Source organism: Rossellomorea sp. NPDC077527, assembly GCF_044542955.1.
Classification (GTDB): domain Bacteria; phylum Bacillota; class Bacilli; order Bacillales; family Bacillaceae_B; genus Rossellomorea; species Rossellomorea aquimaris_E.
Genome location: NZ_JBITVL010000004.1, coordinates 286,342 through 401,380, shown reverse-complemented (window position 1 = coordinate 401,380; position 115,039 = coordinate 286,342). Strand labels below are relative to the sequence as shown.

Annotated in this window: 125 protein-coding genes and 2 riboswitches (2 of these 127 running past the window's edge); of the genes, 80 read left to right on the top strand and 45 right to left on the bottom strand. The window is 40.3% G+C overall.

Annotated features, from left to right (window positions below):
• On the bottom strand, positions 1–447 hold the 5' portion of the coding sequence (locus ACIGG7_RS16490; protein ID WP_224940555.1) for a PH domain-containing protein. The gene continues 168 nt to the left of window position 1, outside the view; the window shows 447 of its 615 coding nt (coding positions 1–447); it begins with the start codon at positions 445–447; the stop codon falls past the left edge of the window.
• A gap of 198 nt (positions 448–645) precedes the next feature.
• On the opposite strand from ACIGG7_RS16490, the gene ACIGG7_RS16485 reads away from it, so the two are divergent.
• Complete coding sequence (locus ACIGG7_RS16485) at positions 646–1,263, top strand: NUDIX hydrolase (protein WP_224940556.1); 618 nt, start codon at positions 646–648, stop codon at positions 1,261–1,263.
• 676 nt (positions 1,264–1,939) lie between these two features.
• On the top strand, positions 1,940–2,389 hold the full coding sequence (locus tag ACIGG7_RS16480; protein ID WP_397550299.1) for a hypothetical protein: 450 nt from the start codon (positions 1,940–1,942) through the stop codon (positions 2,387–2,389).
• A gap of 33 nt (positions 2,390–2,422) precedes the next feature.
• Here the strand turns inward: ACIGG7_RS16480 and ACIGG7_RS16475 are convergent, their stop codons facing one another.
• Positions 2,423–2,674, bottom strand: a complete 252-nt coding sequence (locus tag ACIGG7_RS16475; protein WP_397550298.1) for a DUF2164 domain-containing protein — start codon at positions 2,672–2,674, stop codon at positions 2,423–2,425.
• Positions 2,675–2,797: 123 nt separating this feature from the next.
• The gene (locus ACIGG7_RS16470) at positions 2,798–3,268 is read right to left on the bottom strand and encodes an NUDIX domain-containing protein (protein ID WP_224940559.1); all 471 of its coding nucleotides are present in this window, start codon (positions 3,266–3,268) and stop codon (positions 2,798–2,800) included.
• Positions 3,269–3,415: 147 nt separating this feature from the next.
• Between ACIGG7_RS16470 and mscL the strand changes: the two genes are divergently transcribed.
• From mscL to ACIGG7_RS16450, 4 genes are all read left to right on the top strand, one after another.
• Complete coding sequence (mscL, locus tag ACIGG7_RS16465) at positions 3,416–3,799, top strand: large conductance mechanosensitive channel protein MscL (RefSeq protein WP_224940560.1); 384 nt, start codon at positions 3,416–3,418, stop codon at positions 3,797–3,799.
• 89 nt (positions 3,800–3,888) lie between these two features.
• The gene (locus ACIGG7_RS16460) at positions 3,889–4,443 is read left to right on the top strand and encodes a mycothiol transferase (RefSeq protein WP_397550297.1); all 555 of its coding nucleotides are present in this window, start codon (positions 3,889–3,891) and stop codon (positions 4,441–4,443) included.
• A 179-nt stretch (positions 4,444–4,622) separates the two neighbouring features.
• The gene (gene cspD, locus ACIGG7_RS16455; protein WP_032088076.1) at positions 4,623–4,820 is read left to right on the top strand and encodes a cold-shock protein CspD; all 198 of its coding nucleotides are present in this window, start codon (positions 4,623–4,625) and stop codon (positions 4,818–4,820) included.
• A gap of 150 nt (positions 4,821–4,970) precedes the next feature.
• On the top strand, positions 4,971–6,500 hold the full coding sequence (locus tag ACIGG7_RS16450) for an MDR family MFS transporter (protein WP_397550369.1): 1,530 nt from the start codon (positions 4,971–4,973) through the stop codon (positions 6,498–6,500).
• Positions 6,501–6,950: 450 nt separating this feature from the next.
• On the opposite strand, the gene ACIGG7_RS16445 is transcribed toward ACIGG7_RS16450, so the two are convergent.
• Positions 6,951–7,082, bottom strand: coding sequence for a hypothetical protein (locus ACIGG7_RS16445; RefSeq protein ID WP_263628064.1), 132 nt, complete (start codon positions 7,080–7,082; stop codon positions 6,951–6,953).
• A 226-nt stretch (positions 7,083–7,308) separates the two neighbouring features.
• Here ACIGG7_RS16445 and ACIGG7_RS16440 point away from each other — a divergent pair, with 226 nt between their 5' ends.
• From ACIGG7_RS16440 to ACIGG7_RS16430, 3 genes are all read left to right on the top strand, one after another.
• Positions 7,309–8,820, top strand: coding sequence for a glycine betaine uptake BCCT transporter (locus tag ACIGG7_RS16440; RefSeq protein ID WP_224940562.1), 1,512 nt, complete (start codon positions 7,309–7,311; stop codon positions 8,818–8,820).
• 131 nt (positions 8,821–8,951) lie between these two features.
• Positions 8,952–9,656 carry a Type 1 glutamine amidotransferase-like domain-containing protein gene (locus ACIGG7_RS16435; RefSeq protein WP_224940563.1) on the top strand — a complete coding sequence of 235 codons (705 nt, stop codon included), beginning with the start codon at positions 8,952–8,954 and terminating at the stop codon, positions 9,654–9,656.
• Positions 9,657–9,733: 77 nt separating this feature from the next.
• Positions 9,734–10,003, top strand: coding sequence for a hypothetical protein (locus tag ACIGG7_RS16430; RefSeq protein WP_224940564.1), 270 nt, complete (start codon positions 9,734–9,736; stop codon positions 10,001–10,003).
• A gap of 106 nt (positions 10,004–10,109) precedes the next feature.
• On the opposite strand, the gene ACIGG7_RS16425 is transcribed toward ACIGG7_RS16430, so the two are convergent.
• Entirely contained in the window at positions 10,110–11,201 is a 1,092-nt protein-coding gene (locus ACIGG7_RS16425) for an AI-2E family transporter (RefSeq protein ID WP_397550296.1), read from the bottom strand.
• Positions 11,202–11,472: 271 nt separating this feature from the next.
• Here ACIGG7_RS16425 and ACIGG7_RS16420 point away from each other — a divergent pair, with 271 nt between their 5' ends.
• The 3 genes from ACIGG7_RS16420 to ACIGG7_RS16410 are packed head-to-tail and all read left to right on the top strand — an operon-like array spanning position 11,473 to position 15,198.
• Positions 11,473–13,005 carry a spore germination protein gene (locus tag ACIGG7_RS16420; protein WP_397550295.1) on the top strand — a complete coding sequence of 511 codons (1,533 nt, stop codon included), beginning with the start codon at positions 11,473–11,475 and terminating at the stop codon, positions 13,003–13,005.
• A complete protein-coding gene (locus tag ACIGG7_RS16415; RefSeq protein WP_224940567.1) occupies positions 12,989–14,098 on the top strand; it encodes a GerAB/ArcD/ProY family transporter in 1,110 nt (369 codons plus the stop codon). The genes ACIGG7_RS16420 and ACIGG7_RS16415 overlap by 17 nt, the downstream gene beginning before the upstream one ends.
• The gene (locus tag ACIGG7_RS16410; protein ID WP_397550294.1) at positions 14,095–15,198 is read left to right on the top strand and encodes a Ger(x)C family spore germination protein; all 1,104 of its coding nucleotides are present in this window, start codon (positions 14,095–14,097) and stop codon (positions 15,196–15,198) included. The genes ACIGG7_RS16415 and ACIGG7_RS16410 overlap by 4 nt, the downstream gene beginning before the upstream one ends.
• 45 nt (positions 15,199–15,243) lie before the next feature.
• Here ACIGG7_RS16410 and ACIGG7_RS16405 read toward each other — a convergent pair whose 3' ends face one another.
• From ACIGG7_RS16405 to ACIGG7_RS16395, 3 genes are read right to left on the bottom strand one after another with little or no spacing between them, the layout of a single operon-like run.
• The gene (locus tag ACIGG7_RS16405; protein ID WP_397550293.1) at positions 15,244–15,558 is read right to left on the bottom strand and encodes a DMT family transporter; all 315 of its coding nucleotides are present in this window, start codon (positions 15,556–15,558) and stop codon (positions 15,244–15,246) included.
• Complete coding sequence (locus tag ACIGG7_RS16400) at positions 15,558–15,902, bottom strand: DMT family transporter (protein WP_397550292.1); 345 nt, start codon at positions 15,900–15,902, stop codon at positions 15,558–15,560. Before ACIGG7_RS16400 ends, ACIGG7_RS16405 begins: the two co-directional genes overlap by 1 nt.
• A gap of 4 nt (positions 15,903–15,906) precedes the next feature.
• Positions 15,907–16,500, bottom strand: coding sequence for a TetR/AcrR family transcriptional regulator (locus tag ACIGG7_RS16395; RefSeq protein ID WP_224940571.1), 594 nt, complete (start codon positions 16,498–16,500; stop codon positions 15,907–15,909).
• A gap of 168 nt (positions 16,501–16,668) precedes the next feature.
• Between ACIGG7_RS16395 and ACIGG7_RS16390 the strand changes: the two genes are divergently transcribed.
• Genes ACIGG7_RS16390 through ACIGG7_RS16375 form a run of 4 tightly spaced genes read left to right on the top strand, consistent with a single transcriptional unit; the run spans position 16,669 to position 18,308 of the window.
• Positions 16,669–16,998, top strand: coding sequence for a hypothetical protein (locus ACIGG7_RS16390; RefSeq protein WP_397550291.1), 330 nt, complete (start codon positions 16,669–16,671; stop codon positions 16,996–16,998).
• A gap of 53 nt (positions 16,999–17,051) precedes the next feature.
• Positions 17,052–17,414: an aminoacyl-tRNA hydrolase gene (locus tag ACIGG7_RS16385; protein ID WP_397550290.1), complete on the top strand. Its 363-nt coding sequence runs from the start codon at positions 17,052–17,054 to the stop codon at positions 17,412–17,414.
• A 23-nt stretch (positions 17,415–17,437) separates the two neighbouring features.
• Positions 17,438–17,782: a VOC family protein gene (locus tag ACIGG7_RS16380; RefSeq protein WP_397550289.1), complete on the top strand. Its 345-nt coding sequence runs from the start codon at positions 17,438–17,440 to the stop codon at positions 17,780–17,782.
• 55 nt (positions 17,783–17,837) lie between these two features.
• Entirely contained in the window at positions 17,838–18,308 is a 471-nt protein-coding gene (locus ACIGG7_RS16375; protein ID WP_397550288.1) for an NUDIX hydrolase, read from the top strand.
• 56 nt (positions 18,309–18,364) lie between these two features.
• Here ACIGG7_RS16375 and ACIGG7_RS16370 read toward each other — a convergent pair whose 3' ends face one another.
• Both ACIGG7_RS16370 and ACIGG7_RS16365 read right to left on the bottom strand, forming a co-directional pair.
• A complete protein-coding gene (locus ACIGG7_RS16370; RefSeq protein WP_224940576.1) occupies positions 18,365–18,556 on the bottom strand; it encodes a hypothetical protein in 192 nt (63 codons plus the stop codon).
• Between the two features lie 464 nt (positions 18,557–19,020).
• On the bottom strand, positions 19,021–19,218 hold the full coding sequence (locus tag ACIGG7_RS16365; protein WP_397550287.1) for a hypothetical protein: 198 nt from the start codon (positions 19,216–19,218) through the stop codon (positions 19,021–19,023).
• A 130-nt stretch (positions 19,219–19,348) separates the two neighbouring features.
• Here ACIGG7_RS16365 and ACIGG7_RS16360 point away from each other — a divergent pair, with 130 nt between their 5' ends.
• Both ACIGG7_RS16360 and ACIGG7_RS16355 read left to right on the top strand, forming a co-directional pair.
• Positions 19,349–19,834 (top strand): hypothetical protein, encoded by a 486-nt coding sequence (locus tag ACIGG7_RS16360; RefSeq protein WP_224940578.1) that lies wholly within the window; start codon positions 19,349–19,351, stop codon positions 19,832–19,834.
• Positions 19,818–20,309: a hypothetical protein gene (locus tag ACIGG7_RS16355; protein ID WP_224940579.1), complete on the top strand. Its 492-nt coding sequence runs from the start codon at positions 19,818–19,820 to the stop codon at positions 20,307–20,309. The genes ACIGG7_RS16360 and ACIGG7_RS16355 overlap by 17 nt, the downstream gene beginning before the upstream one ends.
• A gap of 54 nt (positions 20,310–20,363) precedes the next feature.
• Here the strand turns inward: ACIGG7_RS16355 and ACIGG7_RS16350 are convergent, their stop codons facing one another.
• Entirely contained in the window at positions 20,364–21,218 is an 855-nt protein-coding gene (locus ACIGG7_RS16350; RefSeq protein WP_397550286.1) for an STAS domain-containing protein, read from the bottom strand.
• Between the two features lie 185 nt (positions 21,219–21,403).
• Between ACIGG7_RS16350 and ACIGG7_RS16345 the strand changes: the two genes are divergently transcribed.
• Complete coding sequence (locus ACIGG7_RS16345; RefSeq protein WP_397550285.1) at positions 21,404–21,982, top strand: histidine phosphatase family protein; 579 nt, start codon at positions 21,404–21,406, stop codon at positions 21,980–21,982.
• Positions 21,983–22,080: 98 nt separating this feature from the next.
• Positions 22,081–22,470 carry a thiol-disulfide oxidoreductase DCC family protein gene (locus tag ACIGG7_RS16340; protein ID WP_224940582.1) on the top strand — a complete coding sequence of 130 codons (390 nt, stop codon included), beginning with the start codon at positions 22,081–22,083 and terminating at the stop codon, positions 22,468–22,470.
• Positions 22,471–22,582: 112 nt separating this feature from the next.
• On the opposite strand, the gene ACIGG7_RS16335 is transcribed toward ACIGG7_RS16340, so the two are convergent.
• The 6 genes from ACIGG7_RS16335 to ACIGG7_RS16310 all read right to left on the bottom strand — a co-directional run bounded on the left by ACIGG7_RS16335 (position 22,583) and on the right by ACIGG7_RS16310 (position 27,023).
• Entirely contained in the window at positions 22,583–22,990 is a 408-nt protein-coding gene (locus ACIGG7_RS16335; RefSeq protein WP_397550284.1) for a secondary thiamine-phosphate synthase enzyme YjbQ, read from the bottom strand.
• 44 nt (positions 22,991–23,034) lie between these two features.
• Complete coding sequence (locus ACIGG7_RS16330; protein WP_397550283.1) at positions 23,035–23,565, bottom strand: 2'-5' RNA ligase family protein; 531 nt, start codon at positions 23,563–23,565, stop codon at positions 23,035–23,037.
• 12 nt (positions 23,566–23,577) lie between these two features.
• Entirely contained in the window at positions 23,578–23,871 is a 294-nt protein-coding gene (locus tag ACIGG7_RS16325; RefSeq protein WP_397550282.1) for a hypothetical protein, read from the bottom strand.
• Between the two features lie 72 nt (positions 23,872–23,943).
• Positions 23,944–24,672 (bottom strand): LamB/YcsF family protein, encoded by a 729-nt coding sequence (locus ACIGG7_RS16320; protein WP_397550281.1) that lies wholly within the window; start codon positions 24,670–24,672, stop codon positions 23,944–23,946.
• Positions 24,673–25,485: 813 nt separating this feature from the next.
• A complete protein-coding gene (locus tag ACIGG7_RS16315; RefSeq protein WP_397550280.1) occupies positions 25,486–25,662 on the bottom strand; it encodes a hypothetical protein in 177 nt (58 codons plus the stop codon).
• Positions 25,663–25,802: 140 nt separating this feature from the next.
• Positions 25,803–27,023, bottom strand: coding sequence for an MFS transporter (locus ACIGG7_RS16310; protein WP_224940588.1), 1,221 nt, complete (start codon positions 27,021–27,023; stop codon positions 25,803–25,805).
• A gap of 348 nt (positions 27,024–27,371) precedes the next feature.
• Between ACIGG7_RS16310 and ACIGG7_RS16305 the strand changes: the two genes are divergently transcribed.
• Positions 27,372–28,052, top strand: a complete 681-nt coding sequence (locus ACIGG7_RS16305; protein ID WP_224940589.1) for a response regulator transcription factor — start codon at positions 27,372–27,374, stop codon at positions 28,050–28,052.
• A complete protein-coding gene (locus ACIGG7_RS16300; RefSeq protein WP_224940590.1) occupies positions 28,049–29,458 on the top strand; it encodes a HAMP domain-containing sensor histidine kinase in 1,410 nt (469 codons plus the stop codon). The genes ACIGG7_RS16305 and ACIGG7_RS16300 overlap by 4 nt, the downstream gene beginning before the upstream one ends.
• Positions 29,459–29,471: 13 nt before the next feature.
• Here the strand turns inward: ACIGG7_RS16300 and ACIGG7_RS16295 are convergent, their stop codons facing one another.
• Entirely contained in the window at positions 29,472–29,984 is a 513-nt protein-coding gene (locus tag ACIGG7_RS16295; protein WP_224940591.1) for an Hsp20/alpha crystallin family protein, read from the bottom strand.
• A gap of 530 nt (positions 29,985–30,514) precedes the next feature.
• Between ACIGG7_RS16295 and ACIGG7_RS16290 the strand changes: the two genes are divergently transcribed.
• From ACIGG7_RS16290 to ACIGG7_RS16280, 3 genes are all read left to right on the top strand, one after another.
• Positions 30,515–33,361, top strand: a complete 2,847-nt coding sequence (locus tag ACIGG7_RS16290) for a 2-oxoglutarate dehydrogenase E1 component (RefSeq protein ID WP_224940592.1) — start codon at positions 30,515–30,517, stop codon at positions 33,359–33,361.
• Positions 33,362–33,380: 19 nt separating this feature from the next.
• Positions 33,381–34,613, top strand: coding sequence for a 2-oxoglutarate dehydrogenase complex dihydrolipoyllysine-residue succinyltransferase (odhB, locus tag ACIGG7_RS16285; RefSeq protein ID WP_224940593.1), 1,233 nt, complete (start codon positions 33,381–33,383; stop codon positions 34,611–34,613).
• Positions 34,614–34,785: 172 nt separating this feature from the next.
• Complete coding sequence (locus ACIGG7_RS16280) at positions 34,786–34,923, top strand: hypothetical protein (protein ID WP_224940594.1); 138 nt, start codon at positions 34,786–34,788, stop codon at positions 34,921–34,923.
• A 79-nt stretch (positions 34,924–35,002) separates the two neighbouring features.
• Here the strand turns inward: ACIGG7_RS16280 and sda are convergent, their stop codons facing one another.
• Positions 35,003–35,137, bottom strand: a complete 135-nt coding sequence (sda, locus tag ACIGG7_RS16275) for a sporulation histidine kinase inhibitor Sda (protein WP_044336757.1) — start codon at positions 35,135–35,137, stop codon at positions 35,003–35,005.
• 476 nt (positions 35,138–35,613) lie between these two features.
• Between sda and ACIGG7_RS16270 the strand changes: the two genes are divergently transcribed.
• The 3 genes from ACIGG7_RS16270 (at position 35,614) to ACIGG7_RS16260 (ending at position 39,047) form a co-directional block, all read left to right on the top strand.
• Positions 35,614–37,251 (top strand): AMP-binding protein, encoded by a 1,638-nt coding sequence (locus ACIGG7_RS16270; protein WP_397550368.1) that lies wholly within the window; start codon positions 35,614–35,616, stop codon positions 37,249–37,251.
• 181 nt (positions 37,252–37,432) lie between these two features.
• Positions 37,433–38,308, top strand: a complete 876-nt coding sequence (locus ACIGG7_RS16265; RefSeq protein ID WP_397550279.1) for a gamma-glutamylcyclotransferase family protein — start codon at positions 37,433–37,435, stop codon at positions 38,306–38,308.
• Positions 38,309–38,420: 112 nt separating this feature from the next.
• Positions 38,421–39,047 (top strand): DedA family protein, encoded by a 627-nt coding sequence (locus ACIGG7_RS16260; RefSeq protein WP_397550278.1) that lies wholly within the window; start codon positions 38,421–38,423, stop codon positions 39,045–39,047.
• A gap of 30 nt (positions 39,048–39,077) precedes the next feature.
• Here ACIGG7_RS16260 and ACIGG7_RS16255 read toward each other — a convergent pair whose 3' ends face one another.
• Positions 39,078–39,407, bottom strand: a complete 330-nt coding sequence (locus ACIGG7_RS16255; protein ID WP_397550277.1) for a hypothetical protein — start codon at positions 39,405–39,407, stop codon at positions 39,078–39,080.
• Between the two features lie 207 nt (positions 39,408–39,614).
• Between ACIGG7_RS16255 and ACIGG7_RS16250 the strand changes: the two genes are divergently transcribed.
• The 6 genes from ACIGG7_RS16250 to ACIGG7_RS16225 all read left to right on the top strand — a co-directional run bounded on the left by ACIGG7_RS16250 (position 39,615) and on the right by ACIGG7_RS16225 (position 45,946).
• Positions 39,615–39,818, top strand: a complete 204-nt coding sequence (locus ACIGG7_RS16250; protein WP_224940598.1) for a DUF6501 family protein — start codon at positions 39,615–39,617, stop codon at positions 39,816–39,818.
• Positions 39,819–39,974: 156 nt separating this feature from the next.
• The gene (locus ACIGG7_RS16245; RefSeq protein WP_397550276.1) at positions 39,975–40,880 is read left to right on the top strand and encodes a GNAT family N-acetyltransferase; all 906 of its coding nucleotides are present in this window, start codon (positions 39,975–39,977) and stop codon (positions 40,878–40,880) included.
• 152 nt (positions 40,881–41,032) lie between these two features.
• The gene (locus ACIGG7_RS16240) at positions 41,033–41,914 is read left to right on the top strand and encodes an ATP-binding protein (RefSeq protein WP_224940600.1); all 882 of its coding nucleotides are present in this window, start codon (positions 41,033–41,035) and stop codon (positions 41,912–41,914) included.
• Positions 41,915–41,927: 13 nt separating this feature from the next.
• Positions 41,928–43,847 carry a vWA domain-containing protein gene (locus ACIGG7_RS16235; protein WP_397550275.1) on the top strand — a complete coding sequence of 640 codons (1,920 nt, stop codon included), beginning with the start codon at positions 41,928–41,930 and terminating at the stop codon, positions 43,845–43,847.
• Positions 43,848–44,045: 198 nt separating this feature from the next.
• A complete protein-coding gene (locus ACIGG7_RS16230; protein ID WP_263628066.1) occupies positions 44,046–44,180 on the top strand; it encodes a hypothetical protein in 135 nt (44 codons plus the stop codon).
• Positions 44,181–44,371: 191 nt separating this feature from the next.
• Entirely contained in the window at positions 44,372–45,946 is a 1,575-nt protein-coding gene (locus ACIGG7_RS16225) for a cation:proton antiporter (RefSeq protein ID WP_224940602.1), read from the top strand.
• Positions 45,947–46,055: 109 nt separating this feature from the next.
• On the opposite strand, the gene ACIGG7_RS16220 is transcribed toward ACIGG7_RS16225, so the two are convergent.
• Both ACIGG7_RS16220 and ACIGG7_RS16215 read right to left on the bottom strand, forming a co-directional pair.
• Positions 46,056–47,195, bottom strand: a complete 1,140-nt coding sequence (locus ACIGG7_RS16220) for a toxic anion resistance protein (RefSeq protein ID WP_397550274.1) — start codon at positions 47,193–47,195, stop codon at positions 46,056–46,058.
• A gap of 17 nt (positions 47,196–47,212) precedes the next feature.
• On the bottom strand, positions 47,213–47,842 hold the full coding sequence (locus tag ACIGG7_RS16215; protein WP_397550273.1) for a 5-bromo-4-chloroindolyl phosphate hydrolysis family protein: 630 nt from the start codon (positions 47,840–47,842) through the stop codon (positions 47,213–47,215).
• 262 nt (positions 47,843–48,104) lie between these two features.
• Between ACIGG7_RS16215 and ACIGG7_RS16210 the strand changes: the two genes are divergently transcribed.
• On the top strand, positions 48,105–49,283 hold the full coding sequence (locus ACIGG7_RS16210) for a D-alanyl-D-alanine carboxypeptidase family protein (protein ID WP_397550272.1): 1,179 nt from the start codon (positions 48,105–48,107) through the stop codon (positions 49,281–49,283).
• A gap of 27 nt (positions 49,284–49,310) precedes the next feature.
• Here ACIGG7_RS16210 and yidC read toward each other — a convergent pair whose 3' ends face one another.
• Both yidC and ACIGG7_RS16200 read right to left on the bottom strand, forming a co-directional pair.
• On the bottom strand, positions 49,311–50,063 hold the full coding sequence (yidC, locus tag ACIGG7_RS16205; RefSeq protein WP_224941316.1) for a membrane protein insertase YidC: 753 nt from the start codon (positions 50,061–50,063) through the stop codon (positions 49,311–49,313).
• Positions 50,064–50,615: 552 nt separating this feature from the next.
• Positions 50,616–51,071, bottom strand: coding sequence for a cupredoxin domain-containing protein (locus tag ACIGG7_RS16200; protein WP_397550271.1), 456 nt, complete (start codon positions 51,069–51,071; stop codon positions 50,616–50,618).
• Between the two features lie 165 nt (positions 51,072–51,236).
• On the opposite strand from ACIGG7_RS16200, the gene ACIGG7_RS16195 reads away from it, so the two are divergent.
• Positions 51,237–51,581 (top strand): DUF1033 family protein, encoded by a 345-nt coding sequence (locus ACIGG7_RS16195; protein ID WP_397550270.1) that lies wholly within the window; start codon positions 51,237–51,239, stop codon positions 51,579–51,581.
• Between the two features lie 45 nt (positions 51,582–51,626).
• Here ACIGG7_RS16195 and ACIGG7_RS16190 read toward each other — a convergent pair whose 3' ends face one another.
• From ACIGG7_RS16190 to ACIGG7_RS16180, 3 genes are read right to left on the bottom strand one after another with little or no spacing between them, the layout of a single operon-like run.
• Positions 51,627–52,766, bottom strand: coding sequence for a Ger(x)C family spore germination protein (locus ACIGG7_RS16190; RefSeq protein WP_224940608.1), 1,140 nt, complete (start codon positions 52,764–52,766; stop codon positions 51,627–51,629).
• Positions 52,763–53,875 carry a GerAB/ArcD/ProY family transporter gene (locus tag ACIGG7_RS16185; RefSeq protein ID WP_224940609.1) on the bottom strand — a complete coding sequence of 371 codons (1,113 nt, stop codon included), beginning with the start codon at positions 53,873–53,875 and terminating at the stop codon, positions 52,763–52,765. The genes ACIGG7_RS16190 and ACIGG7_RS16185 overlap by 4 nt, the downstream gene beginning before the upstream one ends.
• A 12-nt stretch (positions 53,876–53,887) precedes the next feature.
• Positions 53,888–55,402 carry a spore germination protein gene (locus ACIGG7_RS16180; protein WP_224940610.1) on the bottom strand — a complete coding sequence of 505 codons (1,515 nt, stop codon included), beginning with the start codon at positions 55,400–55,402 and terminating at the stop codon, positions 53,888–53,890.
• A 134-nt stretch (positions 55,403–55,536) separates the two neighbouring features.
• On the opposite strand from ACIGG7_RS16180, the gene ACIGG7_RS16175 reads away from it, so the two are divergent.
• The 4 genes from ACIGG7_RS16175 (at position 55,537) to recQ (ending at position 58,674) form a co-directional block, all read left to right on the top strand.
• On the top strand, positions 55,537–55,668 hold the full coding sequence (locus tag ACIGG7_RS16175) for a YuzL family protein (RefSeq protein ID WP_224940611.1): 132 nt from the start codon (positions 55,537–55,539) through the stop codon (positions 55,666–55,668).
• 221 nt (positions 55,669–55,889) lie between these two features.
• Entirely contained in the window at positions 55,890–56,105 is a 216-nt protein-coding gene (locus ACIGG7_RS16170; protein ID WP_034758928.1) for a cold-inducible protein YdjO-related protein, read from the top strand.
• Positions 56,106–56,247: 142 nt separating this feature from the next.
• Positions 56,248–56,382 (top strand): hypothetical protein, encoded by a 135-nt coding sequence (locus ACIGG7_RS16165; protein ID WP_263628067.1) that lies wholly within the window; start codon positions 56,248–56,250, stop codon positions 56,380–56,382.
• Between the two features lie 165 nt (positions 56,383–56,547).
• Positions 56,548–58,674 (top strand): DNA helicase RecQ, encoded by a 2,127-nt coding sequence (recQ, locus tag ACIGG7_RS16160; RefSeq protein WP_397550269.1) that lies wholly within the window; start codon positions 56,548–56,550, stop codon positions 58,672–58,674.
• 56 nt (positions 58,675–58,730) lie between these two features.
• Here the strand turns inward: recQ and abc-f are convergent, their stop codons facing one another.
• Positions 58,731–60,332: a ribosomal protection-like ABC-F family protein gene (abc-f, locus tag ACIGG7_RS16155; protein WP_224940613.1), complete on the bottom strand. Its 1,602-nt coding sequence runs from the start codon at positions 60,330–60,332 to the stop codon at positions 58,731–58,733.
• Between the two features lie 417 nt (positions 60,333–60,749).
• Here abc-f and ACIGG7_RS16150 point away from each other — a divergent pair, with 417 nt between their 5' ends.
• From ACIGG7_RS16150 to ACIGG7_RS16140, 3 genes are all read left to right on the top strand, one after another.
• Entirely contained in the window at positions 60,750–61,028 is a 279-nt protein-coding gene (locus ACIGG7_RS16150; RefSeq protein ID WP_397550268.1) for a YkvA family protein, read from the top strand.
• A 141-nt stretch (positions 61,029–61,169) separates the two neighbouring features.
• Positions 61,170–61,598: a DUF4395 domain-containing protein gene (locus ACIGG7_RS16145; protein WP_397550267.1), complete on the top strand. Its 429-nt coding sequence runs from the start codon at positions 61,170–61,172 to the stop codon at positions 61,596–61,598.
• Between the two features lie 422 nt (positions 61,599–62,020).
• Positions 62,021–63,952 carry an endonuclease MutS2 gene (locus ACIGG7_RS16140; RefSeq protein ID WP_224940616.1) on the top strand — a complete coding sequence of 644 codons (1,932 nt, stop codon included), beginning with the start codon at positions 62,021–62,023 and terminating at the stop codon, positions 63,950–63,952.
• Between the two features lie 60 nt (positions 63,953–64,012).
• On the opposite strand, the gene ACIGG7_RS16135 is transcribed toward ACIGG7_RS16140, so the two are convergent.
• Positions 64,013–64,741 (bottom strand): ZIP family metal transporter, encoded by a 729-nt coding sequence (locus ACIGG7_RS16135; protein WP_397550266.1) that lies wholly within the window; start codon positions 64,739–64,741, stop codon positions 64,013–64,015.
• A 136-nt stretch (positions 64,742–64,877) separates the two neighbouring features.
• Here ACIGG7_RS16135 and ACIGG7_RS16130 point away from each other — a divergent pair, with 136 nt between their 5' ends.
• Positions 64,878–65,393, top strand: coding sequence for a YhcN/YlaJ family sporulation lipoprotein (locus ACIGG7_RS16130; protein WP_224940618.1), 516 nt, complete (start codon positions 64,878–64,880; stop codon positions 65,391–65,393).
• 113 nt (positions 65,394–65,506) lie between these two features.
• Positions 65,507–66,721, top strand: a complete 1,215-nt coding sequence (locus ACIGG7_RS16125) for an MFS transporter (RefSeq protein ID WP_397550265.1) — start codon at positions 65,507–65,509, stop codon at positions 66,719–66,721.
• Positions 66,722–67,049: 328 nt separating this feature from the next.
• Here the strand turns inward: ACIGG7_RS16125 and ACIGG7_RS16120 are convergent, their stop codons facing one another.
• On the bottom strand, positions 67,050–68,342 hold the full coding sequence (locus ACIGG7_RS16120) for an NCS2 family permease (RefSeq protein WP_397550264.1): 1,293 nt from the start codon (positions 68,340–68,342) through the stop codon (positions 67,050–67,052).
• Between the two features lie 81 nt (positions 68,343–68,423).
• Positions 68,424–68,524, bottom strand: a riboswitch (purine riboswitch).
• A 201-nt stretch (positions 68,525–68,725) separates the two neighbouring features.
• Between ACIGG7_RS16120 and ACIGG7_RS16115 the strand changes: the two genes are divergently transcribed.
• On the top strand, positions 68,726–69,583 hold the full coding sequence (locus tag ACIGG7_RS16115) for a CvfB family protein (RefSeq protein ID WP_397550263.1): 858 nt from the start codon (positions 68,726–68,728) through the stop codon (positions 69,581–69,583).
• A 42-nt stretch (positions 69,584–69,625) separates the two neighbouring features.
• On the opposite strand, the gene ACIGG7_RS16110 is transcribed toward ACIGG7_RS16115, so the two are convergent.
• Positions 69,626–70,855, bottom strand: coding sequence for an MFS transporter (locus ACIGG7_RS16110; RefSeq protein ID WP_397550262.1), 1,230 nt, complete (start codon positions 70,853–70,855; stop codon positions 69,626–69,628).
• Positions 70,856–71,083: 228 nt separating this feature from the next.
• Here ACIGG7_RS16110 and ACIGG7_RS16105 point away from each other — a divergent pair, with 228 nt between their 5' ends.
• Positions 71,084–72,139 (top strand): C45 family autoproteolytic acyltransferase/hydrolase, encoded by a 1,056-nt coding sequence (locus tag ACIGG7_RS16105; protein ID WP_397550261.1) that lies wholly within the window; start codon positions 71,084–71,086, stop codon positions 72,137–72,139.
• A 120-nt stretch (positions 72,140–72,259) separates the two neighbouring features.
• On the opposite strand, the gene ACIGG7_RS16100 is transcribed toward ACIGG7_RS16105, so the two are convergent.
• Both ACIGG7_RS16100 and ACIGG7_RS16095 read right to left on the bottom strand, forming a co-directional pair.
• Entirely contained in the window at positions 72,260–72,703 is a 444-nt protein-coding gene (locus tag ACIGG7_RS16100) for a glycosyl-4,4'-diaponeurosporenoate acyltransferase CrtO family protein (RefSeq protein ID WP_397550367.1), read from the bottom strand.
• Positions 72,704–72,756: 53 nt separating this feature from the next.
• Positions 72,757–73,872, bottom strand: coding sequence for a glycosyltransferase family 2 protein (locus ACIGG7_RS16095; RefSeq protein ID WP_397550260.1), 1,116 nt, complete (start codon positions 73,870–73,872; stop codon positions 72,757–72,759).
• Positions 73,873–74,067: 195 nt separating this feature from the next.
• Here ACIGG7_RS16095 and ACIGG7_RS16090 point away from each other — a divergent pair, with 195 nt between their 5' ends.
• On the top strand, positions 74,068–75,573 hold the full coding sequence (locus tag ACIGG7_RS16090) for a phytoene desaturase family protein (RefSeq protein WP_397550259.1): 1,506 nt from the start codon (positions 74,068–74,070) through the stop codon (positions 75,571–75,573).
• Positions 75,574–75,618: 45 nt separating this feature from the next.
• On the opposite strand, the gene ACIGG7_RS16085 is transcribed toward ACIGG7_RS16090, so the two are convergent.
• Together ACIGG7_RS16085 and msrA are read right to left on the bottom strand one after the other, a co-directional pair.
• Complete coding sequence (locus ACIGG7_RS16085) at positions 75,619–75,777, bottom strand: hypothetical protein (protein WP_224940626.1); 159 nt, start codon at positions 75,775–75,777, stop codon at positions 75,619–75,621.
• A gap of 55 nt (positions 75,778–75,832) precedes the next feature.
• Complete coding sequence (gene msrA, locus ACIGG7_RS16080) at positions 75,833–76,366, bottom strand: peptide-methionine (S)-S-oxide reductase MsrA (RefSeq protein WP_224940627.1); 534 nt, start codon at positions 76,364–76,366, stop codon at positions 75,833–75,835.
• Between the two features lie 222 nt (positions 76,367–76,588).
• A riboswitch (cobalamin riboswitch) is annotated at positions 76,589–76,787 on the top strand.
• A 119-nt stretch (positions 76,788–76,906) separates the two neighbouring features.
• Between msrA and ACIGG7_RS16075 the strand changes: the two genes are divergently transcribed.
• The 14 genes from ACIGG7_RS16075 to ACIGG7_RS16010 all read left to right on the top strand — a co-directional run bounded on the left by ACIGG7_RS16075 (position 76,907) and on the right by ACIGG7_RS16010 (position 89,479).
• The gene (locus ACIGG7_RS16075) at positions 76,907–77,872 is read left to right on the top strand and encodes an ABC transporter substrate-binding protein (protein ID WP_397550258.1); all 966 of its coding nucleotides are present in this window, start codon (positions 76,907–76,909) and stop codon (positions 77,870–77,872) included.
• Entirely contained in the window at positions 77,835–78,893 is a 1,059-nt protein-coding gene (locus ACIGG7_RS16070) for a FecCD family ABC transporter permease (RefSeq protein WP_224940629.1), read from the top strand. The genes ACIGG7_RS16075 and ACIGG7_RS16070 overlap by 38 nt, the downstream gene beginning before the upstream one ends.
• Positions 78,890–80,356, top strand: a complete 1,467-nt coding sequence (locus ACIGG7_RS16065) for an adenosylcobinamide amidohydrolase (protein WP_397550257.1) — start codon at positions 78,890–78,892, stop codon at positions 80,354–80,356. Before ACIGG7_RS16070 ends, ACIGG7_RS16065 begins: the two co-directional genes overlap by 4 nt.
• Positions 80,357–80,373: 17 nt before the next feature.
• Positions 80,374–80,922 (top strand): bifunctional adenosylcobinamide kinase/adenosylcobinamide-phosphate guanylyltransferase, encoded by a 549-nt coding sequence (locus tag ACIGG7_RS16060; protein WP_397550256.1) that lies wholly within the window; start codon positions 80,374–80,376, stop codon positions 80,920–80,922.
• Between the two features lie 2 nt (positions 80,923–80,924).
• A complete protein-coding gene (gene cobS / locus ACIGG7_RS16055; RefSeq protein WP_397550255.1) occupies positions 80,925–81,713 on the top strand; it encodes an adenosylcobinamide-GDP ribazoletransferase in 789 nt (262 codons plus the stop codon).
• On the top strand, positions 81,662–82,300 hold the full coding sequence (locus ACIGG7_RS16050) for a histidine phosphatase family protein (protein ID WP_224940633.1): 639 nt from the start codon (positions 81,662–81,664) through the stop codon (positions 82,298–82,300). Before cobS ends, ACIGG7_RS16050 begins: the two co-directional genes overlap by 52 nt.
• Entirely contained in the window at positions 82,252–82,680 is a 429-nt protein-coding gene (locus ACIGG7_RS16045; protein WP_397550254.1) for a bifunctional adenosylcobinamide kinase/adenosylcobinamide-phosphate guanylyltransferase, read from the top strand. The genes ACIGG7_RS16050 and ACIGG7_RS16045 overlap by 49 nt, the downstream gene beginning before the upstream one ends.
• 12 nt (positions 82,681–82,692) lie before the next feature.
• Positions 82,693–83,283 carry a cob(I)yrinic acid a,c-diamide adenosyltransferase gene (locus ACIGG7_RS16040; RefSeq protein WP_397550253.1) on the top strand — a complete coding sequence of 197 codons (591 nt, stop codon included), beginning with the start codon at positions 82,693–82,695 and terminating at the stop codon, positions 83,281–83,283.
• A complete protein-coding gene (locus ACIGG7_RS16035) occupies positions 83,273–83,758 on the top strand; it encodes an ECF transporter S component (protein ID WP_397550252.1) in 486 nt (161 codons plus the stop codon). Before ACIGG7_RS16040 ends, ACIGG7_RS16035 begins: the two co-directional genes overlap by 11 nt.
• The gene (locus ACIGG7_RS16030) at positions 83,755–84,471 is read left to right on the top strand and encodes a hypothetical protein (RefSeq protein WP_397550251.1); all 717 of its coding nucleotides are present in this window, start codon (positions 83,755–83,757) and stop codon (positions 84,469–84,471) included. The genes ACIGG7_RS16035 and ACIGG7_RS16030 overlap by 4 nt, the downstream gene beginning before the upstream one ends.
• 176 nt (positions 84,472–84,647) lie before the next feature.
• Positions 84,648–85,601: an LCP family protein gene (locus tag ACIGG7_RS16025; protein WP_397550250.1), complete on the top strand. Its 954-nt coding sequence runs from the start codon at positions 84,648–84,650 to the stop codon at positions 85,599–85,601.
• 461 nt (positions 85,602–86,062) lie between these two features.
• Complete coding sequence (gene proC, locus ACIGG7_RS16020; RefSeq protein WP_224940639.1) at positions 86,063–86,908, top strand: pyrroline-5-carboxylate reductase; 846 nt, start codon at positions 86,063–86,065, stop codon at positions 86,906–86,908.
• A gap of 120 nt (positions 86,909–87,028) precedes the next feature.
• Positions 87,029–88,144 carry a glutamate 5-kinase gene (proB, locus tag ACIGG7_RS16015; protein WP_224940640.1) on the top strand — a complete coding sequence of 372 codons (1,116 nt, stop codon included), beginning with the start codon at positions 87,029–87,031 and terminating at the stop codon, positions 88,142–88,144.
• Positions 88,145–88,216: 72 nt separating this feature from the next.
• A complete protein-coding gene (locus ACIGG7_RS16010) occupies positions 88,217–89,479 on the top strand; it encodes a glutamate-5-semialdehyde dehydrogenase (RefSeq protein ID WP_397550249.1) in 1,263 nt (420 codons plus the stop codon).
• A 52-nt stretch (positions 89,480–89,531) separates the two neighbouring features.
• Here ACIGG7_RS16010 and ACIGG7_RS16005 read toward each other — a convergent pair whose 3' ends face one another.
• From ACIGG7_RS16005 to ACIGG7_RS15980, 6 genes are all read right to left on the bottom strand, one after another.
• The gene (locus ACIGG7_RS16005) at positions 89,532–90,278 is read right to left on the bottom strand and encodes a 3'-5' exonuclease (RefSeq protein ID WP_224940642.1); all 747 of its coding nucleotides are present in this window, start codon (positions 90,276–90,278) and stop codon (positions 89,532–89,534) included.
• Positions 90,278–92,194 (bottom strand): DUF294 nucleotidyltransferase-like domain-containing protein, encoded by a 1,917-nt coding sequence (locus ACIGG7_RS16000; RefSeq protein ID WP_397550248.1) that lies wholly within the window; start codon positions 92,192–92,194, stop codon positions 90,278–90,280. Before ACIGG7_RS16000 ends, ACIGG7_RS16005 begins: the two co-directional genes overlap by 1 nt.
• Positions 92,195–92,317: 123 nt before the next feature.
• Entirely contained in the window at positions 92,318–92,854 is a 537-nt protein-coding gene (locus tag ACIGG7_RS15995; RefSeq protein ID WP_224941318.1) for a D-glycero-alpha-D-manno-heptose-1,7-bisphosphate 7-phosphatase, read from the bottom strand.
• A 191-nt stretch (positions 92,855–93,045) separates the two neighbouring features.
• Complete coding sequence (locus tag ACIGG7_RS15990; protein WP_397550247.1) at positions 93,046–94,239, bottom strand: class I SAM-dependent rRNA methyltransferase; 1,194 nt, start codon at positions 94,237–94,239, stop codon at positions 93,046–93,048.
• A 119-nt stretch (positions 94,240–94,358) separates the two neighbouring features.
• Positions 94,359–95,195 carry an alpha/beta hydrolase gene (locus ACIGG7_RS15985; RefSeq protein WP_397550246.1) on the bottom strand — a complete coding sequence of 279 codons (837 nt, stop codon included), beginning with the start codon at positions 95,193–95,195 and terminating at the stop codon, positions 94,359–94,361.
• A 190-nt stretch (positions 95,196–95,385) separates the two neighbouring features.
• Complete coding sequence (locus tag ACIGG7_RS15980) at positions 95,386–96,618, bottom strand: aminopeptidase (RefSeq protein WP_397550245.1); 1,233 nt, start codon at positions 96,616–96,618, stop codon at positions 95,386–95,388.
• A gap of 114 nt (positions 96,619–96,732) precedes the next feature.
• On the opposite strand from ACIGG7_RS15980, the gene ACIGG7_RS15975 reads away from it, so the two are divergent.
• Positions 96,733–97,365, top strand: coding sequence for a DUF421 domain-containing protein (locus ACIGG7_RS15975; RefSeq protein ID WP_397550244.1), 633 nt, complete (start codon positions 96,733–96,735; stop codon positions 97,363–97,365).
• 201 nt (positions 97,366–97,566) lie between these two features.
• On the opposite strand, the gene ACIGG7_RS15970 is transcribed toward ACIGG7_RS15975, so the two are convergent.
• Positions 97,567–98,823, bottom strand: a complete 1,257-nt coding sequence (locus tag ACIGG7_RS15970) for a helix-turn-helix domain-containing protein (protein ID WP_397550243.1) — start codon at positions 98,821–98,823, stop codon at positions 97,567–97,569.
• A 224-nt stretch (positions 98,824–99,047) separates the two neighbouring features.
• Here ACIGG7_RS15970 and ltaE point away from each other — a divergent pair, with 224 nt between their 5' ends.
• Positions 99,048–100,076: a low-specificity L-threonine aldolase gene (ltaE, locus tag ACIGG7_RS15965; protein WP_224940649.1), complete on the top strand. Its 1,029-nt coding sequence runs from the start codon at positions 99,048–99,050 to the stop codon at positions 100,074–100,076.
• Between the two features lie 47 nt (positions 100,077–100,123).
• On the opposite strand, the gene ACIGG7_RS15960 is transcribed toward ltaE, so the two are convergent.
• A complete protein-coding gene (locus ACIGG7_RS15960) occupies positions 100,124–100,459 on the bottom strand; it encodes a DUF2680 domain-containing protein (protein WP_224940650.1) in 336 nt (111 codons plus the stop codon).
• Between the two features lie 123 nt (positions 100,460–100,582).
• On the opposite strand from ACIGG7_RS15960, the gene ACIGG7_RS15955 reads away from it, so the two are divergent.
• The 12 genes from ACIGG7_RS15955 (at position 100,583) to ACIGG7_RS15900 (ending at position 111,013) form a co-directional block, all read left to right on the top strand.
• Positions 100,583–100,987 carry a sporulation protein gene (locus tag ACIGG7_RS15955; RefSeq protein ID WP_224940651.1) on the top strand — a complete coding sequence of 135 codons (405 nt, stop codon included), beginning with the start codon at positions 100,583–100,585 and terminating at the stop codon, positions 100,985–100,987.
• A 184-nt stretch (positions 100,988–101,171) separates the two neighbouring features.
• Complete coding sequence (locus ACIGG7_RS15950) at positions 101,172–102,911, top strand: carbon starvation CstA family protein (RefSeq protein ID WP_397550242.1); 1,740 nt, start codon at positions 101,172–101,174, stop codon at positions 102,909–102,911.
• Positions 102,912–102,983: 72 nt separating this feature from the next.
• Positions 102,984–103,241 (top strand): cory-CC-star protein, encoded by a 258-nt coding sequence (locus ACIGG7_RS15945; protein ID WP_224941319.1) that lies wholly within the window; start codon positions 102,984–102,986, stop codon positions 103,239–103,241.
• A gap of 27 nt (positions 103,242–103,268) precedes the next feature.
• On the top strand, positions 103,269–104,234 hold the full coding sequence (locus tag ACIGG7_RS15940; protein WP_397550241.1) for an ArsA family ATPase: 966 nt from the start codon (positions 103,269–103,271) through the stop codon (positions 104,232–104,234).
• A 122-nt stretch (positions 104,235–104,356) separates the two neighbouring features.
• The gene (locus ACIGG7_RS15935; protein ID WP_224940654.1) at positions 104,357–105,610 is read left to right on the top strand and encodes a M24 family metallopeptidase; all 1,254 of its coding nucleotides are present in this window, start codon (positions 104,357–104,359) and stop codon (positions 105,608–105,610) included.
• A gap of 524 nt (positions 105,611–106,134) precedes the next feature.
• Entirely contained in the window at positions 106,135–106,395 is a 261-nt protein-coding gene (locus tag ACIGG7_RS15930) for a metal-sensitive transcriptional regulator (RefSeq protein WP_224940655.1), read from the top strand.
• 82 nt (positions 106,396–106,477) lie between these two features.
• Entirely contained in the window at positions 106,478–106,705 is a 228-nt protein-coding gene (locus ACIGG7_RS15925; RefSeq protein WP_224940656.1) for a sulfurtransferase TusA family protein, read from the top strand.
• Between the two features lie 49 nt (positions 106,706–106,754).
• Entirely contained in the window at positions 106,755–107,234 is a 480-nt protein-coding gene (locus tag ACIGG7_RS15920) for a DsrE/DsrF/DrsH-like family protein (RefSeq protein ID WP_224940657.1), read from the top strand.
• A gap of 49 nt (positions 107,235–107,283) precedes the next feature.
• Entirely contained in the window at positions 107,284–107,856 is a 573-nt protein-coding gene (locus ACIGG7_RS15915) for a sulfurtransferase TusA family protein (RefSeq protein ID WP_224940658.1), read from the top strand.
• Positions 107,857–107,880: 24 nt separating this feature from the next.
• Complete coding sequence (locus ACIGG7_RS15910) at positions 107,881–109,008, top strand: MBL fold metallo-hydrolase (protein ID WP_224940659.1); 1,128 nt, start codon at positions 107,881–107,883, stop codon at positions 109,006–109,008.
• A gap of 75 nt (positions 109,009–109,083) precedes the next feature.
• Positions 109,084–109,860 (top strand): sulfite exporter TauE/SafE family protein, encoded by a 777-nt coding sequence (locus ACIGG7_RS15905; RefSeq protein WP_224940660.1) that lies wholly within the window; start codon positions 109,084–109,086, stop codon positions 109,858–109,860.
• A gap of 232 nt (positions 109,861–110,092) precedes the next feature.
• A complete protein-coding gene (locus tag ACIGG7_RS15900) occupies positions 110,093–111,013 on the top strand; it encodes a DUF1002 domain-containing protein (RefSeq protein WP_224940661.1) in 921 nt (306 codons plus the stop codon).
• A 37-nt stretch (positions 111,014–111,050) separates the two neighbouring features.
• Here ACIGG7_RS15900 and ACIGG7_RS15895 read toward each other — a convergent pair whose 3' ends face one another.
• On the bottom strand, positions 111,051–112,454 hold the full coding sequence (locus tag ACIGG7_RS15895) for a sensor histidine kinase (protein WP_224940662.1): 1,404 nt from the start codon (positions 112,452–112,454) through the stop codon (positions 111,051–111,053).
• Entirely contained in the window at positions 112,451–113,137 is a 687-nt protein-coding gene (locus ACIGG7_RS15890; protein ID WP_224940663.1) for a response regulator transcription factor, read from the bottom strand. Before ACIGG7_RS15890 ends, ACIGG7_RS15895 begins: the two co-directional genes overlap by 4 nt.
• Before the next feature lie 225 nt (positions 113,138–113,362).
• Here ACIGG7_RS15890 and ACIGG7_RS15885 point away from each other — a divergent pair, with 225 nt between their 5' ends.
• The 4 genes from ACIGG7_RS15885 to ACIGG7_RS15870 form a co-directional block, all read left to right on the top strand.
• Positions 113,363–113,743: a hypothetical protein gene (locus ACIGG7_RS15885; RefSeq protein WP_224940664.1), complete on the top strand. Its 381-nt coding sequence runs from the start codon at positions 113,363–113,365 to the stop codon at positions 113,741–113,743.
• 462 nt (positions 113,744–114,205) lie between these two features.
• Complete coding sequence (locus ACIGG7_RS15880) at positions 114,206–114,568, top strand: rhodanese-like domain-containing protein (RefSeq protein WP_224940665.1); 363 nt, start codon at positions 114,206–114,208, stop codon at positions 114,566–114,568.
• A 36-nt stretch (positions 114,569–114,604) separates the two neighbouring features.
• Positions 114,605–114,901 (top strand): rhodanese-like domain-containing protein, encoded by a 297-nt coding sequence (locus ACIGG7_RS15875; RefSeq protein ID WP_224940666.1) that lies wholly within the window; start codon positions 114,605–114,607, stop codon positions 114,899–114,901.
• Between the two features lie 118 nt (positions 114,902–115,019).
• A protein-coding gene (locus ACIGG7_RS15870; protein ID WP_224940667.1) for an MBL fold metallo-hydrolase crosses the window boundary here: on the top strand, positions 115,020–115,039 show its start. It continues 1,108 nt past the right edge of the window; 20 of the gene's 1,128 nt are visible here — the first part of the coding sequence; it begins with the start codon at positions 115,020–115,022; its stop codon lies off the right edge, out of view.

The window sequence follows — 115,039 nt, the reverse complement described above, 5'->3', positions numbered from 1 at the left end:
ACTTTCATTGGCAAAAGAAGAGTAAATGCTATTGTCAGTAGTGATTTCACCAATCTTAATTAAAGATTTATATAGATCTTTCACTTCTGTTAAATGTTTTTTATGAACATCAATGGAATAGATGTCAGATCCGATCTTAAACTTGATTTCTACATCAAGATCGACTGTACCAGCAGTTTCGAGCAGGACATTCGAGAGTTGATATTTATAATAATCCAGACGGCGTAGCACCCGTTTTTTGCTGGCTGCACTGGTACCGTCCAGATGAATGAGAGCTTTGTTTGTAAAGCAATATTCATCGGCCTTTGATTTGATCAAGAAATAAATTTTTTCTCCATCCTCATGCATAATATAATCATCGGAATCGGCTTTATCGTAATCTGCCGGCTTGATGACTGTGCCGATATCACTTAAACCTAATACGTCTGAAGCAACTTTTCCAAACATGCTTTCAAATCCTTTCTATTTTGTACTGAAGATTCTTCTTTTTATTTTGAGAAGTATTCAATAGTATATCATAGTTTTATATAATGTATGGATAAATTTGGTATTTTCAATATTGAGCACCTTTGGTTTGGTGTTACATTCTGTTCATACTATAATAAAGAAAATCATAGAATAGATTATAGCAAAGGGGGGAATAGAATGAATGTGAACGAACTACTGATGCGCTTCAAGGACAGAACGCCTAAAGTGCTGGGAAGTGAAACATTTTCCGAATATGCTATTCTGCTTCCTTTAATAGAAGTGAATGGTGACATTCACGTTTTATTCGAAGTCCGCTCCTTGAGTATGCGGAGACAGCCGGGGGAAATATGTTTTCCAGGAGGCCGTATCGATCGAAAAGATTCTGATGAGAAGGCAGCTGCAAGCAGGGAGACGTCTGAAGAACTGGGAATTCATGAGAATACCATCTCGGACATATATCCGCTAGATTATATCGTGTCTCCTTTTGGGACCATTATTTACCCATATGTAGGCAGACTGAATGTAGCATTGGAAGAATTGCGTCCGAACCCAGCCGAAGTGGAAGAAATTTTCACAGCACCACTCTCTTATCTTCTTGAAAGAGAACCGGATTTGTACAATATCAAATTTAAAATGGAACCTGAAGAGAGCTTCCCTTATAAAAAGATTCCCGGTGGAGAAAAATACAATTGGCAGGCAAGAAATATGAAAGAACATTTCTATTACTATGAAGACAAAGTCATCTGGGGGCTCACCGCCCGTGTTCTGAATCATTTTATTAAACTTCTAAAGTAACCTTTGAATTGCCATTAAAACAAAAAAATATAAAAAGAAATTCTACAATTATTTGTACGAATTGACATTCGTTTCGCTTTAATACTTTTTTCGATAATCTAATCTGTCGGAGAAGGTATTTTTATTTGTAAATTTGTAGCAAATTGAATGGTTTGTAAATGATTAGAAGGAGGTAAAGAGAAGTAACAGTTAGATGATGAAATAAGGAGAGGGGAAAAAATTATGATCATTCGTGCTAAATGCTGGAGAATGTTAAGTGTCCAGGAAAAACTGTTTATCCTGAAGGCGGTATGTAATAAGCATTTAAAAAAATAATCACTGGCCATGGAGCAACACGTATTGGTGGTATGATCAATTCAGGACTAGATCGTTCGGAAGTGTAGAATGACATACAGAAACCCCCATTCCAATCTGGGAATGGTATGGATACCATTGATCCAACCACCTGCCTATTCTTTTTAAGTATTGCTGGGTCTAGTATACCAGCAGACGGTATAAACTCCATTTCTATCCTCACCATATCCCTCTAATAACTTTATCATTTTTATATTCTCATCATTAAACATTAAACAAATCGAAGAATGTTCTCTTATCCGTAAGAAAAGCAAATGTTCTGGCACTCATAATAGATCTTTTGGTAAGATAATAGTGCACATACATAAGAGGAGGACAACAAGTGAAAGGATCAAAAGCAATATTGATTGTAGGTGTATTTTTTGCCATCCTTTTAGCAGGATGTAATCGGAATGCAGCAGACATTGTTGTAAAGGGTGGTGTAACGTGGAATGAAGAAGCGGACACACTTACCTTTTCCGGTGTTTTAACGGATGAAGCCCTAGAACCGGATACCAAGTTCCGTGCGCGTTTTTTCCTCCAGGGAAAAACAATCAAAAATGCACTTGGTACCGACTTGATCTATACGGATGAAGAGCTTAAGAGCCCATCGAAAGGAGAGGCTTCAAAAGAAATCAAGGTAGAAAAAACTGTAGATATTAAGAAAAGCGACGATATAGATAATATCATTAAGGAAATTAAGAACAAAGATAAAGAAGCGGTCACCATTGAAATCGTGAATGATAATGGCCGGATAGATGAAAAGGTTCTTCATGATATCGAAAAGGAGTAGGGTATACCCCTGCTCCTTTTTATGCAATATGCATCATTTGGGATTCACCGGTCTTTTTAATGCATAAAGATCGTCCTCAAGAAGAAGCATTTTATCCATCAACACATCCTTGGAATCCATCACTCCTTTATTGTACAGAAATGGACCAATTTCCTTCATGAAAAAATCAAACCAATTCTCAGCTCCCAAATCGCCGATTTCGTCCCCGGTTTGTTCATAATAAAAACTTTGTATCCTTCCAATCATCTCATCTTTCTGTTCTTTAGGTATCTTTGTGAACATCATATGTAACCCTCCTGTTTGGTTTCTTCCATCGTAACATAAGGGGGCCAATGAGGGATACGGAAGAAAGCCTCCGATTCTTCTTGATGTGTTGAAAGATGGGGAGTTCAATGTGTTATTCCGGGATCATTTCTTTATAAGCTCATTTTCTTCTATAAAAACTTCCTGCTCCTCTTTTTGGATATATTTCAAAATCCGGTCTTGTATCATAGGGTAAAGCACGATGGAATGAAGTTCTGATACTGGGACCCATCTGATACCGGTTTGTGAAGGGTCCGGCTGACTTGGTGAAAGTGTGGAATGATGATCTGTCCGCTTACAAGAGAAAAACATGGAAAGTGTATGTATCGGTCCATAATGATGTTTGTTTAGATGGGGTGCATACTCATATGTAAATGCTAACGATTCAACCTCTACTCTTGCGCCTGTTTCTTCAAATGCTTCTCTTACTACAGCCTCTTTAATCGATTCTCCTTCTTCAACGCCACCCGCGGGAAGATTATAATGAAGACCACGTTCGTCTTGGAACTCAGCCAATAATATTCTTCCTGTTTCTACAATGATAGCACCTGCACGAATTCTAATAGGGTATAACATTCCATCTCTCCTTTTCTGCATGAACTGGTGAAAGACCAGTTTAGCAGAAAGAAAACGTAACGACCATATAAATTTGTATAATTGTGGTAAACTAAGTCGGACATGGCTCGAATTCAGCTGTGATGAAAGGTATAAAGGAGAATGCTTATGTGGAAGGAATTTAAAAAATTTGCCGTAAAAGGGAATGTCATAGATCTCGCGGTGGCCGTTATCATTGGTGCCGCATTTGGCAAAATCGTCAAATCACTAGTTGATGACATCGTCATGCCTCTACTTGGAATTATACTTGGGGGGATCAGTTTTACAGATCTGAAGGTAACGGTAGGGGACGCCGTGATTACTTATGGAGTCTTCATTCAAAATGTAGTGGACTTTTTTCTTATAGCATGGGTTATATTCTTCATCGTACGATTATATAAAAAGTTGGAGAGAAAAGAAGAAGTAAAAACAGAAACTAAAGTCGATCAGAAAGAGGAACTCCTTAAGGAAATACGCGATCTTTTGAAGGAGACTTCAAATCAACCTCAATAGACCTTTTCAGACTGAATTAGACTAATAATAAAGGGGATTTTCTTTTTGTATCCAATATAGTAAGTGAAGACCAAAAGGGGGACTTATAAATGGATATGAAAACAATGTACTTAATCAAAGAGAAAAATGGTATGAAGAAGGACTTTTCATTGCTTCTCTCCATGATGGATTATGCCAGATTCACTTCTATTCAAGAGGTGGAAGATATGTCAGTTAAAATGCTTGATTACCGTTGCCATGATGAAGCGAATTCCATCGGGATGCTGTTGGCTCATTTCGATGCAGTAGAGAAGATTTATCAAGTTCTCACGTTTGAAGAATGGACAAATGATGAAATTGAAGCATATGCGTCGACATTGGAACCTGCATTAAGTCTGGGAAACAAGGCTGCAGAAGTCATAAAAGGAAATGACGTCCGGTACTATTTGGAGAATCTTCAAAACACAAGAAGGAAGACGATTGAGCAATTTACTAAATTAGACGAGTCATGGCTTTATGAGGAAACAGATTGGTGGTACGGACAAAAGGGTAATAACTTCTTTAAATGGTTCCATGTCTTTGAAGATGAAATCAATCATAGGGGACAGATACGGATGATCAAAAAGTTATATGCAAAAGAAAATGAAAAGGCAATGACAGAGTAGGCTCACATTTACAATTAGACCCATTCCTTTCTTGAGTTTTGGATGACAATCTGTTATAGTAAAGATAGTTATTTTTGTTCGGTTAATATACATGATTGAAAAACAATTCGTCTTGAATCTTAATCAGAGCAGGAATATAAATATTTTTATGTGCAACTGCACTAGGAGGTACATGTTTTATGTTACAAGGTAAAGTTAAATGGTTTAACGCTGAAAAAGGTTTCGGATTTATCGAAGTTGAAGGTCAAGACGATGTTTTTGTTCACTTCTCTGCTATTCAAGGTGAAGGATACAAATCATTAGAAGAAGGTCAAGACGTTACATTTGAAATCGTTGAAGGCGCTCGTGGACCACAAGCAGCTAACGTTCAAAAGTAATCCAACCGTATAATTTCAAACAGAGTACGTCGGCTGACGTGCTCTGTTTTTTTGTTCTAATGGATAATCAGTCCGGCTGGACAATCAGGGAGAAAGTTCTATAATATAATAGACACTTTGAGATTGTTTTATTATGGAAGGATGATCGTGTTGGTTGCAAAAGAAAGTAATATGAAATTGGCGCTTGCCGGATTATTGTTAGGGATCCTTATGTCGGCCATGGATAATACCATCGTTGCAACGGCTTTGGGATCTATCGTATCAGATCTGGGAGGTCTCGATCAATTCGTCTGGGTTACATCAGCGTATATGGTAGCAGTCATGGCCGGGATGCCGATTTTCGGGAAACTGTCTGATATGTACGGAAGGAAGCGGTTTTACATATTCGGTCTTTCGATCTTCCTGATTGGTTCCGCTCTTTGTGGGATTGCACAGGATATTGTTCAACTAAGTATATTCCGTGCCATCCAGGGGATCGGGGGAGGTGCACTTCTTCCTATCGCTTTTACGATTGTATTTGATTTATTCCCTCCTGAGAAACGTGGGAAAATGACCGGGCTCCTCGGAGCGGTATTTGGCTCTGCCTCTGTTTTTGGACCTTTGATTGGTGCCTTTTTGACGGATAACCTCAGTTGGCATTGGGTTTTTTATGTCAATGTTCCGATCGGACTTCTTTCTCTCTTTTTCATTACAACTGCTTATAAAGAATCCCCACAGCGATCTGATCAGAGAATTGATTGGGGAGGGGCTATTACGTTAGTGATAGCGGTTGTGAGTCTGATGTTTGCCCTTGAATTTGGAGGTAAAGAATTTCAATGGACATCATGGCCAATCATCGGATTATTCAGTTCTTTCCTGCTCTTTTTTATTAGCTTCTTATTGATTGAACGAAAAGTAACTGAGCCAATCATTTCATTTTGGATGTTTAAAAGTCCACTGTTTGCATCCGCACAGGCCCTGGCCTTTTTGTATGGTGCAGCCTTCATCATATTGACGATATTGATTCCGATTTTTGTTCAGGCTGTGTACGGAGGATCGGCTACAAATGCCGGGTTAATTTTAACCCCCTTGATGCTGGGATCAGTAGCAGGAAGCGCTGTGGCTGGAATACGGATGACCAAAACAAGCTATCGCAATATCATGTGGCTTTCAATCATTTCGTTCATTACAGGAATGCTGTTACTTGCGACAATGGAACCAGATACGAGTAGATGGTTATTGACACTTTATATGATCATAAGCGGATTTGGAGTCGGTTTTTCATTCTCATTACTTCCTAACGCCACGATTCATAAACTTGATCCAAGATTTAGAGGTTCTGCAAACTCGACGAACGCCTTCTTTCGTTCGCTTGGGATGACCATTGGAATAACGGTTTATGGTACCCTTCAAACCAAACTTTTTGCCTCGAATATGGAAAGTGCCTTCAAGGGGCAAGATGGCGGAGGCAATTTTCAGGGGGATCCACGTAGCATCTTCGAACCTGAAATGCGGGAGAAGATACCGGACTTTGTTCTTTCTAAGATCACTGACTCGATGTCAGACTCTATTACAACAACTTTTGCTTATGCATTGATACCGCTCGGTGTTGCGTTGGTATTTGTTTTCCTTATGGGCAATAGCAGGCTTGAAGTTAACAGCAATCTATCTACAGAGAATAGGGAGAAAGAGAATGAATAGATGCTTCCTGTCTGAAGTTCTCTTCCCCAATTAAGTTTATATTAGGTTTGTTATATTGGAGTGTTGAAGTTTTGTGGAAAAATGCTAAGAAATTTTTTGTTTTTACTGGAGTATTCCTGGGTGTCAGTCTTTTATTGAGTATCATAGCCGGTCTTATCATAACGAATATGTATGCCGATTCAGGTTATAAAGGCTCTCATCTCATTGGGACTTCCATAAATGTAATTTCAGCGGTGGTTGCGGTAGTGGTAGCCTACAAACCGTTTAAGAAAAAGAAACATAAAAGTTGATTTGTTCTTTACTGCAAGTAATTTACCTCCCCGAAGGAATTCGGGGAGGTTTTTTATATAGGTTTTGGGGATTTTCATTGATCATTATGTAATTCTAATGGAAAGAGACCAGTCAATTGACTGGTCTCTCTTTAAGTATCAAATTGGTTACTATGTTAGATTATTTGTTTTGTTGGTTTTGTTGGTTTTGTTGTTTAGCAGCTTTTTTAGCTTTTTGAGCAGCGTTTTGCTCTTGAGCGAATTCTGCTTCATTTTTTTGTTGTTGTGGCTTTTTGTTGTTATTATTTGTCATCTTTATCACCTCCGTCTCCTTTAATTTGCCCCGGTTTCCAAAAAAAATACTCCTAATATGAATTTTTTTCTCCACCTGTTTTCAATACGTTAACAACACATTTCCATTAACTTACTAGTTTATAAATCTGGGTTGGAGGGTATCAATAAGTTCATGCTTTTATTTCTTTATTACATATTGGATTGTGTATATTGAATTGACTCAAATGGATTAAGGGGGAAGTTAGTTGAAAAATTTCACATCAATGTTTTGGATTGCGATTTCTATAGGGGTGATTTTTGTCCTGTGGGGAGTCATATTTCCCCAAGGGTTAATTGATGTCATGACGAAAACGCAAGGAGTTCTCCTTGATAAGTTTGGCTGGTTTTATCAATTTTCCGCTACGTTCTTTTTTATCATCGCGATCTTTTTTGCCTTGAGTAAGTACGGAAAGATTCGCTTAGGAAAAGATACGGACCGTCCGGAATATTCGACCTTAACTTGGTTTGCGATGCTTTTTAGTGCTGGCATGGGTATAGGTCTTCTGTTCTACGGGGTATCTGAACCTGTTTCCCATTACGGGACACCTCCATTCGGTAAGGGTGGAACCATTGAATCGGCGAAGATAGGGTTAAGATATACGTATCTTCATTGGGGATTCCATGCATGGGCTATTTATGCTGTCGTTGCACTTGCACTTGCTTATTACAAGTTCAGGAAAGGTATGCCTGGACTAATGAGCGCGACTCTCTATCCCGTCATTGGTGATAAAGCGAAAGGTCCGATTGGCTATGTTGTTGATATTATTGCCGTATTTGCAACCATCTTCGGGGTAGCCATCTCATTAGGGATCGGAGCTCAGCAAATTAACAGCGGTCTCAATTACCTTATGGACATTCCCATTAATTTTACGACGCAACTGATTATTATGGGAATTGCTACGGTACTTTATATTACATCTGCATCCACAGGGTTATCGAAGGGAATCAAATATTTGAGCAATGCCAATATGATACTGGCAGTTGTGTTATTCATGGTTTTCCTCGTCGTGGGACCTTCGCAATTCGTCCTGGAATTGTTTTTGACCACATTTGGAAGCTATGTTCAGAACCTTCCAAGTATGGGATTACGCTTCTCGCCATTTAATGTAGAAAATAACCAATGGGTGAAGGATTGGACGATTTTTTACTGGGCGTGGTGGATCTCCTGGACTCCGTTTGTAGGAACGTTTATTGCCAGGGTTTCAAAAGGAAGAACCGTGCGGGAATTCATTATTGCGGTCATTATCGTTCCAACTATCGTTTGTTCACTTTGGTTTGGCGTTTTTGGGGGAACCGGACTGTATTTTGATCTTGTAAAAGGAATAGATGTGGCAGGACAAAGCCTGGAAACAGCATTATTCTACGTTTATGATCAAATGCCGTTAAGTGGGGTCCTATCGGTCATTTCCCTGTTCCTGATCATCACATTCTTTGTCACTTCGGCAGATTCTGCCACCTTTGTACTAGGGATGCAAACATCAAATGGAAGTTTGAATCCTCCATTTTTCGTAAAATTCAGCTGGGGGATCGTTTTAGCAGCCATCGCAGCAATCTTAATGGGATCAGGCGGAATCAGTGGGTTGCAGGCTGCTACCATCATTACGGCACTTCCACTCGGTGTCATCTTACTCGTCATGACCTATGGGTTGATCATTTCATTCCAAAAAGATATCGGGATGAAAGGCAAAAGAAATACAGAGTCCGAAACAAGTAAATAAAGCACATCCTTCCCCCTCTATCAAATGATAGGGGGGAATTTTTTATAGTGAGAATCATTCAATAGAATATCACTACTATCTTGATTCATTTGGTAGAATATAGATACATTAAAATGAAAGTGGGGATGGTTTTGAGACAGATAATCGCAATGGGTGGGGGCGGATTCTCGATGGAACCGGAAAACCTGTTACTGGATCAGTACATATTAGAACAAGCAGGAACAATAAAGCCTAACGTTTGTTTCCTGCCTACAGCCAGTGGAGATGCTGATAGTTATATTGAACGATTTTACAAAGCCTTTTCAACACTCATATGTGAACCATCTCATCTTTCTTTATTCAAGCCAAGCACCAGGGATATTGAAGGTTTCCTTCTTGAAAAAGATATCATTTATGTAGGAGGGGGGAATACGAAAAATATGCTAGCCATATGGAGAGAGTGGGAACTGGACAAGACCTTAAGGAAGGCTTGGGAATCGGGGACCATTCTTGCAGGGCTGAGTGCAGGATCGATTTGCTGGTTTGAAGAAGGGACTACTGATTCCTATGGAGATGGATTAGAGCCCATTAAGGGATTGGGATTGATTGCAGGAAGTCATTCCCCACACTATGACGGTGAAGAAAACCGTCGTCCTCTGTATCACTCTTATATCCAAAGGGGAGAATTGGAAGGCGGCTATGCAGCTGATGATGGGGCAGCTCTGCATTTTATCGATGGTGAACTTGCCAGGGTCGTCAGTTCAAGAGAACAAGCATCTGCCTACCGGGTTGAGAGTAAAGGTGGAAAGGTTCAAGAAACAAAATTGCCGACGGAGTATTTAGGAAATTCGATATGATGATTTAGAAGCATGCATACTTTGGTTGCGTTCCACATAGGGATAGTGATGAGTCTTTTCAAAGGAGGAGAAACATCATGAATGAAGATAAGCGCAATACAGCAAGTGATCTGGTGAAGAATACGTCGAAGCAGGCTAGTGAGCTTCTGAATAAAACGGCAGACACGGCCAATGGAATCATTAAGAGTGTAAGTGGAGAAGGCGGGTTGGTTGGGAAAGTATCGGATACGTCTACGGACTTTGTGAAAAATGTCAGCAATGCCGGAAACAAAGCTATAGGTAAAACCGTTGATTCAGCAGGTAAAGCAGTGAAAGGTGCTTCGAATAAACTTTTCAAAAAGAAATGAATTACTATCAATGAAGCAATTTCCAAGAAGGAGATTGCTTCATTTCTTTTATGGAAAACCATACATAAAAAAACAACCGGGTGTTTTCCCGGTTGTTTCCATTTTGTTAGTCCTGTATGGAAGATCTTCGTAATTTAATGAACTTCACCGAATTCAATACGATTGTTTTTGACACGGCATACGTTGGCACAGCTAAAATCATTCCCAGTATCCCTGCTAAATTACCTGCAACAAGTAATAAGATAATGATTGTCGCTGGATGCGTATCCAACCGCTTGCCCAGAATAAGGGGAGAAAGAAGGTTACCCTCAACTTGCTGTGCGATTGTGACAACGACAACCACCAGAATCGCTTTTGTAGGAGAATCAAATAAGGCAACGATGATGGCAGGTGCCGCACCAATGAACGGTCCGATGAACGGAATGATGTTTGTAACGGCCCCGATCAGCGCCATAACCAAGGCATATGGTAAACCGATAATTAAATAACCGATAAAGGTAAGAGTGCCGACAAAAGAAGCGACGGTTAATTGTCCCTGTATGTATGCGGCGAGTGTTTCACTTGTGTCCTTTAGGGTATTGATTCCTTCTTCGCGGTATGCAGGAGGCAGGAATTTCGAAATCGCCCTTGGAAATTTATGTCCATCCTTGAACATGAAGAACAGCAGGAACGGTACGGTTACGATCAGGATCGTAATACTCGTCAATACACTCAATAACCCCTTTAATGCGGTAGTGATATTATCAGGTAATGTATTAGCGAAATCCACCAGCTGATTCTCGATATCCTTCAGAGACACATAATCCTGATTCATCATCCATTTGAACTGCTGTGTTTCAGACAAGTATTCAATAAAATTCCTTGTTTGTCGCGCATACTCCGGCAGCGCATTGAATAATGCCGTCACCTGACGGGTAATGACAGGTGCGATATTTCCAATGATCAATACCATTGCCCCGATGATCGCCGCATATAAGACGATGATCGCAAGAGTACGAGGCAACCTTGCTTTAACGAGAAGATTCACTAATGGGTTTAATAAAAAATACAGAAAGCCAGAAATGATAATCGGGAAAAATAATGTAGATGCAAATACAACGATCGGTTCAAAAAGAAAGGAAATCTTAGTTGAAACATAAATGATGGTTAGAAAAATAAGAATTTGTAAGCTCCAGGAATACATCTTGTTCTTGGTCAACCTATTCACCTCTATCGACTTGTTTATCTGATTAAGTATAACAAAAACAGGTAGGTAAACCCTACTAATATCTTATTGGAAAATGGAAAATTTTTTATAGTGATCAATTGGTAGGTTACTTAAACACTCTTACTCTATATAGAATCATTGGACAGGAATGAATCGAACGATGATGTTACTTCCGTTGTAATAGCCAGTCGGAAGTCCTTGAATAACATAGCTTAATGTGGACACCCTACATGGTAATAAACTCTGTCAGAAGGTGTTACACATGGGAAGGTCATTTAAGACGAGATCAACACGAAAATTAATTAATCCGGTGCCAGAAGAAGAAGAAGTCATCGTTTCTTCCCCTCTTGACTTAGAGGAGCGGGTAACGTTTATTCAAGAAGGTCTATTTCTGACAGATGATCTCACCATTAGAGACATGATCTTTAATGAAAGACGAATGAAACTTTTTTTTATCAATTCGATTGTTGATGTAAAGAGTATACAGACCAATGTCATCAAACCCATGCAGGAACATCCCTTTGGAAACATTAGTAATATTGTAAATGGAGCAACGATTAATGAGACCGTTGATCTCCAAGTGGCACTAGATGCCTTGGTGGATGGTTCATGCTTGCTTATGGGAGAAAACGAAGAATGCATGCAGATGATCCTAGCACCGAAAGATCAGTCTGCACAACGTATTGAACCGATGAATGAAAAGGTCATTAGGGGGTCACACCAAGGGTTCGGTGAAAAAGTCGCCGAAAATGTTCAATTCATTAGAGAGAGAATCACCAATAGAAAAGTGACAGTAAAATATTCTCATGTAGGAGAAACAACTAAAACCAAGTATGCACTGGTGAGTATTTCCACATTGACGGATCCCGCTATTATTAAAACCATTGAAGATAGGATTTCTTCTATTGAGGCAGATTCCATCCAATCTCCTGGATATTTCGAAGAATTTCTTGAAGATAGTTCGTTTTCACCTTTTCCCCAGTTTTTAAATACCGAGAGACCGGATAGAGTGGTGGCCAATCTGATGGAAGGGAGAATGGTTCTTTTCATGGAGGGGAGTCCGACAGCATTGATCTTTCCAGTTTCATTCTTCAGTTTTTTTCAAACCGCAGAGGATTACAATACGCGTCCATTTATTGCTTCTTTCCTACGACTGATCAGATTGGTCAGTTTCATTACTACTTTGTGCCTGCCAGCATTCTATATTGCTGTTATTTCTTATAACTATGAAGTCATACCTGTCGAAATTATCTTTTCTATCAAAAGCTCATTAGAGTATTTGCCCTTTCCTCCACTTATCGAAGCAGCCATTATGCAGTTCACACTGGAATTATTACGTGAAGCCGCCATTCGGTTGCCTAATCCTGTAGCTCAAACCATCGGTGTGGTAGGAGGTCTCGTCATCGGGACTGCAGTTGTAGAAGCGAATTTTGTCTCAAATACAATGGTTATTGTGGTCGCCATCACCGCGATTTCATCATTCGTTATCCCATCCAATGAACTTAGTACTTCGTTGAGGATATTAGGATTTCCATTGATGGTTTTAGCGGCATTATTCGGGTTCTTTGGAATTGTCATAGGTTTGATGTTTACATTCATACATATGTCCAAGCTAAAGTCTCTTGGTCACTACTATTTATATCCGTTGGCCCCCCTCGATGTAAAGGCTTGGAGAGATACATTTATACGGGTTCCTATATGGTTAATGAAAGAGAGGCCGAAAGATTTAAAAGCGATTTATAAATGGAAAACGACGGATCCCAGAAGGTGGAAAAAGAATGAACAATCAGACTAAACTGGGTGGACTGCAGCTCACATTTTTCATTCTCCAGACACAGATCGGTGTCGGTATATTGGGCCTTCCGTTCAATGTCTATTTAAAATCAAAGCAAGATGCTTGGATCTCAGTTCTTTTAGCTGGACTCCTCGTACAGGGGGTCATCTTCCTTCTATGGTTTTTGGGCAGACGTTTTCCTTCTAAGTCCATTTTTGAATACTCAAAGATATTACTTGGCAAAGTGACAGGGACGATACTTAATTGCGGGTACATCCTATATGGACTCTTGGTGACCGCACTGGTTTTAATGTATTCAACGAAAATCATTAAAATGTGGGTGTTGGTTTTTACCCCTAAATGGATCATTATGTTTCTCTTAATCGCCACAGCCATGTACTTGGCGAAAGAAGATGTCATTGGGATTAGCAATATCTATGTCGTCGTATCCAGTCTTATCGTATTCCTTCTTATCATCTCGATCCTGGTTCTTGTGACCTATCCGGTTGATTACAGATATTTGTTTCCCATTGCCCATTCAGGAGGTTTAAATTGGTTGAAGGGGGCCAATGAAGCATATTTTTCCATGCTTGGCTTTGAGTTATTGCTCATTTTATATCCTCACTTTAATCAGATTGGATCTACAGCCATCTTGAAGTCGGTCACAGTTGCCAATATTAGCGTGACGGTCATTTATTGCTTTATGACGATCGTCAGTATAGTGACTTTCAGCCCCACTGAAATCGAAATTGTTCCACAGCCAGTCTTATATTTTGTGAAGTCTCTGTATTTAAAGATCATCGAGCGTATTGACCTTGTTTTTGTATCCCTGTGGATTGTTAACGTTATCACCTCGCTTACGAGTTATTTGTTTTTTTCAACGGAAGGAACCTCATTCTTTATTAGGAAGGTCAAGAAAATCAAACGTACCTTTCTTCCGGTCATTTTTGGCATTATTGGACTGATCATTGCCTTATTGGTGAAAAATGAACAAATGGAATTGTACAACAAGTCAATTATTTATATGAGTTATGTATTTGTCATTTTCATTCCTATTATGCTGCTGGGCATATCTTTTTTGTTCAAAAAACATGAAAGGGAGAAGCGGTCATGAAAAAGAATAGAATTCTTATCCTATTCATCATAGGTTCCTTGACCTTGTCAGGATGTTGGGATCAAAGGCTGTTAAAAAACGGGAGGCTGGTATTCTCCTCAGCCTTTGATTTAACCCCGGAAGGAAATATACATGCCACATCCATCATACGAGACTTTAAAGAAGGAGTACCAACCAATACTGAAGTAGAGGCAGATGCACGAACGATTCGAGAATTGCGAATGCATATGGATCGGAAGATATCTGGCACTTTTGAACCGTCTAAGAATCGTATATTTTTACTTGGTGAAAGCTTAGCAAAGAAAGATGTATACGATTTCCTTGATATTTTTTACCGGGACCCTAACAGTTCCATTTCTGCAAAATTAGCAGTAGCAGAAGGAGAAGCAGGAGATATTCTCAGATTGATTGAACAAAAAAATGTCCTAATATCTGAATTTCTTATTGAATCCATTACCTCGGCCGAGTCATTTACCGGTGCCCCAAAAGTGAATCTACAATCTGTGTGTACAACCATGTTTGATGAGGGGAAAGACTTCTTCGTACCTCTTTTTAAAATTAAAGATGAAGAAGTCATTATGGACGGAACGGCACTATTTCATAAGCGAGCAATGTCAGGAACACTGTCTGTTCCTGAATCGACCCTTATGCTAATATTAATGAACCAAAAGGGGAAGGTCGCAAGAGTTGTTACGAAAGTGGACAGTGGTCACAAGGTGAATATTGAAAACTATATTACATATAATTTGGTGGACCCTAAGACCAAATTAAAAATAATATCAACGACACCTGGAAATATACAGGTTGAATTGACAATGAAGACAAGTGCATCAATTGTGGAGTTTCCTCAGGATAAATTGACGGATAAAGCAAAAATAAAGGAATTGGAAAAACAAATAAAAGAGCATCTGGAGAAAGAAACAGAAGAGGTCATCCAGAAAATCCAGGAAGCAAATTCCGATTTATTGGGGATAGGAAGAGAGTTAATTGCCTTCCACCCGAAAGATTGGGAACAGTTAGACTGGGAAAAGGAATACCCGACCATCACCATAAAACCTACTATTGATTTGAAAATTGTCGGGAACGGGATCATCAATTAACATTTTGAAAAGATCTTGCCCAAATGGGACAAGATCTTTTTCTGTTTAAGATATGAACTTTAACCCAATGATACTGCCAACAATACAGCAGATAAAAAAGAGTCTTTTGACGTCCTTTCTTTCATGGAAAAACACCATTCCCATCACCACAGCACCGGCAGAACCAATTCCAGTCCAAATACCATATCCGGTGCTTACTGGGATATCGAGGAGGGACAGTGATAATAAGTAAAAACTCATTGCTCCTGCTGCAAAGCTGATTAGGGATGGAAAGAGCTTCTTATAACCTTCTGAGAGTTTCATGAACGTCACCATGACCACTTCAGAGAACCCTGCAAAAATGAGGAACATCCACGCCATCAGAGAGCACCTCCCGTATCTTTTTCGCACTTATCACTCATTTTCAATCCGATGACTCCGAAAATGAGTAACGAAATAAATGCAATTTTCAATAGACTTATCCCTTCATTCAAGAAGAACATCCCAACTACAGCAGTGCCTGCTGCGCCGATTCCGGTGAAGACCGCATAGGCAGTCCCTATGGGCAATAATCTCATGGAATGAGAGAAAAAGTAAAAACTCACCAATATGAGGAATGCCGTAATGACACTAGGCACCGGTTTAGTAAATCCTTCTGAAAGGGATAAACCGGTCGCCCATCCTATCTCCAGGATCCCTCCAATGATCACATATAGCCAACCCATGATGCTACTCTCCTTTGTAACTTGATACTCCACGCTCGTATACCTTCCAAGCCGATTGGATTCGTTGCTCGAATATTTCCTTGGTGTAATAGTGATGCTCTAAAAAGACACCGTCAACCAAGCATAAAAACGATGCCACAAATTCATCCTCTGTAATCCCTTGAAACAGGCTCTGTTTAACCCCTTCACGAAAAACAGACACTAATATGGAAGTGGTTACCTTTTCGAAGTGTATAAAGTGCTCCTGTATCAAATCTTTAAATGGTTCTGGAGGAAAGAATGTAACCCTCTTCCACAATAATGCTTCTTTCGTTGTCATCAAACGATGACAGAATAAGTCAAAGAGCTTTCTGATGTTTAATAGGGGTTCTTGGTGATTCATTTTTCCTTCAGTCAATCTGTAGGCCGTGACTTCGGATGCAATAAGATCCTCCAAAACTTCCACAAACAAATCCTCTTTACTCCGGAAGTGATTATAAATAGAAGGTTTTTTAATTCCGACCTCTTTGGCGATTTCCGCCAAGGAAGTATCTTCATATCCTTTTTGTCCGAAGTAATCCAGTGCAACGTTCTTTATTCGTTGTTTATTATCATTCAAGTTGAATCATCTCCTATAACTAACTAACGGTCGTTAGTTTCAGTATAAATCCACTATTATCAATTTGCAAGTAGAATTAGTTTCCACTTTATAGCGTATTCGAATGTTTAGCTCATCCTTTACATATACTCCCTTGTTGGTTGGAAACGAAAGAAAAGGAGGGGTCATGTGAAAACATTCTGGATGAAAACAACGATCCTGGGATTGTTGGTTTTCGTATTGGTGAGTTTAGTGATTACAAAGGTAGTGGTCAGCACAGAAGAAGAGTGGGTGGTAATCGAAGAAAAATACTTTCCTGAGAGGAAGGGGTGGAATCCGGTAGGCATCAGATCCGGGGAAATACTGGACGTTTCAAAGAGAAATCCATCATGTGCCATGAAATTTGATAATGGTCGTACATTTTCAGTGGACTGTGATAAATATTTGGACTTTACCGTTGGTGAGAAGGTGAAAATTGTCTCGATTGAAAATAACAAGGTGAAACTAAGGAGGAAGTAAGCGTGTTTGTGGTAGGATATATCATAGATTAACCAAAAGGGAGGATCACACAAATGGCGAAGGATCTTGTGCAATATTTTATCGTTAACAAGGATTTGAAGATGTCGAAAGGAAAAACGGCTGCGCAAGTGGCGCATGCTGCAACCTTGAGTACACTTTCGTTGATGTCGCAGGATTCACCGTTTCAAGACAATCAGGCTGACTTTATTGAATGGGTACAAACAGGAATGAAAAAAGTGGTTTTAAAGGGTAAATGGACAGAACTGAAGAAGATAGAGGAGAAAGGATATTTCAGTATACACGACAGTGGCTTAACGGAGATAAAAGAGGGGTCCCTGACCGTTATTGCCCTTCCCCCTATGGAAAAATATGAAGCAAAGGAAATTGTAGGTCATTTGACTCTATTAAAAGATTAACTCTATGTAAGGAGGAAACCTCATTGTTCTCAAAAATCGATACGGTCCATATTCTGGTAAGGGATTTAGAGAAAGCTCATCGTTGGTATGAAGAGATATTGGAGTTAGAACAGGTTTTCAATTCAGGAAAGTATTTGGTTTTTAAGATTGGGGTAGGGGAGTCCACCCTTACGATTCAAGCAGGGGAGGTCCGTCCCTCATCCATCAAACCAATATTGTTTTCTGATGCACTGGAGGAAACGCGATTAAAGCTTTTGGAGAAAGGGGTTGAAGTCGGGAAAATTAAAGAGGATGAAGATGTCACATACTTTGAGTTTTATGATTTGGACGGGAATGGTTTTGAAGTGTGCGAGTACATACCGTTATAAAAGATTGTAAAAGATTATGGACCATTTCAGTCCTTTTGGGAGATGTGAGTTGTAAATGGGATACATAGAAGAATTAAGAAAAGTGGTCGGGACGCGTCCGCTGATATTGGTCGGTGCGGTAGCCATTATATTAAATGAGAAGGATGAAGTGCTTCTTCAGCAACGAAGGTTTCCCATGGGTACCTGGGGCCTTCCTGGAGGATTGATGGAACTGGCAGAATCGACTGAAGAGACAGCGAGAAGGGAAGTCGTAGAAGAAACGGGTCTACAATTGGGAGAATTACACTTGTTAAACGTATACTCTGGTGCTGATCAATACATTAAAGCAGAAAATGGCGATGAATTCTACGTTGTCACAACCGCCTATTTTACAAACGAATTTCATGGTGAGATGATAGCAGATCCATCAGAATCCATACACCTCACCTTTTATCCATTTGACAGCCTGCCACAAGCCATGGTGGGTAGCCATCGAAATATGTTAAATGAATATCAAGAAAGGTTTATAAAGAAAGATGATATTTGAAACTAAAACAGCTGATCAGATGACGTTCTGATCAGCTGTTTATTATAGATAAGCGTTCATTGTATTGTATCTAGATACGCATAATACGCGGCTAGTTTTTCTTTGTTGTTTGCAGCTTTACCGTTACCACTTAATGATTTACCTACCGCAACGTATTCTTTATGGACAGGTAAGACATGAACAGTTACAGCCGGTCGCCCTCTATGCCTGAAATCCTTAGGTACGTGAAGCATTGAAAATCGTTTCATTGGTATGCCTCCTTAAAGGAGAGAGCTATTCTACCCATTTATTACTATTTAAGTAGAATCAAGTGTTGCTTAACGATAACATACTGTAGCATTTGATTCAAATTTCTGATTATTATCTACAATTCAAATCAAAAATAATTGAAAAGTACCCCCAGGAATGACATAATGCATTCGTATTATATAGTAGTGAAGAGAACAAATCATCCGTGTGTCTCATTCTGACATTAACAACCTGGGAGGTATTTATAAGTATGAACATTGATGAAGTACTAGAAGATACCGTAGAACTTGGACAAGAGGATATAAAGCGCCCAATCTATCGCGTTGACATTGATAAACTATTAGAATTAACAAATGATATGTAAGAGAGACTCTAAATAGATTGAGAAAAGGCAAGCCCATCATGTCGGGCTTGCCTTTTCATATTTCAACTGCTTTGAGATCAGTGGCTAACAACAAATAGTTTAGTCATGTCTCTTGTGTTTGTTTAATAATTCCTTCAAAAGATTGATGATGGTTGCTCGTTCACTCTTATCGAAAGATTGGGTCCAGCCGGATATAAGTTTTTTCTCTTCAGGTGAAAGGTCTCGCTGCAAGCCATCTACAAAAATCTCATTGATTTCATCTTTTGCATACATAGGGTTTACAGGTTCATGTTTCATCGATCTACCTCCTTGATTACTGTTCCTTATTTTCCCTTTTACATCCAATTCAAACATCTTGGTGCTCTCTGAGTGTTATGTATCGGAGAAATTAAGGGAACAATAATGAAAAAAGTAAGAGGAGAATACTATGTCACTTCCTTTCTTTATTTCAGTTTTAATCATCTTAATTTATATCGTTCTATTTATGAAGAAGAAACTTTCATTTACTGCTAATGCCATTCAATTTTTGGTGTTATCCATTATTTCCACTAATTATATAACGATATTGACGTACAATTTAGAGTGGATGAAGGCATCCGAGGATGTCATTCAATTTATCAGCCTGCTGATTAACCGGGAGTGTATTTTACCTCTAGTAGGGGTGATAATGGCAAATGGTAATTTATATTATGTGAAAAGAAGAGATAAAGTGATCTGCTTTCTTTGTCTTTTATTCTTTATCAGCGTATTGGATGTCCTCCATGTTTATTTTCACTCCCTTTCTTACCCGGAGTGGAGTTTGTTGAATACTGTCATTATTAATGGTGTATATCTGCTGATATGTATATGGATGGGGAAAGGGCTCTACCACTTGATGAAGAAGGAGGAGGGAAGAATTGGACAGAATTTATGAAAGATCATTTGATTGGAATGAGTGGTTCATCATCATCAGCGTGATTGGACTTCTGTTGTTGATATGGGTGACTCCAAAGATTTTTTCCTTCCTTGAGGGCTTCAGCTACTTTGTTTATGGAATATCAATCGGAATGTTTTATGATCACACCATCAGTATACCGCCTTGGGACTTTTACGATGTAAATGACAGCTCTGCCTACCAGGGAATTGATTTCGTCAGCTATATTATGTACGGTCCTTATAGCTACTTTTTTATTTATATATACAAAAAGTTGAGGATTAATGGGATCATGAATCTTGCATACATATTGATATGGACCGCTTTCTCCCTTTTGATGGAATGGATTTCAGTGAAAATCGGGATTTTTCACTTCGATAAGGGCTACAAAATGTATTGGTCCATACCGATCTATATGGCTGTTCAGAGTATACAAATCCTTCTCCATCACAAAGTGAAAAAAGACTACTTATAATCTTATTTGTGAAAAAACCCAGAAGCCGTGTCTGACGGAATCTGGGTTTTATAATTATACAGGGAGGACCATTTTATATTGGGTGAACCCTACGTCTTCAAGGGCTTTCTTTAGACTCGCGCTTGTTTTCAAGTCTTCAAACGTAATACCAAGATTCCCTAATGTATGAGCCACTTCTGGGCGAATTCCGGTTAATACAGATTGTACACCCATCATTTTAAGGGCATTGATGATTTGATAGATATTATGGGAAACCATTGTGTCCATGATAGCAACACCGGAAATATCAATGAATAAAAAATCCAATTGTAATTCAGAACTCTTCCTTAATGCTGTTTCCATGACTGAGCTCGCTCTATGTGTATCGATTTCCCCAATGAGAGGAAGGATGGCAATCTTCTCTGCGATCGGTACAATCGGTGCCGAAAGTTCATCCATTGCGTTATGTATTAACGCAAGCTGATCTTTTTGTTGGGTAAGAAATACTTCGTTCAATAGAAAAGCAATTTCATCCAGTATGGGATTGATTTCTTTATTTACCTGGAGCATAAGGGCAGCGGAAATTTGGTTATCATGCAATTGTTCAGTGAATATGTCCCATATGGCAGTACGGAATGCGGACAACGTTTTTAAAGATTCATTGAGAGGCAGTCCTTTTTCAAGGGCCACTTTTCCTATTCTCCCTGTCCACTCTTTAACTTTCCTGAATGTTTCCACTTTGTCTTCATACAAGGATTGTCCCAGCATTTCAATTAATTGCATACGCCATTCTGTGAGTTGTTCCTTTTTTATTCCAGACAGCTTCAACTGGTCGGAATATCGCTGTTCCTGATAGTGAATGACCCCTTGGGCAATTTCTGATTTATGGGAAACTATTTTTTGTCCCAAATAGAATAATTCGTCTCTCATTTCTTCAGCCAACTCCTTATACTGCATGTTAATTTAAAAATTTCGAAATTATCTTAATTAATGGTAATATAGTATATCATAAAAGTTAGTAAAATAATACTTTCTGATGAACCGTTCACACTGGGACAGTCCCCTGAGTGTAAATGGGGAAGTACACTTTAAATCAAACGGCAGGTGAAGAAGAGATGACATATATATGCTTCGTCCGACACGGACAAACGGATTGGAATCTGAAAGGAAAGTTGCAGGGGCAAACCGATATTCCATTAAACGAAACCGGGGAACAACAAGCGGCAATGTGCAGGGAGGCTTTAAAGGCCGATCAATGGGATGCACTAATCACCACTTCGCTACAGAGAGCGAAGAAAACCGCAGAGATCATCAATGGGGCATTAGACCTGGATATTGTAGAGATGGATCATTTCAAAGAGCGGTTTTTCGGTGAAGGGGAAGGAATGCTTCGTGAAGATCGAGAAAAGCAATTTCCGGACTTTACGTTCCCTAACATGGAATCGTATGAAGAACTTGTAGAGAGAGTGCACAATGGATTAAGAAATATTCTTCAACAATTTCCGGATAAAAAGGTTCTGGTCGTCGCTCATGGAGCCGTCATAAGTGCCATCATTCGGGAGTTCCATAAAGATGCGACTGATCTTGGCCATGTAAAACTCATGAATGGATGCCTCACTGATCTCCATTTTGAAAAAGGCGAATGGATTGTCCGATCCTTTAATAGGGCAGGACACTTATCAGAACATGTATAATAGAATCCGAACCACGGGAAAGTGTATTTCTTGATCATTCTTTATGAAGGTATAATAGTATAAGGGATCGATATTAAATTAGGACAAGGGTTGGTGACATGCAGGTAATATTATTTGATGGCATATGTAATTTTTGCAATAATAGCGTCCGATTCATCATTGATCGCGATCCTGAGGGGACGTTTCGATTTGCCTCGCTACAAAGCAGGTTTGGGCAGGAATTATTAGAAAAGCATAACATTCCTAAAACGACAGACAGCTTCGTATTGGTGGAAGAACACCATGCATTTATCGAATCGACAGCAGCCCTGAAGGTTTGTACGAGACTAGTATGGCCATGGAGGGTGTTGAGTGTTTTTCTCATTATTCCCAAACCTTTGAGAGATAAGTTGTATAGGGTGGTTGCAAGAAATAGATACAAGTGGTTCGGTAAACAGGAATTTTGTATGCTCCCTTCCGAAAACATTCGTAATCGCTTTTTAGAATAAGGTTATTTGTCATGGGTAAATGAAATCGTACCCGATAAAATAGGATGTTGAGAAGCCTGTAGACTTCTCAACATCCTTCATTACCAGTAGACTCGAGGCATGAAACTAAGGTTTAATCAGAAGGAATAACTTTAACGGTCACTTTCCTTCTTGAACGTGGACCATCGAATTCACAAAGGTATATCCCCTGCCACGTTCCAAGTATTAGGTGACCATCCGAAACGATGAGCGTTTGAGAATGGCCGACGGTACTCGTTTTCAAATGCGCCGCTGTATTCCCTTCACCATGTAGATCGGAAGGATGATGCCAAGGATATACTTCATCTAACCGCCTGAGAAAGTCGGTTTTCACATCAGGGTCGGCATTTTCATTTACTGTGATACCGGCTGTTGTGTGTAGTGATTGCACTACTGCAAGACCTTCTTTCATTCCTGAATGGTAAATGATATCTTGTACATAATCCGTAATGTCGATCATTTCATCACGCTTTTTAGTATCGATCGTGAGTGTTTTATTCATATATATCCCTCATTTCATGTAAGACCTATTCGTTTACATTCCTCTTAGAGCTGAAGTTGAAACCTGTTTTCGTTAAGTCGTACCCTGCCGATGATATGGGCAACTTCGTCCGCTCCAATTTCTTCTACGACAATTTCCTTTACAACGGTTTGAAAGTTTTCTGCCCAATCCTGATAGTCCTCAACGACGGCAGTCCATTTTTCCCGATCCGCGAGCCTTCCTAGAGTCATATGGGGGATGTATGTAATATGAACATTCCGAAAAGAGGACAGAATTCCTTTGTATAATTCATCGTGTAAATGTATAAGTGGATCGTTTCCCTGTTTAACATTCAAGAATAAATATTCTTCATCAGATCCAGTCATGCCATTCATAGTAAGGCTGAACGGAGAAAAGAGGTTCGCAACTGATTCAACATGCTGAATCAGTTCCTTTTGGGGTATGCATGAATCAAATGGGAAAACGAGTGTGATATGGGGAGGGATTTTGTTTGATAGTGGATCGTATCTCTTTCTGATTTCCTGTATTTTGTTAGGTGTATGAAATGTAGGAAAGATATGAATGGCCCTTTTCATCTATTTGCTCCTTTATTGACAAGTGGATTCCTGATTTTCAAGGATTGTGTAATCTTTACGTTTGAATGATGCGTTGAAGCATTTTCCCTCGGTCGTTTTATAAAGAGCCCTATAGATTTTGTTCTTGCTGGTTGTAGTATGAGTCTGAATGATTCCAACTATGGTTGCCTGGGGGGAAACTTTGTGTATCGCTGATTCAATACCGGAATGCAACATGACCCGTTTGTATGAGTAAACGAAAATGACGAATGCTACGAGAAAGATGAACCCCCACCTTAATCCCGTTAAAAGTGCTGTCTTGTTCATATAGAACCTCCATCTCCCTCACTGATTTACCTTCTTTCAAGGGTATGAAACAGAGCGGATGATCGCCCTGTTTCATACCCTTAACTTATTAAATAAACGTTTAGCGAGAGATAAGGCCGCTTCATTATCCCCGTGCAGACAAACCGTGTCTGCAAGGATGGAAACAATCTTCCCATCGATTGACACCACTTCCTGTTTTTCCACCATTCGAAGGACTTGCTCTTCCACTTCCTTCTCATTATGTAGTACGGCATTTGGAAGAGAGCGTGGAGTTAATGTACCATCGGATTGATAGGATCGATCTGCAAAAACTTCATGAGCGACGTGTAAGCCGATTTCTTCGCCGGCTCTCGTGAGTTCGCTTTGTGATAATCCGAATAGAGTCAGGGTAGGGTCTACGTCGTATACGGCTTCAGCAATCGATTTAGCAAGTGTGAAATCCTTGGCAGCCATATTGTATAAAGCTCCATGAGGCTTTACATGTGATAGCTTCCCACCCTGTGCCTTTACAAAACCGTTGAGTGCACCAATCTGATATTGGATGAAAGCATAGGCCTCCTCAGGTGAGATGTGCATCATTCTTCTACCAAATCCCTGAAGATCGGGTAACCCCGGGTGAGCGCCAATGTTTACATGATGCTTCAGTGCATTTGTAACGGTTTGTTTCATAACAAGGGGATCACCTGCATGAAAACCGCATGCAATGTTAACTGACGTAACATAATTCATCATTTCTTCATCTTTGCCGACCGTATATGTACCAAAACTTTCTCCTAAATCACAATTTAAATCGATTTTCATTTTTTCATCCTTTCAACCATGAGATGTATTGTAACATTCTGAATTCTTATTTATCATAACATAAAACCTGCTTAGCTGTTTAATTGTTGATAGACTTCCTCCTAGATCGAATATATTCTCATCAAATTTTAATCTTGTTTTAATAGAGTTCACTTTTTCGGGCGATACAATGAATCTTGCTTATGAATAAGGATTTATCACTCCCTAAACAGAATGAAAGTGGGGTAGCTTTCTGATCTGTTTAAATCTTTATTATGTAAGACCCATTCTAATTTCTTTCCTTTGAAGACAAAAGCCTTGCTGAAGCTTTTGTCTTCTTTTTTTTGCACGATTATTTCGCTGAGAGTGACTTTACTAATGACTGTTTTCGTAAACATTATTGTTTAGGAAGGTAAGGAGTTGTGGTTGATTTCCCTCCAATCAACTTTCCCAGCAAAAATGTTTCAGTATAATCGGGTACGGGTCAGGATACTTACACCATCTCTTTTTCTAGTAGTTGCAGAGATCAATTATAGTTAATAGTACTAATTCTCTTTCTTAACTATTTATAGTATTTTTTTGTTCTGTTAACACTTGCTACTTTAGAGGGTGAAGGGAACTGCGGAGACTCAAACGGGCGTGGCGAGACCCCGGAAGCGGTCTTTGCTGAGGAGGATCGGCCGAACGTCAATAATTTTTGCGGAAAAAGCCTTATTAATAAAGGACAAATGATTGCCAAAACTGTATCAGGAAGGGAAACGGTGGATTAAAAGATCGTAATCTTTCAATGAAAAAGGACAGAGAAATTAATTCTCTGTCCTTCATGTAGACACGTTATTGGGGATGATGAAGCTTTAATTTCACTTTATAATACCATTCTTTCATTTTCCCTTCATTTTTATCCCTTTTGGATGGATCGTCCATGATCTTTGACCGTAAAAAATAATACACCATTTCTTCCACTAGGATGAGCAGGATAAAGAAAGATACGATTACAATGAGCAACGTCATACAGATTCCCCCTTTTGCATCTCTTCCATATTTATGGTTATATCTACCACAATATGAAAAAACATAAACCATGAACGATTGGGGGGGGTACACTGATAAACCTTATAAAAAAACGGAACCAACCATGGCCCCGTTTTTTGTCATGCCTTTTTCGGTGATAATGAAGGTGTCTGAGAGACAGGAGTCTTAATGAAAAAGATACCAACAAGACTTGAGAAGATACTGAGACTGATAAAAATAATAAAAATGGTCATTGGTTCAATGAGTGCCACGATAGGAGGTCCCAAAGCGACACCAGTGAACCTCATGGAACTGTAAATAGACGTTATTGTGCCACGATGTTCCTTTTCGATACCTTCTGTGATCAATGCATCCAGACAAGGCAAAGCTGCCCCCATACCGATACCTGCAATGGAAAAGATGGTTATTATGATCCATTTTCCTTCACTAAATAATAAAGGAATGAACGCAACCGAGCTCATCAAGGTCCCTAATACAATCACCCACTTCATTATACCCTTGCTTTTTCCAATCCATTTTCCTGTGATATAGGATGTCAAACATAAAAAAAGAAGGGGAATGGCCAGATAAAACCCTTTCATGACTCCATTGATGCTATAAGCCTGTTCCAGTAAGGTTGACAAATAATATAGAAATCCAAAAAGTATGAACATAGAAAGAATGCCGATGATGAAAATTCCGAATATCCATTTCCTTTCCTTAACAAGAAGGACTTTCACTTCATGTGTGAACTCTTTGATGGTCTGCTTTGTATCTTCCCCTTTAATAGGAGGTACTTTGACAAAGTACAGAATGAGAACAATTGAAATGGCAGAAAAGACTGGAATGGAAAAGAAGGGAATAAACCAAATCCATGCAGCAAATAATGCGCCTAATACCGGGCTCAATACCTTTCCGAACGTGTTGGATGTTTCAATGAGTCCAAGCCCCTTGGTGATCTGATCATCCTCGTCATACAAATCACCAACTGTGGGAATAACTACCGGGAAGGCTCCCGCAGCACCAATTCCTTGAATGATCCTTCCGACGATGATAAAGAGATAAGCATTTGAACCATAAATCGACGCAAAGCCACATAGGAGACCACCAATTCCAGCTATGACCAGACTGGGTATCAAAATTTTCTTCCTACCGAAGCGATCAGACAAGAATCCCGCTATGGGAATGCACAGGATGGCAATAATGGAATAGACAGTGATGATCAGGCTGGATTGAAAACCAGTTATGGTTAATTCTTTCTCCAATTGAGGAAGAACAGGAATTAACATGGAATTTCCAAGGGTCATTACTAAAGGAATAGATGATAATGCAAACAAATCTAACGTTTTCTTGCTATCCATTTCGTGCACCTCATTCTTATTTATACACAGCTAATTTTCCTCAACGGGAGTGTTTTCATACCACCATTTTAAATTGATTGTAATTTTATTATGTAAACCTAAGAATCTCTTAATGAAAATTCACCCTTTTCTCATTCTATTTTAATGATGGTGGAGGAAAATCAAAGTAATGATAAAAGGGAGGTTAGAACCATGTGGATTCGAATTATTCCTATATTATTTTTCAGTTTTACTGCCATTACATTAATGACTTATCAAGGTATTGAAATATTCCATGCCCTTAATGATTTTATTTTTAATAAAACTAAATTAAAATAAGGTGTAATAAGCATTTGAGCAGGTGATTGTGTGAAAAGGATCTTAGTCATTGAAGATGAGAAGAATCTATCCAGGTTTATCGAATTGGAACTCAAATATGAAGGGTATGATGTAGGTCTCGCCTTCGACGGGAGGGATGGCCTGGAACAGGCTCTTGAAGAGGAATGGGACATCATATTGTTGGACTTGATGCTTCCCGGTTTGAATGGTCTGGAGGTATGCAGGCGGATACGTCAAGTGAAATCCATTCCAATTCTAATGATAACGGCAAGGGATAGCGTGATGGACCGTGTATCGGGACTAGACAGCGGTGCGGACGATTATATTGTCAAACCGTTTGCCATCGAAGAGTTATTAGCAAGACTCAGGGCCGTTTTCAGACGTGCTATAAAAGAGGAAACGGTTGTTACCCAGACTACTTTTCATTTCCGGGATATCACCGTACACAAAGAATCCAGGCAGGTTTTTAAGCTTGAAGAAGAAATTGAGGTGACGAAAAGGGAATATGACCTTTTACTCGCCTTTTTAGAGAATAAGAATATTGTGTTGACCCGGGAAGTTTTATTGAACAAAGTATGGGGATACGATACTGAAGTAGAAACGAATGTTGTGGATGTTTACGTCAGGTACTTAAGGAATAAAATTGATTCACCAGACGAAGAGAGCTATATCCAAACCGTACGTGGAACGGGTTATGTGATGAGGACATGAATACACACTTCCATCGTTTAAAGCCTTCATCCCTTAAGGTGAAGTGGGCTATGGCTGCCGGTTCAGCCATATTCCTTGCTTTTTTCTTGTTCAGTTTCTTTCAATATCACGCCATTAATAAGTGGATGCTAGATGAGGAGGAAAACAATTTTGGCCGGGTTTTGGATGAAATCAACGTGTTCTTTAAACAAAGGGGCCAAAATATTCAAGTTCAGGATATTTATGATAGCCGGGATTTGATGAAACAAATTGCAGAAAAAGACCAGACAATACGGATTTTGGATCGTCAAGGAAATCAAGAATTGGAAATCAAAGGAGAGAATGAAACATCCTTTTATGTTCCGTTTCAACCTGTCCACGATAAATCTGTAACACTGATTGAATCTGAGGGAAAGAAAATGCTTATTGGACGCTCCCCGATTCAATCCAGCCGATTTAATGGGTTTGTAGAAATCATACAACCATTGAACCGCTATGAAAAGATTATGAAAAACCTTTTCTGGATGATGACCATTACAGGGATTTTGGCACTTCTGATCAGTGCAGTCGTTGGCTATTATATGGCTAAAAGATTTGTACGTCCCCTGAACAAGCTTTCTGAAACGATGAGATCGATTGAAAGAAAAGGGTTTCACGAACGAGTCGAAATTGTAAAGGCGCATGATGAAATCAGTGATTTGTCCCAGATTTTCAATAAAATGATGAGTCAGATCGAAAAATCCTTTCAGCAGCAACAACAATTCGTGGAAGATGCTTCCCATGAATTGAGAACCCCCATTCAGGTACTCGAAGGGCATCTTGCGTTATTGAACAGATGGGGAAAAAAGGATCCAACCATCCTGGAAGAATCCCTGCAAGTGTCCTTGGAAGAATTGGAAAGGGTTAAGCGGCTGGTAGGTGAATTGCTGGAGCTTTCCAGGGCGGATCGGGAGAAGTTCGATTTGGAAAACGCACGGGCAAATGTCCAGAAAGTAGTGGACAAAGTGATAAGGGACTTTCGGTTCCTTCATAAGGAATATACATTCTCTTCCTTTGATGAGTTAAATCGGGAAGCTGTGGTGACTATCATGCCACGGCACCTTGAGCAGATCATGATTATTCTGCTGGATAACGCAGTCAAGTATTCTGATGAGAATTCAACTATAGAAGTGAAGATGATGGAGCATCAAGGGGAAGTGATGATCGAGGTAAAGGATGAGGGAATCGGTATCCCTGAAGAAGATCTTCCAAAAGTCTTCGATCGTTTTTATCGTGTAGATAAAGCGAGAAGCAGGGAGAAGGGTGGATATGGACTTGGTTTGGCCATTGCATCAAAGCTCATCCAGAACTATGACGGTGAAATCACGGCCTTGAGAAACCAACCTGATGGAACCATCATACGGATTTCCCTTAGATATGCCCATTAACATTTCAGACGTCTCAGTACTTTTCTGAGACGTCTATTTCTGTGTACTGCATATCAATGCTTTTAGGGATTTTCAGTTCCAGGATACCTTCCCTGAATTGAGCCACAGCCCCTTTTTTCTTTACTAAACAAGGAAGAGTGATCACTTGTCTTTCTTCATTCCCCGGAATGTTCTCTATGATGGCCTGATTGGACGTGTGGAATATTTTTAAATTCTTCATCCATTCCTCGTTTGGAATGTGAAAACGGATATAGATGTCTTCAAATGTTTCAAAGACACTGGCAGGAATGGCAGAAGGAGAACGTTCATCTTCCTTCGGTTTGTTTTTCTGCCCATGATTCCCCATCGGATTCATAAAGGACTGAGCCCCGTTCATCATTTCATTCGGATTCATCATGCTTTCCCATCCGCCCGGGAACATATTTTTCATCATTCCTTGTATATAGGAATCCATTTCTTTCGGGTTCATTTGGTTCATTTGGTCTTTCATCCCTTTATTGAAAGGAAATAAACTCCATGGGAACATGTGAACCACCTCACTTTAAACAGTATTGGTGAGTTTCTTTCTTGTTACATCCTATGCAATGGGTGGGCGATGAGTTCATTTTAAGGGGATGACGAAAAATCTGTATCTATTACTCTATAAACATATTACTAAATAAAAAATCATCAAAATTAACAAAAAATATTTGGTTTTTTTAGGTAACAGTAGTAAGATGGTTTATGAAAAAAGCACACTCAAAAAGGGATACAAGAAGGTGAATGAGAAAGCGCTTAATAAAATGTTATTTCAGAATAGTCGATTTAAGAAGAGGTTTCCCAAAGATTTATTATGGGAATATAAGTAATTGACACGTACGAAATGCGGAAAACAAAATTTTGAGAAATTTGCTATAAAGACTTTATCTTACTACTGCACAGTGATAAAATGTCCTTGTAAGCGTTTTTATGTAGTAAAAATTACTATTCTTGCATAACGAAATTTGAATAATGAATTGTAAGAATACATGATACCCAAATTATACTAACTGGCAAAATAGTTGGAGGTTTTTCACAATGAAAAAGCAATCTGCAAAAGGGGAACCGTGGCAATCGTTTTACGGACCAAACCTGGGTTATGTAATGGAGGTTTATGAACAATTCCTTGAAGATCCATCAGAGGTAGATCCTGAGCTAAAGGAATTATTTGAACAATGGGGACCTCCTACAGTTGAAGATGTCAAGGTCATCGCCAGCGCACAGCATGGAGACTCGTCCTTTACACTACCTGAACAGCCAACCGCTCTTAGTAAAATGGTGGCTGCGGTTAAATTAGCAGATAATATTCGTACATATGGTCATTTGGCTGCGGATATTAATCCCCTTAATGACCGGAATAAGGACACAAGAAGAATCGAACTGTCTGAGTTTAATCTTACGGAAGACGATTTAAAGCAAATCCCTGTGGATTTCCTATGTCCGAATGCACCTTCTCACATTAAAGACGGTTTACAGGCGATTCAACACTTAAGGCAGGTCTATACAAATAAATTGGCATTTGAATATGCCCATGTACATGAACTTGAAGAAAAGAACTGGCTAAGAGAAAAAATTGAATCTGAATCCTATTTCAGTCCACTTTCAAAGGATAAAAAAGTCGCATTATTAAGACGACTTGCTCAAGTGGACGGCTTTGAAAAATACGTACACCGTACCTTTGTAGGCCAAAAACGCTTCTCGATTGAAGGGTTGGATGCAATGATTCCATTATTGGACGAAATGGTCCGTTATTCAGTTGAATCCGGTGCTAAAACAGTGAATATCGGTATGGCGCATCGAGGACGCTTAAACGTATTGGCTCATGTGATCGGGAAACCGTATGAAATGATCTTTGCAGAATTTCAACATGCGCCGAGCAAGGATTTAATTCCTTCTGAAGGCTCGATTGGCATTACATTCGGATGGACGGGTGATGTTAAGTATCATCTTGGGGCTGACCGTGAAATCTCCCCACAACAATCACCTACGGCACGCGCACGGGTGACACTTGCCAACAACCCGAGTCACCTGGAAGTTGTGAGCCCGATCGTTGCCGGATATACACGTGCAGCTCAGGAAGTTAGAGAAGAAAAGGGATACCCAGAGCAATCACCGGAAGCATCCTATGCTGTCATGATTCATGGAGATGCTGCGTTCCCTGGTCAAGGTGTTGTGGCTGAAACTTTAAATATGAGTCAACTTCGCGGGTATAATACAGGAGGCTCGATACACCTCATCGCCAACAATATGATTGGTTTCACGACAGAGAGCCGCGATTCACGTTCGACGAAATATGCATCTGATACTGCTAAAGGATTCGAGGTCCCTATCGTGCATGTCAATGCGGATGATCCAGAAGCTTGTCTTGCTGCTGCGGTACTTGCCTATGAATATCGTAAAACATTTGGAAAGGATTTTGTCATTGATTTAATCGGTTACCGTCGATTTGGACACAATGAAATGGACGAACCGATGGTGACTAATCCATTGATGTATTCTGTCATTCAGAATCATCCGAATGTTAAGAAGATGTATGCAGATAAGCTAATATCTGAGGGGGTTTTGACTGATTCAGATGTGGAGAAGATGGATACTGAAATCGAAGAAGAGTTGAAAGCTGCGTATGATAAAGTACCGGCAAAAGATGATGATCCCGACACAGTTCTGGCTCCTCCTGAGGATGTAGCAAACGGGCTACCGGAAATCAATACGAGCGTTGATTTTGAAAAGCTTGAAGGTCTTAACAATGAACTTCTTCAATGGCCAGATGGATTTAATGTATTCAAGAAATTAGATCGCATCTTGAAGAGGAGAAGTCAGGTATTTGAAGGCAAAGGGAAAATTGATTGGGCACATGCCGAGACACTGGCATTTGCTTCTATATTAAAGGACGGTACGCCGATTCGATTGACCGGTCAGGACTCTGAGAGGGGAACATTTGCTCAGCGCCACTTGGTACTTCATGATGAGAAATCCGGTGAGGAATACATTCCTTTACACAACCTGAAGGATAGCCATGCATCATTTGTTGTCCATAACAGTCCTCTTACCGAAACAGCAGTTGTCGGATATGAATATGGGTATAATGTATTCGCTCCAGAAACACTGGTGCTGTGGGAAGCCCAATTTGGTGACTTCTCGAACATGGCACAAGTGATGTTTGATCAGTTCATTTCTGCCGGAAGGGCAAAATGGGGACAAAAAACAGGTCTTGTCATGCTTCTTCCACATGGATATGAAGGACAGGGACCTGAACACTCCAGCGCCCGTCTTGAACGATTTTTACAGCTTGGTGGAGAATATAACTGGACAGTTGCCAATTGTTCCACAGCCGGTCAATACTTCCATATTTTAAGACGTCAGGCAGCCATCTTACAAAAAGAAGAAGTTCGGCCACTGGTCATTATGACGCCGAAAAGTTTACTTCGTAATCAATTTGCAGCCGTCACTGCAGATGAATTAGCACAGGGTGAATTCCATTCAGTCCTTGAACAAAAAGGTCTTGGAGAAAATCCCGATGCCGTTGAAAGAGTGGTATTATGCAGTGGGAAGATTGCAATTGATTTAGAAGAGAAGCTTCAGGATATCGATGATAAAGATTGGTTGCATATATTAAGAGTCGAAGAAATTTATCCTTTCCCTAAAGGAGATATAACAGCCATCTTAGAAAGATATCCAAATCTAAAAGAATTGGTCTGGATTCAGGAAGAACCTAAGAATATGGGGGCATGGACCTTCGCGGAGTCACGACTCAGAGACCTTGCACCAAAGGGAGTAGAGGTTCATTATGTCGGTCGTCGCAGACGTTCCAGTCCATCAGAAGGGGAACCGACTGTACACAAAAAAGAACAATCACGGATTATTACCGAAGCGTTAACCCGATAAGAAAGAGGAGGACATCACAGTGGCAGAAATTAAAGTTCCAGAATTAGCAGAATCAATTACAGAAGGTACAATTGCACAATGGTTGAAACAACCAGGGGATTATGTTGAAAAAGGCGAATATATTGTCGAGCTTGAAACGGATAAAGTGAATGTTGAAGTCATTTCAGAAGAAGCCGGTACAATCAAAGAGCTAAAGGCAGGCGAAGGTGATACGGTTGAAGTCGGTCAAGTGATTGCCATTGTTGGTGCCGGAGGGGAAGCAGCGTCCACTTCTTCTGAAGCAAAAGAAGATGCGCCAAAGCAAGAAGTGAAGGAAAACAGCACGAATGAAGATGCAACAGCGAAAGAAGATAAAAAGAATCGTCCAATCGCTTCTCCGGCAGCACGAAAATTAGCACGTGAAAAAGGGATTGACCTTTCTGATGTGCCTACAGACCCACTAGGCCGAGTGCGTAAACAGGACATTGAAGCCTATAGCAATAAACCAGCTGAAGCACCTTCTAAACCTTCTGCCGAGGAGAAGAAAGCGCCTGCTAAGAAAGATGATGGAAAGCCGGTAGTACGTGAGAAAATGTCCCGTCGTCGTCAAACGATTGCAAAACGTTTGGTGGAGGTTCAACAAACAGCAGCCATGTTAACGACGTTCAATGAAATTGATATGAGTAAAGTAATGGAGCTGCGTAAACGGAAGAAGGACAAATTCTTTGATGATCATGATGTAAGACTTGGTTTCATGAGTTTCTTCACAAAAGCAGTAGTAGCAGCTTTGAAGAAATACCCTTATGTCAATGCTGAGATTGATGGAGACGAAATTGTCCTGAAAAAATTCTATGATGTCGGTGTAGCCGTGTCTACAGATGACGGGCTTGTTGTACCGGTCGTACGTGATTGTGAGCGCAAGAACTTTGCAGAAATCGAAGGCGAAATTATGGAACTGGCCACTAAGGCTAGAAATAATAAATTATCGCTAGGAGATCTTCAAGGTGGTTCATTTACGATTACGAATGGTGGGGTATTCGGTTCACTTCTGTCCACTCCAATCTTAAACGGACCTCAAGTTGGAATTCTTGGAATGCATAAAATTCAACTTCGTCCTGTAGCCATTGATAAGGATACAATGGAAAATCGTCCTATGATGTACATTGCTTTATCGTATGATCATAGAATCATTGATGGTAAAGAAGCTGTTGGGTTCCTTGCAATGGTGAAAGACTTACTTGAAAACCCTGAAGATTTACTTCTAGAAGGTTAAGCTATCCTGATTGAATAATGATAGATGAATGTTTTGCTGATTCATATGACCATTTATGGTATGTGAATCAGCTTTTTTTTTCACAAATTTTCACCATCAACATAAAATATGGATAAGTAAAATAAAGTTTACTTAAGGCAAATTTGGGACGGCAATCGGAGAGGGTGAAAATATGAAAACATTTCATTCAAAAAAAGTGATCCAATATTCTTATTTATTTCATAAAATGGGACTGCTCGATAGTGAGCAATATAAGCTTATCGAGGAATACCATGGTTCAAAGAAAATGAAAAAAGACAGACTCAAATGAATATGAGTCTGTCTGCCAATTGAATTCTCAGGGGGTGAGATAAAAGCCAAAATTTCTAATTTTATGTTTCTTTACTTGGTCAAGATTTCCTAAAAGGTTTCAATCCACGGTTACGAATTTCTTTCTTTAGAAGCAAAATCCAGTCCTGATCATTCCCTTGTTTCTCAGCATCACGATAAGCTGCTACCAACTGTTCATTACTTAAGATTTTCATGACCAACCTCCCAGGAAATGTATAAAATATAGAATTTTCTATATTTTCTATATATTCTACATAGAAATCACTCATTTGAAAAGAGTTTTTTCGTAAATCACTTCTAAAGTTGGATTTTAAGTTATTTTGTTGTTTTTGGTTTAGATTAGACGATTTTTGTCTACATAATCTAGTTGTGCTTTTTTAATCATGTTGAATAATGTCGCAGATCAGTTCCTTTCCCCCTCAAGCACACATTCAACGACTGAGCATTTGCAGCATCATAGCCTCTGTAAGAATAACAACAATCTTTGCGAAATGATCATTGATAATATAACAATGCAACAAGATCCTATAAATAGATGGTAATTAGTTTGAAAATTTTAATTTTTGTGATAATATACACGAATAAGGAACTGGATTTTCACTTTTGACTAGTGCTGAAGGGTTCCAATCTTCAAATGGTCTAAATAAAGGGGGATATTCATTTGTCGGAGATTTTACACACTACAGTAGGGGATCTTCTCGAAACAAAAGCAAGGATTCAGCCTGATATTGAAGCGGTTGTCTATGCAGACAGGGGATTAAGATGGTCATATTACGATTTTAATCAATTGTCCAGACAGGCTGCAAAAGGATTTATAAAGCTTGGGATCAATAAGGGGGATCATATTGCTATATGGGCATCAAACACACCTGAATGGTTGGTAAGCCAATTCGCCACGGGGAAAATGGGTGCTGTTCTGGTGACCGTCAATACGAACTATCGAACGGCTGAATTAGAATATTTACTAAAACAGTCTGACAGTCAATCCATTATTTTGATGGAAGAATTCAGGGGTGCATCTTATATTGACATGCTTTATGAGATCTGTCCGGAATTGAAATCTTCCAAACCGGGGGAATTAAAGAGTGCAAAACTTCCTTTCCTAAAGAATGTAATTGTTTTAGGGGAAAATTCCTATCCGGGTACATATAGTTGGAAAGATATCATGGATAAGGGAAGAGAGGTAGAGGACCAAGAGCTTGATGAAATACTTTCCAGCCTATCCCCCCATGATGTGATCAATATGCAATATACTTCAGGTACCACGGGCTTTCCAAAAGGGGTCATGCTTACTCACTCCAATATCGTAAACAATGGTTATAACATTGCCGGATGCATGAGGCTTGGTTCTGAGGATCGTTTATGTATTCCGGTTCCTTTCTTTCATTGTTTTGGATGTGTATTAGGGGTACTTGCATGCGTTTCCGTTGGGGCAACAATGGTTCCATTACAGGAATTCGATGCCAGACAGGTCCTTAAGACGGTTCAGGATGAGAAATGTACGGCCCTTCATGGAGTGCCGACTATGTTTATCTCCGAGCTGAACCATCCTGACTTTGAACAATTTGATTTGTCTCATCTGCGAACGGGTATCATGGCAGGGAGCAATTGTCCGATTGAGGTCATGAAAGGTGTTATGGACAAAATGGGAGCGGATGAAATCACGATTGCATATGGACAGACTGAATCATCACCTGTGATTACCCAAACACGTACTCACGATCCAATTGAACTGAAGGTCGAAACCGTTGGGAAAGCACTTCCGAATGTTGAAGTGAAAATTGTGGAGCCTGGTTCAAATCGGGAAGTTCCAAATGGCGTACAGGGTGAATTGTGTACCCGTGGATATCACGTAATGAAGGGGTACTACAAAAATGATGAGGCAACAAGGCATGCGATTGATGAAGATGGATGGCTTCATACAGGTGATCTTGCCGTAATGGATGAACATGGATATTGCAGGATCACTGGAAGGCTGAAAGATATGATCATTCGAGGCGGTGAGAATATTTACCCGAGAGAAATTGAAGAGTTCCTTTATTCCCATCCAAAGGTATTGGATGTTCAGGTCATAGGTATTCCCGATGAGGTATATGGCGAGGAGGTTATGGCCTGGATTATTCTGAAAGAAGGTCAAAACGCAACTTCTGAAGAAATCAGAGAGTATTGTACGGGGAAGATATCCCGCCATAAAATACCAAGATATATTGAATTTACCGATGCCTATCCGATGACTGCTTCAGGGAAAATCCAGAAATTCCGATTAAGAGAGCAAGCAAAACAAACGGCCTTACCGAAAAGAAACTAAAAAATTGAAAGCGTTTCCCGAGAGGACATTCCATATGAATTGGAATGTCCTTTTATCATTAATCGTATAGTGAAGTAGAGAATAACTGAAATTTCCTGGACCGTTTGATAAAATAAAAAAAAGACAATGTATTCGATTAACTATAATAAAGTTATGTTAATAAAAGGAGAGGGATAAAGCAGTGTATGTTTTTGTTTATGGAACGTTAAGAAGGCATGAAAGTAATCATACATTATTAAAGGAAGCTTCATTAGTCCGCGAACAAGCGTGGATTGAGGGGGTCCTTTACGAGACTAATAGAGGTTATCCGGCCCTTAGAGAAGGTGAGGGGACCGTCTATGGAGAAGTATATAAGATTAACTCTGACATATTATCAAAGGTTGATGAATTGGAGGAGTTCCTGGAAGGTCGTGAAAACAACCTTTATATCCGGAAGCTGAAAAAAATCGAAACCGATACAGGAGAACTTGAGGCATTTGTATATTTTTCAGAAAATGAAGCTTTATTCCAAGAAGAAATTCCTTCAGGTGACTGGAAGGTACATCAATTTTTGCAAAGGAAACTTGCAAGAACACTTTATTTTGCATACGGCTCCTGTATGGACGATGACCGATTTAAAAAAGCCCAAGTAGATCAACATTTCATGAATTGTCTTGGGGCAGGTGTTTTGAAAGGATACACAATGAAATATCTCTTTCAGGTACAGGATGGCGGTCGTGGAGACATCATTGAAGATGGAGGCACCATGGAAGGCGTGATATATGATATACCTCAGGAGGCAGTAGAATACTTGTTTACGAGGGAGGGAGTCACCCCGGGTTGGTACAGGGCAGCTTTCATAGACATTATGATAGGAGGCGAACCATTTAAAGATGTATTGACCTTTATTGTGAAGGAGAAGAATGATGAAACATGCCCTCCCGATCACTATGCCAGAGAGATCCTTCGGGGCAGCCATCCACATGTAAGCATGTCCTACCATAAAAGGTTGCAAAGACAATTAGTGGAAATAGGCATGTCAGAGGAGCAAGTAGAAGACCTCCTAAGACCCAGTTAACCGTTGAACTCTAATACACCAGAGTTTCACTTTATCCATCCGGGGGTATTAAAGATATGACCTGGAGGAACTTGTGTGAATATAAATCCCTTCGAGTGAGATGAGGTGTGCTATGGATTTTTTACTTCAATTAGTAGATCAATATGGCTATATCGCGATGTTCCTTTTTAGTTGGGTTGTATTTTTGGGTTTGCCGGTACCAAACGAACTTGCTGCAGCACTAGCCGGTTATCTTTCTGAATGGAGAAATTTTAACCCCTTTACCTCATTTCTGTTTATGTATAGTGGATTAATCTCTTATGGAATCTTTGCCTTCTTGAATGGAAGATACTTTGGTACAAAATTATCTTCTCGACTGATGAATGGGAATAAATCTAAAAAACTCATTGAAAATGGAGAGGGTTGGCTAAATAGGTACGGCCCTTTGGCGATTTCATTCAGCTACTTCATACCCGGAGTCCGATTATTCATGCCCTACATTGCAGGAACGTCAAAAGGAATTTCCTTCATGAAATTCCTCCTCTATGCCCTGCCTTCTGCTTTCGTATGGGGAATCATCTATTTTCAGATTGGACGTTACTTTCCTAAGAGCTTTCAGGTAGTTTTAGAGGAAGTGAGTGTGAAAGCAGGGATTTTCTTTGTACTCCTATTTCTCTTTATGATGGTATCGGGTCTCGTTTTCACCATGAAAAAAAGCAATGCTTCAACCAAATGGAAAAAAGTAAGATATCGAAAATAATAAAAGACTGGTGGAAATCTGGCGTCTCCATCAGCCTTTCTCATCAATTATGATCGTGAAATATTTACCGAACATCCCCATCGCTTTTACCGTGATTTGTGATCCATCCTCATCCTCATAGATCTTGCCGATCGTATTAAAAAATAAATACCCGTTTTTAATATTCGATCCGGTTTCGATCAGAGTGGTGTAAGAATTTCCCTGAGACTTTTTCGTGCACGTAATCGATTCATGACATTCAATATCATATTCATTCAAAAGCCATGTGTAAAACTGTTCTTCATTTGGCCTGTGTGTATTCATATAAACAAACAGTATGATCGAGAAGAGCATCCCTATCTTGGTCAATCCTTTTTTCACTAGTATCTTACCTCTCTAAACCTTTAATCTCCTATAATATACCATATAAATGGTGTGAGGTGACAAAAATCTCAAATATTTGACACAAGTTTTTTCAGGACATCTGCTGAATAATTCAACTGAAGCGAACATATAGATTGTAGTTGAACAAATGCCCCTGTAAGAATATACTAGTAGCATAGTTCTCATCAAAAGGAGGTTATTGATTTGATCCATAAGACGTGGACAGAGCATAATACGAATAAAAAGGTAAAGTGTGTACATACAGATGCAAAGAAATATACAGTTGCAAATGTCCTCACGGTTGGAAAAGAATACGAAGTGAAAAATGAATCCGAAGACTACTACTTCGTAATCGATGAAAGTGGCAAAATGGGTGGCTTCTACAAAGAGTATTTTGAAGAAGTGTAATCCTACTTCCAGCTGATTTCTTCCTGAATGGGGGAAATCGGCTTTTTACATTCTGAATGAAGAATTTTTTCTGGTTTTTCAAGACTGAATTTTCTGGTTGTTATTTAGGTTATGTAGAACAGCTCTGAAAAACTTGATCAGATGGGGAGACGGAATATGCAGCAATTATTTAGTAAACGAGTGATTACTATTCAGGACCGGTCCTCACTTATACAACTTTTTAATAACTATGAATCAAAGGTATATGGTGAGATCCAGACGAGCGAATATGAAATACTGGAAATGATCGAATCTATTCCAGAAAGCGATCGCAAAGGATTATGGCATGATGGGGAATTAGTGGCCATCACTATACTGACAGAAAAGGATCATCGCCTACCCTCTTTAATTCTGGCCAATCCTAATGAACGGATGGACCTTTATATAACGGAGATGGCCAAAGAATTAGTGTCATCCGCTATGATCCGAAAGAGAGATCGTCGTGATACCAAGTCGATCATATTATCTGCAAATTTTGAAGAAGAGATGCGGTCGTTTGAGAAATGTGGATTTATTCCGACCCGTTACTGGTTTCAGATGAAAAAGGATCTTGAATCCCTGACAAATGAAACCTTGCCTTCATCACATCGAATTACCAGCTTCAATCCCGAAACTGAAACCCATGACCTTCATGAACTATTTGAAGACGTTTTCTCTGACCATTTTGATTATCACCCGACTGAGTTAGGAGAATTCAAACAGCGTTTTTATCGTCCATCATTTGATCCGACTCTTTGGTTTCTATTAAAGGAAGGGGATGCGGTGGTCGGATTTATTCTCTGCTCTGTCAATGAAGAAACCAAAATGGGTGAAATTTCTCATCTCGGGATAAAGAGGAACCAGCGTCGAAAAGGGCTTGCTCATTCTCTGCTTTCCTACGCATTCTGGAAATTGAGGGAACGAGGGATGAAAACAGCAGCTCTCTCCGTGGACAGCGATAGCTACACAGACGCCACGATTGTCTATCAAAAAGCTGGTATGTATGTATATAGAGGATTCACTCGTTGTGATTTAAAAATATAGATGTGTGAGAAGCACCCGATCGGGGTGCTTTTTTTGAATGGGTTAAGAGATTAGTTTAAATCAGGAGTGGACAAATTTGGGCAGACCCTTTGCAGTGTAAGCGCTATACCATGTAGAATGACAAGTATGTGAAATGGAAAGGATGTCAAAACATGAATCTGGAAAGAAGCTTACCGGAATCGGTCAATCATACAATAAACGAAAGAAAACAATCATTCGCCTCTACTGGGGATCAATCTTTAATCGGTGAAGGCGGTTATACAGCGAGTGAACAATACATCATAGAGGACAGCATCATCTCACTCTCCTTAGGGAAAAACCTTCTCCTTAAAGGACCAACGGGATCAGGTAAAACAAAGCTCTCCGATACATTATCTTCTATTTTCTCACAGCCGATGCATAGCATTAACTGTTCAGTGGATTTAGATGCGGAAGCATTACTAGGATATAAAACGATCAGTGAAAAAGACGGGAAGAGTACCATTGAATTTATAGAGGGACCTGTCATTCAAGCTATGAAAAAAGGTCATTTGCTCTATATCGACGAAATCAATATGGCTAAACCCGAAACATTGCCGATTCTAAATGGTGTGTTGGATTACAGAAGAAGTATAACGAACCCATTTACAGGGGAAGTGGTGAAAGCTGCACCTTCATTTGGTGTCGTAGCCGCAATAAACGAGGGGTATGTTGGGACCGTCCCATTAAATGAGGCACTTAAAAATCGCTTTGTTGTCATTGATGTACCATATATTGAAGGAGATACGTTAAAGAGTGTCATTGAAAGTCAAAGTAAACTGACAGATCCTTTACTCATCAGCCAGTTTGTCCATTTGTCTTCGGACTTATTAATCCAAGTGAAAAATGGACAAATCTCAGAGGAATCAGCTTCTATACGTGCACTACTGGATGCTTGCGATCTGGCCCTGTATCTTCCAGCGAAGCGTGCTATAAAGAGAGGGATCGTCGATAAGCTTGAAGATGAACGGGAAAAAGCGGCGATTCTGAATATAGCAGAGACATTATTTGAATAATGAGGGATCTATAATGCATCGATTTATACAATTTAATGATGAAAACATTGATTCCTTTTTAGTGATGGAAATGGCAGACCTTACGAAAACACTTTCAAGGAATGCGGATATGAACTTAAAGTACGGTCCATTCTCATATTTGGATCATAAAGAGGAAACGGTCTATGTCAGTCATTTCTGGGATCATCGTAAAAGGGAAGAAGAAGTACATGGGTTGAAAAGTGATGTCTACTTGAGAACAATCGGTAATCTTTATGAAACCGATAATGATGAGGTAAGGAAGTACATCGAGAAAGTGAAATCCACTTCGGTACCCCGTTTCGCCAAGCAATTGTTTGTCATCGGGGAAGAAACAAGGCTGGAGGAAATTTGTAAATCCAAACGCCCAGGTACGAAAAAGCCCTTTGAAACAAGAAGAAAATTGTATCGTCAACACTTTGATGCCCAACTGAAAGTCAACTTGACAAAAAGTGTGTTTACAGATGCACTCTTCAATTCTATATTCCTTCTTCTACATGCTCAGTCACCGTTAGAACAACCGGTGAGTATTAATGAGGATATCGACATGGCCATGCCCTTTATTCACGGACAAATCACACGCTTTTTTGAAACCGGGTCAACAAGAGATGTAGTGAAGGTCGCGTTGGAAATCGTAGAGGTAGTGGATGAAATCGTTCGTAAAGATATGTTAAATGAGTATTTCCACTTGCCTGAAGACGTCTATGAGACGGTTGATCCGTTCAATGAAACATTTGACGATTTAAAGAGAAAGGATCCCCTTCAGAACCAGGATATTCTGGAGGAAGAAAGCACAGGCGAAGAAGAAGTAATGGATGAAGAATTCCGTACCTGGCATAGGGAAACCAGTGATAAAGGGGAATCCTTCCTGCAATTTGATTTAGATCAAGGCTCACAATCCGATCTGATGGGGGAAGGGGTCCGTGAAGGCGATGACGGTGATCAGGCACTGGCCATGGTTCAGGGGTCTGCCCAAGACACGGATCGAGAGCAGTATCACAATGTGAAAGCGCAAGAGATGGAGAGGGAAGAGTCTGGAGGTGGTGAAAGTGAATATGGCAAGGATAATCGATTTGCCGTGCCTCACTTTATCACCCCCGCTGTCCCTACTTCTGAAGAAAAGGATGCGTATAATCACAACAAGGGGCTGATTGCCCCTTATCAAAAAAAACTGCAAAAGATGATTGAGAAGACATTGGAACACAAGCGGATACAGCCTAGAACAGACCTGCATTTTGGAAGATTAAATAAAAAGTTATTGAGATTTATCACGGATGATAATCCAAGGCTTTTCTATAAAAAACAGAATCCATCTTCGGAAATAGATGCTGTGTTCTCTCTACTCGTCGATTGTTCAGGATCCATGTATGACAAAATGGATCAAACGAAGCTTGGAATTACCTTATTTCATGAATCATTAAAGTCAGTTCGTGTACCACATGAAGTCGTCGGCTTTTGGGAAGATACCAATCGTGCCACCAAAACCAGTCAACCCAATTATATGAATCCTGTATTGAATTTCTATACTTCTTTGAAACCAGGAAGTGGTTCAGAAATCATGCAACTTCAACCGGAGGAGGATAATCGGGATGGATTTGCGATCCGGTTAATGACAGAAAGAATTTTGATGCGGAATGAAAAACAGAAATTTCTTCTTGTCTTCTCAGATGGTGAGCCTGCGGCTATGGAATATGAACAAAATGGGATTGTCGATACTCACGAGGCCGTACTGGATGCAAGGAAAAAAGGAATCGAGGTCATTAATGTCTTCTTAGCCAACGGAGAGATAGATGACGCCCAAAGAGCAACCATACAAAATATTTATGGGAATTACAGCATCCTTGTTTCCGATGTAGAGGAGCTCCCGGAAGTATTGTTCCCTTTACTCAGAAAACTATTGTACAAAAGTATTTAAAACACCAAAAAAGACGACTACACTCTGAAACTTGTAGTCGTCTTTTTATTGTAAACATTGCAAGAGATCCACGTCTAGATGGCCCAAGGGGGGAAATCAATTCCGACTTCAGTCTGAAAGAAAATCAATCATCTATCTCATACATTCATATAGCGAATCAAATAAACTGAATGTATCAAGTGAAAAGGGGATGGGATCTTGAACAATTTGTCTGAATTGAATGTAAACATACAAGAATATCATCGAATGAATCAACAGCTGAATCAAGATGGATGGAAAGAGGAATCAACGAATAAAAAACGATATTATATTTGGATTCTGAAAGGCCACTAACAGAAATTAAGGTTTTATTCTCAGAGGGAAAATCTGTATACTAAAGAAGAATGACTTAATGGTAAACATAAGGTCATTCTTTTTTTGGTTGAAAATGGGAGGAAGGCTGGTGAGTCGTTTCTACATAGAAGGGAAAGTTAGTATATAGAAACATTAGGGAAATGGAATGTACAAGGGAGGAAGCGCTGAGTATGCATGAATTGAATATGCACCATATTTTTGAACTGGGTCTTATGTTAGTGATGATAGCAGCCGGAATTACAGCGATTGCGAAGAAATTCAAGCAGCCTTATCCGATTGCTCTCGTTATCGTCGGAGCCCTGATTGGACTATTTAATATACCTGTATTGGAGCCGCTTAAAGATTTCATTACAGAAGGTGAAGTCTTTAATTTTGTCATTATTACGCTGTTTTTACCAGCCCTCCTGGGAGAAGCCGCGCTAAAGCTGCCATATTCCCATCTTAAGGCAAACAAAGAACCGATCATCGCCCTCGCATTCGGAGGAACGCTGATTTCATTCTTGATCATCGGTTTTTCAGCTTACTATTTCTTTGGTTTTTCCATACCGGCGGCATTCGTTTTCGGGGCACTCATGAGTGCAACAGACCCTGTCAGCGTGTTGAGTATTTTCAAAAGCGTCGGAGTGAAGAAAAGATTGGCCGTTGTGATTGAAGGAGAAAGTCTATTCAATGACGGATTGGCCGTTGTACTGTTCAATATTTCCGCCTTTTATCTTGTATCATATATTGATGCAGGTTGGGCAGGACTTGGGAGTGGTATATGGGAGTTCATCAGGGTGGTGTCATTAGGCGTCATCATCGGTGGTTCCTTAGGCTATGCCTTTTCAATATTAACGAAATATTATGATGACTATCCTCTCGAAATCATTTTTAGTGTCATCCTTTTTTACGGCTCTTTCCTTTTGGCGGAAAGTGTTCATGCATCAGGGGTCATTGCCGTGGTCATTGCCGCCTTGATTTTTGGGAATTTCGGCGCGAAAATCGGAATGAGTCCCACTACCAAGCTGAATATCAATAGTTTTTGGGATGTAGCAGCGTTACTTGCCAATTCACTGGTTTTTTTGATGGTCGGCCTTGAGATAACCAGGATCGATCTCCTTGATAAATGGCCATACATATTCGCAGCGATTCTTTTGGTAGTAGTTGCAAGAAGCATTGCAGTATATACAAGCTTATCTCTTATTGGGAACTTTCCGCATATGTGGAAACACATACTGAATTGGGGTGGATTAAAAGGGTCACTGTCAATTGCACTTGTCCTTAGTTTGCCCCGTGACTTCCCGGGAAGGGAAGATGTGCTGATCCTGGGCTTTAGTGTGGTATTATTCAGTCTTGTGGTGCAGGGACTTACCATAAAGCCGTTAATTAACGTATTGGGCATTAAGCCTAAAGAAGAAGGTCAAGATGAATTTCAGAAATTACTAAGTCAGCTTCATCGGTATGAAACAGCAATTTCAGAGATTCATCGAGTGAAACAGAAACTATATATCACTGACCCGGTCTCAGATGAACTCATTGATACGTATAAGAAGAGGATTGATATGCTTCGTGCACAATTAGATGAATTGTTTGAGCGTAATCCTGTGTTAAAAGCAGACCAGCTTTCAACTCTGAAAAAACATGCACTGTACGCTGAATATGATGCGATATCAAGGCTGGAAAAAGAAGAAATCATCAGTAGTTCGATAGCAGAGAAGGAATATGATGCCATCACGGATAGCATTGTTCATAATGAAGAGAAATAATGATATAACTATTCTGTTTTTTATAGTTCAAAAAGAACCCTTCAGCTCAAATGTAATTGAGCTGAAGGGTTCTTTACTACTTAGCGTGAAATGGTACAAACCTTCTTGATTATTTTCTCATTTCGATGAGCTTCTGTTTCAGGTCGTTTTCCATAGTGACCATTTCCTGTTCTGCCTGCTGTCGCTTTTGTCTGCCGTCTGCCTGGATAGCCAGTGTTTCTTCGATTGTGGAAATAAGATTTTCCTGTGTTTTCTTTAGAGTATCGATGTCGATGATTCCTCGTTCATTTTCCTTCGCCGTTTCGATGCTGTTCGTCTTGAGCATCTCGGAATTTTTCAGTAGCAGTTCATTGGTCGTACGGGAAACCTGCTTTTGAGCGGCTACTGCCTTCTGTTGGTTCAGTAGGGTAAGGGCAATGGCAATTTGATTCTTCCAGAGAGGGATCGCTGTCAGGACGGAAGCTTGAATCTTTTCAGCCAGTGCCTGATTTGTATTTTGAATCAATCGGATTTGAGGGGCAGACTGAATGGTCATCTGTCTGCTTAACTTTAAATCATGAATGCGTTTATCCAATCGGTCGAGAAATTGCATCGTGTCATTAACTTCCTGATAAATCAATTCATCATCCGTTTCCTCAGCCTTTCTGCGTAAAGTAGGGAGTAGGCTGTTCTGAATTTCTTCTCGTTTGATTTCCGCAGCAGCAATGTACATATTAAGTGCTTGGAAGTAATCTTTATTTTTTTCATATAAGGTTTCCAATAATCGGTTATCATCGAGCAGTGTCTTTTTTGAATGCTCGAGTCTCACTGAAATCCTATCAATTTGGGAACCGATCTTCTGGTATTTAGACAGAACCTCCTGAAGTGATGAAGACACTTTACGGAATAGCTTTTTGAAAACTCCTTTTTGTTTAGTATTCAGTTCATCCGGATTCATTTGCTCAAGCTTCTTCATCAAGTCACTTAATACGTCTCCAATCGGACCAATATCGCGTTTTTGGACATGGTCCAACATTGAATGAGAGAAGTTGGATAGTTGTGATTGAGCAGCTGTTCCATATTTCAAAATGGCTTCATAATCTTTGTAGTCGATTTGTGAGGCTAATTGTTTCGCTTTCTCCTGCTGTTCTTTCGGCAGACGATCGAGTAACAATGGCGACTTTGTTTGTTCAGTGCCAACAGGCATTTCATCTCCAAATGGGTTTGAAAGCAATAAATCCAGTTCTGATTGTTCATTTCGTTGCTCCATGATAAAACCTCCGAAAGTTATTTGAGATCTTTTTTATGAGATAAATGTTGATTCGCGAAATTTAGTTCAAATCGTAAATGATCCATGTCGTCGGCCAACACTTTTTGTAAATCATTTTCCAATGACCCCGTTAAGTCATCAAGTGTTGTACGGGTTTGTTGAAGGGAAAGGAATGTTTCGTTATTTTTACCAGGCTGAGATGCAAGGAAGGTGTACTTCTCGGTTATTTCCACTACAGAGTCTAAATGATAGAAAAAGAATGACTCTGCTGAAAAGAATCGTTTTGGCTCTTTTTTAACAAGCTGATATATTCTCCTCGTTAAGCGGTTAATTTCAAGTATTTGTTTGAAAGCACCGAGTGACCTTACCTTTAATTGCTGTTTTTGAAGCCGTTTTACTTTTTCCTTCGCTTCTTTTAAGTTTCTATTTATATATCGAAATTCCCTTGAGGAAAGGCCGTTTTTGTTCAGCCACCACTTTTTTTGGAGTGCCTTTACAAAGATGAAAAACAATACCCCCGTACCGATGCCTGAGAGGAAAGTAAGAGGTAATCCCAGGTCCATTAGGAGTAAGTAAGCGATAAAACTGCTGATGCCTACACTGAAAGAGATGACCGTCCTTAATAAAAATTGCAGAAATGTGTTCATTTCATCTACCCCTTAATAAAGATGCTTACCATACATACGATTGAAAGTAATAAAGGTTTCATAATATACCTACTATCATTTTATTGTAAAAGAGGGAAAAATGGAAATGATGAAGAGATGCTAAAAGAAAAATCGGGAATATTTGCATGAAAATGACATCATTCTTTCAATTTCTTAACATATTTGAATTGGATGATTATCCGAAATCTATTTTTGATAGAATGAATTAGTGAGTACAATGACAAGACAGGTGTGTGGATATATGAAAAAAGGGTTGATTGTGCTGATCATGCTTTGCATTATTACTCCAAGTGTGTCAGCTCAACAAAATAATATGAACAAACCCAGAACTATATTTAGCGATTCGGCTGTTATAATCGATTCTCAAAACGGCAGTGTCCTGTATTCCAAGAATGGTAATAAAAGGATGGACCCTGCAAGCATCACGAAAATTGCCACTGCGATTTACGCAATCGAGCATGCCGAACTTGATGAACAGGTGAAAATCAGTGAGAGAGCCAGTAAAACGGAAGGTTCCACCGTTTATTTAACTGCAGGTGAATCAATGTCGTTAGAACAGCTTCTTAATGGCCTGATGGTGAATTCGGGGAATGATGCAGCCGTTGCCATCGCTGAACATACAGAGGGTTCAGTGAAACGGTTTGTCGATAAATTAAATGTGTTCCTTGAAGAGGAAGTGGGGGTGGAGGATACCCACTTTGAGAATCCACATGGACTTTATGGAAAGAACCATTATACTACCGCCTATGATATGGCCAAGATCACAAGTTACGCTTTAAAGAATAAGCAATTTCAAGCATTATTCGATATTAAGTCACTAGATTGGAAGGCGGAAGGGTGGAATACTACACTTTATAACCATCATAAAATGGTGAAAGGAGAAATTCCATATCCCGAGGTGACGGGAGGGAAAAATGGTTATATTCCTGAATCAAGACACACCCTGGTGACATCGGCAGAAAATGAAAAGCTTTCGATTGTAGTCGTTACCATGAAAGCTCAGTCTAAAAGGGCCATATACTCGGACACGAAGAAACTGCTTGATTATGGGCTGAATCAATTTGAGAGGAACTATATTCCAAAGGAAACGATCTTTCAATTGGATGGTACTTCTTACGACTTGGAAAGGGACATCCCATATACCCAGCCTGTCAGCAGTAAGGTGACACAGAAACTGGAACAAGATGGAGTGTTAACCCTTTACAATGAGGACCATGAAAAAATGCTGTCAACAAACTTGATTCCTGTTAAAGAAACTCCGATTATTCATTCTGAAGCTGTCGCTTCAAGTGAACATAAAAGGATGTTCTTTGGTAAAGAACTGAGTCAACAACTACTGTTGTATCCATTTATCATCTACATGGCCCTGCTTTTCATTGCTGGCTTGGCAATATTCCGAAGGGAATCCTACAATAAATAGCAAAAAAGGGAGCCCGAGGGCTCCCTTTTATTGACTTTCCTGTTTTTCTAAAGAATGTTGAGGTTGATAAAGCATTTTCCCCATCAGGGTTTGCAGGATGAGGAATGCACCTCCTACAGTCCAGTATAGCGGGAGGGCAGCTGGCGCGTTCAATGAAAAGATAAAAATCATAACGGGTGAAAGCAGTCCCATTATCTTCATCTGTGCCTGCTGCTCTGCAGGGATGTTCATTAATGTGACACGTGATTGGGCTAAATACACAGCCCCGGCAATGACAGCCATTATATGGTCCGGTTGTCCTAAATTAAACCATAGAAATGAGTGGCTGGCTATTTCTGAAGAAGAACGGATGGCATAATACAAACCAATCAAAATCGGCGTTTGAATTAATAACGGCAAACATCCCATGTTGAGAGGGTTTACGCCGTTCTTCTGGTAGAGCATCATCAATTCCTGCTGAAGCTTCTTTTGCTCTTCTTTGTTTTTCGTTTCTTTGATCTTTTTTTGGATTGCAGACATTTCTGGTTTAATCAAAGCCATTTTGCCTTTCATGTCCTGTTGACTCTTATACGTTTTTAGCATAAAAGGCAGGAGAACGAGGCGAATTAGAAGAGTGATTACGATAATGGCTACTCCAAAGTTCCCCCCTAGGAAAGTCCCTATCTCATGAATGAGAAATGAGAATGGATTGACGAGATAATCATGAAAGAAAGCTCCATCGGTTGTGGCACTTTGGCATCCTGTCAATGTAAATAATAGCATAGTGATAATAATTGTCATTTTTTTCAATGTTATTTTCCTCCTCAGTATATTTACTTCTCATTTAGCAATATACAGAAGAGAATTCCTCATCATTATCAGTATGGTAGAACTGAAATTTCATGCACGTTGCGAACCAGATCCGCACAGGTATGATCTCACTTTCAGCTACGTGCTTAACTATCAGGCTGCTCCCTTCAAGCCTTTGATTATAATCGTGTGTATAGAAATGGAATGGGGAAGGGCAACGATCCCATATCAAAGCCAGTATAAATAAAAACACGATACTAACATGCAAAGGACTTAAGTAAAAATCCATTAAGTCTTGTACAATTATGAATGTCAATGGAGAAGACTCCTTTTCTTATTCTGGTTGCATCAGTAATAGGTGTATGATTATTTTAACACATTTAAAGTATACTGCTATTTTCGCATAGAATCCATGGTAATTGTTCATACGAATTTGTGAACAAAAGGTTTCATAAAAAAATGATCAGTGATTTCACGTCACAACAAAAGATCTCTAGATGGCGGAATGCCATCTAGAGATCTCACGTCTAAGGGATGAATAAACTAATCAACCACGATATAGGCGATCATAGGGCCATTATTTTGAATGGTTTCATGCGTTTCGCAAATAAGTCTGTAGTTACCTTCTTTTGGAAAGGTGACGTTAACGACCGTTTCTTTCCCTTTTCTAACAGTGCCTGTAATATCTGTTCCCTCAATGTAAAAAGGATGTTCCATGCCGTTGACTCCATAAATACGGAGTTCGACCTCTCTTCCTTTTTCCACCACGATCGTCCCAGGGTCCCAACGATAGGCTTCTATTTCTTTGCCTTCGGCTGTTTGCGACTTGAACTCGCCCGTTACAAGCTGAATGACTTGTTTTTCACCTGTTTTCTCAGATAAAGAAACCGTTGGGTAGGAGTTTTTAGAGGATAAAGACCAAATCGTACCGACTGTAATGATCAATAAAGTCACTAGAATGGCAAGAATGGACCCTTTTTTTAATACTATGAAATTCATTTATTTTCCCCCTCTTGTGATCAGCTCAAATTGGTCCTTTTCTATTAAACCTATGCTTGTACCACAGAGAACTTGTCAATAAGTTATTAGGAGGGAAATTTAATTGTTTTTCTTTCGACTCCATTTTATGTACAATTTGAAGATGGAAGCAAGGAGGGTGAAGCATTGGACAAAACGTGGAGAGTGATGACAACCAAAAGTGATGCAGAGCCGTGGTGGTTTTTTGAAGGCTGGGAATTGGACATCTTAAAGGATTGGACATTATACAGCAGGCAAGAAGCGGTTGCTTTATTTCTTAAGGAAATGAAACGACTCAGTGACAATTTTCCAAAGTCAAGGACTAAGAAATTTAACTCCATAGCATTTTGGAATCCTGATGAGGTGGATTTTTGCGAAGCCTGTGATGATGATCTTCAGGTGTTTTACGGACTGATCATCTTCGAGGATAATCAGCCGATGGAAATAAAAGATGCATCGATCATTTCAGAAATCAACAATTACACTCAATAGGTATAAGAATAGGTCCATCCAGTAGGGATGGACCTATTGCAGTTTTTAATCGATGACACCGGTTCGAATGATATTATTATGGACTTCCACATCAAATGTTGCCTGCTTGTATAATTTGTCCCACTCATTCCGTGAGACATTCTGGTGTCCGCGGATACTCTTATATTCCATGCCGAATCCAATTGGGTCCGTTCCCTCTTCTTGAAGCATAAGGATCATGTCTTTAATATTCTTTTCAATATACGATCCAATTTCATTTTCAAGTAAACGCAAAGCTTTCGGCTCGGACAAATTCATTTCTTCTGACATTTCCAGCAAGCGTGATTGGATGTCCAATTGAACCTTGAAGGAAGGTTTAGTGCTTTTTTTTGCTGTAATGGTGTGAGAAGATTTAATACTGTCAATCATGATATATACTTTATCGTTTTCTTGCCCTTCATGAAGCCTTGATAAGTAAGGATCGAATGGTTCAATAGGTAATTCTACTTCGACACTGCCTAAATCGTAATCCTCGATTAGAGAACGAATAAAGAATATTTTATCCTTTTTTATTTCTTTTATAAATTTATCTCTTATAAAGAGTGCCATCCCAGATACACCTACTTTTCCATCTTTGGCAGTTAATAAGGGAAGGATGGGATCTTTACCAACACTGCCGTAATCAGTGATGAATTCTTGCAGTGTGGGGGAAACAAGCATTTCTGCTTCAACATTCTGCCGGACTAAATTGTATAAATAGGTCCCTCTATTCGAAGGGGTTTCTTCCATTTGATAGGTTAGGATTTCTTCAGCTGTCGTGTCTGCGATCGTTAAATATACCATATTTCCAATGGACGAGTCTCTCTCGAGTGTATCCACTAAGTGAGCAATCCCTTTACTTGCCAGATCACGCCCATATATGGCAATTCGCAGCTGTCCCGAGACCAACTTATGGTCTGTTTCAAGGTTTTGTGACAAGCGGATCCCTTTACTTGTCTTCGCGGTGCTTGTCAGTACTTTTTCAACATCCTCCATGGCAGGATTGAATTGGTAGAGAACTAAGGTTCCAGTAATTTTCTCATCTTCATCTTGGTCATATCCCACTGCTGTAATCAATCCAAGCTTTTCTAAGTATTTCGTTTCCACACAGCCGCTTAAGAAAAAACTAGCGATACATACCACCAGAAGCATAATCATCCTGGTCATATACTCACATCCTTTTTCTTTTTTCCTAAGTATTTTAATTTGACTAGAATAAATAAAAAACTGGGATACACAAAAGTGAGAATGAAACTGATAGAACCAACTTTATCTGTAATGGTATTCATGGTCATTCGGTCCTTGATAAAGAAGGATAAAACCCAGAGGAGCATGGCAAATAGATATATGGCTTTTTTTTGAGAAAAATGAAACACCCTCTTCATGCCTCTCGAAGCTACCCAAAAGTATAGGCAAATGTTTGGCAGGATGACCATCATCCAAAACGAGACAGCTATAAATTCGAAGCGCTCCAGGTTAGGGATCCTCAAAATCTTGAACATGGAGAGAACCGGCCAGATCGTCTTTAATAGGGCATCTTCAGAGAAGAATCCAATGCAGACAACAGTCACGATGGTAAAAAGAAATGTAGAATATCCGGTACCAATGAGGGCGTATTTCAACACTTTCTTTTTTTCTTTAACGTAAGGATAGAAAAACAGTACCAGGTCAAAGCCGATAATCGTGAAGCTCGACTTATATACACCCATGAGAATCTCTTTGGGGGAAGCGGTCAAGACAGGCTGAAGATGATTGAAATCCATGAATTTAATCGGTGTATAGATCATGAACAATAGCCAGAAAGCCAGGATCAGTCCCAAAAATGCAACCCCGACAACCACTCTGATTCCCCCAAGAACTCCATATACAAGTAAAAATATCAGCAGACCCATCAAAAGCCACGTCGGCATCTTCGGGAAAATCCAGGCTTGGACCATCTCAATGTAATTCATCAGGATCACATAGGTGACGCTCAGATAAAAACTGATATAGAGAATATTAAATAACTTACTGAACCATTTTCCATATAGGTCCATGTGAATTCCATACAAGTCGGCGCTTTCGTAGGTTTCAAGCATTTTAATCATCAGGAATAACACAATGGAAACAAGGATTCCGGATAGAATCACCGAAATCCATGCATCACTTTTGGCTTCCATAAAGATGACTCTTGGTAAACCTGCAATTCCAACACCCGTCTGGGCAGTATGCAAAACAAACATCATCAAAAATGCGTTAAACATGAGCCGTTCTTTAGGATTCACATTAATTTCCATACCTAACACCCTTTATTCGTCTACGTCTTTTTTCTGTTTTGCCTTTTTCAAAGGAATACGCATTTGATCCATGGGATGATTGGACACGGGACGGTTGACTAGAAACTGGTAAGGCAGGCGAAACAGGCTGTACTTCAAGTCGGGAAATCGAAATGGGTAGATGGGGGATAAATATGGTCTCCCCAAAGTTGTGATCTTCAGCAAATGGATCAGTAGAAAGCAAAAGCAGAACATGATGCCGACGCCGCCATATAATCCTGCCATGACAATGATGGGAAAGCGTATGATTCTAACTGCAGTACCGATTGCATAGCTGGGTGCAGTGAAGGAACCCAGTGCTGAAATCGCAATGATGATGATCAGGATATTACTGGTAAACCCGGCTTGGACGGAAGCTTGACCAATGACGATACCCCCTACAATCCCCATTGTTTGACCGACCTTGGTTGGCAGTCTGGCTCCTGCCTCTCTTAGCAGTTCTATGATGAATTCAAGTAACAATGCCTCGAACACAGGCGGAAAGGGAACGTTCGAGCGAGACTGACCTAGGGACACCAATAGTGCAGATGGGATCACCTCATAATGGTACGTCAAAACGGCCACATAAGCAGGGGTGAGAAGGATTGAAAAAAAGATGGCCACAAAGCGAATCATTCTTAGAAAGGTCCCCATATTCCATCTCATATAAATATCTTCGGTTGATTCAAAGAAATTCATAAATGTTGAAGGCCCGATAATCGCTGTTGGGCTTCTGTCCACCAATAGAGCGATCTTCCCGTGAAGGAGGGATATGGTGCAGCGATCTGGGAGCTCTGTTGTAATGAACTGTGGAAAGAAGGTATAGGAATTATCTTCAATCATTTGGGCAAGTACAGTTGAATCAACAATGCTGTCAACTTCAATGTCTGTGATGCGCTGTCTGAACGTATTGACGTTTTCTTCTTCTGCAATGTCCTTTATGTACACCATCTGAACCTTTTTTTTCGTTCTTGAACCGATTGTAAATGTTTCTACACATAGCTTTGGGTCATTGATGTTCGATCGGATCAGATTCAGGTTTTTCGTAATCGACTCTGTGAATGAGATCTTAGGACCGAACACAAGTGATTCTGTCTCGGCTTTTTCCAGGGCGCGGGTGCCCTTATCCGCTACATCTGCCAATATCCCGTGTGTATCTCCTTCTTTAAAGATATAAGCGGTCCCATTGACAAGATTATCAACCACATCAGTGATGGAATTGGTTACTGTCAGCTTTGCAATATTGATTGTGTCTTTGATCTGTTGGTAATATATCTCCCCGTCTGTCTCCTCAAGTGGCCTTATAATGCTATCCTGCATGGAAGTGGCATTGATTAGGTCTTCAAAGTAAACCACAGCGATCGTTTGATTATCCGATGTAATCGTCCTAAAGACTAAATCTTCGCTATTGCTTACCAAAGAGAGCACTTCCTTATGAAAGGTCTCTACTTCAAAGCTATGGGGGGATTGTTTCTTTATGTCTTTCTGAATTTTTCTTCGTTTAAACACGAAATTCAACACCCTAAACCTTAATTTAAAGATTAGAATTCCCATGTAACGAATTCTTACTCATTGATTCATTCATTAACGGATGTACATAAAAGGGATCTAGGTGGGGAAAGGTAGGGAAGGAGGTGAATCAGATGAGCAATAGGAAAAAAGATCCGTCAAAAGCAGCACTGGGCTCTTCACAAGTGGAAGGACAAGGCACGACCAGTCAGGAAATGTCAGGTGGAGTGAAGTCGCCTTCATCAAGGAATAGAAAGAAAAAATAAGTGGTTTTTTTGTCTCAACACCTACATATTGCCTATACTTTAGCGTTGATATATTAAAATGATGTCAAGTATGGTATAATGGAAATAATCAATGTATTTAATCTGATTAGTGAATGAACTATCATTGACCACATACTATCTGCAGCATAAATTACCACATCATATTTTCCTGTTAGAAAGCATAGCAAGGAAATCCTACTTACCTTAAAGGAGGACGTTCAATGGCTTTTGGTCGTAGAAATCAAGTTGAGGAAGAAATTAAAACAGAGGAAACAAAGATTTGGGCTTGTTCCGCTGAAGATTGTAAGGGCTGGATGAGAGATAATTTTAAAAGTGAAGATACACCCAAGTGTCCGCTTTGTAAAGAAGATATGGTGACTTCCACTAAAGTGTTACAAGTGGTGGATAATCCCCATCCTACAATGAAATCATCCTGATGGATCGTAAAGAACCAATCATCCGATTGGTTCTTTTTTCATTGCTGGTGTAATTCCTATAGATAAATGCGAAAAATTATTAAACTCTTTTTTTACATTTGAATAGTATGTAATGTATTTATGTATCAAAGGAGGGAGCATCATGTCCAAAAAAGAGAAAGAAGTGAAAAGTACTTCGATAGAAAATGACCGAAAAGAAACTGTGTGGGACGGCTTTTGGAAGCTATCCAAACCTGTTGACGTAAATAAAGAAGAAAAAACGATTAAATGGTTCTAATCTAATGAAGAGGCTGTACATGTGTATTAATACTCATGTACAGCTATTTTTTATATTCAAATTTGAAGTAAGGCTTATTTAGGAAGATTTATATCCTTCCTATTGGCACGTCCTGTTATCTCTAATACAATAGAGGGATAAGAAAGTTAATTTGGAGGGAAGAGTGTGATTGCAGAAGCAAAGCAGGTATTAAAGCAATACTTTGGATATGATGAGTTCAGGGACGGACAAGCGAGAATTATTGGAAATATATTAGAAGGGAAAAACACAGTGGGCATCATGCCGACTGGCGGAGGGAAGTCGCTTTGTTATCAAATTCCAGCCCTGATGCAGGATGGTGTGACACTTGTCATCTCCCCGCTCATCTCCCTGATGAAAGATCAAGTGGATTCGCTGATACATCAAGGGATCCCTGCTACCTATATTAATAGTACTCTATCAAATAATGAAGTGGAAAGCAGGATGGAAGAGATATCCTTAGGTGAGTACAAGCTTGTGTATATTGCTCCCGAGAGGTTGGAATCTTCAGGATTTCTGCATTTCCTCCATACACTTCCCATTCCCCTTGTAGCTGTTGATGAAGCCCATTGTTTATCCCAATGGGGTCACGATTTCAGACCGAGTTATTTAGGAATCTACAAAGCTGTGAATCAGCTGAGTTCCAACCCGGTGATCCTTGCTCTGACAGCAACCGCTACTCCTCAAGTTCAAGAGGATATCCTTCACCATCTACAGATCCCGGATCAAAATAAAGTATTAACCGGATTTCAACGAACGAATCTATTTTTCCAAGTGGTAAAGGGGGAGGATCGAAAGCGCTGGGTGGAAAAGTATGTATCAAAGAATAAACAGCATTCAGGTATCATCTATTGCGCTACTCGTAAGGAAGTGGAAAATCTCTATCTGCACCTGGAGAAAAAGGGATATGCAGCCGGGAAGTATCATGGAGGACTGTCAGACACATTACGGCAGGAACAACAAGAAGCATTCCTGAATGATTCCATTACCATTATGATTGCGACAAATGCATTTGGAATGGGAATAAACAAATCAAATGTACGCTACGTGGTTCACTATCAAATCCCCAAGAATATGGAAGGTTATTACCAGGAAGCAGGCAGGGCAGGACGTGACGGGGTGGACAGCGAGTGTGTTTTGTTATTTTCCCCCCAAGATATTCAGACACAGAGGTACATCATTGATCAAAACATCGTAAATCCAGAACTTCATAAAAATGAGATGCAGAAGCTTCGTGACATGATTGACTTCGTTCATACGGAGGCCTGCTTACAAAACTATATATTGAATTATTTTGGAGAACATGTTGACCAAGAGTGTGGACATTGCAGTAATTGCCTCGATGACCGTGAATCAGAGGATGTAACGAAAGAAGCACAAATGGTCTTATCCTGTATGATGCGAATGAATGAGAGATTCGGAACGTCTCTTATCAGCGGGGTACTCACTGGATCAAAGAATAAGAAGATTCTTGATTGGGGGTTTGATCGTCTGACCACATATGGGTTAATGAAAGATCAGTCACAGAAAGAAGTGGGGCTGTTCATCGACTATTTGATTTCTGAAGGGATCATTGGCGTTGAAGGGGGGAGTTTTCCGGTACTTAAGGTCTCGACAAAAGGGAAAGAGGTACTAATGGGAGAGCGGAAGGTAACCAGGAAGATACTGCCGACGGTTTCTGCTATCGTCCCTAAGGAAGATGGCTTGTTCCATGCTCTTCGAAACCTGAGAAAGTCCATCGCAGATTCAGAAGGGGTTCCTCCATTCGTGATTTTTTCAGACAAGTCCTTACAGGATATGTGTATGAAAAAACCAAAAACATCAGAAGAATTTCTTCATGTCAGCGGAGTAGGGGAAAGCAAACTGGAACGATACGGAGAACTTTTCATTAATGAGATTTCAGCTTTTTTGGAAGAAAATCCACAGCATCAAGTGGAGATCCAAAAGCCTGAAACAACCCACAAGTCAAACAAGTCGGACACGGCTTCGTACCTGATCAGTTTTACTTTATTCAAGGAGCATAAAAAGATCAAGGACATTGCGAAAGAGAGGGGCATGAGCACGGCTACGATTGAAAATCATATCATCAGAACCTATCAGGAGGGCATGATGGATGATTGGAGTATTCTCTTTACAGAAGAAGAAGAAATCTTAATTGAAAAAGCCGTATCTAAGGTGGGTACAGGATTATTAAAGCCCATTAAAGAAGAACTTCCAAAAGAAATCAGCTATTTTCAAATTAAAGGCTATTTAGTCAAAGCAGGACAGAAGTAAGAATTGAAGATCAAAAAAGAGGATGCCAGTCCGGGCATCCTCTTTTTTATATTCCATTAAGCTTTCATTGCAGCTTTCATTTCCAGGAATTCATCGTAGGTGGTTTCTTTATCAATGACTCCATCTTCAGTGATCTCAATTATACGATTGGCGATCGTTTGAATGAACTGGTGGTCATGTGATGCGAAAATCATGGCACCTTTAAAGTTAATCAAGCCGTTATTCAATGCCGTAATGGATTCCAGGTCCAAGTGGTTCGTAGGTTCATCCAATAGGAGAACATTTGACCCGCTCAGCATCATTTTCGATAACATGCAGCGGACTTTTTCTCCCCCGGAAAGGACGCCAGGCTTCTTCAATACTTCTTCCCCTGAGAAGAGCATACGGCCTAAGAAACCGCGAAGGAATGTTTCACTTTCATCTTCAGGTGAATATTGACGTAACCACTCTACAAGGGATGGTTCACTTCCTTCAAAATACTTGGAGTTGTCATTAGGGAAGTACGCCTGGGATGTGGTCACGCCCCATTTAAACGTGCCGCTGTCCGGTTCCATCTCGCCGGCAAGTATCTTGAATAAAGTTGTTTTAGCAATTTCATTCGTTCCGACCAGGGCAATTTTGTCTTCTTTATTCATAATAAAGGAAACGTTGTTCAGTACTTTTACACCGTCAACCGTTTTGGTGAGTCCTTCCACTCGAAGAACATCGTTACCGATTTCACGTTCTGGCTTGAATTGTACATAAGGATAACGACGGGAGCTCGGTTTGATGTCATCCAATGTGATTTTTTCAAGTGATTTCTTACGTGAAGTGGCTTGCTTTGATTTAGAGGCATTGGCGCTGAATCTGGCAACGAATGCCTGAAGTTCTTTAATTTTCTCTTCTTTCTTCTTGTTCTGATCCTGAGCCATCTTTAGTGCTAATTGACTGGACTCGTACCAGAAATCGTAGTTCCCGACATAGACTTGGATTTTTCCAAAGTCAAGGTCAGCAATATGTGTACACACTTTGTTTAAGAAGTGACGGTCATGGGATACGACGATGACTGTATTCTCGAAATTGATCAAGAAGTCTTCCAGCCATTGAATCGCCTGGATGTCCAAGTGATTGGTAGGCTCATCCAGTAACAGGACATCGGGTTTTCCGAATAGTGCCTGTGCTAATAATACTTTCACTTTTTCTCCACCGGTCAATTCGGACATTTGTTTAGTGTGGAGATCCTCATTGATTCCTAAGCCTTTTAGTAGAATGGCAGCTTCTGATTCAGCTTCCCACCCGTTCAGTTCAGCGAATTCACCTTCTAATTCAGCCGCTCTCATCCCGTCTTCATCAGAGAAATCTTCCTTCATATAGATGGCATCTTTCTCCTGCATGACGTCATATAAACGTGTATGCCCCATGATGACGACTTTCAACACTTCGTATTCTTCGTACTCGAAGTGATCCTGCTTTAAGACTGCAAGGCGCTCTCCAGAGCCCATAGATACGTGTCCGGTCTGAGCTTCGATTTCACCTGAAAGAATCTTTAAAAATGTAGATTTACCAGCACCGTTTGCTCCGATAAGGCCGTAGCAATTCCCTGGATTAAACTTTATATTCACGTCTTCGAATAATTTTCTATCCCCAAAACGCAAGCTTACATCTGAAACCTGAATCATAAATGATATACCTCCTAATACTCAATCTAAAAGATTATAACACGCAAGCAGGCCAAAAAGATAGAGTGGTTGGTGGAACCTTGATAATTTTACCGGGTGTTTACATTATTATAGAAGAAGTTTGGGAAGGTATATAAGGAGAGGTACTAGTTCAATTGAGTTGTGACGTTTTGTAGGGGGTGATTTTTGACTCATTTCCCGAAGATACCTAGAGACCCTGGCACAAATACATTTGTGCCAGGGTCTCTAGGTATCTTCGGGACCTTTCAGCTAGAGCTGAAAGGCGAGGGAAACGTTCGTTTCCCTCGAATGAGCCAAAAATCGATGCTTAGTAAGGGGAGTCGCTATTGAAGGAGGATACTCCTTATGTTTTATGTGCTATGATACTAAATAAAAACTCAGGACAGGTGATGAACAATGATGAGGTTTTGGAAACGGGTGAGCTTTCTGTTTAATGTGAGAAAATCGGTTCCGTTTTTGGTTGATTTTTTCCGGTCCAGGGACGTTTCTTTTGTGAAGAAGGGATTATCGGTGGGATTGATGATCTTTTATTTCCTGCTGCCAATGGATGTGATTCCTGATGTGTTTTTTGTGTTGGGGATTGTCGATGATGTAGCGGTGTTTGCATTTATTCTTCAGTTCATTGTAAAAATGGCTCCAGAGGAGTTACAAAAGAGATATGAAATTACAAAATGATTCCAAATGAGGATGTAAGATCATGAAGGACCGGAAACAGCCAAAAAATGGGCAGCTGTTTTCTGTTTTTTCTTTTGATTTTTTTAGCTAAATCCCATACACTATAATTACACTAATTCCAATAAGAAAGGTATGAATTAAATGCGTACCTCAACAGCCGTTTCTATACCGAGACCTTTAGTTCAATTAAATCAATGGTTCATCGTTTCAATAGTGGCCCTTTCATGGGTTTTTCAAATAGAACTCCTTATAATTCTGCCACTTTTGGTTGGTATGTCTGCTTTACTATTTAAATACAATCCCGTCATCAAGACTGGAAAGCTGTTCTTAAAGAAAGAACCTTCCGCTTATCAACAGGAAGATGCCGATCAACAGCAGTTTAATAATATCATTGCGGTAAGTTGCCTGGGGGCGGCAATCTTAAGTGCAGCTGCAGGCTGGAGCACGGCATACTATATCTTCTCAGGAATGGTCTTCATGGCTGCATCTGTTGCTCTTGCAGGTTTCTGCATTGGATGCTTCATCAGATTTCAATGGAAAAGGTTCCAATACAAACGGTCTTTACAGTAGCCTATTGACAACAGATGGAAAACATCGTAAACTGTTCATGAATTTAAATAGTGTATACAAAGGGAGTATGTTATATGTTAGGTGTCGTTCTTAACTAACCGTGAAATGAATACGGACATTTTGTAGGCAATGGCTTTTACAACAAGCTATTGATAAAGCTTATTTAGTGATGCCTTCAAAGTGTAGTTAAGAACAATGGTCATAGCATACTTATTCCTTAATCAGGAGAGCTGTGTCTTTGTGCACAGCTCTTTTTTGTGCACGAATCCGCAATCGGGAATCTTTTCGAAGGTAGTTTCGAAGAAAAATATCCCAATGCGCCTGCGCACGCTTGTAAGATGATGGAGTTGTATACGAAAGATGGAAGGCCACAATGGACATTGTTCGTTGTGGTCTATTTTTATTATCTGGAGGAGATAAGAATGAATGAAAAAACGTTTCAAACACTTGAATTCAATTCAGTAAAAGAAGAACTGATGGGGTTTGCACTTACGGAAGAAGGAAAAAGAGAATTGTGGAACCTTCAGCCATCGACGAATATCCGCCAGGTCGAAATGCGACTGGATGAGGTGACAGAAGCCGTTCGCATCCTAAAGAAGAGTGCCAGCATACCGATCCATGCTCTAGACGGTGTAGAAAACATCATGGCGAACCTGAATAAAGGAGTCCCGCTCAGACCAGATCAGCTAACAGGATTATATTATTTTCTAGATGCTTGTAAAAAACTCAAAAAATACATGGAGGATAAGCAGTGGCTTGCACCGCGAGTTTCATCATACGTATACTCTATTGAAGATATCCCGGATTTGGGTGAGGAGATCAACCGATGCATCCGGAATGGCAGAGTGGATGATTATGCGAGTAAAGAATTATTGAGGATAAGAAAGCAGGTAGGAATCCAAGAAGATCGGTTAAAGGATAAAATACAATCGATCGTAAAATCTTCGAAATACAAAACGTTCCTACAGGAATCAATTGTAAGCGAGCGAAACGGCAGATATGTCCTGCCCATCAAAAAGGAATTCAGAGGAAAAATGAAAGGTGCTGTATTGGATACTTCCGCCTCTGGTTCGACTCTATATATTGAACCGGAGGAACTGAGCACACAACAGGATCAGCTACTCCTTTATAAACTTGAAGAGGAACGTGAAGTCGAAAATATTCTATGGGCATTAACGGGCCTTGTTCAAGAATACGAATCACAAATTACCCTTGCGATAGAAACGATGGTCCATTACGATGTGTTGTTTGCAAAAGCTAAATATAGCCGTTCATATGATGGTGTAAAGGCAATCGTAAATGAAGATCACCGAATTCATTTACAGAATGCAATACATCCTCTGTTAGGGAAAAAGGCAGTCCCCCTATCCATCAAGATGGGAGAAGGATTTCATGCGTTGGTTATTACCGGTCCTAATACTGGAGGGAAAACCGTGACCATCAAAACGGTGGGCCTGCTCACCCTAATGACTCAATGCGGCCTTCACATCCCAGCAGCGGAAGGAAGTGAAATCAGCTTGTATCATCAAATCCTTCTAGATATAGGTGATGGTCAGAGTCTGCAGCAGAACTTAAGTACATTCAGTTCCCATATAAAAAATATAATCGATATCTTAAAGTATACAAACGATCGTTCACTGGTTCTATTGGATGAACTCGGCTCCGGAACTGATCCTTTGGAAGGTATGGGACTCGCTACTGCGATTCTGAATCAATTATTTGATAAAGGGGCAACAATCCTTGCCACTACTCATTACAGTGAAATCAAACATTTTGCAGAAGGACATGAAGGCTTTATGAATGGCAGTATGGAGTTTAATATCGAAACCCTTCAGCCTACGTATAAGCTCATTGTCGGAAAAGGGGGAGAAAGCCAAGCGTTCTCCATTGCGTTGAAGCTTGGTATGCACCCTGAAATCATTGAAAGAGCCCACGAAATCACTTATAAGGAGAGTAAAACATACAGTTTGGGTAATATCGACTTCCACATGAAAAAGGAAATGGAGAAACAGGTCATTGTAAATAAACACAGTAAAAGGGTGTACAGGAAGACCGTAAAAGAAAACCAGGGAATCACACTCTTTTCTAAAGGTGATAATGTAAAAATCTCCCCTGATGGAGAGTTTGGTATCGTATTCGATGGTCCTGATGATAAAGGGAATTATACGGTTCAGGTGAGAGGGATGAAAAAAACCGTGAAACATAAACGACTAGAGCTTTATGTTTCAGCAAAGGAATTGTATCCGGAAGACTATGACTTCGATATCATCTTTGAGAGCAAAGAAAATCGAAAAAAAGATAAGCTCATGGGAAAAAGATTTGTAGATGGTTTGACCATCAATCATGAAGAATAATTAGAAAAACGTACTTGGGAAGAGACCCAAGTACGTTTTTATTATATTTTTAAAATGAAACTAAGACAAATGGGTGAAGATAAAAGAAAGTATGATGCCTAGGGAGGAAAGGAAACCAACGATGGGTCCACCTTCTTCAAATGCTTCAGGCATCATCGTGGAGGAGACCATGGCCAGTAATCCCCCTGCACCAAAAGCTCCGATCAAGTAGGAGGTGCTCTCAGGGGCATTCTGCAAAAATACGTATCCCAGTAAAGAACTGAGCGATGAAAGAATGACGACACTACCCCAAAGAGAAAGGATTTTCCTCGTACTGTACTGATCGAGCTTCAAACCGATACTACTTGATAAAGACTCAGGTAAATTACTGATAAAGATAGCAAGGATAAAAACCCATTGCATGGATTGGCTTTCGATAAAACTTACTCCAATAATGATGGATTCAGGAATGGCATCCATTATCGTACCTACATAGATGGCCAAACCTGAATGATTTTGAGGATTTTGCCTTGAGCGCTTCCTCTCGCTACCGCCTTTTTTAGAGATGTATAGTTCAAATAATGTAAAGATAAGTGCGCCTGCGAGAAACATCGAAATGAGGTACATCAAATTTGCGTTTCCTTCAGCCTCACTTAATAAATCAAAGGTAGCGGACCCGATGATCAGTCCCGTTCCTAACGCCATAATATACGCAACGATCCTCTTTGGAATATGTAGGTAAATCCCCATAAAAGCGCCGATTAATAAAGATACACTCGCTGCCCCTCCCCATAAAGCTGCCTGAAACATTTTTTCCACCACCTAATGTATCGTTTCTTTTGAGTTTTCCCTTAATATGTAATGAATTAAACACGTAATGAATCCTTGCATAGATTTAAAAAGGTATGGGGAAAGTAAGGGTGAATAAAATTTAGGAGGCATGACAATGAAAAAGTACCTATTGATTTCCCTTATGGGTTTGATGTTCATGACTGTGGCTTCAGGCTGTGGTACGAGCAATAACATGAACGAAGAAGGACAACAAATGAACAACCGTAATCTGGAAAGAGTGAACTACAAAAATGATCAGGCAAATCGGGATTATGTGAATGACGGGACTATGAGAGAGAATTATTCTCTTGCCGAGAAAGAAGCCGATAAAGTGGCGGACCTTAAAGAAGTGAAAAGTGCTTACGTCCTGACAACCGATCAAAATGCATATGTTGCAGCCGTGCTTGAAGATAATATGAATGGAAACGTATCGAAGGAATTGGAAAAGAAAATCTCAGATCAAGTGAAAAAGGCAAATGGAAGTATTGACAATGTGTACGTATCCACTAATCCTGATTTCATTGATCGTATGAGAGGCTATGCAGATAAAGCTAGAAATGGAGAACCGATTAAAGGATTCGGTGAGGAAATAGCAGATATGGTGAAGAGAGTATTTCCAAATAGAGGATAATCAACAACCAAAGTCGAACTTAGTTCGGCTTTTTTTATTTGTCTGTAGGAAAAGGATGGTTTTTTCAGTATACTATTTAGAGAAACGAAATAAATGCGGAAGGGGAGGTAGAAATGGCACAAGCATTGAGAAAGCCAGCTGTAAATCCTACTATTTATGGTATTCTTCTAGCCATCAGTTCGGGTCATTTTATTAACGATACCCTTCAAGCAGTGGTGCCGGCCATGTTTCCAATCATTGAGGAATCATTGCAGCTAAGTTACACGCAAATTGGCTGGATTGCCTTTGCACTTAATATGACATCCTCTTTATTACAACCCATATTTGGTTATTATGCAGATATCCGATCAAGGCCATATTTACTTCCTTTAGGAATGTTATCGAGTTTAATGGGATTGATAGGTTTTGCACTTTCCGGCCATTTTATTTGGATCATCGTATCTGTTTTATTTATAGGGTTTGGCTCAGCCATCTTTCATCCGGAAGGGTCACGAGTAGCCTATATGGCAGCGGGGAACCGCAGGGGGCTGGCACAATCGATTTATCAGGTGGGAGGAAATACCGGTCAATCGCTTGCCCCATTGATTACAGCGTTTATCTTCGTGCCGTTTGGACAAGTGGGGGCGTTATGGTTCACAATTGTCGCCATCATAGGCGTGTTGGTGTTAGTTCGTGTATCAGCATGGTACTCTGAGCGTATCCGTTCGATTAATAAAATGAATCGCACAAAGAAACCTGATTGGAAGAAAACGTCGATTCACCCTAAAGTGAAATGGGCAATGGTATTCGTCGTTTTTCTTGTGTTTGCCAGATCTTGGTATGGTGCCGGTATTTCAAATTACTACCAGTTTTATCTGATTGAAGATTATGGTCTTTCTATTAAAGAAGCACAGTCATACATATTCGTATTTATGTTCGCCGGGGTATTGGGGACATTTTTAGGGGGGCCATTGGCCGATCGTTTCGGGAAAAGAAATATTATCTTTTTTTCCATGATTGGTGCCGCACCATTGACGCTGGCGTTACCTTATTTGTCATTGATCATGATTTATCCATTTATTTTTTGTATAGGGCTTATTTTGTCGTCAAGTTTCAGTGTCATTGTCGTATATGCCCAGGAACTTCTGCCGAGTAAGATTGGGATGGTGTCAGGCTTGACCGTTGGATTGGCGTTCGGTATGGGAGCAGTTGGAGCCGTTCTATTTGGAGGACTTGCTGACCTATTCACCATACGGTTCGTGATGATCCTATGCAGCTTCCTTCCCCTGCTTGGAATGATGACATTCTTCCTTCCAACAGATGAAACCGTTCGAAGCTTTCATAAGTAATTATTAAAGCACTTACAGTGAAAATTGTTGATTATAAAACAGCGTTTAATTCTCTACTGCTCTATTTTATTATAATTAAAACGTTTCTTAGCAAGTTGATTCTCACTGCAGGTGCTCGACTCCTGCGGGAAACGCGTGAAAGTTGAGACCCCGCAGTGCAGAAGCACGAGGAGGCTTAACTCAGGCCCCGCGGAAAGCGAGCACCTCTCGCTGTAATCAACCACCGCTTGCTTCATTAATACAACAATGTTTACTAACATACAACAAAAAAGGGTTGATGCCGTGGAGGTTTCCAAAGGCATCAACCCTCTTTGCATGAGGTTGATCGTTAAGAAAATGCAAAATAAAGAATGAATAATCCGCAAAGGATATACATGATGGGATGAACCTCTTTCCATTTCTTTAGTGAGATCATAGCAAATGGATAGAGAATGAAGCCTAAGGCAATCCCGGTTGCGACACTAAAGGTTAAAGGCATCATAATGATGGTTACGAAAGACGGAATGACAACTTCGAGTCGATTCCAATTGATATGCCTTACTTCAGTAGCCATTAATGCTCCGACAATAATGAGTGCAGGTGCTGTCACCTCAGGTGTTATGACCGACAAAACTGGAGAGAAGAACAAGGCAATCGTGAAACAAATGGCAATCACGACCGATGTGAAACCTGTTCTTCCTCCAACCGCAACCCCAGCAGAAGATTCCACAAAAGATGCAGTCGTGGAGGTACCGAATATCGCACCTGCCACTCCTGATGCTGAATCAGCGAGCAAGGCTCTACCTGCATTCGGAATTTGATTATCCTTCATGATTCCTGCCTGACTGGCAACGGCAATCAATGCACCTGCTGTATCAAAGAATGCGACAAATAGGAAAGTAAAGATAACGGCCATAATTTCAAGTGTGAAAATATCGCCAAGATGTGTAAATACAACTCTGAAAGTCGGTTCCAGACTAGGGACCTTCCCTATAACAGAGTGGGGCACATCAATTTTCCCGACGATCATACCGATGACAGTAGTTGCAACCATCCCGTAGAATATGCCGCCTTTAATACCTTTGACTAACATCATCAACGTAATGATGAATCCGAATACGGCAAGCAGTGTGGCGGGAGATGATAGATCCCCAATCGAAACAAATGTTTCCGGATTAGAGACAACCAATCCGGCGTTTTTAAAACCAATGAAAGCGACAAAGAACCCTATCCCGCCTGCAATGGCGAATTTTAGATCCTGTGGGATGACGTTAATGATCTTTTCCCTGATTTTCATCACACTTAATATCATAAAGATGATTCCAGCGATGAATACTCCTGTCAGTGCTATCTCCCAAGGAACTCCCATACCAATGCATACTGAAAAGGTAAAGAAAGAGTTCAGACCCATACTAGGGGCTATGCCTATTGGGAAGTTTGCAAGAATACCGATTAAAAGGGACCCTACTATCGCAGATAGGGCGGTAGCTGTGAATAAGGCACCCTTATCCATTCCTGCCTGACTGAGAATGATGGGATTAACCACAAGGATGTAGGCCATCGAAAGGAAGGTTGTCACTCCTGCTAATGTTTCTTTTCTATACGTTGTCCCTCTTTCCGCGAATTGAAAGAATGTTTTCATGCGTAACCCTCCTGGTAGATAAAATAAAAAAAACTCTGGTGAAAATCGACCAGAGTGTCATCTACAGGATAAAATAATTTTATTGATATTACTTTATCTTGTAGACAAGCCATTTAAGGTAGCTGGTAGAAACGTTCAAGCCATATTCTTGAACTTATACAAGTTGTATGTGTTTGTTATAATTGAATTAGAAGAATCATAACAACTCGCAAATAACTGGTCAATGGAACAGTTAAAAGTTCATGAATTCATTATTTTCTAAATTGATGATTTATTGTAAAAAACCTCATACGCACTATACAACACAAGTGAAAAAAGCTATATTTAGTGAATACAAACGTAGAGAATTTTTGTAAGTTAACGATATAGGAGGAAATAATAAAATGTCTTCTTTAAAGCCAGGTACGGTAGTGGATTTATTCGTTGATCATGAAGTACCATATGGTTTCTTTTTAACGAATGATGAGGATCGTGTATTGCTGCATCACTCTGAAATAACAGAAGAAATTCAAGAAGGAGATACGGTGAAAGTATTTCTTTATCATGACAAGGATGTTCGTCTGACAGCGACCATGCGTATCCCTAAGATACAGGTTGGTGCATACGGGTGGGCAGAAGTTGTGGACAAACGCGAAGATTTAGGTGTTTTTGTAAATATTGGATTACCTAAGGATATTTTGGTTTCATCAGATGATCTTCCGAAGTTTCTGGAGCTTTGGCCAAATCCCGGTGACCAGCTTTTCTTAACATTGAATCGGGATAAGCAAGACCGTTTATACGGAAGATTGGCAACTGAAAATATCATCGAACAGGTCTCGAGAAGAGCATCAAATGAAATGATGAATGCGAAAGTCCAAGGAAGAGTGTATCGTCTGCTCCGAGTGGGGACCTTCTTCTTATCTGAGCAAGGGTATCGCTGCTTCGTTCACATGAATGAACGCAAAGCAGAGCCTAGACTCGGGGAACTAGTGGAAGGGAGAGTCATCGACGTAAAGGATGACGGAAACGTAAATGTTTCATTCTTACCTTTAAAGCAGGATAAGATGCAGGATGATGCCGAGGTCATTCTTGAGTACTTGGAACAACGAAATGGCGCAATCCCTTTTTGGGATAAAAGTCAGCCGGACGAAATCAAAGACCGTTTCAATATGAGTAAAGCGTCCTTTAAACGTGCCCTGGGGAAACTGATGAAAGAAAATCAAGTGTACCAGGAGGAAGGCTGGACGTACTTAAAGAAATAATACATTCACAAAGAGTGCTGACACGTTGTCAGCACTCTTTGTTTACAATTTGAACTGACTGTCTTCTTCAACTTTCAGTTCTGTTCTTTTTGATTTAATCGGTGCAATCGGTAACAAGGTGCCCAATAACGCGATGAAGGCACATCCAATGAGTACGGTGGAATATCCTTTTAAAGCAATGCTGGACAATACACCGAATACGACAAGGTCTAAGCATGAATCCACGATGGAAAGCAATGAGATCGTCGTCGCCCTGATCCCCGAGGGAATCAAATCATTACTTAATTGGGAGTAGATGGGATAACGGATTGCCCCAACAAGTCTTAACAGAAAGAATGCACCTAAAACGACCCATAAAGAGGAGCCGAATAAACCCGAAAGAAGTAAACCTACTACGGCCAGCAATCCAGACAGGTTCATCAGCCATACCCTGGAAAAACGCCCCGTCATCCAGCCTATGGAATTGGAAGCGATATAGCCAAGAATGGCAGCAACCGCATAAAAGACACCGATCAGGTAGACCGGGACGCCTGCATCTTTTAAGAGTGGTTGATCAAAGTATTGGTAAACGGCCCCAGCCGGAATGAAGACCAATGTAACATTCAGGAACATCAGCAATAATTGTGGGGCTTGCCTTATGACTTTAAGACCACTCTTGATTTGCAAGAATGGATTTTCTTTCTGGAACGAATCAGCAGTAGGCTGCTTCACACCAAGAATCAACAATAATTCTATCAAGTGAAAGGCTAATCCCAGCATAATGAGAACGGTAAATTGGGTATCTGCTAAATCCTTCGCTAGATATGAACCGAACAGTACGGCAATCAGCATACTAATGAACGAAGCTGACTGGATTTTTCCCATCGCATGATCCATTCGATTTTCTTCATTTGACTCCTTGAGTGAATCATAGATTAACGCTTCGTCTGCTCCAGAGAAAAAGGTCACACTGAACCCGTTGATGAAGCTGTACAAGAAAAACATCCAAGGTTCGTAGGCAAATAAAAGAAGAACGATACTAAGGAACTTAAGAAAGGAACCGAGTAAAAATGAATATTTTGCCCCGTAGCGATCGGCGAATATTCCAGTCGGAACCTCTCCAAGTAATACGGCCCCGCTCCAGAACATAAGAACAATTAATATATCCGAGGAGGTTAACCCTCTTTCGAAATAGAATAACGTTAGTACAGGTTGAAGAAAACTGATTGTACCAAAAAAAGAAATCCAAAATAGCATCCGGATGTTATGGGATGCGAGCGTTTGTTTCATCATAAATATGTCTCCTGCTTCCTGAATTTTTTTTATATGCCGGAAGAAGGAGCGTCGTTACTTATTGCAAATTCAGAACGTTCACTCCTTCTTGAATTAGTGAAAGTGTTTTTAATGTTTTTTGCATAATATTTCCTCCTACTGATTAATGAATTAAGTGTAACATAATAGCGTTAAAAAGGAAGGGAGTTATTATTTCACAATTTAAAAATGAGAAAGGGACATGGATGAATGAAAAAAGTTGTATTAGACGTATTGCAGTCCAGGGGGACTTATTATGACATTGGTCTACAATTAGGTAATGCACTTCGGGAATCGCCACTGTATGCACACCATTTGAATCGACGCAGGAAATCATTGCGTGACTACAAAGTGGACATAAATGAAGTGAAGAGGATATTCAGCAAATTTGCCCCCGGCTTGTGGGATGAATTAAAGGGCTTGTCTGATGGTTTACAGTGGTCCCTGGAAGAAACGGTTCATGAATATTCAGGCTTTCAGCAGGAATGGATCCATTCCGGTTGTTCTTCGCTGGCCAAAGATGGTATTTATGTGAGGAATTATGATTATCACCCTAGAACCTATGAAGGCAGGCTATTACTTGTGAAGCCGGAAGACGGATACGCTTCTATAGGGTTTTCCGGGAGAGGAATCGGAAGGATAGACGGCTTGAATGAAAAAGGTTTGGCAATTGGCTTTCATTTTGTCAACCGGTTGAATCCGGGTGAGGGGTTCATATGTACGACAATCGCGCGCATTCTCTTAGACACTTGTAAAAATTCGGACGAGGCTATTGATGTCCTGAGGAGGTTACCACACCGCCATAGTTTTAACTACTCGTTGTATGATCGAAATGGAAAGGCTGCTGTAGTGGAGGCTTCCCCAAGAGGAATTGGTGTATATCATGCCTCAAGTCTTAGCTGCACCAACCATTTTCAAATGAATCATATGAAACAGGATAACCGCCATTATGTAAAGGAATCTGTAAAGAGGTTGACCCAATTGCGCTCAGGGGAGAAAAAGAGATTAACCATGGAAGGGGCACTTCACCTTTTCAATCATGTGGACAGCCCGATCTTCAAGAAAGCATATGATTCGTGGGCGGGTACCATTCATACATGTGTCTTTGATTGTGAATCGCTGCTTTGCTTGATCGGTTTCGGTCAAAGTGCCGAAGGTGTAAAGATAGACTTTCAGAATTGGATAAAGGGAGAGGACATTCCGATTCGGGGGATTTCGGGGAATTTTGATACTCGTGAACCGTTCTTATTTATGGACGAGATGTAGAGAAAAGGAGGGAACCGAGCAAATCAAGGGATTAACGGCTTATTAAAGTGGAGGACTTCCTCGGTTCTTATCTATAAAATGTACACATTTAGTTTAACTTATGTACGATTTATCTATTTCTTAAAAATGTGGGGTCTTGGAATGTAGTGGCACTTCTTGATTTTTGGATGAAACGGAATGCTTGATCACACGCAATATCCTTATACGATTGTACCGTTGGACAAGGATAAGGGGGAGATTGAAAAAGATGCCATATGAAATCATGACCCAAGACAACATACCGTTATTCTGGATGAAAAATAATGGAGCCGGAAGCATTTGCAACCAATGGGATAATTCTGCCCTGTCTAATTCCCTTAGGAAAGTCTCTCTTCCTGAATCGGAGGAGAGGCCGATCTGATTTTTCTTCATCCCTGAGCGAAACCATCCTCCGGCATCAGGGAGGTATGCTTTCCATTTCCTGATTTTCAAACGTGCATAAAATGGCCCATCCAGCTCATATGTTTGTGGGCGAAAGATGAATGAAAATTTCTGTAAAAAAGCTGGTGAGAATCTTGAGGTCATATATGAGATCGTCAAATGAATACAAACCCATGCGAAAATATTGAACATCAGGATCATTTCATCTTTTCATCCTTTCCTTTCTCAATAAATACGTACCTGTCTTTCCACATTGTGTTTTTCCTAATGAAAGTGTTCAATAGTGAATGGAAAAAAGTCATATGAAAAAATAGAATATGGATGGGAAATAATAATGTTTCAAAAATACTAAAGTTCCCGATCCTCCGTACGATTATATACAAGTAAGTTCCAATAACACTGTATTGAACGATGCTAAGAACGGGGTTTTCCCATATCATTCCTGGTAAATTACAGACCAGGGATGTAAGGGAAGCAATCCATATAGAAACCAGCACAAGGAGGAAAATATTTGTAGACTTGGATCCCGATGCGAAGCTTTTGGACCATCCTCGGAATAATTCATGAATGCCTTCCCCATACATTCTCATGGAGATGGCTGTTTTGCCGCTTGCCCCCTCGACGGATTCACCGTATTTCTTCGCCCTCTGACTCAAAGAAAAATGCTCTACCATTTCCCCTTTGACCGCTTCATGTCCACCAATTCTCTTGTACACACTCTTTGAACAAAGGAGACATTGTCCAAATCCACCTGTTGGCTTTGTAAGCCAGGAAAATAGATGAGTGATGCTGGTTGAAGCAAACACGATTAAATGAAACAACATGGAAAGGGTTTCATATGCGTTTTCCATTTTATGATAAGGATGGATGGTCAGCACCCCTTGACACTGTTGTTGATTAAATGTTTCGCAAATTCTGAGCAAGCCTGCCTGCTCAAACCATGTATCACTATCAACAAAAAGTAAAATCTCTCCTTTAGCCAGGTTCGCCCCATGCCAACAAGCCCAAGATTTCCCATTCCATCCATTCGGAAGTGGAGGGGCATCCAGCACGATTGCTCCAGAACTTTCAGCAATCGCCTTCGTTCGATCTGTGGAACCATCGTTTACGACAATAACCTCCATGGGCTGGATTAGCTGCTTTTCAATACTTAATAGCAGTTTTTCTATTGTTTTTTCTTCATTTCTTGCAGGAATGATGATCGAACATTTTTTGACCAGAAAGCTATTCCTAACGTGAATCGATTTCTTGACGACCGGAATTCTCGTAAAAAGGAACATGGTCAGAATCAAGGTTACAAACCATACGCCCATCTTTTCACCTTCTTAAAGAAAATAGTGTTGTATCGCCATTTTAACCATTTAATGTTTCCATAATACGTTAAGATATTCATTCATCTCTCCAATCATTGAGTACCTCTTTGTTTTGAAGTGATATAAATTGGGCACAATGGAAAGTTGAAAAGGCGAATCAGTCTAAATTATCTTTCTCGTAAGGAGGACATGAAAATGAAAAAGAAAGTAGTCATCGTCGGGGGCGGTCTTGCAGGTATGTCGACAGCCATCCGTCTATCTTCAGAAGGATACGATGTTACGATTTTAGAAAAAGGAGAAAGGCTCGGGGGGAAATTAAATAGAAGGGAAGGGAAAGGGTTTGTCTTCGATACAGGGCCTTCGATCCTGACAATGCCCTGGGTATTGGAAAAGGTTTTCGCTCATGCGAACCGTGACCTCAGTGATTACGTAGATATTGTAAGGGTGGAGCCAGGCTGGAGGACTTTCTTTGAAGATGGGAAGGTACTCGATGTTTCTTCGGATCTTCCTACCATGTTAGAAGAGCTAAAGAAGACCTCCATAGAGGATAGTCACAACTTTTTCAATTATTTAAGTTACTGCGGGAAAATGTATGAACTTACGATGAAAAGCTTTTATAAAAAAAGCATCAACGGTTTACAGGATCTGCGCACCATGCATCCTGTCAAAGAATTACTGCAAATGGATCCAATGAAATCCATGGATGCTGCAAACCGTAGATTCTTCAAAGATAAGCATTTACAACAGTTATTTAATTTTCTCATCATGTATGTGGGATCCTCCCCATATCATGCTCCGGCTATTATGTCGCAATTGACTCATGTGCAGTTAGGACTAGGGGTTCATTATGTAAAGGGAGGCATGTATAAAATTGCAGAGGCCATGGCAAAGGTGTTGGAGGAACTTGGTGTGGAAGTACGATTGAATTGTGAAGTGGAAGACATTCTTACTTCAGGAACCCGTGCCGATGGAGTAAGAACAAAGATTGGCGAAGAATTGATGGCTGACATCGTCGTATCAAACTTAGAGGCAATCCCGTGTTACAAATCCCTGTTGGCAGACTATCACGAATCTTCAAAGGAAGCCAATGACCTGGGGAAATATGCGCCAACCGTTTCGGGATTGGTATTGTTACTGGGAGTTGACCGTAAATACGATCATCTCGCCCATCATAATTTCTTTTTCAGTAAGGATCCTCAAAAAGAGTTCAGGCAGATTTTTGATGAGAAAAAGCTTGCGGACGATCCGACAGTATATATCGGCATTTCATCCAAAACCGACCCGACCCAGGCCCCGGAAGGGAAGGAAAACCTCTTTGTGTTGACACATGTTCCCCCTTTGAGAGAAGGGGAAGACTGGTCTCAGTATAAGGACTCTTATCGCATGAAAGTGCTTGAGAAATTGGAGAAAATGGGTGTTGCCAACTTGAGAGATCACATCGAATACGAATATACATTCACGCCGAATGACCTTCAGAGTCTTTATGGTGCAAATGGTGGATCGATCTATGGAACGGTTACTGATAGAAAACTTAATGGTGGATTCAAAATACCAAATAAGAGCAGAGTTCTCTCAAATATGTATTTTGTAGGAGGTTCAACCCACCCGGGAGGCGGCGTTCCCATGGTCACACTATCAGGTCAATTGACGGCAGAATTGATTCTGGAAGAGCAGATAAAAGTGAATCGATTTATTGGATGAAAAAGGGTGAGAGCTGAATTCCTTCAGCCCTCACCTATTTTCGTTTTACTTCCATTCAGAAGAATGGTCATCTACGGTATCCGAGTTGTTCACATTTTCTTCTTCCTCATCAGGATAGGGGTCAAAGAAATTGACGACTTTACCCGGGCCGGCGAATCCCACAACCTGCTCTTTATCGTTTTTGCTTTTGTCATTTTTTTTCATAAAAAAAACTCCTTTCTACCTTTTAGTTTGTCGAAAGGAGCTTGATCTCATGCCATTAATTGTTTTTCCAATGATCATCGATGAATTGGTCGCGGCCGGATTTTTCACGATCTTGTTTATACTCATCTGGATTCTTTTTATAGAACTTTTGATGATAGTCTTCAGCCGGATAAAAAATGGACGCAGGAAGGATTTTGGTGACAATCGGTTTCTTGAATCGTCCGCTTTCACCAATCGCTTTCTTAGTCTTTTCCGCTAATTGTTTTTGTTCTTCGTTGTGATAGAAGATAGCGGTACGATACTGGTCACCCCGGTCGTGAAATTGACCCCCTTCATCTGTCGGATCTATTTGGGGCCAATACAGCTCCAAAAGCCGTTCGTAAGGAAAAAGAGCAGGATTAAAGGTGATCTGAACCACTTCATAATGTCCGCTGTTTCCAGCTTTAATATCCTCATAAGATGGGTTCTCAAGATGACCGCCCGAATAACCGGATATCACATCGATAATTCCCGGCAGTTCATCAAACGGTTTTACCATGCACCAAAAGCACCCTCCTGCAAAGGTAGCGACTTCTCTGTTTTCACTCATATTGCAAACCTCCTGTACCATATATGCCCCATTAAAGCAGTGAAGCAATTGCATGAACAGATTTTACCACGAAAGAATCAAGGCGACAATGTATTTACTTAGCTGTCTATCCGAAATCATGTCACTCGTTTTTCGGGCTATTCCTGCAATTTTCAACAAATTCACCAAAATTCATTTCCTATCCAATGGATTTTGTGTATAATTCTTTTGAACGGAACAGTTACATATGTTACAAGATCAGGTGAAGCGGAGGTCATGATACTTCTTAGCTTCTTAATAGGGAAGTTGGTGAAATTCCAACGCGGTCCCGCCACTGTAAATGGTAGTGAGCTGTAAACATACCACTGTGTAAATATACATGGGAAGGTGTCAGCGAGCAATGACCATGAGCCAGGAGACCTGCCTGATTTTTTCACACCAAATCTACGCGGATAGAAAGGTGTAATATGCATGTTGAGACCCTATTTATGCATCTTACACAACATCTCTAGTCCACTGGAGATGTTTTTTTCTGTCCAATCCGAACAGGGGGAAAAGGAAATGAAACACACATTCAAAGCACTACTTTCATTATTATTAGCCATCGGGTTCCTAACAGCATGTGGAACGGATGATGGAGATCAATCAAATAAAAAGGATACAGCTGAAACCACACAAGATCAATCAGGGTATCCGTTATCTCTAAATGACGCATTGGATCATAAAGTTACACTGGAAGAACAACCTAAACATATCGTTTCATTGATTCCAAGCAATACTGAAATCTTATTTGAGCTTGGATTAAACGAAGAAATCGTCGGGGTCTCCGATTTTGACAATTATCCTGAAGAAGCAGCGGATAAAGAAAAGATCGGGGGAATGGAGTTTAACGTTGAGAAAATCGTCAGCTTGGACCCGGATCTAGTACTTGCCCATGAATCTACTGCCAAATCGGCAGAAGAAGGGTTAAGTCAATTGAAAGATGCAGGCATCAACGTATTCATTGTTCACGATGCAAAAAGCTTTGAAGAGGTATATAATACGATTCAAGATATTGGAACACTTGTCGGGAAGAAGGATCAGGCTGAGTCCATCGTTTCTGACATGAAATCGGATCTGAAAACCATTCAAGAAAAAGCGAAAGATATATCAGATAAGAAACGCGTGTATGTGGAAGTCTCACCTTCACCCGACATTTATTCGCCCGGTAAGGACACCTTCATCGATCAAATGCTGACGATGGTCAATGCTGAAAATGTTATGAACGATCAAGAAGGATGGGTTAAGGTAAATCAGGAAGCGGTCATCTCATCAAATCCTGACGTAATCATCACTACCTATGGTTATTACAGTGAAAATCCAAAAGAACAGGTAATGGGTAGAGACGGATGGAAATCAGTGAATGCTGTTAAGAATAGCGATGTTGAGGACGTCCATTCAGATTTAGTCACTCGTACGGGTCCAAGATTGGTTGAAGGAGTAGAGGAAATTGCAAAGTCGATCTATCCAGAGGTATTTGCAGAATAAAATAGGGGTAACGTACGGACTGGCTGGACTATTTTTAGTCATAGCTCTTCTGGCAGGTATTTCGATTGGAACGATTTCGATTCCACCAATGGATATTCTATATATCGTCGGTTCTAAATGGTTTGGATTTGACTTACCTGAAACGGTTGATCCCATGTTTACGAACATCGTGTATACCATCAGATTACCCAGGGTCTTATTAGCTCTATTGGTTGGAAGCTCCTTAGCTATCGCAGGAGCTTCTTTTCAAGGATTATTGCGAAATCCGTTGGCTGATCCTTATACATTGGGGGTTTCTTCAGGAGCATCGGTCGGTGCGGTCATCACATTATTTTTTCACTGGAGTATTCCGTTCATTGGGAAGTTTACGCTTCCCTTTTTCAGTATCATTTGTTCCATCATCACCGTATTTCTTGTATTGTGGTTTGCACAAAAAGTTGAGAGGACGATGAAGGTCGAAACCATCATCCTGACGGGAATCATTTTCAGCTCGTTTTTGGGATCTTTGATTTCCTTAATGATCGCACTTACAGGAGAAGAGCTGAGGCAGATCATCGGCTGGCTTCTTGGAAGCGTATCCATGAGGGGGTGGGATTACATTGCCATCATATTTCCTTTCTTCCTTTTAGGGGTAGTGTTGCTCCTTCTGAACAGCAAGGAATTGAACGGAATGAGTTTCGGGGAGGAACAAGCCCGTCATATCGGTATCTCGGTTCATAAAAGAAAGCTTCTCATATTAATTGCGGGAAGCATCCTAACCGGCGCGGCAGTTGCCGTATCGGGGACCATTGGATTCGTCGGTCTTGTCATCCCTCATTTCTTGCGAAGAATGGTCGGACATGATCACAAACATTTGCTTCCTCTTTCCATTATTGTAGGAGGCGGATTTCTCGTTCTTGCCGATTTGCTTTCGAGAACGGTCATTTCTCCGACTGAACTTCCGATTGGAGTGATTACCGCATTAATCGGTGCGCCGATGTTTGCGTATATTCTCTTAAAGAAAAGAGGGGTTTCTTCATGATCCAGATAAACGGAGTTTCGGTTGGATATGACAATCGTAAAGTTGTGGAAGACATAAACTTTCATATTGAAAAAGGGGAATTCTTTGGAATACTTGGCCCGAACGGAAGTGGGAAGACGACCTTGCTTAAAGCGATGACGGGTCTTCTTCCTTTAATGGAAGGCACCATTGCACTGAAGGAAAAGCCCCTTCATCAGTTTTCGTCAAGGGAATTGGCTAAACTCGTTGCAGTTCTGCCACAGATCTCATCTGCCCCTTTTTCTTATGAAGTGAGAGAAACCGTAATGCTTGGAAGGTATGCACATCAGAAAGGATTATTCAAGGGTACGACTGACCGGGATATAGAAATAGTTGATAAAGCAATGGAGCAGACGGGCATAGAATCGTTGCAGGACCGCTACCTGCATGAGCTGTCGGGGGGAGAACGACAAAGGGTGTTCCTTGCACAGGCACTTGCTCAAGAGCCTCAAATCTTACTTCTGGATGAACCGACTAATCATCTGGATCTTTCTTATCAGAAAATACTGTTGGATCTTATTCGAACTCAAACTATATCAGAGAAATTAACAGTCGCAGCCATCTTTCACGATTTGAATTTAGCGAGCCTTTACTGTGATCGATTGTTGCTTTTAGACAAGGGCAAAACAAAACTTCTCCATCATCCAGAAGAGGTGTTGAAAGAAGAACATATCGAAGCAGTGTATCATACGAAAGTTCAGAAACATGCTCATCCATCAGTGGCTAAACCACAGATGGTGATTGTACCAGAAGAAAATAAAACGGAAGACCCTGTTTTAGATGAAAAGTACATTATAACGAGTGAAGAATGCATCCATTTTGCTGCACCATTTCCGTTGAAATGTATGTCTTCCGGAATTATTGGGGCTGGAATAGGATGGTACTCACACTTTATTAATCGCAGAGTGCCTGTTGATTATGACAGCCCGGATTATCAAAAAGAGATGAGAGCGTTTCTTGTGAAAAAAGATGTAGATCCCTCTCTTTCTGTAGGTATGATGACTGCGCTTGATTTGACGAACCTGACTTACGCACGCTACGAGTCAGGAGGAAGATCTGTTTTCGTCATGGTTACGGCAGGTGTTGGAAATGCAATGGATGTGTCAACTAGTTATCAATATGAGATTGAGTCAAAGCCAGGTACGATCAATACATGGATATTCATAAACGGAAATCTATCAGACGAGGCTTATATTGAAGCACTCGTGACGTCTACTGAGGCAAAGGTGAGGGCACTGAATGACATGGATATCAGAGACAGGCGTACTGGTCAGCTTGCTACTGGAACGCCAACAGACAGCATTCTTATCGCCTCAAGTCAAAAAGGGGATCCCGATCCCTTTGCCGGACCCATTACTCCGATTGGGAAACTGATTGGGAGAGGGGTATACGAGGTGACAAAAAAAGCCATTCAGCACTATAAGAAGAAACAAGGTGAAGGCTGAAGAGGAAGAGGCTTGTTATGGGGAAACTACTATTCATTACCGGAGGTGTCAGGTCCGGAAAAAGCTCATATGCTGAAAAACTGGCAGCTGCACTTAGAAAGTCAAATGAGGTACTGATTTATCTTGCATGCGGAGTGGTGACGGACCTTGAGATGGAAGAGAGGATAATAAAACATCGGCTTGATCGACAGTCCTCTTCTGAAAACTGGACAACCATTGAGCGCCCCAAAGCGATTCATGGCATTGTCGAATCTATTCCATCCAATTCCATTGTTTTGTTAGACTGTCTCACCACTCTTCTTACAAATGAGTTGTTCAGTTTGGAAAAGGTTGACTCAACGATCGTTGAGAAAGAAATCTATCAAGCTGTGAAACTGTTAATGGATAAAGCTGACGTGTTAATCGTAGTAAGCAATGAGGTGCTGTATGACATTCAATCGAATTCGAAGGATATACTTCGGTTTCAGCGGACATTGGGTAAATTGCATATGAACATGGTAGAGATGGCCCATACAGCGATTGATATGACAGTTGGAGTCCCGGTGGTAAAGAAGGGAGCTACATAGACATGATCGTATTAAAAAGCTTTTTACTTAATGTCCAGTTCTTTACCACTTTTCCAATCCGAAAAGAACTCTCGATGGGAAAAGAAGAATGGAAGTGGATGGTTCGGACTTTCCCTATACTGGGATTCAGTATAGGAGTGCTCCTTTCAAGCGGTTATCTTTTGCTTGCTGCATATACACCTATGAGCACTTTGGCATTATCGTTTTATATATGGGTTATGCCCATCCTCATCTCAGGTGGCCTTCATTTAGATGGTTATATGGATGCGAGTGACGCCTACTTTTCATATAGAGATCAAAATAGAAGATTAGACATCATGAAGGATCCCCGAATCGGGGCATTTGGTGTCTTATCTGTATTGGTGTTGCTCTCTTCCCGATTTCTGTTCATTTACGAGACACTCCAAAACTCTGATTCTGCAGTGATCTCCATGGTCCTTGTATCGATTCCTATATTGAGCCGGCTGGTCATGGGAGCATGCCTCGTTCTTATCCCGCCAGCACAAAATTCAGGAATGGGATATTCCTTCAGTAAGCATATATCAATGAAAGAAATTCCCTGGCTCGTCCTTTTACCTTTATTAGTCGGAGTGTCAAGCATCCTCCTACATGATTTTGTTATGTATTCCTTATTCTTTATGGTCACAATCGGATGTTTCTGGTTCATTTATTTGAAAACAATCAAATGGTTCGGTGGTATGACAGGAGATACAGTCGGGGCAAGTGTAGAAGGAGTGGAATGGATTTTATGGATGACTATATGGTTATTGCAGTTATTCGACATGGTTTAACAGATGAAAATGAAAAGGGGAAGTATATCGGCTGGTCGAACCCAACCTTATCACGGAATGGTACGGAAATGCTCATGAAGTCAAAACAACGCTTCGAACAGTATGAATACTGTTTTTCAAGCGACCTTGACCGCTGTTTGGAAACGGTCCATCATTTGTTTCCTAAACTGCCGGTGGTATCATCCCCACTATTGAGGGAAATACACTTTGGAGAGTGGGAAGGAATGACCTATCAGAACTTGAAGGGCGATGAAGTTTTTCAGAAATGGGTGACCGATCCATTCCATTCGCCTCCAGGAGGAGAAGGGATGTCCCAATTTAGAAAACGAGTTGACGTCGCATGGGAACAGGTCAAGGATCAAGTGGAAGAAATGAATGGGAGACGTTATGCCGTCATTACTCACGGAGGTGTCATTCGGCATCTATTAACTACTTTATCCCCTAAAGAGGAACTTCGAACCTTTTGGGATTGGGAAATTAACCATGGAAATGGATATGAACTGGTTTGGGAAAAAGAAGAAGATTGGAGGCAGCAGATTTGTACTTCATTACGGGCGGTTCCTTTAATGGGAAGGCAGGATGGGTGAGACACCATTTTTGTTTAGAGAACGCTGATACACAATGGATTCCATTATTTGAGGGGGGCTTTGAAGAGATCCAACCGGCAAAGTCAACCCTTGTATTGGAGGGACTAGAATATGCTGTTCGATTTGCCCTTATGCACTGCCAAGGTGATGTCAGGGAGAGATTTAGAGAACAGATGCTACGTTTAAGGAAGTGGGAAGAAGAACATCCAGAACGAAAAGTCATCTGGATCGGATCGGAAATCGGAAAAGGAATTGTCCCCATTGACCCCTTTTCCAGGGAGTGGAGGGATATGACGGGTTGGGTGTATCAAGACCTGGTGGAAGTGTCTCAAAAAGTATGGCTCGTATGGTACGGATTGGCTACAACATTAAAAGGGTAAAGGAGAGGTAGTATGCAACTTTATACAAGAACCGGTGACAAGGGTCAAACAAGCTTGATTGGTGGCAGGGTCGACAAAGATGATATCCGTGTTGAAGCATATGGTACTTTGGATGAGGTGAATTGTTTCGTTGGTCAGGCTATTTCCGAATTGGATCCTGATCGATTTCAAGATATATTGACCGACCTCGAGACCATTCAGCATGAACTGTTCGATTGTGGAGGGGACTTATCCAATGTCTCAAAAAAGAGAAAAAGTAAGCTACAGGAGGCATCTGTTCATTCGTTGGAGGAAAAGATTGACCGTTTGATAAAAGAAGCTCCTCCCCTTGAGAAATTCATCCTTCCAGGCGGAGTGAAAGCCTCTTCGAGTATTCATATTGCAAGGACCGTTTCCAGAAGAGCCGAGAGATGCATCGTATCCCTTTCAAAGACCGATGAGGACTTTCCTCATGTAACATTACAATATATCAATCGGTTATCAGACTACTTCTTTGCTTTGGCACGAGTGATCAATCACCGCAGCAACGTAAAGGACGTTGAATATATTCGGAGTGCCAACGTGTTTTCCTCCCGTAAAGTGCAGAAAAACAATGAAAAGTAATCTCAAAACGCTTTTATTACTATCATTATTTATAGCTTTTTCTGCCATCGGAGGAATGGTGAAGATCCCGGCGGTTATCGGGACAGTTGCGCTGGACAGTATGCCTGCATTATTGGTCGCTTCTCTGTTCAATGGAAGGAAAGGGGCGGTTGTCGCTGGTTGTGGACATTTACTTTCCAGCCTATATGCAGGCTTTCCCCTTGGACCTCTTCATATCCTTATCGCCGCTGAAATGTCACTTGTTGTCTGGTTGTTCGGGTATGTATTTTCTAAAGGGAAACGTGTAATGGCGGCTGTCCTTTTTTTGATAGGGAACGGAATTTTATCAGCTGTTCCATTTATTTTTATTATAAGTGCTTCTTTTTACGTTGCAATTGTTCCTCCCCTTGTAATAGGGTGCTTTATTAACTTGACCATTGCCCACTTTCTATATCCTCCACTTGCTGCCAGATTACCACAGGGAGAAGCGGCATGATTGATAATCGGGATGGACTATCAGTAACCATCAATGAAGAAGACGAACTGATCATTGCGTCTGACTGCAGCGGTGGAATAGGGACGAAAACGGATGACGTGGTTCGAGTTGATCCTGAAGGGGTTGGATATTTCAGCTTTCGGGTTGCGGCGATGGAATGTTTGGCTGTCGGGGCATGTCTCAGGGCTGTTCAGTTAATGAATTTCACAAGTGATGCAGTATGGGAAAAGTATACCCAAGGCGTTCGGAAGGGTCTGAGTGAACTGGATTTGGAGGATGTCCCTATAACCGGAAGTTCTGAATCCAATTTCAGCCTCAATCAGTCTGCTCTCGGAGTAACATGCATTGGTATAAGGAAGAAGGAGAGGCGGCAAGTATCCAGGGGACGTCTTTCATTTGCTCTTATCGGTACACCACTAGTTGGTGATGAAGTGTTAAGACAGAAATCGTCTGTCGCCCCATTGGCTTTATTCAAGAAGTGCATAGAGCATCCTTCTATCTTCGATCTCTTGCCTGTGGGTTCTAAAGGTGTACGGCACGAACTTTCTGTAATCACAGGGAAGCCGTTGACCGAAAAAGATGTATCCTCATTGTATGACTTGGAGAAATCAAGCGGACCGGCCACATCATTTATCATTGCTTTTCAATCAGAAGAAGAACCAGCCGTTAGGAAACTGACAGAAAGCTACTATAGTTCCCTTCGTATTAATTGAAAGAACAACTAAATACTTTTAAGGATATTTGTGGTAAGATATATTTTCAAGGTGAGAGTGTATGGAGAAATGTGTTAGTTCATCCAGTATTCTGCGATTGTCAATTTCAAGAGTATAGAGTACTATTTCATACTATCATCGGTTAATTCATGAATGTCATAAAAGTAGGTGAAGAAATGGAGTCACGGTTAGATCGAAAGACCAAAAAGAAAAAACGCGGAAGAAAAGTGATTTTGGTATTATTACTCCTTATTTTTAGTTTACTCGGGTACGCTGCTTTTCAATTTTACAGCGGTTATAAAATGGCTGGTGAAGACCAGATGCAGGAAGATTATAAATTCAATGGTGTTAAAGACGAAAACGGGAAGGTTAATATTTTGTTATTGGGAGTCGATAGCAGAGGCGAGGAAAAGTCGAGAACCGATACGATGATGCTCGCACAAATTGATCCGAAAACAAATGAAACCAAGCTCGTTTCATTTATGAGAGATATATATGCAGAAATTCCCGGTTATAAAAACTATAAGCTGAATACCGCATTTTATTTAGGTGGTCCCGAATTGCTTAGAAAGACTATCAAGCAGAATTTTGATCTTGATATCCAGTATTACATGATCGTCGATTTCAAAGGGTTTGAACAGTCGGTCGATATCCTGGCACCGGAAGGAATTGAAATGGATGTTGAGAAGGCCATGTCAGAAAACATCGGTGTATCCCTTGAACCTGGTGTCCAAAACCTGAATGGGAAGGAACTATTGGGTTACGCAAGATTCCGTCACGATGAACAGGGTGACTTTGGTCGAGTCGAAAGACAACAAAAGGTCATTGCCGCTCTTAAAGACGAAGTCCTCTCAATAGGAGGCGTAACAAAGCTTCCGAAAATGGCCGGTTCCATACAACCGTATATCCAGACAAATATGAAAAAGTTGGATCAGATCTCCATCGCAAAGGATATCCTTCTGAGTAACAGCAGCGAGATGGACAAGCTGACGATTCCAGTCAAAGGGTCACATACAAATGGTAGTTACAGCGGAGTCGGTTCTGTTCTTGAAATTGATTTCGAAGAAAATATTCAAGCTCTGAAAGATTTTCTAAGTGGAAAAAGTAAGGATGAAGCTGCAACAGAATAAATACAAAATCCCGGTTAGTCATTCACGACTAACCGGGATTTTTTCATGTGGACGTATTAGTTGGCTACCTTCTGTGTCAGAACCGCGCCTATAGGATTAGATAGATGAAAATGGCTGGTTTCCAAATGAAAGTTAAAAGTAAAAATTCTGATTATACGCTTTCTCAGCCAATTAAAGGCCCTCAGAAGGAATCTGAATAACATAAATGGTAATGATAACGCTTCCACTAGCTATTTCGGCTAATTCCTTACTACTTCCTTTATTGCCCTTGATATCATTCTTCAGCATGTTACGATAATAAACGTTGTGAACAAAACACACGCCAATCAAGGGTTTTGGCGACATGTCATAACAAACATACAATGAATTGAATTAAAAACATTCCTTAAAATGTACGTATTAAAAACAAAAAATGTGTTTTGAAAAACTTGATATAAAATTAGGAACGGGAGTGGATATGATTGTTAAAAAATAAAACGATTGCTTTTTTAGGTGCAGGAAATATGGCTGAAGCGATGATCTCAGGAACTGTACAAAGCGGAAAGATACCAGCAGAACAAATCATCGTTTCCAATCGAAGCGATCAAGGTAGACTTCAAGAAATGAAAGCTAAATATGATATCACAGCTTTAACAAAAGATGATCTGCCCTTTGAAAAAATAGATATTCTCATACTTGCAATGAAGCCAAAGGATATAGATAAAGCATTAGATTCCATCAATCATTTGGTTAGAAACGATACGGTGATTATGTCGGTACTCGCAGGAATCACAACTTCTCATATGGAAGATCAACTGCCAGCAGGTCAGCCTGTCATCCGTGTCATGCCGAATACGTCAAGTATGTTGAAGGAATCTGCAACGGCAATCAGTGCAGGTCGCTTCACTTCAAGAGAAGATATGGAAAACGCAGAAGAATTATTATCAAGCATTGGCGAAGTATTCGTCATTGAAGAAAGTCAAATGGACATCTTCACCGGAATTGCCGGAAGCGGTCCAGCATACTTCTATTATTTAATGGAACACATTGAAAAGACTGGTGCCGAGGCTGGATTAGATCCATCACTGGCACGGAAAATCGGCGCTCAAACCATTTTCGGTGCAGCCAAAATGATGCTTGAGCGAGAAGAGTCACCGACACAACTCAGAGAAAACGTCACATCCCCGAATGGTACTACAGCTGCTGGACTTGATGCACTCGCACAGTTTGGTGGAGGTAAGGCTATCTCAGAAGCTGTTAAGGGAGCAGAGAAGCGTTCGAAAGAAATCAGCTCATCCTTACAGTCCAAACAATTAGTTACGAGCTAATCCAAACATCCAATAACAAACACCTCATATAAATGATACCAGCCAAACCAGAAATACAGGTCCGTCCCTGCATAAAGAAAGAGGGGCGAGGGACGGACCCTTTTTACTAGGAGTGATTGAATGTCCCAAGATAATCAGAAGAAACGTATTGTCATTAAGATTGGAAGTAGTTCATTGACAAGCTTACATGGAGAAATGAGCCGCAGAAAGCTTGAACGCCTTGTGGATGAGGTTGTCCGTCTAAAGGACGACGGCCATGAAGTGTTGTTGGTTTCATCAGGAGCTGTCGCTGCGGGTTACCGTAAATTGGGTTGTTTGACACGCCCAAGTTCATTACCAGAGAAGCAGGCCGCAGCAGCAATCGGCCAAGGACTATTAATAGAAGCGTATTCCGATCTGTTAATTTCCAACGGATACGTGGCTTCTCAAATTTTGATCACTCGTAGTGATTTTTCTGACGAAGACAGATATAACAATGCAAGAAACACGATTAATGTCCTACTAGAAAGAGGAATCATTCCCATTGTGAATGAAAATGATACCGTGACGATTGACCGTTTGAAGTTTGGAGATAATGACACACTATCTGCTAAAGTTGCAGCGCTGGTTGATGCCGATCAACTCATCATTCTATCCGATATTGATGGGCTATATGATTCTGATCCACGCAAAAATCCAGATGCTGAACTTCTTGAAAGTGTGACAGAAATTACAGAGGATATTGAAGACATGGCTGGAGAACCTGGAAGCTCTGTCGGTACAGGCGGCATGAGATCGAAGATAGACGCATTTAAGATTACAATGGCATCCGGCATCCCAGCGTTCCTCGGAAAGTCTGGAAATGCAAACGTCATTTATGATGCTGTCCAACATACCGCTAAAGGAACCTATTTCGAATCGACGGAAGATTCTGTGAATCTCGATTCCAAAAAACAGTGGATTGCGTTCAATTCAGGCCCAGAAGGTGAAATCACCATCGATTCAGGTGCGAAAGACCGCATTTTAGAACAGAAGGAAAGCTTGACGATTGAAGATATCTATACTGTGAAAGGCCGATTTGATAAAGGTGCCGTCGTTCGAATTCTTGATAATCGCAATGAGGAAGTCGGGCTCGGAATCGTCAACTATCGTTCAGGAAAGCTTAAGAACCCAGCAGACATTAATGCAGATGAAATCGTAGTGGAAATCGATCAGCTTGTCTGTCATGTAGAAGTGCCGATTCCAGTAGGAGTATAATTTAGGATTACTATGATTCATCATTAAAAATGTTTACAAAGAGCGTTGTTTAAAATAATCAGGAGGTATTTGATGACTTTAACTGTAGAAAAAACCGATGTAAAAAAACAAGCCATTCTGGCAAAGAAAGCTTCAAAAACACTCAGTATGTTAACGACTGAACAAAAAAATAAAGCACTTCATACTCTCGCCGATCATCTAGAAGCGAAGTACGAAACGATCTTGAAGGAAAATGAAAAAGATCTTGAAAGAGGAAGAGAAAAAGGTTTTGAAGCAGCGTTTATGGATCGCTTATCACTTTCTAAAGAACGGGTTGAAGACTTTGCAAACGGACTTCGTCAAGTTGCTGAACTGGAAGACCCTACTGGTAAAGTGGTTTCAGATTGGACATTGGAAAATCAGTTGCAAGTCCAAAAAGTGACCGTGCCGATTGGTGTCATCGGTATGATTTATGAAGCACGTCCAAATGTTACTGTAGATGCTACCGGACTTGCATTAAAATCAGGAAACGCCATCATCCTCAAAGGTGGTTCAAACGCCATCACGTCGAACAAAGCCATTGTCGACGTCATGCATGAAGCCTTGGAACAAACAGAGATACCGAAAGATGCCGTACAATTCATTAATACAACAGATCGTGAAGCGACAAATGAACTGTTTACAATGAAAGAACATATTGATGTGTTAATTCCCCGTGGTGGTGGAGCGTTGATCAATGCCGTTGTGAATAATGCTACGGTTCCTGTCCTTGAGACAGGAGTAGGAAACTGTCATATTTATATCGACAAGGAAGCTGAAGTGGACAAGGCATTGAACATCATCATCAATGCGAAAACGGATCGTCCAGCTGTTTGTAATGCGGCTGAAACGGTCATTCTTCATGAAGAATGGTTCAATCAGAATCGGGATGCCTTCGTTGAAAAGCTTAAAACGCATAATGTTTCCATTCATGGAGATGAGAAAGTGGTCGAGGCAATAGCAGATGCAAAGCTTGCAGGAGAAGAGGACTGGGCAAACGAATATTTAAGTCTTGATATCGCTGTTAAAATTGTGTCTACTTTAAATGAAGCAGTGGAACATATTGAACAATATGGAACCAAACATTCAGAGGCCATCGTGACTGAAAATAAAGATACAGCGAAAACGTTCATGATGCTCGTCGATGCTGCTGCTCTTTATCATAATGCTTCTACACGATTCACAGATGGTGGAGCACTAGGATTTGGTGCTGAAATTGGTATTTCAACTCAGAAACTGCATGCAAGAGGACCGATGGGGCTCCCTGCTTTGACAACAATAAAATATATGATGCATGGAACTGGACAAATTCGATAAAAATATTTACAGAAGCGCATGAGATATTCTCATGCGCTTTTTCAATTTTATCCTAACCCGATTCCTGATTCAGGAATTCATGTAATCCCCGGATTGTGTGAACCTCTTTTTGATAACAAAGCCTCAACAGTCTCTCAAAGATCTCGGCTGTCATGATGGCATCATTTAAAGCGTGATGACGTGTGCGATTTTCTATGTTGAATTTCTTTACAAGTGCATCCAAATAGCAGTCATCTCTATCAAGCAAACTATTAGCCAATGCAAATGAATCGATAAACTCAGGATCGAAAGAGGGGAGCTCCCACTTATATATCCTTTTTTGCAGGAAATTAATATCAAAGCTTGCAGGGTGAGCGACCAGGATCGTCCCTTTGCTGAACTCTAAAAAACGCTCCAGCCCGATTGGCAGCGTTACACCATTAGCAAAATCTTTGCGCCTTAGCCCAGTAAAACGTTTTGTCTCTCTGGATACCGTTTGAAGGGGATCAATCACCTGATAAAAGGTATCATCTCGTTGCACTTTCCCTTCTTTGATTTTTACAGCACCTATAGAAATGATTTCATCTCCTACCTCTGGGAAAAATCCGGTCGTCTCCAAGTCAAAGATGGTGAAGGTACAATGGAATAGGTGCTTTTTTTGAAGGGTTGGTTTTTCTTCTTCAAATTGTTTAAGAGCACGAGATAATTTATGGTAGGATAGTTTCTCTTTTTCACGCTTGACTTGATATCGAAAGAAAAACTGCTGCCATAAATAATATTTTAGTATCCGGTAGCCTACATTTATGCCAATATCATCCATTAAACCACCCGGTTCCTGTTAAAACTGATTTCCATTACCTGTTGTAGTCGATTGGCTATCTGAATGGATTCTTTTAATTTTTGACGGTCCTCTCTAGAAAGTGTACGAACATCTATATGATTGCTTAAGGGTTTACCTTCACTAAGTTCCATGAGATTTTGTTTTGTCCTTAAGGATAGAAGGATATGCATAGCTGTTTTCACATTTTCCGCATCTCTTGGATGGAATGCCTGCAATTTTTTTAATGCTTGTACCCTTTTTATCGTATTTACTTCTTTTATTCCATACTTGACGGAATGGATGCGAATCATATTAACGATTTGTAAGAGTCCCGATTTCTTGATATTAAATAGATGATTTTTTGGTTTTAGATTTACGCGACCCAGTGGACCGACGGGAAGTTTGAAACGTAGGGCATCTTTTCGCAAGAGTTGTTGCATATTAAGCGATCGTTTAGACTTGTCAGCTAGGTAATTCCGGATTTCTTCAGCGATGGAATAATCCCCATATATTGGACGGAAATCATAAAACATCGTGATATTCTGAATTTCTTGAGCATCCATTTCGTGAAGCCACTCATCGATCGCTTTTTTCCAATCCGTGTAGGATCGCTTCCATTTTTGCTCTTTCGCCATGATGCCTCCTGTACATTCCTGGAAGCCGCATGCAGCAAGTTTTTGGTTCAGTTTCTCGGTGAATGCTTGAAAATAGTGATCGACTTTCTTAAGGTCAGATAAGTGATTATAATCATCAAGGATAATCCCATTATCCTGATCTGTATGGAACCCCTGCTCACTCCGCCCCTGGCTGCCCATCACAATGAAACAATAATTGATTGGAGCAGAACCGAATCCTTCTTGTCTCATTTCCCTTTCACTTAATTGGATGATTTTGCGGTGAAGCCGATCGTTATAATTCGAGATCACTTCGCAAATATCAAATCCGAAGCTGTCTTGTGCCAGAAGGTCCTGTATGAATTGTTGAAAAGTTTCGCTCTTTACTGTAGCAAGCTCAACCAATTCATCATTCGTCACTGCCTTTTGAATCTTATAGGAAAGATCCAGGTAATTCGAATCCTGAATATTGAGGAAAGACGTACTCGTAAGAACTCCGACGACGATATCATTGCGGATGATCGGGACGAAATCCACCTCTTCATGTTTGAAGTAGGAAAGGGCTTCATATGCGAAGGATTCATCCCGGATCCAGAAGGGTTTTTCCTTCATCCAATCCTTTGCCTTATCAGACATACCAGGGTTGGTTATATAGGAAAGGATTTCGCGTTGAGTAAGGATACCGAGCATTTTTTTATCCGGATTCACCACTACTAACCCGTATGTATCATGTTCTTTCATCTTTTTGGCCGCATCGACAATTGTAGCATCACCGTCAATGAAAGTAGGGCTATCCATAAGTGTATGAACCTTTGTACGAAATAGATTGATGTTCTCATCGTCGGTTTCTGAGGCGGACTTTACCTTTATTTCATCATATAGGGTTTTCATTCGGTTGCCGATGCTTTCAAAAATGATTTTAGAAAAGTCGTTGTTTTTGGTCATGATCTCCAACAAGCGATCCTTTTGAATGCGGAAAACCGTGCAATCTTCTATTGCCTGCACTGAAAAAGTCATTTGTCCGCTTGTGAGCATGATCATGATTCCAATCAAGTCGCCAGGGTAATAGAAACGGAGTGAATACTGCTTTCCACTCGATCGATGGAGAACATTTTTCGCAAGACCGGAGACGAGAAAGTAAATATCCAGTTCTTCTATCGTTTCATCTTCATGAAAGAGAAATTCACCTTTTTTGAAGGTCGTGTATCTAGAACCGGAAATAATATAATCCAGCTGTTCCGGAGATAGAACATCAAAAGGATAATGATCACGTATAATTTGAAATAATTCCTGCTGATTCATCGAAAACCTCCCGTTCATGCTAGTTCCATAGTACTTTATCATAGATTTCCCCATTTTGAAAACTGTAAAACAACAAGAAAGCCACCTTGCTTAAGGTGGCTCGTGTAGGCGGGTGAGTCGCCATTACATTTTATTATTCTTTACGATGAAATCAGCCGCACTGATCAAGTCAGGAAATAAATAATCGGCGTCATACGTTGAAGAAGTAGGGGCATGAAGGAAAATGGTATTGCAACCAGCTTTCCGCCCGGCTTCTATGTCTACTTCACGATCCCCAACCATATAGGATTCACTCATGTCAATATTATATTTCTCTGCCAAATCAAGAAGCATTCCGGGTTCAGGTTTTCTGCATGTACATCCTGCATCAGGTTTATGGGTACAACAGGAAACTTCCTGAATGATTCCACCTGCTTTTTCAATTTCTTTCACCATATGATCATGTATTGAATGAAGTTCATCGTGGGATAGGTAGCCTAAACCAACACCACCTTGATTTGTTACGACAAATAGAAGGTAGCCAGATTGGGACAATAGCTTGGCAGCTTCCGGAACTCCTTCGAGAAAATGAAACTGATCAGGCCGGTTCACGAATCTAACTCTTTTGGTTTTGACCTCATTGATCACACCATCACGGTCAAGAAAAACTGCTTTTTTCAACATAAATCCCCCTTATTCGTTGTTATTCAACAAGTTGTACAGTTACATGTCGTTTCTTGCGGTTTCCGAGGAAATAATGACAGAGTATTCTGTCATTTATAGGGAGATGGTTATCAAATCATTCATTTCTTCATGTTTAATTCTTGTGGGAAAAGTATAAGGAGGTCCGGAGCTTGTACCGGACCCTACCGTTATAGTTTGCGGATAAAAGCAACTTTTAAATAGTCACTTTGCTTGTATTGACTCAGCGTTTTAAAATCTTCGGGAAGAGTGTATTCTTCTAGGATTTTATATTTTCCATTGGATTCTTTGAAAGCAGTCTCAATGAATCCTTTGAATTTTTTCATATTAAATGTACTGCAGTTAGTGGATGCTACGATCGTTCCGTTCTTCTCGGTGATGGCAATGGCTTCTTTCAATAGGTCCTTATAATCCTTGGCAGCACTGAAAGTATGTTTCTTTGATCGTGCAAAGCTTGGAGGGTCTAATATGACCAAGTCAAATGAAAGTTCTTTTTTTACAGCATATTTGAAGTATTTAAAGACATCTTCAACAATAATATTCTGAGCCTCGTAATCGATTCCGTTGATGCTGAACTGTTCAATGGTTTTACTTAAACTGCGATTTGCCAGGTCCACGCTGGTCGTTTCAATGGCACCTCCAAGTGCAGCGAAAACAGAAAAGGCCCCGGTGTAGGAAAATGTATTTAAAACCCTTTTGTCTTTAGAATACTCGTCACGTATTCTTTTTCGCACTTCACGTTGATCAAGGAATACACCGACCATCGCACCATCATTTAAATAGATCGCGAATTGAACACCATTTTCTTTGACGAGCAGAGGGAATGAAGGACGTGTTCCTTCTACGAAATCATCTTCTTCGACGTATTTTCCTTCTTGGGCGAACCGTTTTTTCTCATAAATGCCTTTGAAATCGGTCAATTCCCGTAACGATGTCATCACTTCTTCATGAAAAGAATAGGCGCCTCTTGAATACCACTGAATGAGATAATATCCATCGAAGTAATCGATGGTCAGGCCTCCGAAACCGTCACCTTCTCCATTGAATACTCTGAATGCGGTCGTATCTTCACTGTAGAAGAAGTGAAGTCGTTGATTGATGGCAGCTTGAATTTTTTTATGTATGAACGCCTGATCGATGTCTTCTTGTTCTTTCCAGCTCAGTAGCCAGCCGATTCCTTTATTTTGAATTCCAAAGTACCCTTTAGCGATAAAGCGGTTATGGGTGTCAACCAGTTTGAGGATATCACCATCTTGTATATTCTGTATCGATGTTGTGACGTTTTCTTTATTTAGAAGCGGAAACCCTTTTTGGAATTGTGATATGTATTTGGGGCTTGCTTTCACGACTATTTCTTTTGTCATTCAACTCATCCTAACCTATTGGTATAGTCTTGTGTAGTATAGAACGTAAAGAAAGTTTACGCAACTGAATAAAAAAAATCCCTCTCGAGAATCAACCGGAAGAGGGAATTAGGTTTCAATCATTTACTCCAAAGGTAGTTTCCTACAAGACGGTCGACTTTTATAGTCTCATGTAAGCCGCTATGGGAAATCGATGGATCGTATACTATTTTGGACTGAAAAGGATTTTTGTCAAAAATGGATTGACTTCCAATGGCACTTTGGACGTTAACCACGTCATCCCCTGAACCGGCGATGGATAATACTTTCACCTCAGTAGGGATTGAGTGACGATTGATATACATTTTCTTCAATGCGTGTGAGTCAGGCTTCAAGTCGATAACGGCTGCACCGGTATTGATTTGATCATATGATTCCTTTGTAACGCCCTGAAAAGGAGTAGCTATTGAAATGAATTTATTGGTTTTAGGTACAAATGAGTTCATACCACTATTTTCTAAATATTGAGTTGATGCAAGACCGCCCATGGAGTGTGCAACGATATTAACATTCGTGACATTAAATTGATGATGCAATAATTTCATGGCGTTTTCAAGCCATATCGCTTGTTTATCCATTGATGCACGATTATCTTCAAATATGACTTGCACAAGGGGAGGCGAAGTAGGATTTTTAGGGATGGTCCCTTTGTAACTGACACTCCCGGAGTCAGACACTGAGATGACCAACGTCTTTTGTCCCCAACCGTGTTGGTTTTCAAAACGATCCAGCATTGATTTAAACGAATTATATGTACCTTTATACCCGTGCACAAAAACAGTGGGGTATTTTTCCTCGGCAGTTAATGGTTTTTCACTGGACTGGACATTTGTCGTACGGAATACTGTATATAATGTGAAGAAAGCGACGATGATGATGCCGCTCCAGAAAATGGACCGTCTACTTTTTTCTGACAAGAATATCGCTCCTTTAAAAAGGTATACCTCTATTGTAATGGATTCGTGAAGTATTGAATATGTTAAAAAAGAAATTTATTTGTCATATTCTATGTAACTTTTTCCATAAATGGTACGTTATTTCTCAATAAGAAAAAGGCTTAAATAGAAATTTAAGCCTTCAACGTTATTCTGCCATATACAACAAATTTTACACCCAGTCACCTGCTCTAAATATCGCTTCAATTGTCCCGTCTGATTTCTCACCGTCAATATCCAACTCTCCAGATCCAATCATGAAATCTACATGAATCATGCTTTCATTGAAGCCTAAATCCTGTAACTGTTCAGATGTCATAGACTTTCCATCCTCTACACACACAGTCAACGCTCTCCCCAGTGCTATGTGACATGAAGCATTTTCATCAAAAAGGGTATTATTAAAGATGATATTCGTATTGGAAATAGGGGAATCGTGCGGTACCAATGCGGCTTCTCCCAAATAGGATGCCCCTTCATCCGTTTCGAGAAGGTTCTTTAGTGTTTCGTAGCCTTCTTCTGCACTGAAATCGATCACTTTCCCTTCCTTGAAGGTTAATGAAAAATTCTTGATCAACGTGCCGCTGTAGTTAAGGGGCTTTGTACTGGAAACTTTGCCGTTCACACCATATTTAACAGGGATCGAAAATACTTCTTCTGTTGGAAGATTCGGCACAAAAGGAATGCCTTTATCGTTTGTAAACTGTGCACTGATCCATTTTGTCTTAGGGTGAAATTCTATTGTTAGATCTGTACCCGGTCCTTTATAGTGCAGTTTTTTGTAGTTTCCTTCGTTTAATTGTTTCGCTTTTATATTAAGGTTTGAAATATGAGATTCCCATAGTTCTACGGTTTTCTCCTGATCGGTTCTCGTTGTATAAAAGATATTTTCCCATAGCTTAGAAAATGCTTCTTCCTGAGGAAGCTCAGGGAAAACGGTTTTGGCCCATTCATTCGTAGGAATGGCTGCGATCAACCAGCTAATCTTTCCTCCACCGATATAAGCTGAGAAGTCTTTCATCGCTTTAGCAGAGGTTTTGTTCAACATGGCTACCCGTGTAGGGTCTGTGTCCCTCAGTAGGGAGGGATTTGGTGCTGCTAAGTTTAACAACGCTACATTGTTTTCTGCCATTTCAATATATCCCTTTGCCTTCCACGTCGGAAACGCTTTCAATCCGTCTTCGGTTGATCTTTCCAAGCGGATTTTTTTTAGCTCATCATCATAAAAATCAGTTAATACGTTTAATGCCCCCGCCTCGTATGCTTTTTCTGTAACCAGGCGAACAAATTGGTATGAGGTGATTGGTGCTGAAATCATTAGCTCCTGTCCTTTTTGAAGATTCAACCCGACCTCTACGATTAATTCTGCATATCTTTCTAAATTTTTCTCAAATGTTTGATTCATTCATGCTCCCCCTTAAATAGATACTCATCCTTAACTATATCTCTTTTGTCAGAAAATTTCATTGAATATTACTCGTAATTAATCAAAACCTACATTTAAAAAGGATGGTGTGGTATGGATATCAATCTTCTGTGGAAAGCAATCGTTATTGCTATCGGGGGGACATTATTGTTGAGGATTGCGGGAAGAAAGTCGATTTCACAAATGAATATTGCTCAAGTGGTCATTATGATCGGTATCGGATCACTTCTTGTCCAGCCAATCGCAGGGGAAAGTGTCTGGTCTACCTTAATAGTCGGGCTGATGCTCGTCCTCTCTCTGATAGTGATGGAATATGCCCAAGTGAAGATAGACGGGTTAGAGAAATTAATAACCGGAAGATCCAAACTCTTGATTAAGAATGGTGAACTACAGACAGATACGTTAAAGAAACTCAGATTTACTGTAGACCAGCTTGAGATGAAGTTGAGACAAAATCAAGTGCATTCCATTTCTGATATTGAAGAAGCGACTCTTGAGCTCAGTGGTCAATTGGGGTTTGTCCTTAAGCAGAATAAGCAGCCTGCAACGAAAGAAGAAATACTTCTGTTGAGACAAGAAATGCACGCACTTTTCTTGAGGCCGGTCCAGGGTGCATTCGAGGGGGCTAATAAGGACCTTCAATCTCCAGCTGAAGCATCTAACGATTTGTTCCATGAAGTGAGCTCAGGTTCACATTCCATTGAGCCTCCTGAAGAATTGAAATGAAATCCGAACCAGCCATTTTATGCATAAAAAATTAAAGGACCGTCCAATTTAAAGGACCGTCCTAGAAACATCATAATTTACTTGAGAATGGAGGGAATTCTTCCTCATTTGAGTTGACTACTACAACACCTGCCAGGGCCATTGCCGTAAGGCTGGTAATGATCAATAATTTTTTTAGGCTTTTCATCTTTTTTCACCTCCTTATAAAGTCAGCATTTCTTCATAAATGACATTGGCTTCATTTAGATGGAATGCAGCAAGTTTATATCTTCTAACACCTTGGTAATAATGGCCAAGGGATTTAGAATATTCGGCATATAATAGAGGAGAGCTGTTTTGTTTGAAGTGGGGGAGAGCGTATTCTCTCATAAAGCTCTCAAATCCATCAGGGAAATCGTTCATAGCAAATTGATAATAAGATAATTGATAGAATTTTTCTGGATATTTTTCTTTTGAACATAGCTGCAACCCTTTTGGTAACCAATAACGAACTTCTGAAAATTGATTCAGTTTATAGTGTTCTTTTACAAGGGAGAGAACAGAATAAAGCTTACCTTCATCATCTTCTCCTTTTAGTTCTATACTTTTTAAATAATGCTGGATGGCTTCGCTGCTTTTATTCATAAAGGATTTCAAGTAACCGAGATTTTGTTCGACCTTCGATTGTAAAGAAGTATACTGTATGGACTGAGAAATGAAATTGGCCCATTCATAATGCTTCACGGCTTCCTCGCTATTTCTAATTCTCCTGTAGCAGATTCCCAATAGTAAATGGACCTCTGCACATCTTTTCTGATAATATACTCCCTGGAAGATTGAAAGAGACTTTTCTCCATAGTAAATGGATAATCGATACATGCTCAAACGTGTCAGTACTAAACTAAATAGATAGTATAAATCGGCCCTTTCTTCTTCATTCACAACATTTCCAAGCACATAGTACGTTTCAGCTTCTTTTAGCTCTCCATTGGCTTTTACGAAATCCTCGTTAAGGTAGTAATAGTTTCCTTTATATTTATGATAGTAAAATTTCAAGGTGTCGGTTAGTTCTCTATAGTTCGATTGAATATGCATCATGTGCTTCAGAGCCTCTGAAAGATTGCCCTGAATTAACTTCACCCTGAAGCATAGAATCCTATGAAATAAATGGGTCATTAACTCATCTGTCTGATCGAGTTCCCTTTGTATGAGTTGGTAAATGGCCCCCGCTTCGTCGGATTTGTTCCAAAGTAATGCATGATTCCATGATTCCAGTAGTTTATTCAGATGCTCTGGATGATCAAGGATATGGTTTACGCCCAATCGTTCACAAAGCAACTGAATGATATCTTCAGAAGGTGTCACTTGGTTGTTTTCAAGTTTTGAAAGGTAGGATACCGAAATGATCCCTTTTGATAATTCTTCTTGGGTTAAATGGCGTTTAAGTCTATGAAACCGTATTTTTGAACCGATCGTCATGTGATTCTTCTCCTTTGACAGGGCAATGGACTCTGACCAATGGAACAGATTAATAAAATAGTATCATAAATAAAGCTAGAAAGTTTAGAATATTCCTATAATTATAATTTTTTATAGGTACTTGGTTGTATGATTCTTTCAGGAGGACATCATTCTTATCGAAACATTCGCGAAAGTCCTTTGTTATAATAAGTTCATTGAATGATTAGAGGAGGAATCTCACTGTGATTGATTTAAGAAGCGACACAGTAACAAAACCGATAGAAGCTATGAGAAAGGCTGCGTATGAGGCTGAAGTCGGTGATGATGTGTATGGTGAAGACCCGACCGTCCAAAAGCTTGAAGAAGAAGCAGCCGGTATTCTTGGTAAGGAAGAGGCGTTATTCGTCACAAGCGGTACGCAGGGAAACCAAATTGCCGTACTGACCCATACGCGACCGGGAAATGAAATTCTCTTAGAAACCAATTCGCATATTTTCTATTATGAATCAGGTGCCGTTGCAGCTCTGGCAGGTGTTCAAACCCGAACCATCACAGGAGAAAATGGAGAAATGGCCCCTGTAGAGGTAGAAGCTGCTATTCGTACAGAGGATCAGCACTTTCCTGAAACAGGATTGATTTGCTTGGAAAATACCCATAACCGTGCGGGAGGTGCAATCGTATCTCCGCAAAATATGCATAGCATCCATACGATTGCCAAGAAACATTCTATTCCAGTGCACGTGGATGGAGCGAGGCTTTTTAATGCGGTTGCTGCAAGTGGTTTAAGTGTCAAAGAATTCACCGTTCATTGTGACACCGTGCAAATATGCCTATCCAAAGGGTTGGGTGCACCGGTAGGTTCGATCATTGCCGGTGACCATAGCTTTATTAAAAGGGCGAGAAAGTGGAGAAAGCGTTTAGGCGGGGGATTGAGGCAAGCAGGTGTGATTGCAGCTCCTGGTTTGGTTGCTTTGACTCAAATGAGAGATCGGTTATCGGAAGATCATGATAAGGCGGAAATCCTTAAGGAAGCCCTTCAATCATGCAAGGGTATTGAGGTGATCAATGGAGTAGATACAAATATCGTCGTGGCCGACGTATCCGGTACCGGAATGACATCTGACCAATTTGTAGATTCGTTAAAAGAGAAAGGGATATTGGCCGTTAGCTTTGGACCTTCTCTGGTTCGATTCACCACTCATTATGATGTGAGCATGAATGACATGAAAAAGGTGTCTAATATACTTGGGGGGAGTTTCAGCAGTAAGTGATAACGGTATAAAAATACGGAAGGGCAGGACGTGCCCTTCCATTTCACTCACTCTTTGCGATCCAATTGTTTTCCATGATGAGGATGGGGGTGCCATCTCATCATATAGCCATTTTCTTTTAGCTTTTGATGTTTGTCTTCCATCATCTTAAGAATTCTATCTCCTTGCTCTTTCGAAAAGACACCATACTCGACATACTTCTTCACAAGTTCTTGTTTTGTTGAGAACATTTGATCATGTAATTTACCAAGCTCAGCTTTTTGTTCTTCTGAAAGATTCACCTTTTGCTGGGGTGCCTGTCCTTCACCTTCTGCAGAAGCCAAAGATCCGAAACCTAGGCTGAGTAGGAAGACAGCAAGTATTGATACCACTATTTTTTTCAATATTTATTCCCTCCTTTCCAAAGATTCCTTCATATTCTTTGCGAAGTATTAGCAGAATATGTAAGAGTGGACGAATCGAAGAGGGAATTGTTAGTATAAACAAGAAAGAGGGGGGCGTAAAAGGTGTTAAATAAATTTTTGTCAAGTATTGGCATTGGCCATGTGAAAGTAGATACCATTGTTCACACTACAGAGATATCCCCGGGCGACCACATTAAAGGTGACGTAGTCCTGAAGGGTGGAATGGCTGATCAACCAATTAATGAGGTACAGTTACTGCTTCTTCATAAGTATGAGGAAGATAAAAAAGATAGTGATTTTTGCTATCATGAAAAAGATTTGGGTACGATTGCCTTAGACAAGATCGGGACGATCAGGGCTGGGGAAGAAAAGCGGATCCCATTTGAGTTCCCTACGAAATCGAATCATCCTAAAACAACTGATACAGATCAAACTATTCTTAGGACGACAGTGGATATACCTCAAGCAGTGGATCCTACAGATGAAGATAGCATTTATGTCCGATAATTCAAAAAAATGAAGGGCCGATTCCTAGAGGATCTGGCTCTTTTCTTATTTAAGATGGCAGGAATAAAAAGTACAATGTTCTCATTGAAAACCATAAAAACCCTATGTAAAATGAAGGAAGCGCATACATTCTAAAAATTCAGAATTTTAACTGTGTGCATACATTTGAAAAGGGAGGAATTTGATGGGTGGAATATGGTTAGCAGTCATTGGTGGTATCGTGTTTCTGATAGGATACAAATATTATTCTACACTTATAGCCGAGAGGGTGTACAGGCTCGATCCGAATTATGAGACCCCCGCACACCAGTATAAGGACGGGGTCGACTTTGTACCAACAAATAGATTTGTCCTATGGGGGCACCATTTTACATCGGTTGCCGGTGCGGCACCGATCGTAGGTCCTGCAATCGCGGTATATTGGGGATGGCTTCCTGCTTTTCTTTGGGTAATCTTCGGGACTGTATTTGCAGCTGGTATCCATGATTTTGGCACGCTGGTTCTTTCAGTACGAAATAAGGGACAATCCGTCGGCACTTTAGCGAATAAGCTTATTGGAAAACGGGCAAAAGTACTTTTTCTATGTATCATATTAATTCTTGTATTAATGGTTAATGCAGTATTTGCATGGGTTATAGCTAATTTATTCATTACCTTCCCAGCCAGTGTATTATCTGTCTTTATCCAGATTCCTCTGGCGGTATGGATTGGATATTCCGTATACAAACGCAATGGTAGCATGCTATTGCCTTCAATAGTAGCTCTTGGTGTGATGTATGCTTCGGCTGTCATTGCAAGCAGGGTGGATGTTTTACAAATCGATTTGGTACGTTATTTCGGTGGACAGGATGCAACGTCATTATTTGGTTTAAGTTCAACCAGTATGGCTTTCTTCGTCTGGATTGTCATCTTAATGATTTATGTTTACATAGCTTCCATCCTTCCAGTGTGGAAACTGTTGCAGCCACGAGATTATATCAACTCACATCAATTAATTGTCGGTCTTGGTTTACTCTATCTCGGTCTGTTATTTACTAACCCGGAAATCACTGCACCGATGACAAACGGTTCTGCAGACGTATCTTGGTTTCCATTATTGTTTATAACCATTGCCTGTGGTGCCATATCCGGTTTCCATGGACTGGTTTCATCTGGGACATCTTCAAAGCAGTTGAATAAGGAAACGGATGCACGATTTGTTGGGTACCTGGGGGCGGTAGGAGAAGGAGCGCTCGCATTAATTGCCATCATCGCCTGTATTACCTTTTTCCCAAACGTGGCAGAATTCAAAGCAACCTACAGTGGATTTGCCGCAGCAAGCGGAGCAGGATTAGGTGTATTCATTAAAGGAGCGGGGCAACTTGCAACAGGTGTAGGAATCCCTGCTGATATTGCGGCTACGATCGTTTCTGTCATCATCGTAAGCTTTGCTGCAACGACTTTGGATTCCTCTGTGAGGCTCATGAGATATATCATTGCCGAATTGGGAGAGGAATACAAGGTGCAACCACTGACCAATGCCCATGTTGCCACTACGGTTGCGGTTGTATCTAGTGCCGCATTAACGCTTCTGCCGCAGGGTCCTAAAGGATTCGGTTCAGGTGGATATCTTCTCTGGCCTTTGTTTGGGACATCAAATCAGCTGCTTGCGGGCATCAGTTTGCTGCTGATCACCATATGGCTGAAGCGTCAGGGTAGAAATTACTTAGCGACATTGATACCTATGCTGTTCCTTATGTTTATGACACTTTGGGCGATGATTCATCAAGTTGTTTTTGAATGGTCGGGAGCCGGTGAGTCGAGTGGTAATATGCTCCTGTTTATCTTTGGAAGCATCATCCTGATTTTTACTTTGTGGATACTCGTCACCGCGGCATCGTCCCTCTCGAAAAAGGGAGACGATCCTACCCAGTTTACAGTATGACCTTGAAAGGGGCCTCAACATGAGACCCCTTTAGTATTCTATTAATACGGAGGAATCATAATGGATGAATCAATGAAAGCAAAGTTCAAAAAGATTATCGCACTGTATGATGATATGATACGCCTCCCTCACAAAACGGAAATTGCCAGGGAATTGAGGGATGAGGATGATTTATTTTTATTGCTCCTCTATTCAGACATGCTTGGGATCCCGAATCCTGTCTTCTATTACACCCTGGAGCTTTATCCTTATATCATAGAAAAGTTTCATGATTGGCACTTAAGGATGGGGATGGAACACTCTCCTCTGGACGGTATCAGATGTTGTTAAAGAGAAATAGAAGGAGGGGAGAAAGGGATGAGTGATCTTGTGCAACAGTCCATTCTATTTATAGGAGGGAAAGGAGGAGTTGGGAAATCAACGACAGCATCTGCTTTGGCTGTCATGTTTGCAAAAATGGGAAAGAAGACATTAATTATTTCAACAGATCCCGCACATAATCTCGGTGATATCTTTCATCAGGAAATCAAGGGACATAAGACGCCATTACTGGAAAATTTGTGGGGAATTGAGATTAATCCGGACATGGAAACACGTCAATACATTGATGGAGTAAAAGGGAATCTGAAAGGGATGGTCAAGGCCAATATGGTAAATGAAGTGCACCGGCAAATTGACATGGCCGCTTCAGCACCCGGGGCAGAAGAAGCTGCTTTATTTGATCGTATTGTTTCCATCATTTTGGAAGAAGGAAATGATTTTGACAAAATCATCTTTGACACTGCACCGACCGGCCATACGATTCGACTGCTTTCGCTCCCGGAACTTATGGGGGTATGGATGGATGGAATGCTGGAAAGAAGGAAGAAAACAAACAAGAATTACTCTCAGCTCTTGAATGATGGAGAGCCGATTGAAGACCCCATCTATGACGTCCTTCAAAAGCGCCGGGAAAAGTTTTCAAGGGTAAGAGAGGTTCTATTGGATCAAAAAAAGACAGGCTTTATATTTGTACTGATCCCTGAACGGCTCCCGATACTTGAAACAGAAAAAGCGATTGAGTCGATGTGCAAGCATTCACTTGACGTTGGTGGACTGGTTATCAATAAAGTTCTACCCACTCAGGCAGATGGTGAGTTCTTACAAAAGAGAAGAGATCAGGAAAAGGTTTATTTGCGACTGATGAAAGAAAAGTTCACCAAACAATCACTCTATCGGATCCCACTGATGGAAGAAGATATATGCACTCTTCCTCTTCTTGAAACCTTCGCAGCTTTGCTTAAGAAGGAAATCGTAAAGAGTGAAAGAGTTTGTCAGCTATAGGGAAATACATAGTATGAATGACCATTGTATATTCTTCAATGGTCATTTTATATTTTATGAAGGGGAAATGTGGGTTTTTGTCGAAAATGTAGTGAAACAATCAATGGAGGGAAGTGGTTCCAATGAAAAATGAGAAGAAGACTATCCCCGCCATTCTTCCATTAAAGAAAAGGGAAGAAACTCAAAATCGTTGGTTATTTCATCGGCTTAATACACTTTTGCCTTCACTAATGGCAAAGCACGATGTCAACATGTGGATAGTGGTTGGAAGGGAATATAATGAAGATCCCGTCCTAAAGAGTCTATACCCAGCATCGATCGACAGTTCGAGGAGATTGACAATCCTGGTATTTCATTTAGACAATGGTAAGCATCTCAAAAGATGGGTCCTGCACCCAAACCCAAATTTCGAACCGTTTTATGAACGGGTCTGGAACCCAGAAGAGTGCGATCAATGGGAATGTCTGAAAAGGCTTGTGGAAGAACAAAACCCTGACACCATAGCTTTGAATTATTCCTCGACGTTTGCTGTTGCAGATGGGTTGAGTCACTCCTATTTCCAGCATGTAAGCATGTTATTGGACGAGCATTCACATAAATTCATGTCAGCACAACATGTGATAGTAGATTGGCTATCGATTAGAACCTCCAAGGAATTAGTGGCATACCCATCTATAGCCGAGCTTGGAAGGACCATTGCGGAAGAAGCATTATCAAGAGCGGTGATTCATCCAGGGATCACGACTACGGAAGATGTAGTCGATTGGATACGTCAGCGCGTTTTAGACGAAGGGATGGAAACATCCTTTTACCCTACAGTCGATTTGCAAAGAAAAGGATCGGACATGGATCGCTTAGAAGGAGAGATCATCCGTTTTGGAGATATCATACATTTAGATTTTGGCATTCGCTACCTTGGACTTACTACGGATGCCCAGCAGCTGGCATACGTACTCTATCCAGGTGAGGAGGATGCGCCGGAAGGACTTCAGTCTGCTTTCCAAACAGCTTTAAGGTTTGAGGACATCATAACCGAGGAAATGAAAATTGGAAGAACAGGAAATGAAGTATTTTACCGGGCAATGAAAAAGGCAAAAGGAGAAGAAATTGAGGCGATGCTCTATTCTCATCCATTAGGGAATCACTGTCATGAAGCGGGAGCATTAATAGGCTTATATGATCAACAAGGGGATATCCCCATCAGAGGTGACCTTCCTTTAACGGCGAATAGCTGCTATGCGATGGAATTCAATATTAAACAATACATTCCCGAATGGAATCAAATCATCCCCATTTATTTGGAGGAGCCTGTTGCCTTCATTCAAGATCGACTGGAGTATATGGCTAAAAGGCAGACCTCATTTTATTTAATTTAGTTGACCTTCTTGTTATTAGCCTAAAAGACGGATCACAGAGATTGTGTGATCCGTCTTTTTTTATGTAAAGAAAGCATTGTTTCGGAGGGGTAACAGTGTGTGCTTATCTAAAGAAAATTCGACAGAAGGGATCAATTAATCGAAATTAGGATTAATAAAATGAAAAAGGGGAGTAATAATTCTGGAATGGGATGAATAATTTGAAAACCGTGCCGAATAAAATGAAATTAGGATTAATTCTCTCTTCTAAAGTAGAACGTAAGATAGGGGTCCACTCCCTACCTGCTCCCAAGAGTCACATACCATACTGACACTTCTGCTGTTGTTATACTTAAAAAGTTGATTGGAGCGGAAAACGAGCACCTGCAGCGTAAATCAACCACCTCTTGCTTGTTAAAAAGCAACCATGTTTACGAAAAACAACTTTAATTAAAAATAATTAAATACCCCCTTGACTATATACCTCGCAGGGTATATCATTATGAATGTAGCAAGAAAACAATAAACCAACAGGAGGTGTCTTGATGGAATACAATGCACAAATTAAAAATCGAATCAAACGTGTTGAAGGGCAGCTCCGGGGAATTGTAAGGATGATGGAGCAGGGGGAAGATTGTAAGGATGTCATCACTCAACTTTCCGCAGCCAAAACAGCTCTTGACCGTTCCGTAGGTTTAATTGTCAGTATGAATCTTGTTGAGTGTGTAAGGGATTCCCAAGAAACGGGTGAAAGCACAGAAGAGCTCGTTAAAGAGGCAGTAAATTTATTAGTAAAGAGTCGATAAGAAAAAGAGTTGACATCTTTTTTTATATCAATTAATATACCCTTATAGGTATAAGAAAACACATTATTAGGAGGAAATTCACATGAACGCAGATAAAGTTTTAGATGCAAAAGGTTTAGCTTGTCCAATGCCAATCGTGAAAACGAGAAAGGCCATTAAAGAAATCGAAACAGGTCAGATATTAGAGGTTCAAACGACGGATAAAGGGGCAAAAAGTGACCTTACAGCATGGGCAAAATCAACAGGACATGAATTAATGGATTCCAATGAAGAAAATGATGTATTCACATTCTGGATCAAAAAAGGATAATTTTTTTTGAGGGGAGATATACCCCTAGTAGTAATTAGGAGGAGATACAATGTCAGAAACAAAAACAACGAATATTATACTTTTTAGCGGAGATTACGATAAAGCGATGGCCGCATATATCATCGCGAACGGTGCAGCTGCATATGATCATGAGGTTACGATCTTCCACACATTCTGGGGATTGAATGCTTTAAGAAAAGAAGAGTTGGTACCAGTGAAAAAAGGATTTATGGAGAAAATGTTTGGGAAAATGATGCCACGTGGAGCAGATAAAATGGGATTATCCAACATGAACTTCATGGGAATGGGCCCTAAAATGATCAAAGGAGTCATGAAGAAACATAATGCCATGCCTTTACCTGATCTAATTGATATGGCACGGGAACAGGATGTTAAATTAGTTGCATGTACGATGACGATGGATCTGTTGGGGTTACACAAAGACGAATTATTAGAAGAAATCGAATATGCAGGTGTAGCGGCGTATCTAGCAGATGCCGAAGACGGAAACGTTAATTTATTTATCTAAATTTTTTTTGTGAGAAAATATACCCTACGAGGTAATTGGAGGTCGTTTTATGAACAGTATCGAATCAAATATCGTGTTAGACGCAAAAGGACTCGCTTGTCCAATGCCGATTGTGAAAACTAAAAAGGCCCTGAAAGACATGGAAGCCGGGCATGTAATTGAAATCCAGGCAACAGATAAGGGGTCTAAAGCAGATCTTCAAGCTTGGGCAAAGAGTTCCGGACATGATTATTTAGGGACGATTGAAGAAGGAGATGTCCTGAAGCATTTCCTCCGAAAATCAAGTGGTGAAGAGGCTGTTGAGCGTAAACACGAAGTTGTGACAGACAATGGAACTTTAGAAAGTAAATTAGGCGATGAAAATGTCGTTATTCTCGATGTCCGTGAAAAAGCGGAATATGCGTTCAAACATATACCAGGTTCTATCTCAATGCCTCTTGGTGATTTAGAGACTCGGGTAGATGAATTGAATAAAGACAAAGACATTTATGTCGTCTGCCGCACAGGAAACAGAAGTGATATGGCAGCCCAAATGCTTTCAGAAAAAGGGTTTGCAAATGTAATCAATGTTGTTCCTGGAATGAGCGAATGGACTGGGAAAGTAACATCCGAAATTAAATAATTCATATTTTTAGGAGGCATATAAATGGCTGTGAAACCGATGAATACTAAAGAAATAGCACAAAAAGTAATGAACAAAGAAGAATTATTCATCTTAGATGTCCGTAATGTGGATGCATTTGAAGATTGGAAAATTGAAGGAGAAAAATTCGATTACTTGAATATTCCTTATTTCGATCTTTTAGATGGTGTTGAAGAAATTCTCGTTCAACTTCCGGAGGATAAAGATATTGTTGTTGTTTGTGCGAAAGAAGGTTCTTCCGTTATGGTAGCCGAAATGCTGTCTGAAGAAGGAAAGGATGTTTCTTATCTTGAAGGCGGAATGAAGGCCTGGAGTGAGCATCTTGAGCCTGTTAAAGTAGGTGACTTATCAAATGGCGGTGAGCTTTATCAATTCGTCCGTCTAGGCAAAGGTTGTCTATCGTATATGGTTGTATCCAATGGAGAAGCTGCGATTGTGGACGCAACACGTATGGCGGATGTATTCATTGAGTTCGCAAAAGAAAAAGAAGCTACGATCACAAACGTTTTTGATACTCATCTGCATGCCGATCATATTTCGGGAGGACGTACCATTGCAGCAGCAACAGGTGCAACCTACTGGTTACCACCTAAAGATGCTGATGAGGTGACATTTGAATATGCTGCACTTGAAGATGGAAATAAAGTTGTTATCGGAAATACAACCATCGAGATTGCGGCTCTATATTCACCGGGACACACGATTGGTTCTACATCTTTCGTAGTCGATGAGAAATTCTTATTATCAGGAGATATTTTATTCGTCGATAGTATCGGTCGTCCTGATCTTGCCGGAAAAGCGGAAGATTGGGTAGGGGACTTGAGAGAAAGTTTATACAAACGTTATAAAGACCTATCTATGGAGCTTACTGTCTTACCGGCTCACTTTATGATTATTGAAGAATTAAACGAAGACGGTTCTGTAGGGGAAAAGCTAGGAACACTATTTGCCAAGAACCACGGTTTAAACATTGAGAGTGAAGAAGAATTCAGAAAGCTTGTTTCTGAAAATCTGCCTCCACAACCAAATGCGTATCAGGAAATCCGTGAAACAAACATGGGGAAAGTCACTCCGGATGAAGAGAAGCAACGCGAGATGGAAATCGGACCAAACCGTTGTGCTGTACGATAAAAACGAATTTGAATAATGTCCTGATGGGAACCAGCTTGAGCCGGTTCCCATTTCACTAGAATAGGAGGGTTAACAATGGATTTGGCCTTTATTATTACAATCTTTCTAATCGGCTTTGTCGGTTCTTATATTTCTGGAATGGTTGGTATTGGAGGAAGTATCATTAAATATCCGATGCTCTTGTATATTCCACCTTTATTGGGAGTAGCTACATTTTCTGCCCATGAGGTATCAGGTATTAGCGCTGTCCAAGTGTTCTTTGCAACACTCGGAGGAGTATGGGCTTACCGAAAAGGAGGCTATCTCAATAAAACGCTCATTGCCTATATGGGGATAAGCATTTTAATCGGTAGTTTTGTTGGTGGGTACGGCTCTAAATTTATGAGTGAAGCGGGAATAAACATCGTATATGGAATATTGGCACTCATTGCTGCCGTAATGATGTTCATTCCGAAAAAAGGTATAGACGATATAAAGCTTGAAGATGTGTCGTTTAATAAATGGCTCGCTGCCACACTTGCCCTTATCGTCGGGGTCGGTGCAGGTATCGTCGGGGCGGCAGGAGCATTCCTATTAGTTCCAATCATGCTTGTCGTCCTTAAAATACCGACAAGAATGACGATTGCTTCCTCTCTTGCCATAACATTAATTTCTTCCATCGGATCAACAGTAGGAAAGATCTCCACTGGGCAAGTAGACTACCTGCCTGCCATGATCATGGTAGTAGCCAGTCTGATTGCCTCTCCACTTGGAGCAATGGCAGGAAAGAAAATGAATACTAAGATTCTCCAGATGATTTTAGCTCTGTTAATTTTAGGAACAGCGATTAAAATCTGGGTAGATATTTTATAAATGATTGCTTGGTTCTACAACTCATGCACCTTCAAAGAGCAAGAGAAGGTGCATGAGTGTAAGGGCTGAGCTATTTTTGTATTCCTACAGAAATCTACTTGTAACTTTCCTTGGGTCTGTTTCGTCTATATAATAGAAAAAAATAAGACTCTAGATGGATGAATACATTTCATTGTACAAGTACAATGGAGGCGTTCGATGATTTATCCATTTTAAAAAAGGGAGAATGAACATGAAAAAGCTTATTGGTATTGTCTTACTATGTTCACTAATGGTAAGCGGAATCCAGCCTGCATCTGCTGCAGATAATGATAAAGCAAGCATAAATGAAAAATTCGGACTACCTATCGTTGTATATGGAGAAACGCTTACCAACGAGCAGAAAAATGAAGTTCAGAAGCAATTCGGTATGGACGAGGGAACAGAAGTGGAAGAGTTTACAGCAACAGGTGAAGACCTTGTGAAATATATTGAAGGTGAGAACCGTAACGCGAGAATGTTTTCTTCTGCCATGATTACCCGTAAAGAAAAAGGGGAAGGATTAAAAGTCAACATTGTGACACCTGAGAATATTACGGAAGTCACAAATTCGATGTATTCCAATGCCCTGTTAACAGCTGGCGTGGAAAATGCGGTGGTCGATGTCGCTTCACCTGTAAAGGTCAGTGGTCATTCTGCACTGGTGGGAATATACAAGGCCTATGATGTGAGTGGAGAAAAGCTTGATACCGTTCGGATGGAAGTAGCCAACGAAGAGCTATCCGTAGCAACTGAATTAGCCAAAGAAGCAGGCATCGACAAAGAAGAGGTTAGTAATCTATTAACTGAAATCAAAAAGGAAATTGCAAAACAAGATCCAGCAACGAAAGAGGAAGTGGAGAAAATCGTTGAAGATAAACTCCAAACTCTGAACATTGAGTTAAGTCCCGAGGATCGTCAGCTTCTGATTGATCTCTTTGAAAAGATGAGATCACTTGATATTGACTTCGACCATGTTCAACAACAACTGGATGATTTAACAAAGGATATTCAAACAACGATTAAAGAAATAGTGAATGATGAAGGATTCGGGCAAAAAGTATCTGATTTCTTTTCCGGTTTGTTAGAGGCAATCGCAAATTTCTTTAAATCCATCAAAAATTTATTTGGATAATATTACAAAAAGCCTGAGTCTCTTGAGACTCAGGCTTTTATAATTCAAGCAATGGAAACGATAGATAAACTGTCGTTCCTTTTCTTTCTTCGCTTTCAATGGCTAAGGAACCTTTATGCTTATGCATGATTTCCTTGGCGATGGATAAACCAAGGCCATATCCTCCGGTGCCTCTTGTCCTGGAGAGGTCCGATCTGTAGAATCTTTCTCCAATCTGTGATATGGAGTCTTTTGGTATTCCGATTCCTGCATCTTGAATCTTGACTACAGCCTTACCATCTTCTTCATAAGAATGAATGGAAATGGAGCTTCCTTCAGATGAGTATTTCAAAGCATTGTCCAGGATATTATAAAATACCTGCATCACACGGTTGGGATCTCCATTTATGATGGACTCCTCGTTTAAGGTATGATGGATGTCCATATGTTTCAATTCTGCCTGGGGTTGAATCAGTGTTAGAGAGTCCATGATGAATTGAGAGAGTACCATCGGTTCGACATCAAGTGAAAAGGATGAATCTTCTAATTTGTTCAGTTCAAGGAGTTCCGTTATTAATTTCTGCATACGAATCGATTCTTTTTGAATTAGCTGCAAGCTTTTTTCTATTTCTTCAGGTGTTGTTTGAACTCTGTCAGTTAATGCTTTCGCATAACCGCCGATGTACGTAAGTGGGGTCCGTAACTCATGAGCGACATTGGAAAGAAATTGTCTTTTTCGATCTTCTTGGTGTTGCAGGGAGTCAACCATGCTGTTAAAGGTTATGGCAAGCTCAGCCATTTCATCATTAGTGGTGACCTTTAAACGTTCTGTGAAGTCCCCACCCGCTACTTTATTTGAGAATCTCTGCATCTCCCTGACAGGCTTGAACAAGGAGCCTAGGGAAGATTGAATGATTAGAAACAGAAGAAAATAAAACATGACTCCCGCCAATACTAGAATGGGGATTCCTTTACTGAATACTTCTGTCATTTCAGCCAATGGGATATATATGAACAAATATCCCATTAAATGATCTTCATTCATCAGTGGAAAGATGGCCCCTATCACATTCCGATTGAACTCGTCTACATAACCTTCTTTCATGACATGATTCCCTTTAGCCAATTCTTTTACATCTGTGCTATTGATGAGTGGCTTTTGGTCAATAAGAAAAGGGAAATTCTTCCCTAAATCATCAAGGTTTTCAACTACTGAAACTTCATAGGGAGAGATGACGTTATACCAAAGAATCTTGTCTTTCACATTTCCGCTGACATCGCCATAATGATAGTGAGCAGCCGTTCTCTGTCCTTGATATAGCAAAGATTCCTTTACGGTTCCTATATATAAATCTTTGTAAAGGAAATGAATGAAAAGAAATGAAAACAGGATCGTCAAAAATAAGCTGCTCAATAAAAGAATCGAAACTTTTTTATTCAGAGTGAGGTTACTGTTTTTCACATGGATTCCTCAAATTTATACCCTAGTCCCCATACGGTTTCAATTACATGACCGTATTCTTTCAATTTCAGCCTTAAGGTTTTGATATGAGTATCAACTGTGCGATCGCTGCCTTCATAATCATTTCCCCATACCTGATCAAGTAATTGATCCCTTTTATACACTCTCCCGTGGTTACGGGCAAGGAATAAGAATAGTTCGTATTCCTTTAATGTCAATCGTGGTGAAAGTTCACCGACGGAAACGGTCCTTGAAGCTAAATTGAAGGATACTGAACCATATTTTTCGACCATGGAACGCTGGTTCGTTTGAATTCCATACGACCTTCTAAGAATGGTTTCAATGCGCGCGATAAGTTCTTCGGCGTTGAAAGGCTTGACCATATAATCATCGCTACCAAGTTTAAGTCCTTTCACCTTGTCCAGGTCATCCCCTTTAGCAGAAAGAAAAATGAACGGGATTTGACTTTTTCTTCTTACCTCTTCCAGCAATTGAAATCCGTCCATAAACGGCATCATAATATCCACAACCATAAGATCCACATGTGTTTTATTTAGTTGATCAAGAGCGGATAATCCGTTTTCAGCCTCTATACAGAAATAATGTTCCCTGTTCAAGTACAGCTTGATCAACTGTCTCATTTCCGGTTCATCATCTACTATAAGTACATTCCATTTTTTCATGATCATCACTCCCGACATGTTGATGCAGGGTGCTGCATCCATTTTTATTATAGATATAATTAGTGAAGTTTCTGTGAGATATGTATGTTCATTCTCATTTTCTATTTTAGCATGTAAAAGCTAATACAATAACAATGATCTAGTCCGTTACTTTTTCTTTAATAGGGACATTTGCCCTTCCCCTTTTTCCTTTTCATAATAGGCTAATAAAGAGGAGTGACGAACATGTATGAAAGGAGAACCATGAACAGAAAGAATATCATGACCCTATTTAATCAAAGTGGACTCCCGAATCTTATGAGTGATGGGAATTTTAATAGTGGATCTCAAGTACCCGGGGCATGGGGAGGGGCACAAGGTCAGGTACCGCCTTATAATCAGGTAGCCTACGGTAATCCACCAATGTACGGTCAGCAGGTATATCCGCTATCTGGATATCAACAAGCGGGGTATGGTCCGCCTCCATACGGTCCGATAGGTGGGTATGGTATTAACCCTCTCGGGGCTGGGTTAATTGGACTGGGATTGGGATTTCTCGGCGGACAGATTGTAAACACACCATTCCCATTTAAAGGTCCACACAAACGCTACTATTATTACATGTGAATAGAGTGAGCCGACTCCATACCTATGGAGTCGGCTTTTTCTTGCAGAAATCAGGAAACTTGTCATGATAAAAGAAAGCTCTTCTCGCAAAGATAGTTGTTATACTTACACAGACAATGATTTGCAAATGCTATGTCATTGATTCTTAGCCAAAGAATGAATTAAATGGTCATAAAAATCAGTAAAGGAAAAGAACCTTAGTATAATTCGTTCACTGCATCCAAGAAAATGTTTTGGTTGAAACCCTGACATTTACACTGTTATACCAAATATTTATGCTTGTTCAGTTGATTCTCGCTGCAATCAACCACCTCTCGATTGTTCAAAATCAATAATGTTTACGAAGACAGCCTAAATGAAAATTTTATCCCTTGATTTTATACCTATAGGGGTATATAATATGATTATATTACAAATGAGTTTCGTGCATCATTCCATACTAAATAAATCGAGGTGCTTAAGATGGAGTTTATTGGATTAATTGTATTGGCTGTACTAGTAATGTTTTATATCATGATGAAAAAGCCAAGTAAAAACATCAAACAAATTTCTACTGAGGAATTAAAATCCATGTTGGGAGATAAGAACAAACAGTTCATTGATGTTCGCACGCCAGGAGAATACAAGAACAATCATATCAAACAGTTCAAGAATATGCCTTTAAACTCATTACCCAAAAATGATCAATCCCTTTCCAAAGATAAGGAGATCATCGTCATCTGTCAAAGCGGGATGAGAAGTGCAAATGCATGTAAAGTACTTGAAAAGAAAGGGTTCACTTCCATAACGAATGTTAGGGGTGGAATGAATTCCTGGTCACACTGATATAATGAAAATTTATTGAAAGAGAGTGAATGAAAAATGAAATCCATTTTGAGCGATGAAGTAAACAGACGATTATCAGAAGGGGAATCCTTAAATATACTCGATGTCCGTGAAGCAGCTGAAGTACGTAACGGGAAAATCCCAAACAGTTTGAACATTCCACTGGGATTGCTTGAATTTCGCATGAATGAATTAGAGAAGAACAAAGATTACATTGTCGTCTGTCAATCAGGAGGCAGAAGCAGCCAGGCAGTGAAGTTTCTTTCTTATCACGGTTATAATGTAACGAATATGGAAGGCGGTATGTTTGCCTGGGCAGGGAAGGTCGATTAATCTCTTTCACTCTTCCCCCAATTCTATGCTTGTTAATACCCCTGTAGGTTTAGTTTATGAAATTTAGGATAATGTATAAACGAAGGGATAACACTAACTTGAGGGAGGAATGAAAGTTATGACAACGACAGTTAAAGA

Bases quoted from the DNA above. Each gene is read 5' to 3' on its own strand.
- ACIGG7_RS16485 (WP_224940556.1), top strand. From the start codon at position 646: ATGAATGTGAACGAACTACTGATGCGCTTCAAGGACAGAACGCCTAAA.
- ACIGG7_RS16475 (WP_397550298.1), bottom strand. From the start codon at position 2,674: ATGATGTTCACAAAGATACCTAAAGAACAGAAAGATGAGATGATTGGA.
- ACIGG7_RS16470 (WP_224940559.1), bottom strand. From the start codon at position 3,268: ATGTTATACCCTATTAGAATTCGTGCAGGTGCTATCATTGTAGAAACA.
- mscL (WP_224940560.1), top strand. From the start codon at position 3,416: ATGTGGAAGGAATTTAAAAAATTTGCCGTAAAAGGGAATGTCATAGAT.
- ACIGG7_RS16460 (WP_397550297.1), top strand. From the start codon at position 3,889: ATGGATATGAAAACAATGTACTTAATCAAAGAGAAAAATGGTATGAAG.
- cspD (WP_032088076.1), top strand. From the start codon at position 4,623: ATGTTACAAGGTAAAGTTAAATGGTTTAACGCTGAAAAAGGTTTCGGA.
- ACIGG7_RS16445 (WP_263628064.1), bottom strand. From the start codon at position 7,082: ATGACAAATAATAACAACAAAAAGCCACAACAACAAAAAAATGAAGCA.
- ACIGG7_RS16430 (WP_224940564.1), top strand. From the start codon at position 9,734: ATGAATGAAGATAAGCGCAATACAGCAAGTGATCTGGTGAAGAATACG.
- ACIGG7_RS16420 (WP_397550295.1), top strand. From the start codon at position 11,473: ATGGGAAGGTCATTTAAGACGAGATCAACACGAAAATTAATTAATCCG.
- ACIGG7_RS16415 (WP_224940567.1), top strand. From the start codon at position 12,989: ATGAACAATCAGACTAAACTGGGTGGACTGCAGCTCACATTTTTCATT.
- ACIGG7_RS16410 (WP_397550294.1), top strand. From the start codon at position 14,095: ATGAAAAAGAATAGAATTCTTATCCTATTCATCATAGGTTCCTTGACC.
- ACIGG7_RS16405 (WP_397550293.1), bottom strand. From the start codon at position 15,558: ATGGCGTGGATGTTCCTCATTTTTGCAGGGTTCTCTGAAGTGGTCATG.
- ACIGG7_RS16400 (WP_397550292.1), bottom strand. From the start codon at position 15,902: ATGGGTTGGCTATATGTGATCATTGGAGGGATCCTGGAGATAGGATGG.
- ACIGG7_RS16385 (WP_397550290.1), top strand. From the start codon at position 17,052: ATGGCGAAGGATCTTGTGCAATATTTTATCGTTAACAAGGATTTGAAG.
- ACIGG7_RS16375 (WP_397550288.1), top strand. From the start codon at position 17,838: ATGGGATACATAGAAGAATTAAGAAAAGTGGTCGGGACGCGTCCGCTG.
- ACIGG7_RS16370 (WP_224940576.1), bottom strand. From the start codon at position 18,556: ATGAAACGATTTTCAATGCTTCACGTACCTAAGGATTTCAGGCATAGA.
- ACIGG7_RS16365 (WP_397550287.1), bottom strand. From the start codon at position 19,218: ATGAAACATGAACCTGTAAACCCTATGTATGCAAAAGATGAAATCAAT.
- ACIGG7_RS16360 (WP_224940578.1), top strand. From the start codon at position 19,349: ATGTCACTTCCTTTCTTTATTTCAGTTTTAATCATCTTAATTTATATC.
- ACIGG7_RS16350 (WP_397550286.1), bottom strand. From the start codon at position 21,218: ATGAGAGACGAATTATTCTATTTGGGACAAAAAATAGTTTCCCATAAA.
- ACIGG7_RS16345 (WP_397550285.1), top strand. From the start codon at position 21,404: ATGACATATATATGCTTCGTCCGACACGGACAAACGGATTGGAATCTG.
- ACIGG7_RS16340 (WP_224940582.1), top strand. From the start codon at position 22,081: ATGCAGGTAATATTATTTGATGGCATATGTAATTTTTGCAATAATAGC.
- ACIGG7_RS16335 (WP_397550284.1), bottom strand. From the start codon at position 22,990: ATGAATAAAACACTCACGATCGATACTAAAAAGCGTGATGAAATGATC.
- ACIGG7_RS16330 (WP_397550283.1), bottom strand. From the start codon at position 23,565: ATGAAAAGGGCCATTCATATCTTTCCTACATTTCATACACCTAACAAA.
- ACIGG7_RS16325 (WP_397550282.1), bottom strand. From the start codon at position 23,871: ATGAACAAGACAGCACTTTTAACGGGATTAAGGTGGGGGTTCATCTTT.
- ACIGG7_RS16320 (WP_397550281.1), bottom strand. From the start codon at position 24,672: ATGAAAATCGATTTAAATTGTGATTTAGGAGAAAGTTTTGGTACATAT.
- ACIGG7_RS16315 (WP_397550280.1), bottom strand. From the start codon at position 25,662: ATGACGTTGCTCATTGTAATCGTATCTTTCTTTATCCTGCTCATCCTA.
- ACIGG7_RS16310 (WP_224940588.1), bottom strand. From the start codon at position 27,023: ATGGATAGCAAGAAAACGTTAGATTTGTTTGCATTATCATCTATTCCT.
- ACIGG7_RS16300 (WP_224940590.1), top strand. From the start codon at position 28,049: ATGAATACACACTTCCATCGTTTAAAGCCTTCATCCCTTAAGGTGAAG.
- ACIGG7_RS16295 (WP_224940591.1), bottom strand. From the start codon at position 29,984: ATGTTCCCATGGAGTTTATTTCCTTTCAATAAAGGGATGAAAGACCAA.
- ACIGG7_RS16290 (WP_224940592.1), top strand. From the start codon at position 30,515: ATGAAAAAGCAATCTGCAAAAGGGGAACCGTGGCAATCGTTTTACGGA.
- ACIGG7_RS16280 (WP_224940594.1), top strand. From the start codon at position 34,786: ATGAAAACATTTCATTCAAAAAAAGTGATCCAATATTCTTATTTATTT.
- sda (WP_044336757.1), bottom strand. From the start codon at position 35,137: ATGAAAATCTTAAGTAATGAACAGTTGGTAGCAGCTTATCGTGATGCT.
- ACIGG7_RS16260 (WP_397550278.1), top strand. From the start codon at position 38,421: ATGGATTTTTTACTTCAATTAGTAGATCAATATGGCTATATCGCGATG.
- ACIGG7_RS16245 (WP_397550276.1), top strand. From the start codon at position 39,975: ATGCAGCAATTATTTAGTAAACGAGTGATTACTATTCAGGACCGGTCC.
- ACIGG7_RS16240 (WP_224940600.1), top strand. From the start codon at position 41,033: ATGAATCTGGAAAGAAGCTTACCGGAATCGGTCAATCATACAATAAAC.
- ACIGG7_RS16235 (WP_397550275.1), top strand. From the start codon at position 41,928: ATGCATCGATTTATACAATTTAATGATGAAAACATTGATTCCTTTTTA.
- ACIGG7_RS16225 (WP_224940602.1), top strand. From the start codon at position 44,372: ATGCATGAATTGAATATGCACCATATTTTTGAACTGGGTCTTATGTTA.
- ACIGG7_RS16220 (WP_397550274.1), bottom strand. From the start codon at position 47,195: ATGGAGCAACGAAATGAACAATCAGAACTGGATTTATTGCTTTCAAAC.
- ACIGG7_RS16215 (WP_397550273.1), bottom strand. From the start codon at position 47,842: ATGAACACATTTCTGCAATTTTTATTAAGGACGGTCATCTCTTTCAGT.
- ACIGG7_RS16210 (WP_397550272.1), top strand. From the start codon at position 48,105: ATGAAAAAAGGGTTGATTGTGCTGATCATGCTTTGCATTATTACTCCA.
- yidC (WP_224941316.1), bottom strand. From the start codon at position 50,063: ATGACAATTATTATCACTATGCTATTATTTACATTGACAGGATGCCAA.
- ACIGG7_RS16200 (WP_397550271.1), bottom strand. From the start codon at position 51,071: ATGAATTTCATAGTATTAAAAAAAGGGTCCATTCTTGCCATTCTAGTG.
- ACIGG7_RS16190 (WP_224940608.1), bottom strand. From the start codon at position 52,766: ATGACCAGGATGATTATGCTTCTGGTGGTATGTATCGCTAGTTTTTTC.
- ACIGG7_RS16185 (WP_224940609.1), bottom strand. From the start codon at position 53,875: ATGGAAATTAATGTGAATCCTAAAGAACGGCTCATGTTTAACGCATTT.
- ACIGG7_RS16175 (WP_224940611.1), top strand. From the start codon at position 55,537: ATGAGCAATAGGAAAAAAGATCCGTCAAAAGCAGCACTGGGCTCTTCA.
- ACIGG7_RS16170 (WP_034758928.1), top strand. From the start codon at position 55,890: ATGGCTTTTGGTCGTAGAAATCAAGTTGAGGAAGAAATTAAAACAGAG.
- ACIGG7_RS16165 (WP_263628067.1), top strand. From the start codon at position 56,248: ATGTCCAAAAAAGAGAAAGAAGTGAAAAGTACTTCGATAGAAAATGAC.
- abc-f (WP_224940613.1), bottom strand. From the start codon at position 60,332: ATGATTCAGGTTTCAGATGTAAGCTTGCGTTTTGGGGATAGAAAATTA.
- ACIGG7_RS16150 (WP_397550268.1), top strand. From the start codon at position 60,750: ATGATGAGGTTTTGGAAACGGGTGAGCTTTCTGTTTAATGTGAGAAAA.
- ACIGG7_RS16145 (WP_397550267.1), top strand. From the start codon at position 61,170: ATGCGTACCTCAACAGCCGTTTCTATACCGAGACCTTTAGTTCAATTA.
- ACIGG7_RS16140 (WP_224940616.1), top strand. From the start codon at position 62,021: ATGAATGAAAAAACGTTTCAAACACTTGAATTCAATTCAGTAAAAGAA.
- ACIGG7_RS16135 (WP_397550266.1), bottom strand. From the start codon at position 64,741: ATGTTTCAGGCAGCTTTATGGGGAGGGGCAGCGAGTGTATCTTTATTA.
- ACIGG7_RS16130 (WP_224940618.1), top strand. From the start codon at position 64,878: ATGAAAAAGTACCTATTGATTTCCCTTATGGGTTTGATGTTCATGACT.
- ACIGG7_RS16125 (WP_397550265.1), top strand. From the start codon at position 65,507: ATGGCACAAGCATTGAGAAAGCCAGCTGTAAATCCTACTATTTATGGT.
- ACIGG7_RS16120 (WP_397550264.1), bottom strand. From the start codon at position 68,342: ATGAAAACATTCTTTCAATTCGCGGAAAGAGGGACAACGTATAGAAAA.
- ACIGG7_RS16115 (WP_397550263.1), top strand. From the start codon at position 68,726: ATGTCTTCTTTAAAGCCAGGTACGGTAGTGGATTTATTCGTTGATCAT.
- ACIGG7_RS16110 (WP_397550262.1), bottom strand. From the start codon at position 70,855: ATGATGAAACAAACGCTCGCATCCCATAACATCCGGATGCTATTTTGG.
- ACIGG7_RS16105 (WP_397550261.1), top strand. From the start codon at position 71,084: ATGAAAAAAGTTGTATTAGACGTATTGCAGTCCAGGGGGACTTATTAT.
- ACIGG7_RS16100 (WP_397550367.1), bottom strand. From the start codon at position 72,703: ATGACCTCAAGATTCTCACCAGCTTTTTTACAGAAATTTTCATTCATC.
- ACIGG7_RS16095 (WP_397550260.1), bottom strand. From the start codon at position 73,872: ATGGGCGTATGGTTTGTAACCTTGATTCTGACCATGTTCCTTTTTACG.
- ACIGG7_RS16090 (WP_397550259.1), top strand. From the start codon at position 74,068: ATGAAAAAGAAAGTAGTCATCGTCGGGGGCGGTCTTGCAGGTATGTCG.
- ACIGG7_RS16085 (WP_224940626.1), bottom strand. From the start codon at position 75,777: ATGAAAAAAAATGACAAAAGCAAAAACGATAAAGAGCAGGTTGTGGGA.
- msrA (WP_224940627.1), bottom strand. From the start codon at position 76,366: ATGAGTGAAAACAGAGAAGTCGCTACCTTTGCAGGAGGGTGCTTTTGG.
- ACIGG7_RS16075 (WP_397550258.1), top strand. From the start codon at position 76,907: ATGAAACACACATTCAAAGCACTACTTTCATTATTATTAGCCATCGGG.
- ACIGG7_RS16065 (WP_397550257.1), top strand. From the start codon at position 78,890: ATGATCCAGATAAACGGAGTTTCGGTTGGATATGACAATCGTAAAGTT.
- ACIGG7_RS16060 (WP_397550256.1), top strand. From the start codon at position 80,374: ATGGGGAAACTACTATTCATTACCGGAGGTGTCAGGTCCGGAAAAAGC.
- cobS (WP_397550255.1), top strand. From the start codon at position 80,925: ATGATCGTATTAAAAAGCTTTTTACTTAATGTCCAGTTCTTTACCACT.
- ACIGG7_RS16050 (WP_224940633.1), top strand. From the start codon at position 81,662: ATGGATTTTATGGATGACTATATGGTTATTGCAGTTATTCGACATGGT.
- ACIGG7_RS16040 (WP_397550253.1), top strand. From the start codon at position 82,693: ATGCAACTTTATACAAGAACCGGTGACAAGGGTCAAACAAGCTTGATT.
- ACIGG7_RS16035 (WP_397550252.1), top strand. From the start codon at position 83,273: ATGAAAAGTAATCTCAAAACGCTTTTATTACTATCATTATTTATAGCT.
- ACIGG7_RS16030 (WP_397550251.1), top strand. From the start codon at position 83,755: ATGATTGATAATCGGGATGGACTATCAGTAACCATCAATGAAGAAGAC.
- ACIGG7_RS16025 (WP_397550250.1), top strand. From the start codon at position 84,648: ATGGAGTCACGGTTAGATCGAAAGACCAAAAAGAAAAAACGCGGAAGA.
- proB (WP_224940640.1), top strand. From the start codon at position 87,029: ATGTCCCAAGATAATCAGAAGAAACGTATTGTCATTAAGATTGGAAGT.
- ACIGG7_RS16010 (WP_397550249.1), top strand. From the start codon at position 88,217: ATGACTTTAACTGTAGAAAAAACCGATGTAAAAAAACAAGCCATTCTG.
- ACIGG7_RS16005 (WP_224940642.1), bottom strand. From the start codon at position 90,278: ATGGATGATATTGGCATAAATGTAGGCTACCGGATACTAAAATATTAT.
- ACIGG7_RS16000 (WP_397550248.1), bottom strand. From the start codon at position 92,194: ATGAATCAGCAGGAATTATTTCAAATTATACGTGATCATTATCCTTTT.
- ACIGG7_RS15990 (WP_397550247.1), bottom strand. From the start codon at position 94,239: ATGACAAAAGAAATAGTCGTGAAAGCAAGCCCCAAATACATATCACAA.
- ACIGG7_RS15980 (WP_397550245.1), bottom strand. From the start codon at position 96,618: ATGAATCAAACATTTGAGAAAAATTTAGAAAGATATGCAGAATTAATC.
- ACIGG7_RS15975 (WP_397550244.1), top strand. From the start codon at position 96,733: ATGGATATCAATCTTCTGTGGAAAGCAATCGTTATTGCTATCGGGGGG.
- ACIGG7_RS15970 (WP_397550243.1), bottom strand. From the start codon at position 98,823: ATGACGATCGGTTCAAAAATACGGTTTCATAGACTTAAACGCCATTTA.
- ACIGG7_RS15950 (WP_397550242.1), top strand. From the start codon at position 101,172: ATGGGTGGAATATGGTTAGCAGTCATTGGTGGTATCGTGTTTCTGATA.
- ACIGG7_RS15945 (WP_224941319.1), top strand. From the start codon at position 102,984: ATGAAAGCAAAGTTCAAAAAGATTATCGCACTGTATGATGATATGATA.
- ACIGG7_RS15940 (WP_397550241.1), top strand. From the start codon at position 103,269: ATGAGTGATCTTGTGCAACAGTCCATTCTATTTATAGGAGGGAAAGGA.
- ACIGG7_RS15935 (WP_224940654.1), top strand. From the start codon at position 104,357: ATGAAAAATGAGAAGAAGACTATCCCCGCCATTCTTCCATTAAAGAAA.
- ACIGG7_RS15930 (WP_224940655.1), top strand. From the start codon at position 106,135: ATGGAATACAATGCACAAATTAAAAATCGAATCAAACGTGTTGAAGGG.
- ACIGG7_RS15925 (WP_224940656.1), top strand. From the start codon at position 106,478: ATGAACGCAGATAAAGTTTTAGATGCAAAAGGTTTAGCTTGTCCAATG.
- ACIGG7_RS15920 (WP_224940657.1), top strand. From the start codon at position 106,755: ATGTCAGAAACAAAAACAACGAATATTATACTTTTTAGCGGAGATTAC.
- ACIGG7_RS15915 (WP_224940658.1), top strand. From the start codon at position 107,284: ATGAACAGTATCGAATCAAATATCGTGTTAGACGCAAAAGGACTCGCT.
- ACIGG7_RS15910 (WP_224940659.1), top strand. From the start codon at position 107,881: ATGGCTGTGAAACCGATGAATACTAAAGAAATAGCACAAAAAGTAATG.
- ACIGG7_RS15905 (WP_224940660.1), top strand. From the start codon at position 109,084: ATGGATTTGGCCTTTATTATTACAATCTTTCTAATCGGCTTTGTCGGT.
- ACIGG7_RS15900 (WP_224940661.1), top strand. From the start codon at position 110,093: ATGAAAAAGCTTATTGGTATTGTCTTACTATGTTCACTAATGGTAAGC.
- ACIGG7_RS15890 (WP_224940663.1), bottom strand. From the start codon at position 113,137: ATGAAAAAATGGAATGTACTTATAGTAGATGATGAACCGGAAATGAGA.
- ACIGG7_RS15885 (WP_224940664.1), top strand. From the start codon at position 113,363: ATGTATGAAAGGAGAACCATGAACAGAAAGAATATCATGACCCTATTT.
- ACIGG7_RS15880 (WP_224940665.1), top strand. From the start codon at position 114,206: ATGGAGTTTATTGGATTAATTGTATTGGCTGTACTAGTAATGTTTTAT.
- ACIGG7_RS15875 (WP_224940666.1), top strand. From the start codon at position 114,605: ATGAAATCCATTTTGAGCGATGAAGTAAACAGACGATTATCAGAAGGG.